The 89,341-nt window shown below is 45.4% G+C and carries 84 protein-coding genes; 45 read left to right on the top strand and 39 right to left on the bottom strand.

All coding sequences use genetic code 11. The annotated features are described in order from the left end of the window. The first annotated feature begins 127 nt into the window (after positions 1–127). Positions 128–694, top strand: coding sequence for an AAA family ATPase (locus QUA24_RS08330; protein ID WP_333228749.1), 567 nt, complete (start codon positions 128–130; stop codon positions 692–694). A 228-nt stretch (positions 695–922) separates the two neighbouring features. On the opposite strand, the gene QUA24_RS08325 is transcribed toward QUA24_RS08330, so the two are convergent. After that, positions 923–2,224, bottom strand: a complete 1,302-nt coding sequence (locus QUA24_RS08325; protein ID WP_333228747.1) for an NF041680 family putative transposase — start codon at positions 2,222–2,224, stop codon at positions 923–925. Positions 2,225–2,272: 48 nt separating this feature from the next. Between QUA24_RS08325 and QUA24_RS08320 the strand changes: the two genes are divergently transcribed. After that, a complete protein-coding gene (locus tag QUA24_RS08320; protein ID WP_333228745.1) occupies positions 2,273–3,160 on the top strand; it encodes a ParA family protein in 888 nt (295 codons plus the stop codon). Position 3,161: 1 nt separating this feature from the next. Further along, positions 3,162–3,698, top strand: a complete 537-nt coding sequence (locus QUA24_RS08315; RefSeq protein WP_333228743.1) for a hypothetical protein — start codon at positions 3,162–3,164, stop codon at positions 3,696–3,698. Positions 3,699–3,774: 76 nt separating this feature from the next. Here QUA24_RS08315 and QUA24_RS08310 read toward each other — a convergent pair whose 3' ends face one another. The 3 genes from QUA24_RS08310 to QUA24_RS08300 form a co-directional block, all read right to left on the bottom strand. Next, positions 3,775–3,969 carry a hypothetical protein gene (locus QUA24_RS08310; protein WP_190744088.1) on the bottom strand — a complete coding sequence of 65 codons (195 nt, stop codon included), beginning with the start codon at positions 3,967–3,969 and terminating at the stop codon, positions 3,775–3,777. 142 nt (positions 3,970–4,111) lie between these two features. Further along, entirely contained in the window at positions 4,112–4,324 is a 213-nt protein-coding gene (locus QUA24_RS08305; RefSeq protein ID WP_333228741.1) for a helix-turn-helix transcriptional regulator, read from the bottom strand. Between the two features lie 87 nt (positions 4,325–4,411). Then, positions 4,412–4,624 (bottom strand): helix-turn-helix domain-containing protein, encoded by a 213-nt coding sequence (locus tag QUA24_RS08300; RefSeq protein ID WP_242717445.1) that lies wholly within the window; start codon positions 4,622–4,624, stop codon positions 4,412–4,414. A gap of 183 nt (positions 4,625–4,807) precedes the next feature. On the opposite strand from QUA24_RS08300, the gene QUA24_RS08295 reads away from it, so the two are divergent. The 3 genes from QUA24_RS08295 to QUA24_RS08285 all read left to right on the top strand — a co-directional run bounded on the left by QUA24_RS08295 (position 4,808) and on the right by QUA24_RS08285 (position 5,813). Further along, the gene (locus QUA24_RS08295) at positions 4,808–5,278 is read left to right on the top strand and encodes a hypothetical protein (RefSeq protein WP_333228739.1); all 471 of its coding nucleotides are present in this window, start codon (positions 4,808–4,810) and stop codon (positions 5,276–5,278) included. A gap of 98 nt (positions 5,279–5,376) precedes the next feature. Further along, positions 5,377–5,598 (top strand): type II toxin-antitoxin system HicA family toxin, encoded by a 222-nt coding sequence (locus tag QUA24_RS08290; RefSeq protein ID WP_333228737.1) that lies wholly within the window; start codon positions 5,377–5,379, stop codon positions 5,596–5,598. Beyond that, entirely contained in the window at positions 5,595–5,813 is a 219-nt protein-coding gene (locus QUA24_RS08285; protein WP_333078499.1) for a type II toxin-antitoxin system HicB family antitoxin, read from the top strand. Before QUA24_RS08290 ends, QUA24_RS08285 begins: the two co-directional genes overlap by 4 nt. On the opposite strand, the gene QUA24_RS08280 is transcribed toward QUA24_RS08285, so the two are convergent. The 8 genes from QUA24_RS08280 to QUA24_RS08245 all read right to left on the bottom strand — a co-directional run bounded on the left by QUA24_RS08280 (position 5,810) and on the right by QUA24_RS08245 (position 15,270). Next, the gene (locus QUA24_RS08280) at positions 5,810–6,016 is read right to left on the bottom strand and encodes a hypothetical protein (RefSeq protein WP_172190588.1); all 207 of its coding nucleotides are present in this window, start codon (positions 6,014–6,016) and stop codon (positions 5,810–5,812) included. The two genes, QUA24_RS08285 and QUA24_RS08280, sit on opposite strands and share 4 nt — an antisense overlap. A 319-nt stretch (positions 6,017–6,335) precedes the next feature. Further along, on the bottom strand, positions 6,336–7,658 hold the full coding sequence (locus tag QUA24_RS08275) for a CO2 hydration protein (protein WP_333228735.1): 1,323 nt from the start codon (positions 7,656–7,658) through the stop codon (positions 6,336–6,338). Positions 7,659–7,835: 177 nt separating this feature from the next. Then, positions 7,836–9,389, bottom strand: coding sequence for an NADH-quinone oxidoreductase subunit M (locus tag QUA24_RS08270; RefSeq protein WP_333228733.1), 1,554 nt, complete (start codon positions 9,387–9,389; stop codon positions 7,836–7,838). A gap of 107 nt (positions 9,390–9,496) precedes the next feature. Beyond that, entirely contained in the window at positions 9,497–10,216 is a 720-nt protein-coding gene (locus QUA24_RS08265; RefSeq protein ID WP_333228731.1) for a carbonic anhydrase, read from the bottom strand. Positions 10,217–10,320: 104 nt separating this feature from the next. Continuing rightward, positions 10,321–12,180: an NAD(P)H-quinone oxidoreductase subunit F gene (locus QUA24_RS08260; RefSeq protein ID WP_333228729.1), complete on the bottom strand. Its 1,860-nt coding sequence runs from the start codon at positions 12,178–12,180 to the stop codon at positions 10,321–10,323. Positions 12,181–12,514: 334 nt separating this feature from the next. Continuing rightward, on the bottom strand, positions 12,515–13,459 hold the full coding sequence (locus QUA24_RS08255; RefSeq protein WP_333228727.1) for a glycosyltransferase: 945 nt from the start codon (positions 13,457–13,459) through the stop codon (positions 12,515–12,517). Positions 13,460–13,785: 326 nt separating this feature from the next. Next, complete coding sequence (mraY, locus tag QUA24_RS08250) at positions 13,786–14,901, bottom strand: phospho-N-acetylmuramoyl-pentapeptide-transferase (RefSeq protein ID WP_333158811.1); 1,116 nt, start codon at positions 14,899–14,901, stop codon at positions 13,786–13,788. A 129-nt stretch (positions 14,902–15,030) separates the two neighbouring features. After that, the gene (locus tag QUA24_RS08245; RefSeq protein ID WP_006631296.1) at positions 15,031–15,270 is read right to left on the bottom strand and encodes a DUF3134 domain-containing protein; all 240 of its coding nucleotides are present in this window, start codon (positions 15,268–15,270) and stop codon (positions 15,031–15,033) included. A 412-nt stretch (positions 15,271–15,682) separates the two neighbouring features. Between QUA24_RS08245 and QUA24_RS08240 the strand changes: the two genes are divergently transcribed. Together QUA24_RS08240 and QUA24_RS08235 are read left to right on the top strand one after the other, a co-directional pair. After that, positions 15,683–17,359, top strand: coding sequence for a glycosyltransferase family 4 protein (locus tag QUA24_RS08240; RefSeq protein WP_333228724.1), 1,677 nt, complete (start codon positions 15,683–15,685; stop codon positions 17,357–17,359). A 140-nt stretch (positions 17,360–17,499) separates the two neighbouring features. Beyond that, a complete protein-coding gene (locus QUA24_RS08235) occupies positions 17,500–18,084 on the top strand; it encodes a PAP/fibrillin family protein (RefSeq protein ID WP_333158807.1) in 585 nt (194 codons plus the stop codon). Positions 18,085–18,228: 144 nt separating this feature from the next. Here the strand turns inward: QUA24_RS08235 and QUA24_RS08230 are convergent, their stop codons facing one another. Continuing rightward, on the bottom strand, positions 18,229–18,468 hold the full coding sequence (locus QUA24_RS08230; protein ID WP_333158806.1) for a helix-turn-helix transcriptional regulator: 240 nt from the start codon (positions 18,466–18,468) through the stop codon (positions 18,229–18,231). Between the two features lie 164 nt (positions 18,469–18,632). On the opposite strand from QUA24_RS08230, the gene QUA24_RS08225 reads away from it, so the two are divergent. The 10 genes from QUA24_RS08225 to QUA24_RS08180 all read left to right on the top strand — a co-directional run bounded on the left by QUA24_RS08225 (position 18,633) and on the right by QUA24_RS08180 (position 29,559). Continuing rightward, a complete protein-coding gene (locus tag QUA24_RS08225) occupies positions 18,633–18,893 on the top strand; it encodes a hypothetical protein (protein WP_333228722.1) in 261 nt (86 codons plus the stop codon). Between the two features lie 132 nt (positions 18,894–19,025). Further along, a complete protein-coding gene (locus QUA24_RS08220) occupies positions 19,026–19,694 on the top strand; it encodes a Uma2 family endonuclease (protein ID WP_333158802.1) in 669 nt (222 codons plus the stop codon). Between the two features lie 185 nt (positions 19,695–19,879). After that, entirely contained in the window at positions 19,880–20,134 is a 255-nt protein-coding gene (locus QUA24_RS08215; protein ID WP_333228720.1) for a type II toxin-antitoxin system ParD family antitoxin, read from the top strand. Beyond that, positions 20,131–20,436, top strand: coding sequence for a type II toxin-antitoxin system RelE/ParE family toxin (locus QUA24_RS08210; protein WP_333158798.1), 306 nt, complete (start codon positions 20,131–20,133; stop codon positions 20,434–20,436). Before QUA24_RS08215 ends, QUA24_RS08210 begins: the two co-directional genes overlap by 4 nt. Positions 20,437–20,572: 136 nt before the next feature. Then, positions 20,573–20,866, top strand: coding sequence for a DUF433 domain-containing protein (locus QUA24_RS08205; protein WP_333228718.1), 294 nt, complete (start codon positions 20,573–20,575; stop codon positions 20,864–20,866). Beyond that, a complete protein-coding gene (locus tag QUA24_RS08200; protein WP_333228716.1) occupies positions 20,863–21,207 on the top strand; it encodes a DUF5615 family PIN-like protein in 345 nt (114 codons plus the stop codon). Before QUA24_RS08205 ends, QUA24_RS08200 begins: the two co-directional genes overlap by 4 nt. Positions 21,208–21,370: 163 nt before the next feature. Continuing rightward, on the top strand, positions 21,371–22,186 hold the full coding sequence (locus tag QUA24_RS08195; protein WP_333228715.1) for a PD-(D/E)XK nuclease family protein: 816 nt from the start codon (positions 21,371–21,373) through the stop codon (positions 22,184–22,186). A 119-nt stretch (positions 22,187–22,305) separates the two neighbouring features. Continuing rightward, positions 22,306–24,861 (top strand): DHH family phosphoesterase, encoded by a 2,556-nt coding sequence (locus QUA24_RS08190; protein WP_333228713.1) that lies wholly within the window; start codon positions 22,306–22,308, stop codon positions 24,859–24,861. 351 nt (positions 24,862–25,212) lie between these two features. After that, positions 25,213–27,516 (top strand): serine/threonine phosphatase, encoded by a 2,304-nt coding sequence (locus tag QUA24_RS08185; RefSeq protein ID WP_333228711.1) that lies wholly within the window; start codon positions 25,213–25,215, stop codon positions 27,514–27,516. Between the two features lie 801 nt (positions 27,517–28,317). Further along, positions 28,318–29,559: a protein kinase domain-containing protein gene (locus tag QUA24_RS08180; protein WP_333214738.1), complete on the top strand. Its 1,242-nt coding sequence runs from the start codon at positions 28,318–28,320 to the stop codon at positions 29,557–29,559. Between the two features lie 151 nt (positions 29,560–29,710). On the opposite strand, the gene QUA24_RS08175 is transcribed toward QUA24_RS08180, so the two are convergent. Then, the gene (locus QUA24_RS08175) at positions 29,711–29,929 is read right to left on the bottom strand and encodes a DUF4327 family protein (protein WP_193973492.1); all 219 of its coding nucleotides are present in this window, start codon (positions 29,927–29,929) and stop codon (positions 29,711–29,713) included. Between the two features lie 639 nt (positions 29,930–30,568). Here QUA24_RS08175 and QUA24_RS08170 point away from each other — a divergent pair. After that, positions 30,569–31,549 carry an aspartate carbamoyltransferase catalytic subunit gene (locus QUA24_RS08170; RefSeq protein WP_333214740.1) on the top strand — a complete coding sequence of 327 codons (981 nt, stop codon included), beginning with the start codon at positions 30,569–30,571 and terminating at the stop codon, positions 31,547–31,549. A 137-nt stretch (positions 31,550–31,686) separates the two neighbouring features. Here the strand turns inward: QUA24_RS08170 and QUA24_RS08165 are convergent, their stop codons facing one another. Beyond that, positions 31,687–32,088 (bottom strand): SH3 domain-containing protein, encoded by a 402-nt coding sequence (locus QUA24_RS08165; RefSeq protein WP_333228709.1) that lies wholly within the window; start codon positions 32,086–32,088, stop codon positions 31,687–31,689. Positions 32,089–32,724: 636 nt separating this feature from the next. Here QUA24_RS08165 and QUA24_RS08160 point away from each other — a divergent pair. The 3 genes from QUA24_RS08160 to QUA24_RS08150 all read left to right on the top strand — a co-directional run bounded on the left by QUA24_RS08160 (position 32,725) and on the right by QUA24_RS08150 (position 34,729). After that, entirely contained in the window at positions 32,725–33,216 is a 492-nt protein-coding gene (locus tag QUA24_RS08160; protein WP_333214744.1) for a molybdenum cofactor biosynthesis protein MoaE, read from the top strand. Between the two features lie 107 nt (positions 33,217–33,323). After that, positions 33,324–33,983: a sigma-70 family RNA polymerase sigma factor gene (locus tag QUA24_RS08155; protein WP_041622468.1), complete on the top strand. Its 660-nt coding sequence runs from the start codon at positions 33,324–33,326 to the stop codon at positions 33,981–33,983. Positions 33,984–34,123: 140 nt separating this feature from the next. Beyond that, complete coding sequence (locus tag QUA24_RS08150) at positions 34,124–34,729, top strand: zf-HC2 domain-containing protein (protein WP_333228707.1); 606 nt, start codon at positions 34,124–34,126, stop codon at positions 34,727–34,729. A gap of 167 nt (positions 34,730–34,896) precedes the next feature. On the opposite strand, the gene QUA24_RS08145 is transcribed toward QUA24_RS08150, so the two are convergent. Further along, positions 34,897–37,302 (bottom strand): NACHT domain-containing NTPase, encoded by a 2,406-nt coding sequence (locus QUA24_RS08145; protein ID WP_333228705.1) that lies wholly within the window; start codon positions 37,300–37,302, stop codon positions 34,897–34,899. Positions 37,303–37,524: 222 nt separating this feature from the next. Here QUA24_RS08145 and QUA24_RS08140 point away from each other — a divergent pair, with 222 nt between their 5' ends. From QUA24_RS08140 to QUA24_RS08130, 3 genes are read left to right on the top strand one after another with little or no spacing between them, the layout of a single operon-like run. Next, positions 37,525–38,118 carry an ATP-binding protein gene (locus tag QUA24_RS08140; protein WP_333228703.1) on the top strand — a complete coding sequence of 198 codons (594 nt, stop codon included), beginning with the start codon at positions 37,525–37,527 and terminating at the stop codon, positions 38,116–38,118. Positions 38,119–38,172: 54 nt separating this feature from the next. Further along, complete coding sequence (locus QUA24_RS08135; RefSeq protein ID WP_333228701.1) at positions 38,173–38,556, top strand: response regulator transcription factor; 384 nt, start codon at positions 38,173–38,175, stop codon at positions 38,554–38,556. Between the two features lie 6 nt (positions 38,557–38,562). Further along, on the top strand, positions 38,563–38,892 hold the full coding sequence (locus QUA24_RS08130; RefSeq protein WP_333228753.1) for a response regulator transcription factor: 330 nt from the start codon (positions 38,563–38,565) through the stop codon (positions 38,890–38,892). 20 nt (positions 38,893–38,912) lie between these two features. Here QUA24_RS08130 and QUA24_RS08125 read toward each other — a convergent pair whose 3' ends face one another. After that, the gene (locus QUA24_RS08125) at positions 38,913–39,317 is read right to left on the bottom strand and encodes a gamma-glutamylcyclotransferase (protein ID WP_333228699.1); all 405 of its coding nucleotides are present in this window, start codon (positions 39,315–39,317) and stop codon (positions 38,913–38,915) included. A 120-nt stretch (positions 39,318–39,437) separates the two neighbouring features. Between QUA24_RS08125 and QUA24_RS08120 the strand changes: the two genes are divergently transcribed. Together QUA24_RS08120 and QUA24_RS08115 are read left to right on the top strand one after the other, a co-directional pair. Continuing rightward, entirely contained in the window at positions 39,438–40,037 is a 600-nt protein-coding gene (locus tag QUA24_RS08120) for a glyoxalase-like domain protein (RefSeq protein WP_333214756.1), read from the top strand. Between the two features lie 182 nt (positions 40,038–40,219). Next, positions 40,220–41,035 carry a phytanoyl-CoA dioxygenase family protein gene (locus QUA24_RS08115; RefSeq protein WP_333228697.1) on the top strand — a complete coding sequence of 272 codons (816 nt, stop codon included), beginning with the start codon at positions 40,220–40,222 and terminating at the stop codon, positions 41,033–41,035. A 110-nt stretch (positions 41,036–41,145) separates the two neighbouring features. On the opposite strand, the gene QUA24_RS08110 is transcribed toward QUA24_RS08115, so the two are convergent. From QUA24_RS08110 to QUA24_RS08080, 7 genes are all read right to left on the bottom strand, one after another. Beyond that, positions 41,146–42,417 (bottom strand): bifunctional sterol desaturase/short chain dehydrogenase, encoded by a 1,272-nt coding sequence (locus QUA24_RS08110; RefSeq protein ID WP_333228695.1) that lies wholly within the window; start codon positions 42,415–42,417, stop codon positions 41,146–41,148. An 85-nt stretch (positions 42,418–42,502) separates the two neighbouring features. Continuing rightward, on the bottom strand, positions 42,503–43,114 hold the full coding sequence (locus tag QUA24_RS08105) for a restriction endonuclease subunit R (protein WP_333228693.1): 612 nt from the start codon (positions 43,112–43,114) through the stop codon (positions 42,503–42,505). Between the two features lie 121 nt (positions 43,115–43,235). Further along, the gene (locus QUA24_RS08100; protein ID WP_333228691.1) at positions 43,236–44,132 is read right to left on the bottom strand and encodes a polysaccharide deacetylase family protein; all 897 of its coding nucleotides are present in this window, start codon (positions 44,130–44,132) and stop codon (positions 43,236–43,238) included. A gap of 259 nt (positions 44,133–44,391) precedes the next feature. Beyond that, a complete protein-coding gene (locus QUA24_RS08095) occupies positions 44,392–46,041 on the bottom strand; it encodes a family 10 glycosylhydrolase (protein WP_333228689.1) in 1,650 nt (549 codons plus the stop codon). Positions 46,042–46,400: 359 nt separating this feature from the next. Continuing rightward, a complete protein-coding gene (gene psb27, locus QUA24_RS08090; protein WP_333107406.1) occupies positions 46,401–46,799 on the bottom strand; it encodes a photosystem II protein Psb27 in 399 nt (132 codons plus the stop codon). Between the two features lie 147 nt (positions 46,800–46,946). Next, positions 46,947–48,200: a DNA replication/repair protein RecF gene (locus tag QUA24_RS08085; RefSeq protein ID WP_333228687.1), complete on the bottom strand. Its 1,254-nt coding sequence runs from the start codon at positions 48,198–48,200 to the stop codon at positions 46,947–46,949. Between the two features lie 322 nt (positions 48,201–48,522). Continuing rightward, positions 48,523–51,342 (bottom strand): cation-transporting P-type ATPase, encoded by a 2,820-nt coding sequence (locus QUA24_RS08080; protein WP_333228685.1) that lies wholly within the window; start codon positions 51,340–51,342, stop codon positions 48,523–48,525. Positions 51,343–51,632: 290 nt separating this feature from the next. On the opposite strand from QUA24_RS08080, the gene QUA24_RS08075 reads away from it, so the two are divergent. The 9 genes from QUA24_RS08075 (at position 51,633) to QUA24_RS08035 (ending at position 60,233) form a co-directional block, all read left to right on the top strand. Next, entirely contained in the window at positions 51,633–51,830 is a 198-nt protein-coding gene (locus tag QUA24_RS08075; protein ID WP_333228683.1) for a hypothetical protein, read from the top strand. A 683-nt stretch (positions 51,831–52,513) separates the two neighbouring features. Beyond that, positions 52,514–53,032, top strand: coding sequence for a phycocyanin subunit beta (locus QUA24_RS08070; protein ID WP_333037001.1), 519 nt, complete (start codon positions 52,514–52,516; stop codon positions 53,030–53,032). 102 nt (positions 53,033–53,134) lie between these two features. Continuing rightward, positions 53,135–53,623, top strand: a complete 489-nt coding sequence (cpcA, locus tag QUA24_RS08065; protein ID WP_006631256.1) for a phycocyanin subunit alpha — start codon at positions 53,135–53,137, stop codon at positions 53,621–53,623. Positions 53,624–53,772: 149 nt separating this feature from the next. Next, positions 53,773–54,588 (top strand): phycobilisome linker polypeptide, encoded by an 816-nt coding sequence (locus QUA24_RS08060; RefSeq protein ID WP_333228681.1) that lies wholly within the window; start codon positions 53,773–53,775, stop codon positions 54,586–54,588. A 193-nt stretch (positions 54,589–54,781) separates the two neighbouring features. Next, on the top strand, positions 54,782–55,651 hold the full coding sequence (locus QUA24_RS08055) for a phycobilisome linker polypeptide (protein WP_333228679.1): 870 nt from the start codon (positions 54,782–54,784) through the stop codon (positions 55,649–55,651). A gap of 101 nt (positions 55,652–55,752) precedes the next feature. Next, the gene (locus QUA24_RS08050) at positions 55,753–56,037 is read left to right on the top strand and encodes a phycobilisome linker polypeptide (RefSeq protein ID WP_333228676.1); all 285 of its coding nucleotides are present in this window, start codon (positions 55,753–55,755) and stop codon (positions 56,035–56,037) included. Positions 56,038–56,273: 236 nt separating this feature from the next. Continuing rightward, positions 56,274–57,113 carry a HEAT repeat domain-containing protein gene (locus QUA24_RS08045; protein WP_333228674.1) on the top strand — a complete coding sequence of 280 codons (840 nt, stop codon included), beginning with the start codon at positions 56,274–56,276 and terminating at the stop codon, positions 57,111–57,113. A 399-nt stretch (positions 57,114–57,512) separates the two neighbouring features. Next, entirely contained in the window at positions 57,513–59,432 is a 1,920-nt protein-coding gene (locus tag QUA24_RS08040; RefSeq protein WP_333228673.1) for a hypothetical protein, read from the top strand. A 174-nt stretch (positions 59,433–59,606) separates the two neighbouring features. Further along, positions 59,607–60,233, top strand: coding sequence for a HEAT repeat domain-containing protein (locus QUA24_RS08035; RefSeq protein ID WP_333228671.1), 627 nt, complete (start codon positions 59,607–59,609; stop codon positions 60,231–60,233). On the opposite strand, the gene QUA24_RS08030 is transcribed toward QUA24_RS08035, so the two are convergent. After that, positions 60,222–60,515: a DUF2103 domain-containing protein gene (locus QUA24_RS08030; protein ID WP_333044057.1), complete on the bottom strand. Its 294-nt coding sequence runs from the start codon at positions 60,513–60,515 to the stop codon at positions 60,222–60,224. The two genes, QUA24_RS08035 and QUA24_RS08030, sit on opposite strands and share 12 nt — an antisense overlap. A 100-nt stretch (positions 60,516–60,615) precedes the next feature. After that, positions 60,616–61,083 carry a response regulator gene (locus QUA24_RS08025; protein ID WP_333228669.1) on the bottom strand — a complete coding sequence of 156 codons (468 nt, stop codon included), beginning with the start codon at positions 61,081–61,083 and terminating at the stop codon, positions 60,616–60,618. Positions 61,084–61,511: 428 nt separating this feature from the next. Between QUA24_RS08025 and QUA24_RS08020 the strand changes: the two genes are divergently transcribed. Further along, positions 61,512–61,838 (top strand): antibiotic biosynthesis monooxygenase, encoded by a 327-nt coding sequence (locus QUA24_RS08020; protein ID WP_333228666.1) that lies wholly within the window; start codon positions 61,512–61,514, stop codon positions 61,836–61,838. Here the strand turns inward: QUA24_RS08020 and cas6 are convergent, their stop codons facing one another. Together cas6 and QUA24_RS08010 are read right to left on the bottom strand one after the other, a co-directional pair. Beyond that, a complete protein-coding gene (gene cas6 / locus QUA24_RS08015; protein WP_333228664.1) occupies positions 61,839–62,720 on the bottom strand; it encodes a CRISPR-associated endoribonuclease Cas6 in 882 nt (293 codons plus the stop codon). Between the two features lie 191 nt (positions 62,721–62,911). After that, complete coding sequence (locus QUA24_RS08010; protein ID WP_333228662.1) at positions 62,912–63,994, bottom strand: class I fructose-bisphosphate aldolase; 1,083 nt, start codon at positions 63,992–63,994, stop codon at positions 62,912–62,914. 224 nt (positions 63,995–64,218) lie between these two features. Here QUA24_RS08010 and QUA24_RS08005 point away from each other — a divergent pair, with 224 nt between their 5' ends. Both QUA24_RS08005 and QUA24_RS08000 read left to right on the top strand, forming a co-directional pair. Next, complete coding sequence (locus tag QUA24_RS08005) at positions 64,219–66,849, top strand: M1 family metallopeptidase (protein ID WP_333228660.1); 2,631 nt, start codon at positions 64,219–64,221, stop codon at positions 66,847–66,849. A gap of 204 nt (positions 66,850–67,053) precedes the next feature. Then, the gene (locus QUA24_RS08000) at positions 67,054–67,551 is read left to right on the top strand and encodes an NUDIX hydrolase (protein WP_333228658.1); all 498 of its coding nucleotides are present in this window, start codon (positions 67,054–67,056) and stop codon (positions 67,549–67,551) included. Between the two features lie 195 nt (positions 67,552–67,746). Here the strand turns inward: QUA24_RS08000 and QUA24_RS07995 are convergent, their stop codons facing one another. From QUA24_RS07995 to petC, 6 genes are all read right to left on the bottom strand, one after another. Next, a complete protein-coding gene (locus QUA24_RS07995; RefSeq protein ID WP_333228656.1) occupies positions 67,747–68,229 on the bottom strand; it encodes a hypothetical protein in 483 nt (160 codons plus the stop codon). 51 nt (positions 68,230–68,280) lie between these two features. Next, positions 68,281–69,408, bottom strand: a complete 1,128-nt coding sequence (locus tag QUA24_RS07990; RefSeq protein ID WP_333228654.1) for an FAD-dependent oxidoreductase — start codon at positions 69,406–69,408, stop codon at positions 68,281–68,283. Between the two features lie 239 nt (positions 69,409–69,647). Beyond that, complete coding sequence (gene psbQ, locus QUA24_RS07985; protein ID WP_333228652.1) at positions 69,648–70,091, bottom strand: photosystem II protein PsbQ; 444 nt, start codon at positions 70,089–70,091, stop codon at positions 69,648–69,650. A 111-nt stretch (positions 70,092–70,202) separates the two neighbouring features. Continuing rightward, positions 70,203–71,054: an alpha/beta fold hydrolase gene (locus tag QUA24_RS07980; protein ID WP_333228651.1), complete on the bottom strand. Its 852-nt coding sequence runs from the start codon at positions 71,052–71,054 to the stop codon at positions 70,203–70,205. Positions 71,055–71,159: 105 nt separating this feature from the next. Further along, positions 71,160–72,149 (bottom strand): cytochrome f, encoded by a 990-nt coding sequence (gene petA / locus QUA24_RS07975; protein ID WP_333216176.1) that lies wholly within the window; start codon positions 72,147–72,149, stop codon positions 71,160–71,162. A gap of 165 nt (positions 72,150–72,314) precedes the next feature. After that, positions 72,315–72,857: a cytochrome b6-f complex iron-sulfur subunit gene (gene petC, locus QUA24_RS07970; RefSeq protein WP_242717315.1), complete on the bottom strand. Its 543-nt coding sequence runs from the start codon at positions 72,855–72,857 to the stop codon at positions 72,315–72,317. A gap of 214 nt (positions 72,858–73,071) precedes the next feature. On the opposite strand from petC, the gene QUA24_RS07965 reads away from it, so the two are divergent. Together QUA24_RS07965 and QUA24_RS07960 are read left to right on the top strand one after the other, a co-directional pair. Further along, the gene (locus QUA24_RS07965; protein WP_333036983.1) at positions 73,072–73,389 is read left to right on the top strand and encodes a DUF3067 family protein; all 318 of its coding nucleotides are present in this window, start codon (positions 73,072–73,074) and stop codon (positions 73,387–73,389) included. Between the two features lie 411 nt (positions 73,390–73,800). Next, on the top strand, positions 73,801–74,109 hold the full coding sequence (locus QUA24_RS07960) for a carbon dioxide-concentrating mechanism protein CcmK (RefSeq protein ID WP_333044070.1): 309 nt from the start codon (positions 73,801–73,803) through the stop codon (positions 74,107–74,109). Between the two features lie 355 nt (positions 74,110–74,464). Here QUA24_RS07960 and pip read toward each other — a convergent pair whose 3' ends face one another. From pip to QUA24_RS07940, 4 genes are all read right to left on the bottom strand, one after another. Then, positions 74,465–75,412, bottom strand: a complete 948-nt coding sequence (pip, locus tag QUA24_RS07955) for a prolyl aminopeptidase (protein ID WP_333228649.1) — start codon at positions 75,410–75,412, stop codon at positions 74,465–74,467. 50 nt (positions 75,413–75,462) lie between these two features. Further along, on the bottom strand, positions 75,463–76,230 hold the full coding sequence (gene tatC / locus QUA24_RS07950; protein WP_333228751.1) for a twin-arginine translocase subunit TatC: 768 nt from the start codon (positions 76,228–76,230) through the stop codon (positions 75,463–75,465). A 638-nt stretch (positions 76,231–76,868) separates the two neighbouring features. Beyond that, on the bottom strand, positions 76,869–77,816 hold the full coding sequence (locus QUA24_RS07945) for an NAD(P)-dependent alcohol dehydrogenase (protein ID WP_333228647.1): 948 nt from the start codon (positions 77,814–77,816) through the stop codon (positions 76,869–76,871). A gap of 177 nt (positions 77,817–77,993) precedes the next feature. Continuing rightward, complete coding sequence (locus tag QUA24_RS07940) at positions 77,994–80,168, bottom strand: EAL domain-containing protein (protein ID WP_333228645.1); 2,175 nt, start codon at positions 80,166–80,168, stop codon at positions 77,994–77,996. A 245-nt stretch (positions 80,169–80,413) separates the two neighbouring features. Between QUA24_RS07940 and QUA24_RS07935 the strand changes: the two genes are divergently transcribed. The 4 genes from QUA24_RS07935 to QUA24_RS07920 all read left to right on the top strand — a co-directional run bounded on the left by QUA24_RS07935 (position 80,414) and on the right by QUA24_RS07920 (position 87,804). Further along, entirely contained in the window at positions 80,414–84,274 is a 3,861-nt protein-coding gene (locus QUA24_RS07935; protein WP_333228643.1) for a PAS domain S-box protein, read from the top strand. 253 nt (positions 84,275–84,527) lie between these two features. Further along, positions 84,528–85,286 carry an SDR family oxidoreductase gene (locus QUA24_RS07930; protein WP_333228641.1) on the top strand — a complete coding sequence of 253 codons (759 nt, stop codon included), beginning with the start codon at positions 84,528–84,530 and terminating at the stop codon, positions 85,284–85,286. Between the two features lie 136 nt (positions 85,287–85,422). Then, a complete protein-coding gene (locus QUA24_RS07925; protein ID WP_333228639.1) occupies positions 85,423–86,520 on the top strand; it encodes a DJ-1/PfpI/YhbO family deglycase/protease in 1,098 nt (365 codons plus the stop codon). Positions 86,521–87,099: 579 nt separating this feature from the next. Next, positions 87,100–87,804: a rhomboid family intramembrane serine protease gene (locus tag QUA24_RS07920; RefSeq protein WP_333228638.1), complete on the top strand. Its 705-nt coding sequence runs from the start codon at positions 87,100–87,102 to the stop codon at positions 87,802–87,804. Between the two features lie 96 nt (positions 87,805–87,900). Here QUA24_RS07920 and QUA24_RS07915 read toward each other — a convergent pair. Then, on the bottom strand, positions 87,901–89,341 hold a 1,441-nt coding region (locus QUA24_RS07915), incomplete at its 5' end, for a calcium-binding protein (RefSeq protein ID WP_445242588.1).

Genomic DNA, 89,341 nt, shown 5'->3' with positions numbered 1-89,341 from the left:
GTCGCTTTTATCAACAAGGTATGCGGGCTGCAACCCTGATTCGGTCTATCTCCTAGGCCTCTTTGTCACCCCCCCAGGATCTAAACCTCATTTTGGGTAATAATAGAGAAAACCCTGAGTCTTCAACATGGTTCAACTGTCTTCTGACTGGAATAATGAGGCTTATGTGTCTCTGCATCTGGTTCAGACAATGCTGGAGATGGCGGGTTTGCCTCGCAAGAGTAGTTATTCTCACTGGATTCCAGAGTTTAAGGTTAAAGTACCTAAACTGACTGCCCATATTCAGATAGTTTGGACTCAAAAAGAGGTTGATTTCTTAGTAGAAGACTTGAGTCGGTATATTAACTTTCTGGTTGAAATTAAGACGGCTAAAACTAGACTTGATGCGGGAGCTCGCATTCAGCTACAAACGTATCTCAAATACTCTAATACAAGATTTGGGATACTGATCGATCCGTTTTTAGTGGAGATTTACGAATATACACAAGGACTCGCAACTCTAAAGTGTAAGCACAATATAGAAAACCCAGAACAACTTCAACCAGTAGCAAATTTCGTTAGAAATTTTTTGGATACAGTTAAAATGCGTACAATTGCAATTTACACAGCTAAGGGTGGAGTTGGCAAAACCACGTTAGTTGTTAACATCGCTTATGAATTACTGGAGTTTAGACTAAAAAACGATCGCATCTAAAAGTACCTGCCTTTCAACACCGGGCAAGTTATTAGACCTCTTGCAAAATAATTTTGTGCTATTATAGAAAGTTTAGCCAATTTTATAATCTAGCAGGCCCGGCAAGTTTAAGGAGATGCCAATCAAGACAATAATTCAAAGTTTGACCTAAACTTGAGCAAACCTTTAAGGATAACACATATTTTTTTTGCAAGAGGTCTATTGCTCAACAATTCCAAATAGAGGAGATTAAACAACTAATCTTGAGGACTTTTTGCGTCGAGAGACTCGTTTTTTGACAGTGGGATATCGTGGTGCCGATATCCGTACCTTTCCTGTTTCCCAACCAGGAGATTTTCCCCTCGGTTTAGGTAGTTTCGTCGGAGTACCAATGTCAACTAAAATCGATAACATTGATTGGGCAACACGTCCAGGAGTTAAATCGATCGTAGCAGATTGCCAAGGCAGTCGATTTTCTTTAACTAAATCCCTAGCCAGCCAGAGTTGCCAACTCATCAAGGGCATTAAATCACTCCACCGCTCACCTTGAGAGGGAGTTCTCAGGTTAGGCAATGTCCAATGTAATCTTTGCTTGGCAAAGCGATACCAATGATCCACTCCAAAACGTCGTAAATACTTAAACCAAACTATTTCTAAAGGTAGAGTTCGTTTTCCCACCCAAGCCAACCACAAGGGTGGAAACGGCTGACCGTTTGACATGGGATTGAGTCTTTCGATGAGAATTAAATTGACAGGATGTTCAGGGGCGCGATAAAAATGTAAGTCAAGCCATTGACGGACTCGGACTTGTCCCAACTGTGGATGAGAGTCAATTTCGCTCGCAGTATCCACTTTGAGCCATGTGGTTGGGTCATTGAGTCTCATTTTGGACCCGTGTTTTCGCGGTCTACCGCGACCACTATAGGCTGGTGGTGCTGACCAAAAACAAGCATTCTTTCGGACTCTCATTAAGCAATCAGCTTGAATATCTGCTTGCGCTAATACCCAAGTTGCATTGCCATATTCTCGGTCTAAGACTGCTAATATTGGGTTGACGCTTTGTTCGCAAACAAGTTTGAGTTGGGAAGCTGCTTGAAGTATGGGTGAAGACCCACTACTAATTCTTTCATGGAGTAGGGGTAATGCCCAACTTCCTTGTTCTTCAGGTATCCACGCAATTGTACTATATCCCTGTCCAACAATGCAGCCTTTCTGATATTCATGGGTTCTGTCTTTTAATGTTTGAGCGTCAGGTCTCGCCCATGCAGTGTGGTCAATTGCCACTAATATATGTTCTGTTCTAGGTACTTGCTGCTGTAATTGCTCTTGATACAGCATCATCAGTTTTTTCCGGTCTGGTCTACAGTCTTGTAAGGCTTCATAGACGCTTGACCATTGACGATTGAATAGCGGACTGAGCGAAAATTCCGCCAAACAAGCCGCATTCCTGGTTGTCATTACTGCATCCATCAGCTCGAATGTTGCATCTTTCGCCAGCACTAATAACTCGTATGCTGCTTGACGAAAGTCTTTTAATCGTTCACTGTTCATTAAGGGAGTGGATAGGTTTTCTTTTCACCCTTATTCTCTCCCAGCGCGGTGGCTCTAGTTCTTCTGAAGCCACCTTTCTCATCTTTATTTAGTCTAAACTACAGTGAATTAGCCAAAATAGGTAATAGAGTTTTAGTTGTTGACTTGGATGAGCAAGCCAATGCTAGTCTATCTTTGGGAGTTAATAAAGCTGATGAGTTAGATAAGGCTACAACTTTGAAAGAGTTCGTGCAAATCTTAGATTCTTTGAAGGAACGAAAAGAATTGATAAATTTTCTCAAAGAATACGATCAACCTGGATTTAAACCTAATGAATATATTCAACCTTCAGCTTTGAATAAAATATTAAGCCTCCATAATCAGGCAAACGGTAAAATAGATGTTCTCCCAAGCAGCTACCAAACAACCGATAGTAGCATCTTAAGCTTGGGTTTATATTGCAATAAAAAGCTCGATAATGCCCTGAGAAAAACGGGTTTATCAAAAGAATATGATTATGTAATTATTGATACGTCACCTAGCTTGACTGCTGTTAGTCAGAACGGTCTCCTTGCTGCTCAGTATATCATTATACCTTCACAAATGGAGTATTTCTCAGTATATGCAATTAGGAGACCCATAAAAAATGCAGAAGAGATTCACGACGATACCAACGGTAAGAGAGGAAATATCTTAGGAATAATTCCTATGATGGTTGAAAATGTCAATCTACACACTACTATAAAATCTTTAGTTTCTAAGGTATTTAAAGATATCCCTCTTCTTCCAGAGATAAAGCGAGCTACCGCTGTTGGTCAAGCTTCTCATGAGCGCAAACCTCTTTCTTTATTTGCTGAGCAGAATAAAGCAGCGAGTAGTGTAGCAACACAATTTTCAAATTTGACAAAACAAATTGTCAAGCAAATAGATCACTTAGAAAGGAATAGCAGTAAGTAACATGGTCAACTTTTACAAAAAAATTGAGAGCCAACCTTCTTTTGTAGTCTTAAATCAGATAGAAATTGCTAGAGAAAATTCAGGCACTTCAACCTCAATCATCAAAAAAGTTTCGCAATCTCTAACAGATTGGAACTTTAACCTATCTCTGCCGATTGTTTGTCTCACCGATGAAGAAGATCACTACCATTTGTTAACGGGTTTACCCATCTATGAAGCAGCTAAGGCAGCTAATCTAGTCAGGCTGTGGGTGTTTGTGATTGCAGCCAAACAACCAGAAGCAGAAAAGGCTATTGAACAAGCTGTTTTGCAGTCAAAGCTGAACGAAAGAGTTGTTGAGCCTCAAGACGTTACAGATTTCTTGGATTTTATTAACAATCCAAAATCGGACCTTACCTCAATCCCTGGAGTTAAAGATGGATACGCAAAGCTGATCCGCGATAAGCGTGTTTACAGTTCACTGGAAGATATACAGAAAAAACTAGGTGCTAAGCGGGGCTTAAATTGGCTAAGAGCATACAAGCAATCAAGAAGCTAAGCTGGCCAGTTCTTGAAGTTTTGAGAAGTGCGATCGCCCTTTTCACTTCACCAAAAGCGCGATCGCCATTATCCCCTCAAATTTCACCATTCACCTGCATCTGATGCACTTTATCTGCCAACTCTTGCAAGCGCTTTTCGTCCAACTCGTCGATCGCCAGCATCCCGACATAGATGATTTCCTTCAGCGTTAGCCGGGTTGCTAGCGCCTTTTTCTGCACAAGTTCCTTAATTATGGGGCTAACCCCAATGGCGGTACTGGCTCTAGTCACAAAGGTAACGGGAGATTAACAACTTTGACTAAATCTTAGCACCTTTAAGCTGAGCTTTTATCTGCGGTGCAAACTGCTTAAGCGCGTTTTGACAAGATGGAACACTAGGGTTTATAGTGGAAACGTGGAAAGGCCGATCGACTTATTCCTCAATAATCTCCACCAAGTCCTCAATCATGACATCAAAGGCGCGCGCTAACTTGTACAGGGCGGTAAAGTCAACCATTAATATTTCTGAACGACGAGCATAGCTGGTTATGGTGCTGTAGATCACGCCCGATCGCTCAGCCACCTCCTTGAATGTCCAGCCCTTCTCGGCCGCTAACTCTCGCACTTTTACTCTAACTAAACCCATACTTGATAAAAAATGCAGTTGCGTTTTAAGATAATTGCATCTGAAAAAGCTATCGCCCTCCGGTCTAGACAACTTAAGGCCGATCGACTATTCCTCTAAAACCTCAACCAAATCCTCAATCATCACATCAAAAGTGCGAGCTAACTTCCGCAGCAAAGTAAAATCCACCGTTGTCAGCCCTGGACAACGGGCATAATGCTTGACAGTGTTGTACATTACCCCAGAACGTTCTGAAACTTCCTTGAATGTCCAACCTTTCTCTGCAGCTAGTTCTCTGACTTTAATTCTTACTAAACCCATGCTTGACAATGGGTGCTATAACACCTTAAAATAAATTCATCTAAAAAGCCGACCGCCCTCCGGCCTGGAAAACTAAAGAGCGATCGTCTGTAAAACCTAATCTGGACAGATTATTTCTTTCTATCAAAAAGTGCATTTGCCATATCCAGAAGTCTACTAACCATATCCAGAGGTGTACTAGCCATGATATCAGAAACTCCGGCAAAATCGCGAACGATCGCAGAATCGAGAATAATTCACAAATCGCCAATCCTGCATCCGCTGGCGAGATTCGTTACCGAAGAAACAGTTGCACTCCTGTTCAATATCTCAGCAGAGGAGATTTACCGCATAGAATGCTGTCACTACATGGTGTACGTACACGCTAAAGGCATCAGCCGCTTCGTTAGCTACGCTGATTTTCCTCCTATTTTACAAGTACAGCCGATCGCACTTCAAGATTTTGGCAGATGGTACAAACGCTGGAAAAGCAAGCAAGCACCAGCATTTTGGACTAAATTCTACACGTACAAGTTCAAAAAAGCTGTTTCAGTTGACAGCTTGCTAGAGTGGGGCCAATTGGTAGCTACTGTTAAATCGGTCATTTCTGGGGCCGCGCTGCAACAGCTACGAGATGTCTATACCCAAGAAAAAGATTTGATGGAGAAATTTTAAAGTGCGATCGCCCCGACGTGCAACTGCGAGAATAGGCCAAGGAAAAATTAAAATAAATTGCTAAATAAGAAAATGGAGGTAGAAAATGGACAATCACCATGCCTATAAAAATTCGCGAGTTAAAAGCTCAGATTACCCGTGAGGGCTTTATTTATTTGCCAAGACGGGGAAAAGGCAGCCATGAGAGATGGCAGCATCCTTTGATTGGGAAGACATTAACAATTCCAGGCAAAGACGGAGATGATGTGCCACGCTATTTAGAGAAGCAGTTGGCTATATTGTTAGCCGAACTCGACGAGTTAAAGGAGGAAGATTCATGAATCGATACAGTATGATCGTCCAATGGTCTGACGAGGATCAACTTTTCCTCGTGACGATTCCAGAGTTTGCCGAGCGCGTTGTCATGCCCTGTACCCACGGCCAAACCCGCGAAGAAGCCATCCGACATGGCGAAGAAGTGCTCGAAATGTATCTAGAAGCTTGGCAGGAAGAAGGTGAACCCATCCCCGCACCTAGCATTCTTCAAATTGCCTAGAACACCTCATCTTCGATTCCCAGCCACCATTCCCCCAGATTCATTAAATCTTTGTGAAGGTCAGTAAGTTCTGTCATATACTCTTCAGCAGAAATCTCCGATCGCCTTTCTTGCAATTTTTTCAGCCGCAGTTGCACCAACAGCCAAGGTTTGGAAATCCCGTCCTTTGCTTCGATATATTTGGCTAGATCTTTGCTGTCCATAGTTATTGGGGAAGGGGCATCGGGCATCGGGCATCGGGCATTGGATCTTCGACAATTTTACATTTTAGATTTTCGATCAACTGGTAATTTTAATCTAAAATCGGATGGGGTCTAGTAATCGGTAATCATTAAGCTGTCACGCATTTAAACCACTAACGAGGCTTGTAGGGTGCGTCAAGAGTGAACACTTACGCGAAGGATGCGGGAAACACTTCTGTACTGACGCACCCTACTATCGTCTTTTAAATGCCGAACAGCTTAGGAGTTTTTGCAATAACAAATTCCCGATGCCCGATGCCCCATTCCTAATGCACGATGACTACCTATAATCCGAAGTCTGAATATTCTTGAGCTTCGCAGCATATTTCATACCGTATTCCGGGCGACAGAAGCGATCAAGCTGAGCCTCAAAGAATGCCCTATTTGCCTTCAAATGCTTCGGATTGGGGTCATCCAAAGGATACAAAAGAGCCGTCCGCAACGCTTGAAACACTGCCGAAGTAACGCAGTACATCGATCGCTGAAATGTGACTCCAATTTGATTGAGAATATCATCTTCGCCGCGACAGCGCTGTTTGTAGAAATCCATCAAATAAGGCGGCAGGAAATGCAGCATATCTTGTGCTAGCAAAGTCGGCGGAATCCCCGCCGTACCTACCGGGAATTTGTCTGCATACAAAACTCCGTAGTGGAAGTCTTTTTGGTCGTCAGGAACTTCCTTAGCTTGAGCATTGTAAGATTTGGTTCCTCGGAACGGTGAAGTGCGATAAAATACAGCTTCCACGTAAGGTAACGCTGCTTCATAAAGCCAAGTGAAACCCTTAGATTTGGGGATGATTTCGTAGGTTTCGCCGTCGATTTGAACGTGGTGGTAAATCGGGCGTCCGGCGATCGCAAATATGCCATTTACTAGGAAATCCATCGCCTGTGGGACTGTGGTAACTTTCCCTTCGTCGTACAAGTCGGAAACCTCAAAAAACACCGGCGCCATGACTTCCCAGAATAAACCGAGATTGCTGTAATAAGACATTTGGCGGCACTGTTCTAAAAACATTTCGGGAAATGCTTTGTGAAGTGCCAGCATGAACGGGTCTTTTTTGAAGTAAGCTTTAATTGCCCGATCGGCATTAGCCTTATATTCGTCACTGTCCAAATAAGGATCGAATTGATTGGTAGGCACGTACAAGCCCCGGTGCCAAAGCATTGACCTCATGCACTCTTCGGCAAATTCCATGTTAATGCGATCGTGCCACAAATGGTGAAACAGCCGCGGGAGTTTACCAGTTTCACCCTTCTCCATGAACTCCAAGAGTTCCGGGTGAACGCTGCCAGTCCCGCGCCAAATCCGCAAATCTGCACCGTCACCTGCATAGTGATTTTGTAAATCTAAATACTCTTGGGGTAAAAAGTATTTAAAGAAAGGAAGCGGGTGTAAAAATACCCGTTCGGCGATGTAAAGCAAGTCCCGCCAGTAAAAGTCCATCGGCACCGCGTAAGCTTTCCAAATAGCGATGATTTGCATCAGATTTTCCGGCGTATCTGGAATCATCGCACCGCCTGCTTCTAGCCTGTGAATTACTTCGGCAAATTCGTGTTTAGAAGGAGGTAGTTTTGTTGCTGGTTTATTAGGGGTTTGTACCATTGTTTCTTCCTTTGATTGGGTGAATCTAAATATTTTGAATTATTGCAAAAAGCTGCGATTCTTTAACTGGTTTTCCGGCTCTGCTTGGGAACCGATATCCAGGCCGGCAAGCCGGAAAATAGGAGGCAGATACTCTGGATCTGCGTTTCCAGGCAGAGCCTGGAAACGAGTAAATGCTTAGTCTGCCGAGGCGGACTTCGTTTGTGTAGACGCGATTTCGATATCCAAGTGCTCTAGGGGATAGCTAATAGCAACTTGGGTATTTCTGTCAGCCGGCAGAGTAGCAACGATCGCATTTGTAGTAGATTCGCTCCACTTGAGCAGCCAAGCAGGTTGAATTCCCAACACAAAAATGATGCCCGCCAAAACCAGCGCCGGCATATTTTCAGCAAACATAACTGGAGGGTAGTAAGCCGTGGCATTGTCCAACTTCCCAAAACAGGTGCGGTTGAGCAGAATCACAAAGTAAACTGCTGTTAAACCCGAAGCTAAAATGCAGAGTAAAGTTGGAATTGGAAAGATCGAGAAACTGCCTTGAAACACTAAAAATTCGGCAATAAAACCCACCAAACCGGGAATTCCGGCGCTTGCCATGCCGCCCAAAACTAACAGGGAACTGGCAGTGGGTAAACCCCGCATCGGGTTCATCAAACCGTTGAGTACGTCCAAATCCCGCGTGCCAACTTTGGTTTCGATGATGCCTACCAAATAAAATAGCAAAGCTAAAATTAAGCCGTGGCTTACCATTTGCCCGACTGCACCGATTAATGCCAACTTCGTACCCGCGGCGCAGGCAACGAGGATGTAGCCCATATGCCCGATCGAACTATAGGCTACCATGCGCTTGATGTCTTTTTGGGCGATCGCGCTCAAAGCCCCGTACATCACGCTCACAGTCCCAATAATCGCTAAAACCGGAGCTATAATCGACCAAGTTTCGGGAAACATCTGCAAGCCAAACCGTACTAAACCGTAAGTTCCCAACTTCGCCAGAATCCCTCCCAGCAAAATTGCTGTTGCTGGCGAAGCTTCGACGTAAGCATCCGGTAGCCAAGTGTGCAGCGGCACCAAGGGAATTTTAATTCCCAACCCAATTAGCAAAATTGTTAGCAGGATTAACTGCAAATTTCTCGGCAATTCTTTAGTAGTAATCGCACTGTAATCGAAATTTAAAGAACCGCTCAGCCAAGCCACACCCAAAAATGCTGCCAGCACTAAAAGTCCCGAAACTGCCGTGTAGATCAAAAACTTCATGGCAGCGTATTCCCGCTGCTTTCCGCCCCAAATCGCAATCAACAGGTAAAAAGGAATTAATTCTAGTTCGTAAAACAGTACAAACAGCAGCAAGTTTTGAGACATCAAAGCTCCCGCCACACCAGCATTGATTAGCAAAATCAAAGCGTAGTAAAGCTGGGGGCGCTCCATCTTTTCGCCAGTGCCGTAAATGACTAATAGCGTTAACAAAGCACTTAAAACCAGCAGCGGCAAGGACAAGCCGTCAATGCCCAAGTTGTAGCTCAAACCTAATTGTGGAATCCAAGGCAAATATTCTTGAAATTGCAGTCCAGAATTGGCTGGATCGAATTGAGTCAACAGCCAGATATTCAAAATGAAAATAGCTGCCGCAAAAGCCGAGGCTATTGAACGCAGACGCATCCCATTGAGATTTCCGGGCAGGAACCCGACTACCGCAGCGCCCAACGCGGGCAACCAGAGCAAGGCACTAAGCATAATGTGTGAAGAGTGAAGAGTAAAGAATCTATTTTGTCGCCTATTCTCTTTGATAACTTGAGAGTTTATATGTTAAAGTTTCCCCCAATCATCAATCTCTAATTGCATCACGACTCAGGAATAATAGTGACGGTTCCGGTATCTAAATCGTAGTATCCACCCACAACTTTCAGTTTATTCTCTTGAATTAACTTAGAGATAACTGGAGAGGCTTTCAGCCTGTTAGCTTGCAGCATAACATTCGCTTTGACGGCATTTTCTAGACTATCGCCCGGTTGGTTTTTCGAGCTTTCTACAGCCGGCTTAATAGCGTCGATCAAACTTCCAATTTGACCGGGAACTTGAGATCCTTTGATGGTTGCGTCTACCGCACCGCACCTTTCATGCCCGACTACCATAAGCACTTTTGCTCCCAGTACCAGCGTGCCAAATTCCAGGCTGCCAATTTCTTCTGGGGTAGCAACATTTCCGGCCACGCGACAGACAAATAAATCTCCAAATCCTTGATCGAAGACAAATTCCGAAGGAAAGCGGGAATCTGCACAGCCGAGAATAGCAGCAAAGGGTTTTTGAGATTTGGCAACTTCGGTGATGCGCCCAAAGTCTTGGTGGGGACTTTGGCGTTTTCTGTCAACAAACCGCTTGTTGCCGTCCATTAACTTTTGCAGAGCTGCATCGGGAGTCGAGTCATTTTGAGCAATTGCCGGTTCGGGTGCAGCCAAATCAGCGCCTGCTCGTGCTGCGAGTATCCCTGTACCAATAGCACCTGCGACAAATTTGAGGGAATTGCGCCGGGAAAGATTGAATTGTCTGTGGTTTGACTTCATTTATGCTGCCTTATTTGAACGAGTTTGAAATCTTTGTTCAAGACTTCATGTTTTTAAGATTTTAGATGAAAACTGTCACCTAAAATCTTCAAGCTTATATTTCTTTACCCGCCCACAATCAGCGACAGGCGAGCTAGCAGTGGCCAGCTTATCAGCAGTCCCAAAACTGCCACTCCGAACAGAATTGTCAGGGCGTAAAACTGAGTTTGACCGTTAACGTTGTATTTGAGGCTTTGCCCGCCTAAAACCGTTGCAAAACCGACTAAATTTACGAATCCGTCAACAATATTGCGATCGAACCAGGAGATGATTTGAGCAACTAAACCGACTGCAAATATCACTGTGACGCGGTAAAGTTGGGCAGTGTAAAAGTCGTAGGCAAAAAAGTCTTGCAAAGCTTCAGAACCAATTCGCACAGGTTTTTCCCATTTCTCGTTCAGGTAAACAAATGCTCCGGCACCGATGCCGATCGCCGTTGACAAAACTAGCAGTCCAGTGGCGGTATAATTAAAACTCGCCCCAGGCAATAACTGCCACGTCGCCAGCACGTGCGGAACGTGCAAAGTAAAGCCCATTAAAACAGTCATCGGCAAGATGAAAGGCCAGTGAACTTCTGGCGAACGTTCGGTCATTTGCTTTGGTTTGCCCCCAAAAACTAAACCAAAGACGCGCACTAAGCCAAAAGCAGTGACGCCGTTTACAAACAGCACTATTCCTAACAAGAAAGGGTGAGTTTGCCAAAGCCAGGATGTGAAGTCTTCTAAAGCCCAGAAACAGCCGAAGGGCGGCAGTCCCACCAATCCCGCGCTACCGACAATAAACGATATGGCCGATATCGGCCGCTTTCCCCACAAACCGCCGAGAGCTCGGACATCCTGAGTGACGCTGTTCCAAACTACCGAACCGATGCTCATCACCAGCAAACCCATTGCTAAGGTGTAGGCAAATATCAATGTCAGGGCTGTCTGGGCTTGCCCGGTGCCGACGGCGATAAATACTAAGCCCATGTAAGCGCTGACTATATAAGAAAGCGTGCGCTTGATGTCGATTTGGGCGATCGCAATTAATGAAGCACCAACCGCCGTCGCAGCGCCTACAATAATAGTTGTCTTCAGTCCGATTGGCGACAAAGCAATCACCGGCTGCAACTTAATCAAAATCCAAGCACCAGTTTCCACAACTACGGTGTTCCGCAAAATTGTCGCCGGCAGCGGGCCTTCCATCGCCTCATCCAGCCACAGGTGCAAGGGAAACTGAGCGCACTTACCCATCGGCCCGGCAATCAAAGCTAAGCTCAACAGCGTCGCTACAGTAGGGTCAAGCTTTGCAGTCTGAGCCCAAACAGCCAACTCGTCAAAATTCCAAGTTCCAGCCAGCGGCAGAATTGCGACTACTCCCATCAGCAGGAATAAATCTCCCACCCGCTTGGTTAAGAAAGCGTCGCGGGCTCCTGTCACCACCAAAGACTGATTGAACCACAGCCCGACTAGCAGGTAAGTACCCAAAGTCAGAACTTCCAAAATCATGTAACTGAAGAAGAGAGAATTGCACAGTACCAAGCCGCACATCCCCGCTTCAAACAGCCCCATCAAGGAAAACAACCGAGCCCAGCCCCAGTCCATTTCCATATAACCGAAAGCATAAATCTGCGCTAGCAAGTTCAGTCCGGTAATTAAAACTGTCGCCCCGACGGTGACAGCAGAGATTTCAACGGGAATGGTTAAGTCTAAACCTGCTACATTCAGCCAGGGAATGAACTGGTGTTGCGCTGGTTGGTTCCAAATAGCTGTGAGGGCGATGACGCCGTGTAAGAAAGCGAACAAGGTTAAGATGGCGTTCACGTAACCGGATGGTCTTGGCCCCGTGCGACGGGTAATTGCCGGAAACCACAGCATCGACAGAACTCCACCGATGAGTGGATAGCAAGGTATAAACCAAACCGTCTGGAGTAAGATTTGAGCCATTGGCATTACCTGTAAAGGTTACAAAAATTTAAAATTCTGAGAATAATTACGATCGCGCTGACGACAGCACTGAAAAGCCAGAAGGCAGAATTAGAGGCTATTTTGGCGTCAGAATTCGAGTTACTCGTTGTTTTGAGACTAGGGGGAAAGAATAGACTTATTAATTTTATATTAAGTATTGCGTTAAATTATCGTATTTCTGATTCAGCATATTTATCGGTACCGATAAACTCTACTTATAGGTATATATAGGGGCGGATTGTGTACAAACGAATATTTGTCGATCGCAAGTGCGATCGAACAATGATTTATTGCTCTAAAATATTAAAGCCGATTAAAACCGCTCAATGTCCCAAGCTGATTCTGGAAGTTTGGCTTGGCGCTGCCCCATCGCCCTTGCCCTAACATTCAAAAAACCGATCGGCGTATTGAATAAGTCTACCAGCTCCGAAGAGCCGAGCGCACTTTTTGCCGCCGCAACCGGAAATTCCTTTAACAGCCACCTAGCCAGCCGGTAAAAATATTCGCCTGTTGTGAATTCTCGCATCAAATCGACACCGTGGAGTTCGTGCAAATATTTATTAGATTCGCCGTACCGATACCATTGACTTTGCAACTGTTTTATTGTAGAACGGTGGCGGTGTCGGACGATCGCATTTTGAGCAAAATGTAATTGATAGGATGTTTCCCGCAAAATCCGCCAACACAAGTCAGCATCGCCGCCACTGGTGAGGTGAGGGCGAAATAATCCTATTTGTTGTAAAACGAGCCTCCGTACAGCTAAGTTGGCGGTTTGGCCGTAGGGACAAAAAGGGTGAGCGAGTGTATGTTTTTGAGATAAAGTATTTTGGCGCTCGGCGTGTTGTTCTAAGATAGTTTTACCGGGCAATGCGAGTATTTCCCCAGCGCTAATTCCTACTTCTAAGTCAACAAAGGGTTTAACTAAATTTTCCAGCCAGTCAGATTCCGGGCGACAGTCTGCATCGGTAAATGCAATGATTTCGCCTGTTGATGCGCGAATTCCTTGATTGCGGGCGGCGTAGGAACTTTGAATCTGGTTTTCGGTGAGGTGGCGAATGGTTATCTGATCCAACTTAGCTGCTGTTTCGAGGATTGCTAAAGTGCGATCGCGACTGTTGTTGTCTACTAAGAGATATTCTACACTGTCGATCGGATAAGTTTGCGATCGCAGGCACTCGATCAACTCCGGCAAATCCATCTCGCCGTTGTAAACAGGCACAACCACCGAAACTTGAGGTAAAAACCCATCACTGTTCATTAGCCCTCTATGCAGCTTTTTGAGTCAATTAGGAGTAAAGTCATTATTACTAACAAGTTTTATGGCAACTTAACTTATCGAATAATGTCTACTTCTGTGCCTTTCTCCACAAACTGATACAACTCCTCAACATCCTTATTTTCAAGCGAGTGGAACAGGCCGGAAAGCCAGTTTTTTGAGTTAGTTTTTGAGCCTGAAACGGGCAAGATGCCCGTTCCACAACTGCATTGAGTTCCTGTAGAACGGGCATCTTATTTGTTTTTGAACATTGCACAAAATATCTCTTGCATCCCCTGCACAATCCGTTACCGTTACCAAATCCGCTGTTAACTGTTGCTAGTAAACATCAAAATCATTAACACTAACGCCCCGTTAGTTAAATAAAAGATCCCAACAACCTGAGTTTCCAACCAGCCGCACAACTCTAAATGATGGTGCAGTGGAGCCATTCTTAACAGACGCTTGCCGATTCCATCAGGCCCTTTTGTAGCTTTGTAATAACCTACTTGAGCAATTACTGACAGCGTTTCAATAAAGAAAATCCCGCTGATAATTAATAATATCCAAAGGCTATTTGTTAATAAAGCTACTGCACCCAACGCACCGCCCAAAGCTAAAGCACCTGTATCGCCCATAAACACCTTGGCTGGATTGCGGTTGTGTGCTAAGAAACCGAAACAACTGCCGCTGATGCAAGCGCAAAATATCATTAATTCTGGCGAAGTTGACGCTACAGATGCGCCCAATCCCAAAAGTGCGATCGCCCCCAAACCGCCCATCAACCCGTCAACACCATCGGTAAGATTAGTAGCATTGCTTTCGGCAACTAGCACAAAACAAGCCAGCGGCCAGAACAGCAAACCTAATGGCAATACCCAACCGAAAGGCAAAGCAACATTCGTATAAATTGCAGGTTGATGAAACATCAGCCACAGACAAAATAGAGCAGCAAAACTTATTTGCAAAGCCAATTTCATCCGAGGTGAAATACCTTTGTTCGACTTGCGTCGCAGAATTTGCCAGTCATCGAGCCAGCCAATGAAACCGTAAGCTAGAGTTAAAGCCGATACGGCAACAACATCTGAGTTAAACTTAGACCAAAGTAAAGCGACTGCTACCCCTGCGGGTATAAAAAAGATGCCTCCCATTGTCGGCGTTCCCGCTTTTTTCAAATGGGCTTGGGGGCCGTCTTCGCGAATAATTTGTCCTGCTTTTAGTTGCTGGAGTACGGGCACAACTGCATAGCCCAACCCCGACGCAACTAAAGCACAAACAACTAGCGGCATAAATAGCGATGTAGGTAAATTCAAAAATCTACCCGCTACTACATCTAAACCGATCGCTACAGTGCCGAGCCCCAAACCCAGCAGCAGGAATAAATTCTTGCCTGTAAGTTTGAAAGGCAGACTAAAAGGGATTTTCTCATCCAAAAAGTTATCCATAACACTCCTCACCACACACTATTTGAGAATAAGCAATTGACAATGGGGAATAGGGTGCGATACAGGAGATTGAGAAATCTCTGAGTTTTTCTTCCCTGTTTCCGGTTGATTTCTTCACCCTTCTACCCGTTATTCTTCGCCTACACTCACATCCTCTTCTACTTCCTCTTCTAAATCATCGTAAGGACTGTCGTCAACTGCCATCAGTTCAGAAATTTCTTCTTCGTGCAGATAGTCGGGTTCTTGGACATCCCTTGCTAACAGGCGATTGTTAGATTCCAACCAGTCTAAAAGAGAAGATTGCTGTTTTAATGGAATTACATCCGCAGGTAAGTGGCGAGGAATTTGACGCAGAGATGGGTTGTACATGATTATCGGTTTTTAAAGACAAAGACGCGATCGAGTAGAGGTAACGTTTTGCCGACGAACTGCTCCTTTGATCAAGCACTTGCAAATCGGGCATTTAGCAAGGCTAAAGCATTATACCACAGGCACTGTTTGGTTCCGGATCGGATAAGATGGGAGACCCAAAAGGCGATCGCCCCCAAGCATGGGCATGAGGATAGCACTAAAATCCGCTCTTGCCAATCCTTCTTTAGCCGTAAGCATTGTACTCTAAGACGATCGTCTTTAAGATATCGCGGGACACGAGGCGATCCTATTCTGCAAGCTTCTTTAACGGCAAGGGTTTGATTCACAACAGTCTCCTGGTTTTTCATCAAAGCCTGAGCCCGAATGCCCTCTGGCTTCTTCAGTCAACTCTCAAGCAATAAATCTCAGAATGGATATAACAGCAGCGGTTTTATATAACAAAGAGGGCTACCACACCGGAGGCAAAAAACTTCTGGGGCGTCATTCAGCCGGAGAAGGGTTTCTCAAAAGCTTAGTCCAACACGGAACCGCTGACTCTCTCTACTGTTGCGCCGATAGCGAAACAACCTTTAAGGAGTTTTGTTCGCACATCCAACCTTGGCTGCAAAAACCTCGGAAAGTTCGCTGGATTCCGATGGAACGACCGGATTTGCTATCTCAACCGGGCACACTTTACCGACCCGATCCGGTTCTGTCGCAGATGGTGTGGGCGCGCAGATTTGTCGATCAGCGGGCCTACAGCGTTTGCGGCGTTACTCACACGATCGCTACACAATACATCATGGAGGCGATCGGCGATTTGATCACCGCACCCATGCAGCCTTGGGACGCCCTGATCTGCACCTCTGCCGCCGTGAAAACAGCAGTAGAAGGAGTTATGAGGGAATGGTCTGAATATTTAGCCCAGCGCAACGGCGGTAAACCGGAGATTTTGGTCAAATTCCCCGTTATTCCCCTAGGAGTGGATTGCAGCGCGTTTCCGCAGGGTGTGGAAGCAGTTAATAGTCGCCACCAAATGCGACAAGAACTCGGCATTTCTCCCGAAGATATTGTTGTGTTATTTGTCGGTCGATTGACTTTTTCTGCAAAAGCTCATCCGGTACCCATGTACATCGCCCTAGAACGGGCCGCACAACAGACAAAAGCCAAAATCCACTTAATTCAAGCCGGTTGGATCGAAGATCCGAGAGAAGAACCCGACTTTAAAAATAGTGCACAAATATTTTGTCCCTCGGTGAATGCTATTTTTTTAGATGGGAGACAGCCGGAAATTAGAATAAATATTTGGTCGGCCGCCGACATTTTCATTTCGCTGTCCGACAACATTCAAGAATCCTTCGGACTGACGCCAATTGAAGCTATGGCGAACGGACTCCCGGCCATAGTCTCTGATTGGAACGGATACAAAGAATCTATACGCCACGAAATAGACGGATTCCGCATTCCCACACTCATACCGCCCCCGGAATCTTGTTTAGATTTAGCCCTAAATTATCTTGACGGCAGCTTAAATTGGCCGACTTACATGGGTCACACTTCCCTCGCCACAGCAGTAGACATTGATGCTTGCACCCTGGCATTGTGCCAATTAATTGAAAACCCCGAATTGAGAAAGCGGATGGGGGAAAATGCCAGACAAAGGGCGAGGGAAATTTATGATTGGAAAGTAGTAATTGCTGCTTACGAACAATTGTGGCGGGAATTAGCAGAAATTCGCCTCGTGGCACCGGAGTCAGCACCTTTAAAAGCCGGGAAGCCGCCTTATCCCCTAGGCGACGATCCGTTTCGGGTATTGGGTAATTATGCGACTAGAAGTTTAAGCAATGAGATGATGCTGAGTCTGGGTGCGATCGCCACACCAGAACTTTTAAAGCAGGTACAGACAATTAGGTTTACCAGTTTTGGTGAAGATAGGAGAATATCTGTTAACATTCAGATGGAGATATTGGATACAATTAAGCAGGAAGGTGCGATCAGCGTGGGGGAAGTTATCCGACGCTACGTTAAAAACGAGCAAGAATTAGCATACCTATATCGGACGATGCTCTATCTGGTGAAATTTGGTATCTTAGTTATTAGTCATTAATCAATGTAGGGTGCACACTGGACACAGACAAACCCAATAATAAGCGCGCTAAAAACGACTTGTCGCGTAATTTATAAATAATATTGAACGCGAACTCAAGAATATTTTTTCCTTCTTCATCCCTCTTCCTAAAAAAATCTATGCTGAGAAAATCTGCACTCTTAGAGATAATTGCTGGTAAGAATCGTGGTTTGCTGGCGACTCCCAGCGACAAACAAGCGATTTTAAGTGCGATCGCCCAATTGGAAGATTACAACCCCACACCACGCCCTGTCGAAGCCGCAGAGCTTTTAAATGGTGATTGGCGGTTATTGTACACAACCAGCGGCGAACTGCTGAATCTTGACAGTTTTCCCTTGGTAAAATTGGGTCAAATTTATCAATCTATCCGCGTCAAAGAATCTAAAATTTACAATATTGGCGAACTTTACGGCTTGCCTTATTTGGAAGGAATTGTCAGTGTAGCAGCGAGATTTGAGCCAACTTCGGAACGGCGAGTGCAGGTGAAGTTTGAGCGGTCTATTGTAGGTTTAAGCAGGTTGATTGGCTATGAATATCCGGGGAAGTTTATCGATGAGATTGAGTCGGGGAAAAAGTTCGCTGCTGTAGATTTCGGGCTGGATACTCGCGAACAGCAGGGATGGCTGGATATTACTTATTTGGATAAGGATTTGCGGATTGGACGGGGAAATAAAGACAGTGTTTTTGTCTTGACAAAAGAGTGATTTTGTGATGTGTGATTAAGTGCGATCGCCCCTTAACTTATACTAAATTTATCTTTCCTTCATCCGCGTTTAGCCGCGTGCATCTGCGGTTACAAATCAAAAATCTATCACTTTTGCAAACAGTTCAAGACTTCATAAATATTGTTACTTCGTCAGTTTTGTCTGTTCTTTCTTTTCCGTCGGCATTGACTTTCTGACAGCTAGCATCAACTCCGCTTCGCTACATCGATACAAATCTCGCATTCGGAATACTTGCCAAACTTCCATCTTTGGCAAGGTTCGGCTTTTTTCCCAGTTGCGAATTGAAGACTCCGCGCATTCTAGTTCCCGTGCTACGTCTAAGATTGTCAGCCCTGCACGTTCTCTCAAGGCTCTCAAATCCATAGCTGAATAAACCTTTCAATATAGGGAGTGTTAATATTTAGCGCCAAGTATTGACACATGAGGTGAGTTTGGTGTTTAATCATAGTAGTAGAGGCGTTAGTCGATTTCCGGCAAGAGACTTACTAACGCCCTTTCCTGTAGTCCATAGAGAATACTAAACCATCATGCCACAAAACGGTTATCAACAGGGCTTCGCTGCGAATCCTGGGGCGATCGCGTACCAAAAACGCCTTTACCCTTGGGCGATTGCCAAACTCATGCCCAGTATGCAGCGGGCGATTGTGGGGCGATTTCGCAGTCGATCGGATGCTGACGGGCACTTGCTGTGTCTGCGTCAACTGATGCCTCAAACAACGCTTGTCGTAGTTTTTGACTTGCAACCAGACTTAGAAGTACCAATGGCGGCGCCCACAGCAATGCGATAAGCAGAAGAATCTGATCCCCCCCCTGAAAAAAGGGGGGTTATAAAAATTGACAAATTACTAACTACCAATTACCGCAGCAGATAAATATCAACCTAAGTTAGGATAATTTTATCCTTAATTTGCTTTGAAATCATGACTTCTACAACTGCAAAATTCATCGTGTCTCCAGTGGGCGAAATTCCCCAATGGCAAGTCGCGACGTGGGAAGATTATGTAGCAGCCTGCGAAGATCCATCTTTGGAGGAAGCCAGAATATTTTTTTATGAAGGATATCTTTGGATAGACATGGGTAATGAAGGGCCTCAGCACGCCAGATTTAACAACCTCTTGACGCTGGTATTTTACGCCTGGTTTGTCAGCAAAGGAGGACAAGCTTTCGATGATTTGGGCGGATGTGTAATTGAGAAGCCAAAGGTGGGAGGAGGTGCGCCCGATCGCATTTTATATGTCGGCGGAGAGTTCATCCAGTGGCAAAAAGGGGAACCGCGCCGACTTAATCTAAATAAATCGCGAATTCCCGATTTAGTGATAGAAACTTCCGATACGACTTTGGCCAGCGATTTAGATGAAAAAAAGCGGTTGTATGCTGCTTTGGGAATTCCTGAGTATTGGGTAGTAGATATTAAGGGCGAGAGAGTTTTGGCATTTCGCTTGCAGGAAAACGGGAAATATCACGAATGCGAAATTTCCGGTGCGCTTGAGGGATTGCCAATTGCTTTACTATCAGAGACTTTAAAACTTTTGGGTGAGGGAAATGGGACGGCTGCGATGTGGTTTGCTCAACAAATTGGGAAGTTGTAGAGAAGTTGGCGAAAAGTACGTTAGCGAAGCCCTCGAAGAGGATCGCACGCGATTCACAATAATTTTTTCAAGCTCGACTCTAGGGCTGCCACAATCTCTGAGAATGTTGATATTTGTGCTAAGCTAATCTACAAAAGATGTCACGATCGTGCAGTAACCTTTCTGTGATTTAAAGGAGCAAGTCAATGAATATTGTCTTAAAGCCGGAATACGAAGAGTTTATTCAAGCGCAAGTTCAAAGCGGAAAATATGGCAGCGCTGAAGAACTAATTGGAGAAGCGATCGCACTTTTAAGAGAACGAAAACAACGCATCGAAGAACTCCGCCAGAAAATAGCAGTGGGAACTGCACAAATTGCTAAGGGACAAGTGACAGATGGAGAACTCGTGTTTGCCCAAATTCAAGAAAAGATCGATCGAAGAGAACAGTCAGGGGCATGAACAGTTATACATTTTCAGATGAAGCCGTCCGAGACTTGAATGAGATTTGTGAGTACATTGCTGGCAATAGTTCCAGGGCAGCCAGCGAGCTTTTTGATGCAATTCGTCAAAAATGTAAACTTGTCGCCGAATTTCCCAATATGGGCAAACGCTATGAGAGGTTATCCCCCAACTTGCGCGGATTTATTGTTAGGGATTATTTAATTTTTTATTACCCGAGATCGGACGGGATTGATATTGCTCGCGTTCTGCGGGGTGATCGAGACTTGGAATTATTGTTTTTAGAGTTAGGGGAAGATTAATTAGCGTTGGATCGATCTGAACGGGCGATCGCACTTGTAAAAAAGGGCGATCGCGCTTAATGCTTCTCAATTTTTGGCACACTTTTAGCTTAAATAATAACATATAATAAAAATATATCTGCCCTGTTAATCTGCCATGAATGTACAATCTGTTTCGCGTTATGTCGCACGTCACCCTGAAATTTTGCAAAGCGAACCAATTATCGCAGGAACCAGGACTTCCGTTCGGGCGATCGTGGAATTGTGGCGTTTGGGTATTACTCCTGAAGAAATCCCCATGCACTTACCTCACCTGAAATTAGCTCAAATTTTTGACGCGCTGAGCTTTTATTTAGATAACCAAGAAGAAATAAATACTTATATTGAGCGCAATCGAATTCCTGAAGAATTGATTCATCCTGCTGTTAAAGCTGCAATTAGAAAGCCGTGAAACTGTTTGCAACCATTTATACAGATGAAGATGTTTCTAGGCTTGTAGCTACTTTACTGCTGGCTAGAGGGTTCGATGTGATGACAACCAGCGAACAGGGAATGCTGAGTAAATCCGATAGCCAAAAATTAGCTTACGCAGCATCTATGGAGCGATGTTTGCCCACCCATAATCGCGTAGACTTTGAGCGACTGCATCTAGATTATATGACAGAAGGAAAACAACATTCTGGGATTATTGTGATTCCTCAAAAGAACGCCTATGAGATTGCTCAACGGGTTGCTATTTTATTAAATACGCTAACTGCTGATGAAATCCCTAATCAGCTTTTATATGTATAAAGCGATCGCACTCTAGCCCCAAAAACCGATCGCACTCTTGCCCAAAAACGCGATCAAAATTATCGGCGTCCATCTGCATCATCAGCCTCAATCTGCGGTCAAAAGAAAGACCAGTCGCCTCCCTTACAATCATAAAAAATATAAAATATAAAATCATAAAAAAATGCTCCGACTCTCCCAAACCCAACTCAAAATCCTCGAAGAATGCCCCCGCAAATTCCAACACAGCTACCTAGAACTACTCGCCACCACCGCATCCCCAGAACACAAAGAAAAACTCACATGGGGAAGCCACTTTCACCTATTAATGCAGCAGCGAGAACTCGGACTTCCCATTGAATTTATCATCCAACAAGACCCCGAACTGGGACGGTGTGTGGCAGCATTTATCAACACCGCACCCGAACTTTTCGCCAATTCAGAAAATAGCGATCGAATTTTCCGCCAAGCCGAACATCCCCGCACCCTAATTTTCCAAGACTACCTATTCACCGTTATCTATGACTTACTAATAGCAGAACCAAACGCCGCCCAAATTCTCGACTGGAAAACCTATCCGCGCCCTCAAAAATCAAAATGGATAGCTGAAAGTTGGCAAACTCGCCTCTATTTATACGTCTTAGTAGAAACCAGCGATTATTCCCCAGAACAAGTTTCCATGACATACTGGTTTGTACAATTGCAAGGAGAAGAACCGCCGCAAAAACTCACCTTTTATTACAACCAAACAGAACACGATCGCACAAAACAAGATTTAACCAAGCTATTGCAGCAGCTAACCGAGTGGCGACAGCGCTATACCGAAGGCGGCGAATTCTTACCCCAAGTAGAAATTAGTTCTAATCTTTGCAATTCCTGTCAATTTGCCACTCGCTGCAACCGCACAACAGACAACACAGTTTCCTCATCCAATCTTTCCGCAGAAACTCCCACAGATTGGCTACCCAATCTTGCTATTATTGAGGAAATGTCTATTTAATTCAAATCTTTTACTATGCCAACTATTAGTCGCCCGGTGGGGGCGGGTTTATAGATATTGTGGATGTGAATGAAAGATTGTTTGTGAACCAGCCCCTACAGGAATTAATGAAATAACTTATGACTGAACTACTTCAAATTTTGCCAAGTCAACTCCTATCCCAACCCCCAGATTGGCTGATCCAAGCTGTCAGGAACCATGCACCAGAACTACCCGGAAACTATGCCGCCACACTTCTCTGGTATAGAGGAATTCAAAACCCCGAACAAATACCCGGTTTTTTAAATCCCCAACTTTACCAACCAGCAAGTCCCTTTGAATTCGGACTAGAAATGAACTGGGCGATAGAAAGAATCCAGCAAGCACGAAAAAGCGCCGAAAAAGTGGCAATTTGGGGAGATTTCGACGCCGACGGCATTACCTCAACCTCGGTACTTTGGGACGGACTGGGAGAATTTTTTGATCAAAACGACCAACTAATTTATTACATTCCCAACCGATTAACCGAATCTCACGGACTCAATATCACAGGAATAGATGCCTTAGCAAAAGCGGGAATTCGCTTAATTATTACCTGCGATACAGGCAGTACAAACATCGCAGAAATCGAATATGCGACTAGCTTAAACATCGATACAATTATTACCGACCATCATACATTACCGGACGATCGCCCGCCAGCTACAGCCATTATCAATCCCCGCTACTTTCCCCCAAACCACCAACTATTTAACCTGTCAGGAGTTGGAGTAGCTTACAAATTAGTTGAAGCATTATATCACACATTACCCGATATTCCGCAGCGCCCGCTCACAGATTTATTAGAATTAGTAGCGATCGGCTTAATTGCCGATTTAGTCCAACTTACAGGAGACAGCCGCTACCTAGCACAAATCGGCATCCAACAACTGCAAAAACAAATCGCAAATCCCACCCGCCCAGGAGTTGCAAAATTGCTCGAACTGTGCAAAAGATCGGGCGATCGCCCAACCGACATTTCCTTCGGACTCGGCCCCCGAATCAACGCCGTCAGCCGCATTCAAGGCGACGCTAGCTTCTGCGTAGAACTCCTCACCAGCCGCGACAAAAAACGCTGCGATGAATTAGCAAATTTAACCGAAATTGCCAACTCCCGGCGCAAATCTTTACAAAAAGATGTTGCCAAAGATGCCGCCGCCAAATTAGCCAAACTTGACCTCTCAACCACCAGCGTCATCGTCCTCAGCGACCCGCAATGGCCGGTAGGAGTATTAGGATTAGTAGCGGGACAAATCGCCCAAGAATACGGCCGTCCCGTGGTTTTATTCTGCACAGAAGGAAGCGAAGAAATTAATGAAAATTCCCCGGAAACGCAATTCACCTCTTTCTTAGATTTAGAATCACCAACACTTTCCCCATCCAAAATTGCTAGGGGTTCCGCCCGTTCCGCCAATCAAATCGACCTTTACCAATTAGTCAAAGACCAAGCGCATTTATTGCACAGATTTGGCGGTCATCCCTTCGCTGCTGGATTGAGTCTCCCCGTTGAAAATATTCCCCTATTTACCGATGCGGTAAATCAGCAACTGCGGCAACAATACAACACAGATAGTTTAACAGCCGCCCCCGTTCAAGCCGACCTAAAAATTACTGTCTCCGAATTAGGCAAGGACTTATTTCAAGAACTAAAATTGCTCGAACCTTGCGGTATGGGCAATCCCGCACCCAAATTGCTGATTGAAAACTGCTGGTTTGAAAATCTCTGGAATCAAAAAATCAAGGATTTGAAAGGGCAAAAAGTAGAATATATCAAAACAGAATTTATAATTAGAGATGAATCTAGCGATACGGGATTTCCAGGTATTTGGTGGGGACACAATCAAAACGAAGTTCCCCAAGGCCGCTGCGATGTTACGGTTGAACTAGATTTTAATACTTACAAATCGCGGTATGAAGTGCGCCTCGTAGCACTACGGGAACGCACGGAAGACAATCAAATCAATTCCCCGACTAAAATAGATTGGATCGTAGACTGGCGCAATACAAATAACGATGAAGAGTTGTTAGCAGCCAGCACAAACTTAGAATCTCCAATGCCGATCGACAATCTAGTTTACAATTCCGAAATGGTCGATCGCGAAAACTGGATCGTCCTCAAAGAATGCCCCGCAAGCTGGGACGAACTGCGGATCTGGTTTCGCCAAGCACAGCACACTCAGAAAAAACTCGCGATCGCCTACACATTACCCCCACTCGTACCCCCACAGCAAATCTGCCAACAGCTAATCGGCATCGCCAAATACCTCAGCCGCACCAAAAAACCCGTCACCAGACAGCAACTTCGCCAAAAACTAGGCATCAGCGACACCTCCCTGCAACTAGGGTTCAAAACCCTAACATATCTCGGTTTTAAAATCAATTATCGCGATCGAGCTTTCCACATCACCAGACAACCCGAAACCGCACAGCGTCAAGACTCGCCCGATCAAATCCCCAAACCCTTATTAGATAGCCAATCCCTTCAATTCTCAGTGCCAAATTCCCCGATTGCTGCCCGTTTTGCAGCGCAATTCCTAGCAGCCGTCTCCGAAGAACAATTCCGGCGAAAATATTTCTGTGAAGTACCCCTTTCGACCATTGTGTCGATCGCGCGAGAAACCGTTTTCCAAGAAGATTCTATAGCAATTCCCTTCTAACTGAGATATTGCACCATTGTTAAGAACGGAATCTCCGGCCCGTTCCACTCATGAGATAACTTTGCTTATGGGTTACACACGCTGTTACCACTGGTGGGGCTGGCTTTTGGTCTCCTGAAGCGAGAGAAATTTTTGCCGGTCTGGCTTAAGAGGTCTATTCCTGACACGGAGGCAACATCTCAGTTCTAAGAAATATCTTAGTTCTGAATTCATCCCGATAAAATAAGGCATAGGGCAATGCGAGTTATCCGTTGCGAGTCAGGCCCAAAACTCATAACTCCTAACTCACAGCCCAAAACCCAAAACTCCCCACCGCCAAACTCGCTCGCCCATCTCTCATTTAAAACCCCTATGCTTCTGTGTCCCCGCTGCCAATTTGAAAATCCCAATCCAAACAAGTTTTGTCAACAGTGCGGAAATTCCCTAATTTACAAACCTTGCCACGAATGCGGTGCCCAAGTCGCTTTTAGCGCCAAAGAATGTCAGAATTGTGGCGTCGCAACAGGTCAAGTGTGGCGGGCCATTATCTGCGGTCGATCGAATTTTCCAGCAGTCGAGCCAGACGAGTCAACCCTACCCCCAGCCGAGTTTCCGCAAAAACCAGACATCGTTCCACAAACTACATCGCCCCAACACTCTGCTGAACCAATCACAGACAGCATTAAAACAGAAATCACCACTGACGCACCCCCAATAGCCGTCGAACCAACTTCTCCACAGCCAAGCGACGGCGAATTCAGCAGCAGAGAAATAGACGCTGTGGTAGCCGTGGGGGCGATCGCACCAGCCTCCTTGCAAACAACACAAAAAAGCTCTACTACAGCACCAGAGCGCGAAATAACCCCATCTGAACACAATTTTACAACCGCACCACAGCCTCAACAAATCCAGGAAGCAACCGAGAACCCCCACAGCCCAAACATAGCTGACACCTCCCCTCCATCTCCAGAAGTCCCCATCCCCAATTCAGAATATTTAATCCCTTCCCAGCCAGCCGGAGCTTATTTAGACACTCAGCAGCGCTACCAACTCCTAGAAACCGTGCCGCCGAGAAAACGCTCAGACACAGTAGAAGTAACAGTATTGGACTGTCAGCCACTGGAAATGTCACCCCTCAAAGCCATGCTAGCAGCCAACTCTGCCAGCGTCGCCAGACGAACATCCCCCTATACCGCAGCAATCACAGGCGGAGAAAATTCAACCAATCCCGCCTTAGCAGAGCTTTGCCAAGGCATAGCTGAACCTTACCTGGCACTCCGGTGGCAATTCTCTCAAAACCTGCCAGTCATTCACGATAGCTGGTCAGACAACGAACAGGCAGTCCTGCTCCTAGAAGACTGCTCCCAATGGCCGCTGCTGGTAGAACGGTGGAATCAGCCCGAAACTTCCATCCAGCAAATTTTATACTGGCTGCACGAAATGACAGAACTCTGGGCTGCCCTAGAACCCTGGCGCTGTCGGCAAAGCTTGTTAGAACTGACAAATTTGCGAGTCAACCCCGACTCTTCCTTTTCCTTGGCTTCTTTGCGGCTGCAATACCTCTATCCCGAACCCGCCGGCTCAAACCTGCAATTGGTAGATTTGGGGCAACTGTGGCAGGTGATATTTAGCCAGTCCGATCATCATCGCACTCAGTTTGGCGCCTTGCTCGAACTGCTGCAACAAATGTACAGAGGCGAGATTAACACAATTGAAGAATTGCGATCGCGCCTAGAAACAGTTCCCCTCGAACTCCAGACCGCACCTTCACCAAGCTCAACCCCGACACGCAGGCATTACCGCAGTCCCGACGAGTCGCCCCCCGAGGTGGGCGAGGTCTTAACCCAGCCCATGCCACTCCAGATTTACAGCTTAGAAGACGCAGGTCTCACCGATGTTGGTCGCACGCGCGACCACAACGAAGACTTCTTCAGCATCTGGACTCAGCTCAACAAACTCGAAAGCTCCTTCGGTCGCATTTTTCAAACCAAAGGGCTTTACATTCTCTGCGACGGCATGGGCGGACACGACAGCGGAGAAGTAGCCAGCCAACTAGCGACTGAAACCCTCAGAGAATTCTTTCAAACCCGTTGGGAAAATCAACTACCTCCGGCAGACACCATTCGCGAGGGAGTGCTGCTAGCCAACAAAGCCATCTTTGAAATCAATCAAAAGGACGGACGCTCCGGCAGCGCCCGCATGGGCACAACTCTAGTCGCAGTCTTAGTTCAAGACACCCACTTCGCCGTTGCCCACGTCGGCGACAGCCGCCTCTACCGACTGAGAAAGGGACAAACCCTAGAAAAAATCACCTCAGACCACGAAGTAGGCCAGCGCGAAATAAAGCGCGGGGTTGACCCGGAAACTGCTTATGCCCGTCCCGACGCCTATCAATTAACTCAAGCCATCGGCCCGCGAGACAGTAATTTTCTCAAGCCTGACGTGCAGTTTTTAGACTTGTGCGAAGACACCTTATTAATTTTGGCTTCCGACGGCCTGACAGATAATGATTTTTTGGAGACTCACTGGCAGAGCACTCTTGAACCCCTGTTCAATCCCCAAGCCAATCTCGACGAGGGAGTTGCCCAGTTGATTGAACTGGGCAACAAACGCAACGGTCACGACAATATCACGGCAATTATCATTCGGGCGCAGGTAGGCGCATTTCGATTTTAGAATGTGGATGCTGCCAACTTTTTCAAAGGTGGCGTCTTTCCTACGTGACGGCCTGGGCTAAACCTGCAATTCTTGCAGAGAAAAAAACAGCTTCTGCCGTTTCCGGGCAAGGCTTTACTGCTCGCTCTGTTCTTAGGTATCTGGTGTTAAAACAGCTTCGGTTTGAGTGATAAAAAACTGATTACAGACCCATACTATTGCAGACAAGCTGTAGATTACCAACCATTTATCCGTAGCTTTAATTTTGAGACTCTGTTCAGGGAATCTACCGGAAAAAGTTGCTTGAGAGTAAGTGGATTCATCATAGTTGAAAGAGCTTTTACTTACAAAAATAGTTGGTCTAATTAAAAAAAATCAACTAAAATGAAGTGAGTCCGCAGGCTGGCTAATGCGAAATCTGTTTTATACTCGATCGCTATCGGGGCAACGTGGGAAGTGTCTGCTCTACATATATATGTGGGGCTGACATCACAATCTGCTGCTACATCAAATTTACGTAAAAGTTTAGCGATTGTTTACCTAGTTTTTGTTGTTGCAATTTTTAAATTGATAGACTGTGTTTTAAGGAGCGATCGACTCCTCAGAATTTTTACGAATAATTGTTCCCCAAAAAGTATTAATCACTTATTGTTTATGAAATCTTTAATCATAATCAGGATATTATAAAGTTTTCCTGAAACTAACGTGTGAAGCTCATAATTAATTTTTAATTTCTAATTTTTCAAAGCCCTACGCCCCAAATCTGTAAATTTCCGCCAACTCTCACTGCCACATCAGGGAGTTCAACCACATCAATCGAAAATGCTGCTGACTCTTTTAGATCCAGAAAAACAGACCCCCCTGCAACAGTGGAGTTTCGAGAGCGAATCCATTATTCGCATCGGCCGCTCTCCAGACAATCACGTTGTGATCCCCAATGCTCTAGTGTCGCGGCAACATCTGGAATTGCAAAGAGTTAATAACGGGAGATCCAGTCAGTGGTACTTAGTCAATTCGGGGACAAATGGCACTTTGGTAAATGGTATTCTCATGTCTCAGGGTTGGATATCCGACGGTGCCCTGATCCAGTTGGCACGAGGCGGCCCTATTCTGCATTTCCAAGTTATTAATATTGAACTTGGCGGCAAAATTGAGGCGAACCCCACTGTCAATCTCGCGACCCCGAGGTGTACCCATGCGGGAAACCCGCCGGGGAATTTATTCTGCATCCACTGCGGCGAACCGATTAAAGTCGATCGCACGGTGCGTCACTACCAAGTGCTGCGAACTTTGGGCCAAGGCGGTATGGGGACAACGACTTTAGCCTGGGATCGAGATAAAGCGAAAGCTCAACAACCCGGAATTTCCCCCGCTGCTTCTCTGGTAGTCCTCAAGGAAATGAATGCTGATATGGCTCAAATCGCCAAAGCTCAAGAACTGTTTGAACGTGAAGCTAAAACTCTCAAAGCCCTCCACCATCCGGGAATTCCTCAGTTTTTTGACTTTTTTGTGGAAGGGGGTAAAAAATACTTGGTGATGGAAATGCTCCACGGCGAGGATTTAGAAAAACGCATCTATAACCGCGGGCCAGTTGCTCCCCAACAAGCAATAGAGTGGATGATCCAAACCTGTGAGGTTTTGGACTACATTCACTCTCAAAAACCCCCGATAGTCCACCGGGATATTAAACCAGCTAATTTGCTGGTGCGCCACCGCGACAATTGCATTACAGTGCTGGATTTTGGAGCCGTTAAAGAAATCGGCACTCCACCAGGGACTCGCATCGGCGTTGAAGGCTACACCGCACCAGAACAAGACCGGGGACAGCCTCTCCCTCAGTCGGATTTATATGCCATTGGGCCTACTTTGATTTTTTTGCTGACGGCCCAAAGCCCTCAAAACTTTTACGGGAAAATAGCTGGAGGTTACGGGTTTAAGATCGAAAATATTCCGACGATCGCCCCCAAGCTGCGGGACACCATTTTGCGAACCACGGCAGCTAAGCCTGGGGATCGTTTTCAAACTGCTCAACAATTAGCTCGAGCTTTAGCAGCTTCCCTTTAAATAGAAGTCAGAATTCAAAACTCAAAAGCCAAAAGTCAGAATTGATTAGGAAGAGGGAAGAGGGAAGAATTTAGCAACAGAAATTTATGAAAGAAAATTTACCGATCGCCTCGAAATTTCTCTCCGACACCCCAGTCCTCCGTCTCCTCTGTTATTCTTCGTCCCAAGCTTCTACAGCTATCAATTCGCTCACGGGGTCTTGCATAGAAAAATCAAACTCTAGCAATTGCTGTTTCCAGTACGGCCATTCGTCGCCGTAAAGCAGAGCAATTTTCCAAATACTGTCTGTGGGCTTGATAATGTCAGACGTGACGAGAGAATGCACCTGACGCTGGAACTTAACCATCGGCTGTATCACCTTCTGGCTCATAATACCTCTTGAATTGTTTAAATCTTGTGTAATTACCACTTCCCAGCGCACACTCTTTATCGCAGTTTCGCCAAGAACAGTCTAGCCAAGATACGTGTAGATTTTAGTCGGGAAGCTACATATTCAACTTGTATCTCAACACTGTTCGTTTTGACAAGGCCCTATAAGCAAGACTGAATAGTCAAGACCGACTTCAAAGAATTAATCATCTGTGAAATGTCGCACTGTATGCTGTCGATCGGCAGTGGAAGGTTTGCCGCCTCAATTGTTTCCACATAGTAGTATATGCAAGGGCTGCGCTCGGCTTGTTCTGGAAAAGGCTGAGTTTGCGTAGGAGAAACTGCAACTACTGCGCTTTCGCTGCTACAGCGTAATTTCCGCTTTCCTGCGGGTAAACCACACCTGTTTCACCTTCGACGCTGGGTTCGCTGTGAGAGTGGGATGTGAACTACATAAACTGATTATAGCTCTACTCACCGCAAAAGCGATCAAAAATTGTTGGATACTGTTGATCGCCACCCCTAAATGTCGATCGAACATTCAAAGGCGACAGCAGGGCGGGCGTACAAGCAAGTTCCCAACCCATCGTCCGTCCTGATTGAGTCAATCTAAAATCTAAAATCTAAAATCTAAAATTGTATGACTTGGACAAGGCGACACATTCTCACTCTGGCTGATTTTACCTCGGACGAATACGATACGGTGCTGCAAACTGCAGCCAGTTTTCGGGATGTGCTCGGCCGCCGCACGAAGAAAGTGCCGGCCCTGCAGGGTCAAGTGGTCGCGAATTTGTTTTTTGAACCTTCTACCCGGACTCGCAATAGTTTTGAGTTGGCGGCGAAGCGGCTGTCAGCGGATACGCTGAATTTTACCCCTGGAAGTTCTTCTCTAACGAAGGGGGAGACTATTCTGGATACGGCTAAGACTTATCTGGCGATGGGAACGGATTTGATGGTAATCCGGCACGAACAAGCTGGAGTTCCGAGCACAATTGCTTCGGAAATGGATCGCTTGGGTTCGAGAGTCAGCGTTCTCAATGCTGGAGACGGCCAGCACGAACACCCATCGCAAGGTTTGCTAGACTTATTTACTATTTGTGCTCTGTTAGATACCGAACGTCCGCGGCTGGAACTTTTAGCGGGTAAAAAAATTGCTGTGGTGGGAGATATCTTACATTCGCGGGTGGCTAGGTCTAATATTTGGAGTCTAACGGCTTCTGGGGCAGAGGTTCATTTGGCCGGGCCGCCAACTTTGCTACCGCTGTTGTTTGCTGAGTGTGGCGATGGTAGGGAAGGCAAATTATTTTTGCATTGGCAGCTTGAACCGGCTTTGGCCGATGCTGATTTTGTGATGACTTTGCGGCTGCAAAAGGAACGGATGAGCGACCATTTGCTGCCGAGTTTACGAGAGTACCATTCTTTGTACGGGATTACGCGCGATCGGCTCAAACTCTGCAAGCCGGATGTGAAGGTGTTGCACCCTGGCCCAGTTAACCGTGGCGTGGAAATTAGTTCGGATTTGATGGACGATGCCCAGTTTAGCCTGATATCTCAGCAAGTTACCAGCGGCGTGGCGGTGCGGATGGCATTACTTTATCTAATCGGCGGCGGTAAAGTTTAGGCTGTTAGTTGTTAGTCATGAATTTCGGATATTTGATTATTTTCACTCTCCATCGCCTCTTTACAAGAATCGTTACCCGGTCAGACCGGGTAACGATTAAAACTCTTTCTAGAAATGTAAAGTGATCTAGTTAAGAGTTAGGAGAGCCAGGACGCAGATACCCAGCCGCCACCTTTGAGTTGGGCCCAGCCATTTTTGTAACGACCGGTCAATTTGATGTGGTCTCCATAATATAACTTGCCGATTACACCAGAACAGCTACTGGGGCGGTGGCGGATATTCAGTCGGCCGCCATTGGTGACAACTTTGGCGTAGCTGTGATGGCTGTGATGGGCGCGATGGCCACACTTGCGGTAGCAACCTGCAGCCTGGGCTTCGCCACCGACACTCAGAACAGATAGAGCTACTGCCATACCTGCAACGCCTATCCATGCAGAATTAGGAATTTTCAAGCCCAGTTGGTCTAACGACTTGACCTGGAGTTCGGACTCTGGAGATTCATAAGCAACAAAAGAGTGGCTCAATGCTAGTGCTTCCATAGTTTCCTCGTGATTGTTGTTAACCTTTCTTGGTGCAGACTCAGGTCAAAACCTCAATTAACAGCCCAAATTATTAACTTATGTTTCATAAAAGCCACAAAAGGGCGTTAAGGTCTTGCTTTTGCCGAGTATTGGCTAATGTTCCTGAACTCTGCACAGGTATATCATGTCATTTATGTAGCTTTCCGGAACAAAAAAATAAATAAAGTTTACATCTGCTGCTAAAAATTTTGCCGACGCGGATTAGAACTCCGGGCAGAATTAAACTTAACTGTGTCATTAAAAAGGGAACGAAGTTATCGATTGGGGTTGGGAATTGCTTGTACTGAGTTGCGAATGACACTACTTGTTTTGCTACTTATTTATTGAATTGCTACAGCAAGATGGGCAGTTAATTCGATCGAACAAGCATCCGGCTCGTCTTCAAGCACAATCTTAATTTGCTTCGGGTCAGTCATAGTGTAGCCGATCGCACTCGTGCAGAAGTTCGGGGCGATGGCGCCGGGCCCTCGGCAGTGCTACAAGATGGGTCTCAAGATTAGTCGCCCTATGTCCCCGACAAGAATGCAAGACAAATCCATCGCGACTTGATTTGTGTCAAGATCAATTAACTTCTCCAGCACCACTTCTTTCGCAATGAACTCCTTCGCTACACTTTCGATCGGCACAATTCCTCAACGCCATGAATCAGACAGCTTCGCCATTACCTTAGCGCCGTTGTCTGTAGAGGAAATATACGCTTTGGCAGATGACCCCGCGAACGGAGCCGTGGTAATGATGAGCGGTACAGTCCGCAACCAAACTGACGGTCAAGCAGTAATTTCCCTAGAATATCAAGCCTACGAACCGATGGCCGTGCGAGTATTCCAGGAAATTGCTACTGAAATCCGCCGCCAGTGGGCCGAGGTCAATCGGGTCGCTATTCACCACCGTGTCGGACACTTGCAGGTGGGCGAAATCAGCGTAGTGGTGGCTGTTGGCTGCCCCCACCGGGACTCAGCCTTTGCAGCTTGCCAGTACGCCATAGATACGCTCAAACACAATGTACCGATTTGGAAAAAGGAACATTGGGCTGACGGTTCTAGCAGTTGGGTTAGTATTGGAGCGTGCGAGGTTGTCGGGCATTAGTCAAGGGATTTAAGATTTGAGATTTCAGATTTGAGATTGCAGAGGGGAACTTGTTACGATCCCCTAACGTCAAAAAGTGTGGAATGTTCGATGAGCCAATTCCACCGATGAGCGACTTTATTTCCGTGTCCTGGTCTGCGGTTGTGGCGACCGTTCAAAGAGTGCAATTGCCAGCCGAAAAACTCTCTAATTATGACTTGGTGTTGCGGTGTCAGGAAGGAAATCGACCTGAGACCACGGCCTTTTCAGAACTGTTGAAGCGGTATCAGTCCCACGTAGACAGGGTTCTCTATCACTTGGCCCCTGACTGGCAAGACCGAGCAGACTTGGCTCAGGAAGTGTGGATTCGGGTCTACCGAAATATTAACCGTTTGCAAGAGCCTGTTAAATTTCGGGGCTGGCTGAGCCGCATCGCCACTAATTTGTTTTACGATGAGTTGCGGAAGCGCAAACGGGTGCGAACTCCGCTGTCGCTGGACGTACCCCGTACTCTGGAAGATGGCGAGGTTGATTGGGAAATTCCGGCAGACAGTCCGGGGCCTGATGAAGATTTGACGACTAGAGAATTTTACGACCAGTTGCGGGTGGCGATCGCAGATTTGCCTGAAGTATTCCGCACGACAATTGTTTTAAGAGAAATTGAAGGTTTAGCCTATGAGGAAATAGCCGAAATGACCGGAGTTTCTCTGGGAACTGTCAAGTCGAGAATTGCTAGAGCTCGCCAAAGATTGCAGTTGGAATTGCAAAAGTATCTCGATGGTAATTAGCAAGAGTAATTTCAGAGGTGGGTTAAGAAGATTTGGTGATGTTTGCTGTGACATCAAAACTTCTCCTTTAAAATATAAATAAGCAGTAAATCATTCTAGTAGCGAGTGCGTGATTCCCCAATTAGAGCAAGTCTGAAATTATGAATAATAACTTTGAATCGGATAAAAATCAGAATCAGCAAGGTGTTGGGGATTCACTCGCTGAAACTCAAGTTAACAACAATTATGCCCAGGGCAATGTAACTACTATGATGCGCGATCGCTTTGAATTGCTAAGTGCCTACCTAGACGGTGAAGTGACGGCGACAGAACGCCGGCAAGTTGAGGAGTGGCTGACAAATGACCCCACTACGAAGCGTTTGTACTCGCGACTGCTGATGATGCAGCAGAGCTTTCAGGCAATGCCTGTGCCTGCTGCACAACAATCGGCCGAGGAGTTAGCGACGAAGGTTTTGCAGCGGGTGGAACGCAAGCCGAAACAAACTTGGATTTTGGGTGGAGGTGCGATCGCAGCTTTGTTGGTTGCGGTGGTGTCCGGTGTCGGTGGGGGCCGCCAATTGTTTACTCCTCAGTTTGCTCTATCGCCCGTTCCTGCTGAATCTGACGGTTTGATTATGGCTTTAAACGAGCCTCTGGTGGAGATGGTTAATCCCAACGATTTGATGCTTGGGGTGAATGCACCGATCATGGATATTCCCAAAGTTGGTGTAGCAACCCCTCAAAAGTCATTGCCCAAGGCGCAGTAGAATTTCTGTTTTGAGCATAACTGAAGTTGCTAAGCTCCCTAAAAAAGGGGGCTTTTGCCGTTTTTCCCAGTTTTTCAAGATGGATAGATCCTTTGACACTTTCCCGCCTTTGAATGACGAATTGTGGGGCGATCGCATCTTGATATCGGAGTAGGTAGCGAGTGGAATTAGAGCGGGCGATCGCACTTGTCACCGATTTTTTGGAGATTTGCGATCGGTAATAGCAATGTCTCCTCAATTTCCTGCCGCACAGCAGGAGATACATTACAACCGCTATTGAGGCAATATACCAGCAATTTATTAGCATCGTAATACTTCCTGAGCAATGACTTCTGCTGTTCGCTAAATTGCCAATCGTGACCTATATTGCGATAGGAAATTATGATTTGTCTTAATTCCCTAGTCCAAACTTGTCCGTTAGCTTGCCACCATTCCCTAAATATTTCCTTGTCACCATCAGGGTGAGGGAGTTGTTTCTTAAGTTTTTGCAGTGCTTGCATCAGTTCAGGTTCAACAAGAGGGACAAGAAGAATGTCGTGGGCAAGACTAAGGGCTGGGTCAATAGCACCGTCGAGTACAGGCAAAATGGCAAGGTCAAGAACAAAGTCAAGGGTAAATTCAACAGCAGGGTCAAAGGTATGTTTAACGGCAAGGTAAAGGGCTGGGTCAAGGAAACGTTCAGGGTTACGATTAAGAGCAAGCTCAAGGCATGGAAGAAGCGAAAAGTAAAAGAATCTCACTGCCGCAGGTTTGTACGGAAAATCAACAGAAAGGGATTTCTGCTTTACCCACAGTAGGAATTGCTGTAACTGCTCATCCTTAGCGACCAACCCATCAACTTGCTGTTTGATTAACAGCAGCAAGTCATCAGCTTTTTGCAACATCCCAACTGCTAACAACAAAACTTCTCGCCAACGCTTCTCTGTCAGGTGACTCACCAGTTTTCCCAAAGCTTGTGGAGGGGAATTATGAACTATTTCTGTAGCAGTCAAATACTCTTGAAATGTTAGATGAGAAAACGAATAAATCCCTCTTGCCCTCTCCACTAATAATCCATGTTGTGCCTCGATCGCCTTCAGGACAACCTCACTATCCATTTCTAACTGAACGCGGTCAGTTGTGGCATCGGGTAAGTTAGCCAGATAGTCGGCAATCAATTGCTGAACAGTGTTTTTTTCAAAAAAATAATCGCCATGCTCAAAAGTAATAGCTGCCACAAAAGCAAGTAAATGTTGTTTGCGGGAAAAATTCAAATCTCGATAAACTTCATCCCGTTGAATGCCTCTAGTTTCATCCCATTTTCTGAGCATAATTTCCATTCCTTCCTCATATAACTTGGCTCGGTTGGATGGAAAATCTGCTTTGGCTTGGAATACCAAACAAGTCAGATTAAGCAAAATTGGCGTTACTGCTAGTTCTCGAATTTGCTGATTTTTTTGCAGTGTCAGCGTCTCTACAAATTGAGAGGCTAAAGTTTTCCCTGCCTCAAGATTCTGGGAAAATGCTGCAAACCAATTTTTAGCAAAGGCAGCGGTTTGCTTGCAATTAAAATCCGCTACCTCAACACAGGTAAAGGCTTCGTCGTGAAATCGGTACTTAGCAGCGGCAATTCGACAGGTAATAATAAACTGATTGTTGTAATACTTTTGGACAAACTGACGAATCTGTCTGACGACTGCATCGCTATCTAATTCGGGCACTTCATCTAAGCCGTCCAATAAAATCAAACCTCTGCCTTGACTAAGTACAGATTCAGTTTGCGATCGCGCCTCAACTCCGTAACTAGCAATTTCGTCGCTGATATATTCTAATAAGTCAAGATTAGTGATTTCAGCAAAGTTTTTCAGAGAGATAAAAATCGGTATTTTGTTTGATTCAAATTTGGCGCGATCGCACTGAATGGCAATGTGTTTCAAAAAAGTAGTTTTACCGGAACCAGGTTTGCCGAGTACCATCAATTTAGAGTGAGATTTCACCGCATCCAATCCTGGTACTCGTTTCTGGCATACTTTACCTAATCCCAAGCGGTTAAAGTTATCCGCATCAGGGTTGAAGTCTCTGAGTAAATCGCGAATTTCTCCCGGCTGCCAACTGGTAATTTCCTCTAAAATGTTGACTTCAACGTAGAGGTTGCTGACATCAACGGGCTGGGCAATATCCAACAGTTGCATTTTGCTGTAAAGCTGTTGGATTTTGCTGTGGCATTTTTGCCGTATCTCTTCCACTACCGAATCAATATGCTGTTGGCAAAAATCTCTAACCCCCCCAACCCCCCCTTGGTAAGGAAGGGCTAAAGGAGGACGATCGACAATTTCTTCCCAATCCAAATGCAAAACAGTGCAGAAAGCCTTGAAAGCATTAGCTTTAATGGGTTCTCTTCCTCGTAAAAAACGCCTCCAAGTTGGCAGGGAGAGGCCATCGGCATAGGGCCCGGCCTCTGTCCAAGTTCGATCGGGTTCTAATGTTTGACTAGCTTCTACTAACCATCTGGGGTCTTCTATCGTCGATCCCCTTTCTCTTCTAGCTTGCCTAATTTTTAGTAATCCCTCCTCAGAGGCTTTGAGGGTGGTCATTATATAATTTACTTCTCTATTTGTCAATATCTGTTTTCGCTCAGTTTAGCGATCGCAAACTGAGTTTGTCAAGACCCCGGCAACAAAGAGAAAATGATCCTAACAACAACTGCACAGCATACGGCAAAAGCCCGACATAAATCATGCAAAATTTATTGTTCAGAATGCCACTCTTTTTTGTATGTGAAGCATACCCATTAAATGATGACAAAGGAGCGCAAAATGAGAAATAATATAGAGGAAATACCGTCAGGTGGGATAGGTATAAAATTAATTAGCCAAATTGCCGATGAGCTAAGTTATATCCGCACTTCTGAGGGGCGAAATTGTCTGTTAATTGTGAAATATTTTCAGCTCGATTTACTACCACCTCAACGTACCACTCAATCTCGTTACTTTAAGCAGGCGCTTCATGTTTTGAATAGCTTTATTTTTCGGCTTAAAAAACAACAAATTTCCCCCTTTTATCGAACTTCTAACCAGCAAATTAAAACAATTCACCTTCAACTAAATACTGACATCAAGAGTGTTGCTCAAGTTTTATGGTGGGTCGAGCAGTTTTTTTTAGACTATCTACGCATTCCCGAAGCAGTTTTGCAGCAGTGCAAACTTGCTACGATCGAAGGGTTTACGAATGCTGTTCGCCACGCCCACAAAAATCTGCCCTTAGAAACTCCGATCAACCTTGAAATAACCGTATTTAACGAACGCCTAGAAGTCAACATTTGGGATATGGGAGAGCCTTTTGACCTCCCAGCCAAGTTGATTGAAGAATTGCCAGTTATTTGGAACGACCTCGGCTTTACTCTTGACTAAGGCACTTCTGCAATTGCCAGCTTTCCATTGACAACAGAACGGAGCTTTTTTGTGATGATTACTGATACTACTGCCAAGATTCTAGTTGTGGATGATGACCCATCCATCCGCAATTTAATTCATCGCTTTTTAAATCATAAATATCAAGTATATTCGGCAGCAGATGGCGAGACTGCTTTAGCATTGTTTGAGAAATTACAGCCACTGCTAGTAGTTCTTGATTGGAATTTGCCGGATACTACAGGCTATCAGCTCTGCCAGGAAATGCAGCGCCGTACTAATGTTTTTGTGATCATGTTAAGCAGCCGCACAGACGAAGCTGATAAACTTAAAGTTCTTTCTGCAGGCGCTGATGACTATATCTGCAAACCATTTGCTCTGGCCGAGTTGGCAATTCGTATAGAAGTTGTGTTGAGACGCATGAGATCGGTCACTTGATCACGTATTGTATTCGCTCAATTCGCGATCGATTCAGCACGTCGGGAAGCAACACTCAACGATCGCATTATCAAGTTAACAGCCTTGGAATTTAAGATCTTGTATTTTTTGGCAAGTCATTCCGATCAATCTTGGAGTCGCAAACAGCTAATCGAAAAAATCGGGGAGTTGAACTGCGACGACACAGGAGAAAAGCAACTTGTTAGCGTACATATTGGTCAGATTCGTAAGAAAATCATTCAAGCTGATGCTACGGGGTCGCAGTTTATTAAAACTATTCGGGGTTACGGTTACAGGTTCGAGTCGCCAGATCGCACTGCAATGGCAATTTACTAAGCTCATCGGCATTAACCACTTTATTTGGCGAAAAACCGATTTTCCCACGTGCCGTCGGGCAGCCAGATGGCTCCTAGGGAACGAACGCGATCGGGTAACATGAAGTAAGCCCAAGCCATGCCTAAAGGTTTGAGGTGTTGATCGAAGATTTCAATTTCCTGCCGCTGATATTCGTTTTGTGTCGGTTCCCGCAACGGATCATAGTCTTCCAGTCGGTCTAAATCGTCCAAAATAGCCGAGTTTGCGAAACAGAGGAGAAAACCGCAGACGGTGCCATCTCCGGCAATCATCGCAGGATAGCCGATCGGCAGCGCAAAAATTTGACCGCGGGAGATCGCGGGGCAAGCATCCACAACTTTTCCTTCGCAGTAGCGGAGGTAGTTGCATTCCCCCGGTTTGAGTGTGCCGTAGACAAAGACTTTCATCGGGTAGGGCCTAACCGCTAGTTTTTGCTAACATAGATGGCTAAGCTAATAGTTTAAGTCTCGCGGGCGATCGCGACTGCAATCTTGATAAATTTCGTTGTTTACCCTTTCTTATAATTCATGACTCTAGCAGTTAGTTTTATTAATTTTGGACTTCGGCCTTTGTACTTGAGCTCTTTTTTGCCGTCCCTGCCCCTGGACAGCTTGTTTTCGACTCAAGGGATTATGGTGATGCTGCTGGCTGCCTATGCGGGGGCGATGTGGATGTTTCTCACCAGTGCTCCGAAGGTACACACGGTGATGGTATCGGATCTCGGACAAGCGAGGGAGTTCTATGAAGGTATGCTAAACTTGCCAGTAGCAGAAGTGCCACTGCACTACTACTACAATTACGAGCAAACTTTGGGCACAACTGGTATCGATCCGCTGTATTTGTCGCCGAATGTCGGGAGGGCAACGACCTCTCAAACGCTGGGGAGTCCGGATGGTTTGTGGTATCAGTTGATGAAAAATACCCAACTGCACATCATTAGCGGGGCCGGTGCAGGGGAAAAAAATCGCCAGCGTCACGTTTGTTTCGATCGCGATTGTTTGGATCAGTTATTGATGAGGGTACAAACTCGCGGCATTAGTTATAAAATTCGCCGGGAAAAACCTCTGAATTTTTTGGTCAAAGATTACGATGGTCGCGTCATTGAAATGGCTGAGGTTAGTAATTAAGCTGACAGGCAAAAAATTTTAGATATAGAAATCCGGTTTCTCCCAGAAAGCGGGTTTCTAAAGTTACGAGTTTACCAGTCATTGTTGCTATGACTTCTTCGTCTCCGTTACAACTTAACTAAATCTTTAATTTCTCCCAAACATTGTTTAAAACCGAGAACTTGATTCAAGAGGTAAAGCAGATGGGACAGACAAAATTAGTCGATCAGTTTAATCAAGATGGATATGTTAAGCTCCGGGGTTTTTTTTCAGAAGCCGAGATGAGAATACTGATCGAGGATATTAAAGAAGCCGATCCGAAGCACATTGACAATAATCTGAATAAAGGAAGCTTAACTTTTCACAGTCAGCTATTCCAATACAGTGAAAAGATCCAAAACTTCATCTCTCAACCCCGACTTGTGGAACTGCTTGCACAATTCATTGGTTCAAATTTCTGGGTGCGGTGGGATCAGGCAGTAGCAAAAGGACCAGGAGCACAAACCTTTCCTTGGCATCAGGACAATGGCTATAGCAACCTTAAGGATAATCACTATCAACTGTGGATTGCACTTACCCGAATGACCCCCGAAAATGGTGGGCTGTGGTTACAACCGGGCAGTCACAAAAAACGGCTGCCGCACAAAGTTGAAGGTAACTATGCTGTGTATGATGGAACTCCTGACAGTCCACTCTTCATTGAAGCAGAAGCGGGGGATATTGTTTTGTTTTCCTCGCTTACACTTCACAGTACCACACCTAATGTTTCGCAGGAAACCCGCTGGGCTTACGTGATTGAGTACATGTCCCTCAATCACGTCGATCCTTCTATCAAACCACCCTATTTTGTGGTTGCCCGTAACGGCAAATCCCAGCCAGAGTTTGTTAATCTTCATACAGGTTTCCTGAACCCCTGGAATCATTTGAAATACGTTGGTTATCGCTGGAATCTCAAGCAAATGTGGCCAAGCAGGCTGAAACTACTTCTAAAGAGAGCAGAGTTGCTAGGAAAGAAGTAATACCAATTCTTACTGTACCCTCACTAGGTGAAGCCCGAACGTACTTCGTAAGTCATTCGTACTTCACCTAGAACCCTAGAAGCATTAGGTTGATTTAACCGGATTTGATATCACTTAGTTATTACTTCAATGCCCGATCGCTCTAATTCTATATCTGTCAAAGAGACTGCTTTCCGGCTGAAAATTTGGAAGTAGAGAGAAACAAAAAACTCTTTGACTGGAAAAACGATAAAAGTCAAGGGATTAATTGTCACGATGATATTCCGGGCATCGGCTTTAGCTTGTTTGACAACTTGCTGCGCTACCCAGTCGGGAGACATGATGCCGATCGGGTTTAAGTTGCTTTTAAATGGCCCTAAAATCAGTTTGCGAACGATGCAGGGCGCGTCCAGCCGCCGCAGGGTGACTAAATCTCCTAGGGCGCGCTTGCTGAGTTCGTACAGGGGACTGACAGCGGGAATTACTTCTGCTTCTGAAGTGTTGATCCAGACTTCTTTGCAAGCGATGTTTTCGTTAGTGCGGACAGTTAAGAAAAAGAGTTCCATCAGCCGCCATGCGGAAAAAGTGTTAATTTCGTAGGAGTTTGCGATCGCCTCTCCTGTTCTTTCTCCGTGTACATTAATCCCGTGATTGATGACGAGAATATCGATTTTTTCTAACAATTCTGCTAAATCTGCCTCTTGACCTATTTGCCAAGTTACGGTTTTTACAGGTAAATTTTCGCCGTCTACATCCAAAGTAATTGTTTGATTTCCCGATGAGAGGGCGATCACTTTTGCACCAGCTTTATGGAGGTGTTTGAGTAGCAAACGCCCTAAAGTTCCCGATGCACCGGTGACGGCTATAGTTTTGCCTTTGAGAGAAAGTGCTGTACCCATAAGTTTATCTATTAAGGTGAAAGTACCGCAATAGTAAGCATTTTGATTGTCGAAGTGGTGCCGCCAGTGATAAGGTTTATTAACTAACCACTTGCCAGGGGGAGTCAGGAAGTCTCCCGGTTGGTGGGTGATGTCGGTTAATTCGTCTGCACCTTTGATGCCGATCGCGCGGGCGATCGCGCTCAACAAAAAGCCTAAAGTATAAATACAACCCGCTGCTGCGCCCCAGTGATATTCCGGCAGCCCAAAATAAGCTACAACCCACAGCAACAAGCCTAAAACTATCATCGCCGCAGCTTCGGGCACGTCGTGACGCCAGTGTGCTTGCTTGTAAATTGTCTCGCTGACGGGGGTCAAATTCGGGCGGAAAACGCGGTGATGCCAAGTGTGCAGCTTTTGCAGGGGGGCCCAATAATGGGACACGACGTGATAAAAGTCTCGTATTATTTCTGCCCAGCAGACAGAACCTATTGCCACAGCGCCGACTATCCAGTAATTTACCATGCTCGCACCAGTTTGAAATTTGAGATATTAGATATTGTCTGCTTTGAAAGATAACTCAAAATGGCTTTTATTGCTAGTCTGAAAGTTAACTCAGGCGTTTTAAAATCTGCAAAACTCGGTACAATTCATTGCCGGGATTGGAAATAACAAATTCAGCAGATCGGGCATACTGGGGAGTTTCCCCTCTGACTAACTTCACAAAAGAGAAGTTAGCACCTGTAGAAATCATTCCGAAAGTAGGAGTTTCAGGATTGGGGTCGGCCAGCATATATGTCAGGAGTTGGGCAAGTGCTTCCTCAGTTGAAAACGAAAGTTGTTTAGATTCAATTACTGTCACCCACAAGTTTGCTTTCATAATTAGGATATCTATTCTGCCTTCGATGATTTTGCCTTCGTCTTCCTCTTGAATGGATATCGACTTTTCGGCTTTGACTTGAAAAGGAGACTCATAGAGATCGGCAATAAACAAAATGGGGCTGATGATTGTTAGCTTGACTGCATTTTCCAATACAGGCGGGGTGTCTACCAAGTTGAAGTATATGTCTTGGACGCGATAGAGCAATTGTTTTTCTGAGTCTGTTACTTCGGGTAAGTTTTCTTGCCATTCTCGGAAAAATTCACTGTTGCGAACTCGCTGCAAGCCTAAGTTATTAATTAGATAGCGGAGGTTGATGTCTCTTGATTGAATTTTTTGCATTAATTTTATCATGATTTATAGCGTTGTTAATAAGTTTAGCATAATTGGATTTTTAACCCCAGATTAACGCAAATAAACGGCGATAAAATTCCGAGTAAGTTAATTTTGCTTAGATGTCTGTTCATGGGGATTTTTGATTTGCAATTCGCTGTTTTTGTCCAGCTTGCATTTGCAGCAATTGTGGCACGGTGACAAAACAATATCCCTGCTGTTTGAGTTTGGGAATAATTGCAGATAGCGCCTTGACTGTTTGCTGGCGATTTCCGCCGCCGTCGTGCAACAATACGATCGCCCCCGTTGAAGCTTGGGATAGCACGGTAAGGGCGATCGCAGCCGCCGGAGGTTGCAGAAAGTCTTTAGGATCGATCGACCACATCACCACTACATAATTTTTCTTTTTAGCGTAATTTGCCAAACCGTTATTTAAGTGGCCGCCGGGGGGGCGAAACAAGAAACTTTTGGCCCCAGTCCATCGATAAATATGAACAACAGTATTATCTATTTCATCGGATGCTGTTTTTTCGGTAACATTGTGAGAATAGTGATGCCAAGTATGATTGCCGATCGCATTTCCCGCTTGCACAACTCGCTTCGCAATTTCTGGATACTCCCGCAAATTTGCACCCAAGCAGAAAAATGTAGCTACTGTGTTATGTTTGTGCAAAACTTCTAAGATTTTCAAAGTTTCAGGCGAAGGGCCATCGTCAAATGTCAGGGCGATAACTTTTGAGTTGTTAATACTGGCTTTATAAACAATTTGGCTGCGAAATTGCGCGGGCGGTGCGAAGACTAAAGGTTGTTCGGGAGGTTTGGGAGAGGGAGTTACCGAGGGAGAAGGGGGTGTTTTTACTTTTGGGGGTTTCAGCAGGTTGGGCGGCGGATTTTCAACGGGTGCGATCGGTATTAACGGATTTGAATTGGCGGTTTTTCTGTTTGACCACAACAGGGAAATTGTGAGGCTCAATCCGATAAGTATAACGGTTTTAATTACCCATTTTTTATTGAGTTTTGCACTCATCAGGTCTACTATTTATTTTGAACAATCTAATTATGCCTGATTGTTCTGCCAGCTTGAAAGTTGGGTAATTTTTTTTTCCAAAGGTTGATAGGACTAAAGCAACACTTAGGCCAAAACCGGGTTTTCTTAGGCAAATCACTCGTGATTCGCCGCTGATTCCCATAGAATAACCCGGTTTATTGCTCAAAAATCTACCCTTTCATGCTCTTGCGGCGACCATAAAACAAGGTGATGACACCCTTTGCGTCTAGGAATATATCTAGAATCTGCAAGTTTGCCGTGCCCTTTCATCCTCCGGTTCTTGCCACCCAAAAGCAAAATGACTTACCGCATTAATTTGCGGCGTCGCCGAGCGAATTGCTCGCATTTGAATCTCCAAAGACGGCCGATTTTTCAGAGGTTTTCCCCAATCTCCAGCAATGGCAGGAATAATTTTTGCTCCCGGAGGCGCTAAACTTACTGTCCGCTGCACCTGTGGCACAATGCAGCTTACATCCCCGCAATTTCCGTAAGACATGGCGTGGAATTCTATAGCAGCCGGAAAGGTGTCCCAAGGCTGCAATCTCGAATCATATCCCCCTTGATTTATCGCTTGATTTGCAGTAGGAAAAAACACTGCTCCTACAGGAATTCCCATCCTTTGAGCAGGTTGAATTGCTATTCCCAAAAAATCTAAAATCCCTTGGACTGCGTGAGCAACGCTCAGTTTCCACAGGTCTTTTTGCAGAATGCCGGTATCGGGAAGCCGCGGTGTCGGTGTCGGTTTTGGTGTGGGAGTTGTAGGGTTTGGCTTGTTAGCGGCGGGAGTTGTTGAGGCCGATCTTGATGCGGGATTCTGGCTTCTAGTAGCTGTAGTTGCTACTGACATCGCCTGCGGAATTCGGCCCTGCCAAAGAGGTTCTCGCTCAGTTGGATACTGTTTGACTACTGCTTGAACGTCATTAGAATTGATAAATCCTTTAGTCAAATACCGCTGAATTAAATCTCGGCCTTGCTGATTGCTAGCCCGCTGCAAAAGAACTTGCTGCGATGCTGGGCCGTAAATCCACAAGTCTTGAACTTTGGTAGCAACTGAAGCGGGTCCGATGCCCCTTAGATAGCGAATGTAGTCGAATAACATTCCTTGCGGCTTGCGCTTGACTATTTGATTTACTAACAAAGTATAGTCTTGCCGTGCTTGTGGGTTGTAGGGATCGATAAAGGCTTGATTGCCCGGAACTTCTCCGAAGTCCTCGTTAATTGCTGCCTCTTCACTTACTGTTAAACTTGTCTGATTTTTACCGTTGATAGCGAGGGTTTGCTGTCTGTCTGGACGCTGAGAATAGCTATAGCCAAAGTTCATGGTAAATAACCAGGCGTATACTTTTAAACCTCGCTGTTTGCCTTTGGCGATCGCCTTTTCTAACAAGTCGTATTTCTCGTAACCGCGATTTCTCACAACAGAAGGCCAAGCCGTAGGATTGTCGGCTGCTGGGAGAAGCACTTGACCATCGTAAAACACTTCGACATAGACTTGGTTGTAGCCTTTATTCACAACTTTGTCTAATACCCGATCGAGTTCTCCGGGTCTGACATCGCAGGGATACAAACGCAGCCAAACTGCTTGGGTTTCGGGCCAAGTTTTTTTACGGCATTCTGCTATTTCCCGCGCGTGTTTGTTCAAAACAGCAAAATATGCTTGCTGAGATTCCGGTTTTCCCGACAGCGCGGCGCGGCGCAAGTCTTCTTTTTGATTGACCTGTTCTGGGGATAATTGGCAATAGGCTAATGTTTGGGCAAAAGCTGGTTGATTTCCGATAAACGGCCAAACAAGCTGGCTGATGAAGCTACTGGTTAAAACAGCAGTTACCGCACTTAAAAAGCGTCGCTGGTGTTGAAAATTCGCGATGCGAGTTGGTGCAATTTTCATGGGAGAATTGAATGGGGTTTTCTAGTTTAAATTGGGTGGCGATCGCATTTTTGCGATCGCGCTCAACAAGCAGCTACAAATTTTCTACTTTTTTCGGTTGACTTAGTTATGGCACAAGTCGATCGCACAATGCAAATTCTATCTGGCGGCTATTTAAATCCAATAAGGGCGATCGGGTAAGACAAGACTCCGCGATTAAACCCTTTTTCAGTATTTTTTCCCTAAATGCTGCATAAAAAAGCGCCTGGATACAGTGGGCGCTAAAAGCAGTTGATATTTCTACTAAAAATTGTTAACACTCAAATATCAAGGATGCAAGATGAATTATTAAAATTTATCCTCGCTCCTAAATTTTGAGATTAAGCTCCTCTGTTAAGAGCAGCTTCAATCTGCTGAAATTCTGACTCAAGACGCTTTTTCAATTTTTCAGGAACAGGACGGTTTGGATAGGAACTGTAATGTCCGGCCAAAGAGTTTAATGCCGTCCGCATTGTCGTGAAAGAGGCCAGCTTGGTAAGAGCGGGATCGCGGCGGTATTCAGCAAAAAAATCGTTGATACTTGTGCGAGCCTTGGCTTGAGCGGCTGCTTTTTCCGGCGTACCCTCTGGCAAAGTGAGCGCTGTTCTCAAGCTCTTCACTAATGCTAATGTGTCTTGGCCATAATCTCCACTCAGAGTGGCGGGAACATTGGTACAGCCCGCTACGCCGATGACAACAACTAATACCAGGGCTAACAGACGGGAAATGTAATGCTTCATAAGGTTTAGAAAAATGGAAGCGAAAGCGGCAATCAAAATTAACCTTTATCCTATCTTGAATTGAGCTAATAATGCCAATTTTTCAACTTTTTTTCAGCTTTACCATGAAACAGAAAATTTGTCAATCCAAAATCTAAAATCTAAAATCTAAAATCGATTGATTTGTCCAGCAACGACGGAGAGAATTTGGGTTTGTCGCAGCCACTGAGCATCAAAAGCGCCTAAGTGAGTTGTAGTAATCAGAGTTTGAAATCGTTCTTGAATTGTTTCTAAAAGTTGATTTTGGCGGCTCAGATCGAGTTCTGCAAGTACGTCGTCGAGCAACAGTAAAGGCGCTTCGCCGACGACTTCTTCAATAAGCTGCAATTCGGCTAATTTTAATGCTAATACCAGAGTTCGCTGCTGACCTTGGGATGCGTATTGACGAGCTGGGGTATTGTTAATTGTAAATGTAATGTCGTCGCGGTGGGGGCCGACTAAAGTGGTTCCTTGAAACTGTTCTGCGATCGCCCTTTTTTGAATTTTCTCTAAAAATGCTTGTCGCACTCCTTCGAGATTATCTTTAGCGATAAATTCTGAACTTACTTCAATATTAGCATCGTATTTTACATCTAAAACTTCTGCTGAACCGCTAATGGAACGGTGCCAATTTCGAGCTAAAGGCATCAAACGCTCCAAAATTCGATCGCGCCTGCGGATGACGCGAGCGCCCGCTGTCGCCAACTGCGCGTCCCACAAAGCTAATTCTGAACTGGGAATGGGGAATTGGGAATGGGGAATTGGGAATGGGGAATTGGGAATGGGTAAGTCTTCTGTATTTTCCGGTTCGGGGCTTTCGGGTGCAATAAATCGCATTTTGTCAAAACCTTCGGAAAATTCCGCTTTCCTGATTTCTTTAGAACGTTTCAACAGAGCGTTTCGCTGGCGCAAAATTTGGTTGTACTGCTGCAAAATGTGAGCGTAAATCGGTTCTAACTGGATAACTAGGCGATCTATCCAATTGCGCCTTCCTTCGGGCCCGCCGCGCACTAAGTCCAAATCCAAACAAGAAAATTGCACTACATTTAAGACGCTCAAAAAGTCTAAATGGCGGCGCAGCGGTTCACCGTTGAGCTTCAGTGTCCGACGCGCCCCAGAGCGGAGAGTTAAAGCTAAGTCGATCGCTCCGGTTTGACGTTCGAGTGTAGCATCAATTTGCCCGATCGGCTTTGAGTCGAGTATTAAATCGCGATCGCGCCCTACCCTATGACTTTTTAATGTGGAAAGCAACTCTACCGCTTCTAACAAGTTAGATTTTCCTTGAGCGTTATTTCCTACTAAAATAGTTTTGGGAGCGTCAAAGGCTACCTTTTGATCGAAGTAGTTCCGAAACTGCCGTAGGTGCAGCGTTTTCAAATACATAATATTAGTAATTGGTAATCGATAATTGGTAATCGGTAATTGGTAATACAGCCCTCGTAGGGTACAGGACAGGGCGCACCTTACAGGTTTGCAACCGCGAGCCTTTACGATTGCGCTTTTCGCCGAGCGTTACGCTCGCAATGACATTATAACGAAGTAATAAATATTTAATCGTCGTGACACAATCTATTTAGTCTTCTTAGCGATGACTTTCGCTGTTATCCAGGGGTTTTAACCCTGGCGGATGTTGTTGAAAATAGCGCCAAATACGATCGCTTTAGCTAATAGTAAAACATTTCTGGCTATCCGTCAGCCGTTAACACTATTTTCGAGATTTGTACAAGCGTACAAACAGTTTTTCCATTTCAATCCAGACAAACATCAGAGCGCTGAAACCGAAGCAAACTAGCAACTCAAACCCCGTTAAATAATGAGTGCCGAAAAAGGCTCTCAGCGGCGGAACGTAAATCAGCATTAATTGCAGAATAGTAGTAACAATCACAGCCCCCCACACAAAAACATTAGTGAAGGGATTTAACTCGATAGTTAGCTGAGTGTTAGACCGAATTGCGATCGCGTGACCCATTTGCGCCAAACAAAGAGTTGTAAACACCATGGTTTTCCAAGCATCTGGATCTCCGTGTCCGGGAGAGTGAGTATATCCGTAAGCCCAAGACATCATCGCGATCGTCAAAATTGCAAAAATAATTCCGATCCGAATCATGTAAGAACCCAAACCCCGCGCAAAAATACTTTCTCGCGGACTGAAAGGAGGCCTTTTCATCACGTTCGGTTCCCCCGGTTCCACAGCCAAAGCCAAAGCGGGAACGCCGTCTGTTACTAAGTTCATCCACAAAATTTGGAGCGGCGTCAGCGGCACTCCTCCCAAACCCATTAAAGGTGCGGCCGCAATTGTCAAAACTTCGCCGATGTTGCTGCCCAAAATGTACTTAATAAAGCGGCGAATATTGCTATAAACCACTCGCCCTTCTTCAGCGGCGGCGACAATAGTTGCGAAGTTGTCGTCGAGAAGCACCATATCGCTAGCTTCTTTGCTGACATCGGTGCCGGTAATCCCCATGGCGATGCCGATATCGGCTTGTTTCAAGGCGGGGGCGTCGTTAACGCCGTCGCCGGTCATCGCGACAAATTTGCCCCAACTTTGCAAAGCTTGGACAATCCGCAATTTGTGTTCGGGGGAGACGCGGGCGTAAACGCTAACCTGTTCGACTTGCTGTTTGAGTTCTTCTTGGCTAAGCTTTTCTAATTCTTGACCGGTGAGAACTCGATCGCCCTCTGTTGCAATACCTAAATCGTAGGCGATGGCTTTTGCAGTCAACTGGTGGTCTCCTGTAATCATCACCACCCGAATGCCAGCATTGCGGCACTTCCTCACTGCTTCCCGCACTTCCGGGCGCGGGGCGTCCAGCATACTGACGAGTCCCAGCCAAATCATGTCTTGTTCGCTGGTTTCCTCAGAACCTTCGGGCGGCAGGTTTTCCCAGAGTTTGTACGCAAACCCCAAGACTCGCAAACCGCCGCTTGCCATGTTGTTGTTTTCGACCAGGATGCGATCACGCATTTCCTGGGTTAAAGGTTGTACTCGATCGCCGACTATAATGCCTTTGCAGCGCTCCAAAGTCAACTCTGGAGAACCTTTGGTCAGCATCAAATAATTCGGCTGCTGTCCTTCAACTGCTGGAAATCCCGAATGTCCCGATCGACCCGGCACTTCGCAAATCACGCTCATCCGCTTGCGTTCCGAAGAAAAAGGAAATTCCGCCGTCCGCGGCAGCAATTGAGACTGTTTTTCCTTATAAATGCCTGCTTTTGCCGCTACACACAGCAGAGCTCCTTCTGTGGGGTCGCCTAAAATCTGCCATTCTTGCTGTTCTTGTTGCAATACTGCGTCGTTGCAAACTGCACAGGCAATTAATAAAGATTCAAGTTCTGGATAGTCCTCTAAATTATTAATTTTGGCCGATGTCAGGCGATCGGTAAAATCTCCGATCGGGGCATAGCCAGATCCTGCGACCGCGACAGTGCAGTCGCCCGTAGACACTAGCTGAACTACCATTTTATTTTGAGTCAGAGTACCTGTTTTGTCAGAACAAATGGTAGTTACCGAGCCCAAAGTTTCTACCGCAGGCAGTTTGCGAATCAGGGCGTTTCGTTTCACCATCCGCCTAGTTCCGAGTGCCAGAGTAACTGTCACGACTGCTGCGAGCCCTTCGGGAACCACAGCCACAGCCATGCTTAGAGAAACTTCTAACAACTCTTCCCACCTGCTGGTATCCAACCCGATGCTGCCGTTTTGGAAGGTAATCATGCCGCCGATGACGACAATTGCGACTAAGGCTAGGGCACCGGAGACAAGAACATTTCCCAACTGGCCCATCCGCTGTTGCAGGGGAGTCGGTTCGCTTTCTACTGACTGAAGCATGGCGGCAATTTTGCCGAGTTCAGTTTGCATTGCGGTGTTGGTGACGATCGCCTTTGCTCGTCCCTGAACAACTTCTGTCCCTTGAAAAATCAGGTTGAGTCGATCGCCCAAGGAAGCATCTTCTGGAAGTTCTAGCTCTGCTTGCTTGGTAACTGCTAGAGCTTCTCCCGTCAAAGCAGATTCTCTGACTTGCAGATTTGATGTTTCGATCAAGCGTGCGTCTGCTGCTATTTTTACCCCAGCCTCCAACAGCATCACGTCTCCAGGTACGAGTTCCTTGGCTGCTATTTCTGAAGTTTTGCCGTCCCGCAGGACTCTGACTAGGGGAGAAGCGAGGTTTTTGAGGGCTGCGAGGGCTTTTTCAGCACTTTGCTCTTGGAAATAGCCGAGAATGCCGTTGAGTATGACGATCGCAAAAATGGCGATCGCATCTTTGGGAAAAGTATTTGACCTGATGTCCAAAAAAGCCGAAATCACGGCCACACCCATCAGCATCAACAACATGATGTTGGTGAACTGATCGACAAAAATCGACCACGGACTGCGGCCTCCTGTTTCTTCGAGTTCGTTGGGGCCGTATTGCTGTAAGCGTTCTGACACCTGTTGGCTGCTCAAGCCAGCGTCTTTGTTGCTGCTTAGCTGCTGGAGAGTTTGGTCAATTGCTACGGTGTGCCAAGAAGAGGGAGAAGTTGAAGACATAAATTACGATCGATCGTGGGGCATAAAGGTGGTTGTGGCCGGACAGCTACAGCCGATCCATCTGGCTGATTACAGTAAGAGAGTTTTAAGTTTTGAGTTCTGAATAAAAAACTGTTTAACTTGGGACTGGTTTTGGGCGGTTCGATGCCGGGCAAGCAAAAAGCTTTTAACTTCAATGCGTCTGGTGGCTCGATCACGCCGTTTGTAGGCCTACGGCTGATAGCACCTATCCACCTTACCAAAAATAATGGGTTTAAAGCCCCGGCATAAGCTTGACGGAAGCCCAAGCAGTGATTCTTGGAATCCTGCGGTACGGCCGGGGAGGATGTCAATATATAGATGAAGAAAGTTTTTTTGCAACCGCTGCAGGACAAACAGTAGATGCTTGGTCTGCAGTCAAGTCCAATGACTCCCCAGACCAAGCATCCCTGGGTTATGAAAGACCGGGCCCGGTCTTTCAACTTCCAAAGGCTGAGTTTGGTCACTAAATACTGATATTTCCGGCAAAAGCTGAGGCTGTGGCGAGGGGGTTCACAATCTTTTGGATTTTGCCCACACCGAATTCTGCTGCCCTCCTGACATTGGGCAGAATTTTTGCTTGTTTCCTTATTCCCCCAGGCTTCTTTTACCAAGACTTTAATTTACTTAATATTTCTTAACAATTCGGCTTTTCCAGAGAAATCCAACAAAGGCGATCGGCCTATGGGACGGTTCCGGGGGGTTCTACCGCCACTGCAGGGCGATCAAAGCAAACTCTGCGTTTCTTTTTGCCATCTCGCATCTACCCTCAGAAGGAGATTTGCCCGCAGTTGCACCCCAAATATTTACCTTCTTAGAGAGATAAGTTTCTGTAATAATTTGTAATAAACAAACGCAGGCGAGCATTGTATAAAGATTATCAGAGGGTTGAAACGACAGGCCAAAGTTAACAAAAACCCTGATTGACAAGGTTTGTCGCATCTCATAAAAGGTGTAAAATTTTCTAAGGTTTCTTAAACCTCCGTTGCAATGTAACAATAGTGCAGGTAGCGGAAAGGGAGAGATCGATGGGACCAGCAGATTAGCTGGCATCAAATTTCAACCCTTGCAGGCACTCGTAGCCTGAACAAATTTAACTTAACGGTTTTATACCGCAACCAAACTCAATTAACTCAAATAGGAGAGTTCTTTCATGTTTGACGCATTTACAAAAGTGGTTTCCCAATCTGACGCTCGGGGCGAATTTCTAGCTCAGGGTCAACTAGATGCTCTCAGCAGCATGGTTTCCGACGCCAACAAGCGGATTGACGCAGTAAACCGCATCACCGGCAACGCATCCAGCATCGTAGCCAATGCAGCTCGCACCCTGTTCGCTGAACAGCCTCAACTGATCGCTCCTGGTGGCAATGCTTACACCAACCGCCGCATGGCAGCTTGCTTGCGCGATATGGAAATCATCTTGCGCTACGTCACCTATGCAACATTTGCAGGCGACGCCAGCGTTTTGGACGACCGCTGCTTGAACGGTCTGCGTGAAACATACCAAGCTCTGGGAGTTCCCGGTGGCTCAGTTGCAGCCGGCGTGCAAAAAATGAAGGAAGCAGCAATCGCGATCGCTAACGACCCCAACGGCGTTACCCGTGGTGATTGCAGCTCGCTGATGTCTGAAATCGGCAGCTACTTCGACCGCGCTGCCAATGCAGTCGGCTAAAAATAGCCAAGCGAACCTTTCTTGTAAAGAAGCGAGCATCGCATTTTTGCAAACAATCATTTTTGTACAAAAACAACACAACATTAGGGAGAAACCAGAACAATGAAAACCCCTTTGACTGAAGCAGTAACCGCAGCCGATTCTCAAGGCCGTTTCCTGAGCAGCACAGAACTGCAAGTCGCCTTCGGCCGTTTCCGCCAAGCAGCAGCAGGTTTGGAAGCAGCTAAAGCTTTGACCGCCAACTCTCAGCGCTTGATCGACGGTGCAGCTCAAGCTGTGTACAACAAATTCCCGTACACACAACAAATGCAAGGCCCTAACTACGCTTCTACCCCAACCGGTAAAGCCAAGTGCTCTCGCGACATCGGCTACTACCTGCGGATGGTAACCTACTGCTTAGTTGCAGGCGGCACCGGTCCTATGGACGAGTACCTGATTGCAGGTGTTGACGAAATCAACCGGACATTTGAATTGTCTCCTAGCTGGTACGTTGAAGCTCTCAAGTACATCAAAGGCAACCACGGTCTGAGTGGCGACGCTGCAACTGAAGCGAATTCCTACATCGACTACGCAATCAACGCTCTGAGCTAGATTTGCGTGATGCCCGGAATTGTAAGCTGCTGTTAGCTTAAGTGTTAGCGGTTGTTTAGAATTCCGGGCATCTGCGATCGAAGCCTAGTTTTGCAAATACTTTTTTTAAGCATTTTTCAGTTTTTAAAGCAAAAAAGGGAGAAGCGAAGATGGCGGGATTAGGTGCAGCAGAACGGTTAGGAATAAAAGCATTTGAAGAAGCGGGACGGGTAGAACTTCGCCCCCACTGGACGCAAGACGATGCGAAAGCAGTAATTCGTGCCGCTTACAGCCAAGTTTTCGGCAACGAGTATTTAATGTCGAGCGAACGACTTACCAGTGCTGAATCTCTGCTGCTGCAAGGGCAGATTTCAGTGAAAGATTTTGTGCGGTCAATTGCACATTCCGAAACCTATCGGAAAAAGTTTTTTTATCCGAACTCGCAAACGCGGTTAATTGAGCTTAATTATAAGCATTTGTTAGGCCGCGCTCCTTACGATGAGTCGGAAATTGCTTTCCACGTTGATTTGTACAATGCAGAAGGCTACGAAGCTGAAATCAATTCTTACATTGACTCAGTTGAGTATGAAGAAAATTTTGGCGACAGTATAGTGCCTTACTATCGCGGTTTCGCGACCCAAAGAGGTCAAAAAACGGTCGGTTTTAACCGGATGTTTCAATTGTACCGGGGTTTTGCTTCTAGCGATCGATCGCAAAACCAAACCCAAGCCCGCCTGACTTGGGAAGTAGCGAGAAATATGGCTTCGCCGATACACACAGCCTCCACCGGAAAAGCCCTTGGCGGGACTTCGGGCGGTTCTCGCGCCCAACTCTACCGAGTCACTGCAATGCAAGGTGCGGCTAAGTTTTCGCCTCAAGTGCGGCGGACAACTACCGAATATCTCGTGCCTTACGAGCAACTTTCGAGTCGCTTGCAGCAAATCAACAAATGTGGCGGCAAAGTGGTAAGTATTACCACAGCTTAAAGTTTGTGTATTGACGTTTTTTTGAAACGTCTTTAGCAAATTAGGACTAAGGCTAAAAAATTCTTCAATTTTATGTGTATAGGTAAGGTGTGCAGTGTACACCCTACTTTGAGGCATATTATCCTTAGTCCTAAAAATTTCAAGTGCAACCAAGCATTAAACTTTTGTCATTAATAATTTAGGAGAAAATCTGGTGGCGATTACGACAGCAGCGTCCAGACTGGGAACATCCGCATTGAGCGATGCGCCGAAGGTAGAACTGCGCCCGAACTACACCAAAGACGACGTTGAAACTGTGATTCGTGCGGTTTACCGTCAGGTGCTGGGCAACGACTATTTAATGAAATCCGAGCGACTTACAAGTTCCGAGTCTTTGCTGCGGGACGGCAGTTTGACGGTACGAGAATTTGTACGCGCTGTAGCTAAGTCAGAACTGTACAAAACCAAGTTTTTCTACAACAGCTTCCAAACTCGGACGATCGAACTAAACTACAAACACTTGCTCGGTCGCGCTCCCTACGACGAATCTGAAGTAGTTGAACACTTAGATTTGTACCAAACACAAGGCTACGACGCTGATATTGATTCTTACATCGATTCAGTAGAGTATCAAGAAAACTTCGGCGAAAGTATCGTACCTTACTACCGCGGCTTTAACACCCAGCGTGGTCAAAAAACCGTTGGTTTTACCCGGATGTTCCGCCTGTATCGCGGCTATGCAAACAGCGATACATCTCAACTAGAAGGCAATAACTCTCGCTTAGCTGTCGAACTCGGCACTAACACCGCTACGGCTGTAGTTGGGCCTTCTGGCGGTAACGAAGGTTGGGCATATCGGCCTTCTGCCAGAAACGTAACTCCCAGCAGCACTTTCGGCGGCGCTGCTGCTTACGGCAAAGAAGGGCGGCTGGTGCGCGTGGAAGTTTCGGGAATTCGCACGGGCGGCTATCCCAGCGTGCGCCGCAGCAGCAAGGCTTTCATCGTACCTGTTGAGGAGTTGTCCTCGCAAATGCAGAAATTTCAACGCCTGGGCGCGAAAATCGCCAGCATTACTCCAATTTAGTCAGTTGACAGTTGGCAGTTGGCAGTTACTAGCTTTTAGTCAACAGTCAACAGTCAACAGTCAACAGTCAACAGTCAGAATTACCAATTACCAAGAAGCTTATGTTGGGTCAAATTGTAGCTGGAAAAAGTGGCAATACAGCTTCGGCTGGTCGCTGCTTTCGGTATGAAGTTGTGGGCTTGCGCCAAAGCGATGAAACAGATAATGTGGATTATTCGATTCGATCGAGCGCGAGTACATTTATCACCGTGCCTTACAATCGGATGAATCAAGAAATGCAGCGGATTACTCGCATGGGCGGGAAAATTGTCAGCATTCATCCTTTAAACGCGGGTGCAGAATCATCCCATGACTCATCCCATGAATCATCTGGTGATCACCAATAGTTGGGTGGGAGGGGCGATGAAAATCGCTCCGATACAAGCTAGAAGGGGCGATGAAAATCGCTCCTAGACAAACCAAGTCCACTCCAAGCGGACTAAGAGTTAATGTAACCCGCCCAGGCGGGTTTTGTCTGTTTAGTAGGGATTTTAATCGGCCAGTTTCCCGAACCCTTGCAGGTTTTTTCTGTGTAGCAGCCATTTCAATCGCCGAATAACTAATAACTAATAACTAATAAATAATGACTATGAATTATTACGAATCCGACTCACCGCCGGCGGGTGTAGCTGAGGGCGAGTCTTTAACTGTTGAACAGGCGATCGCAAATTTGCACTCCCAAGATTACAGTCTCCGGTATTATGCTGCTTGGTGGGTGGGCAGATTTCGAGTCAAGGAACCGGCAGCTATTGCAGCTTTAATTGCCGCATTGCAAGAAGAATCAGAACAAACAAAAATCGGCGACTATTCCCTATTACGAAATGCGGCGCGAGCTCTGGGTAAATTGGGCGACAAACAAGCCTTACCGGCCCTGATTCGCTGTTTGGAATGCGCTGATTATTACGTGCGAGAAGCGGCTGCTCAAGCTCTAGAAATGCTGGGCGAGATCGATTCTATTGGGCCGCTAATGAAGCTATTAAATGGGGGCGTAGCTGTGGCTGTGCGAGTGTCAGGAAAATCGCACCTCGTTCAACCTTACGACTCGGTAATTGAAGCTTTGGGAACGCTAAAAGCGACAGAAGCAATACCGCTAATTTCACCTTTTTTAGAACATTCTGTCGAGCGGGTGCAGTATGCTGCGGCGCGGGCAATGTATCAGTTAACTGGTGAGCGGGTTTATGGAGAGCGGTTGGTAAGTGCTTTGAATGGGGATAATTTGCAGTTGAGGCGATCGGCTTTGATGGACTTGGGGGCGATCGGCTATTTGCCGGGAGCGCAAGCTATTTCTGAAACTTTAGCAGAAAATAGCCTGAAATTGATTGCGCTCAAAGGAGTTTTGGAGCATCACCTCAATCAACAAGAATCACTATCTTTATCAGATGATGCTATCGGCGTTATGGATTTAATGGATAGTTTACTTTAACAAAAATTAGTTCACAACTGAAATAGGATAGCTGTAGCGATTCTCAATTGTCTGCCGTAAATTCAGGAGACAGCACATTTCAGGAGACAGCGCCGTGCTGTTTCCCTACCGCATATCTGTATTTCATGGAGTTGAGAACTATTTTATCGGTTTGATCCGGATGAATCTATTACCGATTATTTGATGGAATGAGGGAGGGGGCTTTAGGTACTAATTTTTATAAATTTTAGTGAAAATACTGAGGTTTGTAGCTGTAGTTGGCGAAAACGAACCTGTTAAAATAATATTACCATCTGGATGAGTTTTCAGTTAAAAAAGTTTGGGTTTTGACTGCGGGCGATCGCGGAATGCTGCGAGATGGTTGTGTAGCAGCTAGAAGTATAAATCGGGGGATTCACCATGAGCAACGATCCTTTAGAAGTCCAGGTGCAACATTTTGCCACGCTTAAGTCCAAGTATAAAGCAACAAAATATGAAGATTCATCTCCCTCTAGTCTTCTGTATCTCATTCTGCGAAAAGCTGATTTAGAAATTGAAATTAGTAAATTTGAGTGGAAGTGGTTACAAGAGCATGAGCTTTTGGAAACAAAAAAAGCTATCGAGCAAGAGCCACAACGTAAAGCTGAAGAACGAAGAAAACTAGATGCTAAATTTTCTCAACTCAAGTCTAAGTTTAAAGCAACCAGAGGGCTACTCATATCCAGTCATTTGTATCCTATCCTTTGGAAACTTGAATCAGAAAATCACCTAACTGACTTAGAAGTTAAATATCTGAAAGAACAGGGGCTTACTCAAACAGTTGCTATCGTTCAAGAGATGGCGCGATTTGCTTTGCTAAAGGCTCAGTACCGAGCAACTGAATATCCAAATTGTTCGCTTGATAGCCCCTTGTATCAGATTCTCAAGCAACTGGATGCACGAGCAATATTAAGTGATGTAGAGGCTAACTGGCTGTTCAATAACCAACTGGTTGATACTCTAGAAATTTTTTGGCAACAAAAAGCTGTACGGGAAGCTGAATTTGCCCAACTCAAGGATAAGTACAAAGCTAGTGAATACCCAGAAACATCTGTCTCTAGTCCGTTGTATCCCATCCTGAAAAATCTTGAGGCAGATAAGCAGTTGAGCGAGTCAGAACTTAAATGGCTGGAAGAGCATCAACTTAGCGAAACGCTTAACATTGTTTTGGAGATTGAACAGACACGGCACTTTGCTGAACTGAAAGTTAAGTATAAAGCTAATCAATCTGAGGATTCATCACCCTCTAGCCATCTTTATAAAGTTCTCAAGAAAATTGATTTAGACCATCCTCTAGGTGAGCAGGATATTAACTTTCTGAAAAAGCGTAAACTGACGGAGACAATTACTGTTGCGCTTGACAAATTTGCTGCTAGTCTCAAGTCCCAAATTCAATCTGGAGAGCCGTTGAGTGAGGCTGATTTTGATTGGGTAAAACAGAATGGACGTGATGATGTAATTACCTTTGCTATTGAAAACTATGTTGTTGATCTGAAAATAAGAATCCAATTGGGAGAGCATTTAAGTGAGGCTGATATTGATTGGCTGAAACAGAATGGACGTGAGGATGTAATTACTTTTGCCCAAGAAAAGGAATTTGCTGCTCTGAAGGTCAAGTATCGGATTATAGATCGTGATTTCCCTTTCGATCCGTTTTACGCAATCATGGTAAAATTGGAGAAAGAAGAGCGTCTAGATCCTGTGTTAGTTGTTCAGTTAATACAACAGAAACTTTTAGCTAGTCATGGAAAGATTGCTATGGCCTACCACAGGCTTGAAGCGCTTTTCTACCAGCAGGAATATGAGCGCACTGGAAATAAATGGAACTTGCCAAACGCCAGCAGTCATTGGCGCAAGGCAGATGAACCGGAAAGTGCATTGAAAGTGACAGAAAATCTGGACTTCGACCAAATCAAAGAAAATAAGCTCAAGTCAGCTTTGCTAACAACGAGGGGCGGTGCTTTCCGAGATATTGATAAATTAGGTGATGCTGAAAAGTGTGCGCTCAAAGCTATTGAGTATCAGCCTCAGAGTCATCACCCTTACACTTTGATGGGAGCTATTTGTTTTGAGCGGGGTCAATTTTCAGAGGGTGAACGTTGGTTTAACGAGGCAATTAAACGCGGTGCTGAATCAGAAGATATAGATTCCGAACTCAAGCAGGTTGTCAAAAATGCTAAGGATGAGAAGCGTCGGGAAGTTGTGGAATATCTGCTGAAAAAAAATCCGCAGCGCTATGCTTGGGCTAAGGCTTATAGGAAGCGCCAAGAGGGTGAGGATGCACAGCGCAAGAATTCCTAGGGCGGGTATGGAGTCGAGTTTTTGGCGGATTCGACTCTTTAACCAAGACAGTCCTATTTTGAGTAGGGTAAGCTTTTTAAGTTAATCTCCGCGCCTCAGCCACACTGCAAAAAGTTCGATCGCGCGATCGACCCAACCTACAATTACAATAGTCACGGTACAGTTTATAAGTAAATGGAATTAGAACTAATTCAGGCTGTCGAAAAAGCAGATTCTTCCGAGGGCTTGTTAAAGGCGGTCAAAGCACTGGCCGCGACTCCCTCAAAACAAGCAATTCCTACCTTAATTACAGTGCTCGGTTACAACAACCCAGGCGCCGCTGTTGCCGCCGTTGATGGGCTGATTCAACTCGGAGAACCTGCGGTGCTACCGCTGCTGGAACAGCTTGACGGCTACAATTACGGGGCAAGAGCTTGGGCTGTTCGGGCTTTGGCGGCAATTGGCGATCCCAGGGGTTTGGAGATTTTGCTCGATGCGGCGGCGAATGACTTTGCTTTGAGTGTCCGGCGGGCGGCGGCTAGGGGTTTGGGGACGATTTGCTGGGAACTTATGCCAGCAGAACAAGTTTTAGAGGCTCAACTTCGCACTGTGAAAACGCTACTGCAAGCGTCCCGAGATCCAGAATGGGTGGTTCGCTACGCAGCAGCGGGGGGTTTGCAAGCTTTGGCGGGTGGTGTGGCTGTTAAACCGGATTGGTTAGCGGACGTTTCCGCCAGGTTTGACGAAATTGTCGATCGCGACGAAACTGCTTCAGTTAGAGCCCGGGCTTTGCTTGCCAAACAAAGATTGTCACTTGGCTAGGGTTAGGGCGATCGTCTCTTCCAAGTCCCCTTGACTTAGAGTGGTTAATATAAAGACTTCTTGTACGGTTTTGCCCTGTCTGGCAATGATTTTAAATCCCCCGCGGATGGGTACTGACACTCTTAATGTCATGCGGGGGATGTGTCCTTTAACTTTGTTGATGACGCCTGGAGTAACGGTTTGAATGCCCATTTTGAGGGTGAGGCGCTCTAAAATTGGTATCAAACCGGGAAGGTGAGTAGAGTGATTCCAAACTAGGCGGCCTTTGGGTTGTGCGTTCATAAATATTTAACCAAATTCAACATACCCAGTCTAAGCCACCCCTGGGGGGAACCAATTTGAATTTTCCTCAACTTATTTATCAATAACGTTACTGTGAGTGTCATTGCCAGCAAACGGAGACAATCTCAAACCGAGATTTTTGATTCCGGGCGCGCAAGCTAAGATTTGATGGCGCAGAATTGCCCTGTACTTTTTGATGTTGTGGGTTGGTAACTGTTGGTTTTTCTAGTTGAGTTGCGATCGCCCCGAGCATTGCTGCGACACTGCAAGGTTTTTTGAGATAGCCGTCTGCTTTAAGTTCCAGGGCTTGTTCCATTTCGGAGGCTGTCATAAAAATAAACGGAATGCTGGCGGTTGCAGGGTGCGATCGCACGGCTGCGAATACTTCAAAACCGTCGAGTTCCGGCATCATGACATCTGACAAAATTAAATCGGGAATTTGGGCAGCTAACTGGATACCAACTTGTCCGTTTTCGGCGCCGACAGCTTCAAAACCGCGCGATTCCAGAAGTTCTAATACGGTTTCTCGGATTAAGTTATCGTCTTCAATTACTAATATTTTTTTCATTTGTTTGAACAGGCTCTTTACTTTGTTTGTATGTCTCTGTTATCATTGTTACAAATTAGTTTTAAATAATTCAATAGGGTTATTGCAAAAAACCGCTTTTGACTGGCAACTTTTTACGGCTTTGTGTATGCTCGCAGCTAACCACAACACTTGAGTTATCAGCAGCTTTACCCTGTGTACTAGCGCTAGAAGTCGCTCCGGCGTACCTAGGATTGTGAACGTCTAAAATCCGCGATTCAATAGTTTATTTAATCAAGATTTTAGCCACCTGACTCAAAAAGTTTCTATTTGAGTGGCGATCGCAGTTACGTGTAATTAATAAATCCGCCGATGAGCTAAGCAGGAAACTCCAACCTGTGCAGTTCACAAATTTCGGGCGATCGGGTAAAATCTAACTTAGTGTATCGCTATTAAGTGAGGAAAAGGATATGTCAGAATTTCTCGACTTTCTCAGACATCAGTTTGCCTACGTTGCCATTGGCGAATTTAAACCAGGAAAATTTGAAGCTGCAGAACAACTTTTTGAAAAAGCCGTTGCAACTTATGCCACAGGTTTTAAGGGAGCATACCTGCTGCAATTGCCCAATACAGACAAAGGTATTGCCATCATTTTTTGGGAAACCGTAGAAGATATGGCAGCCAATCAAAGCGAAGCTTATCAGGAAATATTGAAGCAGATGGCGCCTTTGTTTGCGAAAATACCAGACACAAATGTTTATGAAATTGTCAGTGAAATTCAGCCCAAAAGTGAATAATTAAAAAACCTGCAACCTGCGCGTCATTCCCATACCCATGGGCGTTTTTCGCCCGACTCCGCTGTAAAGCGCAAAATCTGCTAAAGTGTTAATTTGCTTGATAGTAGCAGGAGCTATATCTCCCATAATTCGGTAACTAATATCCCCGACGCAGCCAATAAATTTACTGCGAGAATCCGTACTAACTTCTGTTCTGATATCGAAGAAACTGGGAAAAATAGCTTCTGTGAAAGTAGGTTCGATCGCAATCCGGCTGTAGTTGTTCCAGCGATTAGCTAAACTGCCAAAAATACTCTCACGAGTGGGCATAGCACTATCGTAGACACCTTGCCGAAAATTAGTAGGAGTGCAAAAACTAAAAGCTATTTGGCGCTCAGTTTCCGAAGCTCTCTCGAACAATTCGGCGTAAGTACAAAAGTTGACCCAAGGCTGGTTGGATTGCGGTTCCCTCAAAATATTAGTAATGTATATATTTGTCGGCCCCAGATGCCAAGGGCGATCAAAATTCAGTTGCTGCCAAAGTTGAGTTAGGCGATCGAACAAACCGTCATCCAGCAGAGAAATCCGCCACCAAATCGGCATATTTTCCTGAATAGCTTGCTTGTGTTCCCACTGTACAGCCGGAGATATTGTGCGGGAAGCCGGAGGCAAAACTCTCTTTTGTGGCTGGGGCGTGCTGCTTTTGTAAGCCTCTTTTCTGCTTACTTGAAAAGGGCTTAAAGTGAAAGCTTTTTCATGAGATTGGTCGTGCAGGTACGCGCTCAAATCGCTGTCTACAGCACTCACAAGGTTCAAAAACAAAGCGTGGAGATGCCGCCCCGTTAAAAACTGGGAGGGAATTGGTGCAACTGGCCGCAGGTTTAAAACAAGGCTGTGGGGCATTTTTAAATTTATATACTGTGTCTGTATATATGTTCAGCTAGTATTAATACTACAGCTAAGTTGCAACTTAGATTAAGGAATCTAAATCGCGTAAGGTGCACAATGTGCACCCTACTTTTACGACGATTTGTGGGTCGTGTACACCTACGTTTAGGTTGTAATATTGACGCACCTCTCTGTACTGTGAATTTTTAGGCGATCGAGATTTCGGGCGACAAATAAACGTCTTGGATGGCGTGGAACAATTTTACGCCTTCTTCAAAGGGACGCTGAAAAGTTTTGCGACCGGAAATTAAGCCGCAGCCGCCAGCGCGCTTATTGATTACCGCCGTGCGAATTGCTTCTGCAAAATCGCTTTTCCCGGAAGCACCGCCGGAGTTAATTAAACCCATCCTTCCCGCATAACAGTTGAGCACTTGATAACGAGTTAGATCGATCGGGTGATCCGTTGTCAAATCCGAATAAACGCGCTTGTCGGTTTTGCCGTAACTGTGACCGCTTGCTTTAGCAACTGCTCCATAGCCGTTGTTGCATTCGGGCAATTTCTGCTTGATAATGTCAGCTTGAATTGTCACTCCCAAGTGATTTGCTTGCCCGGTTAAATCGGCTGCAACATGATAATCTTTGTCTTGTTTAAAAATATCGTTGCGAAGATAGCACCACAAAATTGTCGCCATTCCGTATTCGTGAGCGTGGGCAAAAGCCTGACTGACTTCTTGGATTTGTCGCGTCGATTCCGGAGAACCAAAATAAATTGTTGCTCCCACTGCAACCGCTCCCAAATTCCAAGCTTGCTCGACAGAAGCAAACATTATTTGGTCGAATTGATTGGGATAAGTTAGCAACTCGTTGTGATTGAGCTTAACAATAAAAGGGATTTTATGCGCGTATTTGCGAGATACGCTTCCCAAAACTCCCAGCGTTGTCGCGACAGCATTGCAGCCAGCAGAAATTGCTAATTTAATGATATTTTCGCTGTCAAAATATATGGGATTCGGTGCAAAAGAAGCGGCCGCCGAGTGTTCGATTCCTTGGTCTACGGGCAGGATGGATAAATAGCCGGTATTTGCCAAGCGTCCGCTAGAATAGAGTTGCTGAAGCGATCGCAAAACTTGGGGAGATCGATCGGTTTGAGCAAAAATGCGATCGACCCAATCCGGACCCGGCAGGTGCAACAAATCTTTAGAAACTTTTGCTTGATGGGTGAGCAAGTCTTCGGCTTCGTCGCCAAGCCAAGATTCGATCGAACTGGGAACTGATAGTGTAGCTGTCATACAGATTTCCCTCTCAATTTCAATTGCAGGATGATGATTGCAGACATTAACCTTGCTGATATTGTAGCGAAAAAATCATATTTTCTATCCCGTCAACGCTCGACCCAGTTTTTAACAAGTTAGCGACAACAGCAGCTAGGACGCGCTACTCTATAATAAGCTGGCAGTTCAGCCGGATCTGCGCTGCCAGCGATCGCCGATCGACTCACAACTTTGCCATCACAATGTCACACACTTACTTTGATTCTGAAAACGGTCACAAATCCTTCGAGATGCCCGGTGCCAGGCCCCACTACAACCCCGATCGCCCTGGTCAAGTAGAGCACATTTTCCTCGACTTAGTGCTGAATATTCCCAAACAAAGCTTTCGTGGCACTTGCAGCATCCGCATCAATCCAGTCCGTAGCGGTATTGACAAATTAACCTTAGATGCTGTCAATCTGAATATCAAATCAGTAAAAGTCGGCGAAATTGAGCAAAATTTCGACAGCGATGGCGAAGTCTTGCAAATTCAACTACACGAACCAACAGAAGCTTACCAACCAATTACAATTGCGATCGAATACTCGGTCGAAAAACCCCAGCGCGGCCTCTATTTCGTCGGCCCGGACAAACACTATCCAGACAAACCAACACAAGTTTGGACTCAAGGCGAAGACGAAGATTCCCGCTTCTGGTTTCCCTGTTTCGACTATCCCGGACAGTTGGCAACTTCGGAAATTCGAGTGCAAGTTCCGAGACAACTCTTTGCTATTTCCAACGGCGAATTAATTAGTACAAAAAACGAAGGCGACGATAAAATTTATCACTGGTCCCAAACCCAGGTACACCCGACCTACTTAATGACCTTAGCAGTCGGAGATTTTGCCGAAATCAAAGACGAATGGAACGGCAAACCAGTTAATTATTACGTGGAAAGAAGCCGCGAAGCAGACGCTAAGCGCAGCATGGGCAAAACGCCTCAAATGATAGAATTCTTCTCTAAAGCATTTGGCTATCCTTACCCTTTTCCTAAATACGCTCAAGTCTGCGTCGATGATTTCATCTTCGGCGGTATGGAAAATACTTCAACAACTTTGCTGACAGATAGGTGCTTGCTAGACGAACGCGCCAGCCTCGACAATCGAGGTACTGAAAGCTTGGTCGCCCACGAATTGGCTCACCAGTGGTTCGGGGATTTAGTAGTAATTAAACATTGGTCTCATGCTTGGCTGAAAGAAGGCATGGCTTCTTATTCCGAGGTGCTGTGGACTGATAAAGAATATGGCAAAGAAGACGCGGCTTACTATATGTTAAATGAAGCCCGCAATTATTTAGCAGAAGATAGTTCTCGCTATCGGCGCCCGATCGTTACTCACGTTTACCGCGAAGCCATTGAATTGTACGATCGCCATTTGTACGAAAAAGGTGCTTGCGTCTATCACATGATTCGCGCCGAGTTGGGCGACGAATTATTTGACAAAGCAATTCACACTTTTGTGCGTGATAACGCTCACAAAACTGTAGAAACCATCGATTTGCTCAGGGCGATAGAAAAGGCTACGGGTCGCAATCTCATGTTTTTGTTTGACCAGTACGTTTATCGCGGCGGTCATCCAGATTATAAGGTTGGTTATTCCTGGGATGGTGACAGCAAATTAGCAAAAGTTACTGTCACTCAAACTCAGGTAAAAGATAGCAAAAATGGCAACGGCAACAGCAAAGATGTCTTTGACCTAAAAATTCCGATCGGCTTCGGTTACAAGCCAGAAAAAGAAGCAGATGATGACAGTTGGGCACGTTCAAGCCAGAACCTAAAAACTTTCACAGTCCGAGTGCATGAGCGCGAGCAAAGCTTCTATTTCCCTCTCGAAGAGAAGCCTGCATTTATCAGTTTTGATGTCGGCAATAAATACTTAAAAACAGTTGTGTTAGAGTATGGAGTTGCGGAACTAAAAGCTCAGTTGCAGTTCGATCCAGACCCGGTTTCCCGGATTTACGCGGCCCAAGCTTTGGCGAAGAAGGGAGGGCTGGAAGCTGTGAAAACGCTGTCAGAAGTTCTCAAGAAAGAGCCGTTCTGGGCAGTACGGGCAGAAGTTGCCGGTCAGTTAGTTGAAATTAAACTCGACCAAGTTTTTGAAGGTTTAGTAAGTGGTTTAAAAGATAAAGATGCTCGTGTTCGTCGCGCTGTGGTGAATGCGCTGGGTAAAATCCAAACTCACGAAAGTTATAAAGCGCTGAGATCGATCGTCGAAAAAGGCGACGACAGCTATTATGTAGAAGCAGCAGCAGCGACTGCTATGGGATCCATTGCAGGGGCTAACCCCGACGAAAAACCGAGCGACGAACAGGTACTGAAAGAGTTAAAATTGGTGCTGAAAGAGCGTCAGGGGTGGAATGAGGTAGTGCGATCGGGTGCGATCGCCGGTTTGGCGCAGATGAAAACTTCGGAAGATGCGCTGAATTTAATATTGAAATACACAGCCGTCGGCACTCCGCAAGCTTTGCGCTTGGCTGCAATTCGAGCTTTGGGCACAATTTCGAGTGGTCAAACGAAGGTCAATTTAGAACGGATTTTGCAGCGATTGGCAGAATTATCTAAAGAGACGTTTTTCTTGACTCAAGTCTCTGTAGTAGCGGGATTAGGACAAATGCAAACTCGCAAAGCAATTCGCATTTTGCGTTCTTTAGCTGACCAAACCCCCGATGGCCGCGTCCGCCGCATGGCTGATGAAGCTGTGCAAAGAGTGCAGAAAAATTCTGGTTCTGATGCAGCGGTAAAGCAGTTGCGGGAGGAATTAGACCAGGTGAAAAAGGATAATCAAGATTTGAGGAGTCGGATGGAAAATTTGGAGGCTAAGGCGAAGAAAGATTAGGTGTAAAACCCCATACCGGCGCAGATAAAGGCAGATATTGGCGATCGGCTTTTATCTGCTTGTCGGTAGAGGATTTCGCGCAGTTATTATAATAATATAATTGTTCAGTGGGAGTGCATGGGAATTTCCTATTTTCCACAGAGGGGAAAAACCAAATATCTTTATTCTCCACTTTGTTGTCTCAACTGGGAAATTATCTAGAATGTGGATGCAATTTTTATTTTTGAGTTGTCAACTGTTGATGAAGTTGCAGTAGCTTTTTCACCCAGAAATATTGCACCAATCATGAGTATAAGAACCGCTGTATTGATAGAGCAATCTGGGGTAATTCCCTATCGTATTCAAGACGGACAAATTGAAGTAATGCTCATTACTTCTTCGGCTAGCAAGCGCTGGGTGATTCCCAAAGGATTAATTGAACCTGACATGACTCCCCAAGATTCGGCCGCCAAGGAAGCTTGGGAAGAAGCAGGTTTGTTGGGTAAAGTGTTCCCGGATTTGCTAGGAACTTACGAGTATCAAAAGTCCGGCTGTACTTGGCTGGTAGGAGTATTTCTACTGGAAGTGCAAGCAGTTCTGGAAATTTGGCCCGAAGCTAGCAAGAGAAAGCGGCAGTGGGTAAGTATTCCTAAAGCAATTAAGCGGGTTAACGAACCGGAACTCAAACTCATTTTGGCGGATTTGCCGAATCGGTTCTGGTGATTATGTCCAGAATGCAAAACCTAATTATCTAATGTGCGCCGAGGCACATCCTACCGCCATAATTCACGCATCAAACCACTTTTTGGTCTTAGTATAAACTTGTAGGGTGCGTCTGTCAGCTAAATTATTTAAAAATGGAGCTATGATTACTGACGCACCCTACAAACTTATGATATCGGTGTAAAAAGTTTCCCGTTAAGCGTTAGCTGAGAGGAAAGGAATGCTTTCGGCTAAGTTATCCTTAACTTCAATTCCCTGTTTTCTCGCCCAAAACTGGCTCAAAAAGTGAATTTGCCGCAAGCCGACAACTAAATTTAAACCTGGTACAAAAATCCACCAAACTGTTAGCGGTTCTTTGATTCCTTCTTGGCGGTACAATTCATTAACTGTGTTGTAAAGTTTGAACTGCACGATGTAAATCCAAGCAATACCGAGGAGGGAAAGCCAACCAAACCATCCGGGAACGTCAGGATCGAATATCCGCAAAGCTTGGGGGACGGCTACTCCTAAAACAAAGGGAAGCAAGCAAAGAGTTCCCGACCAACCGCTGCCGTTATAGCGACGCAATTCTTCTTGAATAATCCATTTGTACCAGCCGTAATATAGCAGCAAGCTGACTCCAGACAGCAAAATTACTCGCCACAAAGAGCGCGGTTTACCTAAAGGTTTGTCGGACATATTTAGATGTAAGATATGAATGGCTGTCTTGATTGTATTAACATTTGTTAATTATTGCAAAATCATTTCTCGAATCGATCGCGCTGTTGCAGGGGCCAGCAGAACACCGTTGCGATAGTGGCCGCTGGCGATCAAAACGCGATCGTTACCGGGAAGCGTCTCGATAATTGGGGCCGGCCGCCCTTCCGGCCGCGGGCGCAATCCCGACCATTTCCTGATAATTTCAGCTTCTGCTAAGGCCGGACAAAGTGATCTCGCCCTCGCCATCACTTGCGCCAACATATCAGCATTCGCCGGAATTTCCCCGCCATTTTCTGAAAACTCCACCGTCGCCCCCACCCAAAATTCCTGATTTCCCACAGGCACAATGTGAACGTCATCGCAAGTAATTACTGGCCTAAAATCTGGGTTTCCTAAAGGCTTGGCCGATCGCAAATGCAGCGCTTGTCCCAACACCGGGCGAATGTCAACAAACTGATTTAACGATGCAGTCACAGCAGCAGAACCCAAACCAGCCGCCACAATTAGTCGATCGAAATTTTCAATAACAGGCAAGATGCCTGTTCCACAAGACTTATTGACAGCAATGGAAGATGGGAGTTGAATCTCAGACACCTGAGAATCCCACTCAGTAATGCCTTGAACTTCCACTCCAAACTCAAAATTAACTCCTTTGAGTTTAGCAGCATCAACCAAAGCCAAAGTTAGCGCCGTCGGATCGACTTGCCGGTCTTGAGGCGAATAAATCGCAGCAATAATGCGATCGTTTATAGCAAGATGAGGGCAGCGAGATCGCACTCGTTCCACATCCCAAAGTTCCAATTGCCAACCTTGAGAGTCGCGAGTGGCTATCAACTTTTCCCACTTACTTAAATCCTCTCCCTCCGAACACAGCATTAAAATTCCCTGTTTGTTAAAAGGAATTTTTCGCCCCGTAACTGCTTCCAATTCTGGAATCAAAGTTTCGTAGCGCTGAAGGCTGGTTTCTCTCAACTGCCAATTTCTACCCTTAGTTTTGTGGCTGATAACTCCCATCAAAACACCGAGTGCAGCGCCAGTAGAAGCTTGTGCCGGCGGCTGTTTGTCGAACACAGTAACTTGCAGTTCGGGAAATTGACTTAGTTCAAAGGCGATCGAAGCCCCAATAATACCGCAACCAATAATTGCAACGCGAACCATTCAATTTTAGATTATAGATTTTAGATTTTAGATTTTAGATTAACAGTTTCCTAGGTTTTGTCCATATAAACCTTTTCTGGACGGGCAAGATGCCCGCCCCACAAAAAAACTAATTCTTTCTTTGTGGAACAGGCATCTTGCCTGTTTTTGACAATGATACGCCCTACAAGAAAACTGATTCTTTCTTTGTGGAACAGGCATCTTGCCTGTTCTCGATGCCAGATGTGAGCTAAGGCTAATTAAGCTTTAGGAATTAGCTGCAAGAAAGTATCAAAATCATTGACAGCTTTTTGATAGCTTGCCGTGACTTTTGCATAGTCAAGCTCTTTAGCAGCCAGATCAATGTTAACCAAATTGGTAAACAAACTCTTAGTTAAATCAACAGCTTGTTGTTGAGAACTAGGCAACAAACTCGCAGAGACGGTTTTCATTACATTCCGCAAGTCGCCTAGAGGCCCGTGAATGTAAGTTCTGGTATCAATCCAATTCCGTTTTTGAATTAGGGTTCCCAGTTTATCCATGCGCGATCGGAACTCTGTCAGAGTAGGAACATAGCGCTGAATTTGCTGGGTCTGGGCTGCTGTGTAAGTCGTTGGAACTTTTGCTTCCACACTGCTGCAACTAACCAGAAATGCCATCAAAAACGCCATCATCAAGGCAAAAATTGAACGGGGACGAGTCATATCGATTTTAGATTTTAGATTTTAGATTTCTCGATCTCAGGAAAAGGCTGGAAATGCAGCTCGGCGAGGAGCTGGTTCACTGACCTAGCACCGAGAGTTATGTACAAAGTATTATTTTACCTCCTGGCGGCGCAGAAAACTTATCACAGCATCGCCAACTTTTTCTGACCAATGTTCTTGAGGATAATGCCCCGCTTGTTCCAGTGTGACTAACTCTGCATTTTGCAGGGAACCCACTAGCTTTTGAACTGGTTCAACACTCAGCCAAGGATCTGTCAAACCCCAGACAAATAAAGTTGGTCGAGTCCATCCTTTCAAGCCGGATTCAATTTCTGCCATTGACTGCGGCAATTGAATATTGCGAACTGTATTCATCAGCGATCGACCTGCATCCGAACTCTTCAAAAACGGGCGGCGGTAAACATCTAAATCCTTGTCTGATATTGTCTGGCGGCTGCCACCTTCGAGAGTTCTGTCAACCAAAAGCGGGTCTTGCGTCATCATGTCGCCAATAAAAGGCAGCCCCAACTGCTGCATTTTCCAAGGCAATTTTATATCTGCTGAAACTGGTGTATTTATGATGGCTAGACGCTCAATTTTATCGGGATTGCGTAAAGCGTATTGAATGCCGGCTGAAGCTAAAAATCCTTGGACAACGAGGTAAAATCGGTCTAATTCTATAGCTTGAATAAAGCCAGCAAGGGCGTCAACAAAAGCATCGGGAGTGTAGGCAAAGTCGCGCTTGTCTGGTTTTGTCGATCGCCCGTAGCCCACCCAATCTGGGGCGATCGATCTAAATCCCTGTGCAGCCAAATCCGGCATCATTACAGTCCAGGTAAAACTCTGAGACGGCAAACCGTGCAGCAGCAGTACGGGCGGTTTACCAGTTTCGTTAACCGGATTTGTTTCCCGATAAAACCATTGCAGCGGGCCTACTTCAACTATCTTCTCATCAATTAACATTATTTTACTTGTTATTTATCAAAGAATAAGGCGGGGAATACCCGCCCTACTTACCTAATAGTTGGGTGCACACATAGTACCTTACCCAACTAATTACAGCCGCGTTTAGAAATTCATTTCAGCAGCTTGAACTTTTTCGACCTGTTTCTTCTTGAGAACCAGCATGATTTGAGCCAGCATGGTTATAGCCACGAAAGCCATCAATCCTTTAACTCGACCTGCACTTTGCAGCACAATCTCCACGTCTTTTTGACCGAAGCCACCCACATTAGGATTGTTCGTCAAAAGTTCACCTGCTGCAACTGTTTGTCCTTCAGTAACAATCAGTTCTGGGCCTGCGGGAATCGTATCAACAACGGCTGCACCTTCAGCAGGTTGAATTGTCACTTCATAACCGCCAGCTTCCGGTTGAGCAATCTTAGAAATGCTGCCAGCTACCGAAGCATTGTAAACAGTATTATTGCTCTTTTCGCCAGTAGGATAAACCTGACCGCGACCGCGGTTGCCGCCAACATAAATTTGGTATTTGCCGTAGTGAACCGACTTGTCAGTTTCTGGATTCGGCGACAAAACTGGGAATACCAATTCTTTGTACTGTTCTCCCGGCACCGGGCCCACTAAAAGAATATTTTCTTGGGTTTCGCTGTAAGGTTGGAAGTAAAGATCGCCGACTTTTTCCTTCATTTCTTCGGGAATTCTGTCAGCGGGAGCAATCTTGAAACCTTCGGGCAACATCACAACTGCGCCGACATTCAAGCCACCTTTGCTGCCGTCGCCGACAACTTGTTGCACGCTAGTATCGTAGGGAATCTTGACAATAGCTTCAAACACTGTGTCAGGCAAAACCGATTGCGGCACTTCAACTTCAGTCACTTTTGCACCGAGGTGACAGTTAGCGCAAACAATGCGGCCTGTTGCTTCGCGGGGAGTAGCGGGTGCTGTTTGCTGAGCCCAGAAAGGGTAAGCAAATGCTGCTTGGGGAAGTGCGATGTCGCTGGTAAGGAAAAACCCTGCGGCTACGATCGCAATTAAGGCTGTTTTCGCGATCGTCCTGGCACTGCGGCGAAATATCGCAGATAAATTAGTTTGTGGCATTAGAGTATTCAATCTCAAAGGTCAGACAATTTTGGATTTTGGATTTTGGATTTTGGATTTTGGATTTTGGACTTTGGATTATTAGACTGCTTTAGGGATGCAATTATCTGTGGTTTTCACCATTCACCCCATATCTAAAATCTCAAATCTAAAATCCAAAATAGTTTAAGACCACCAAGGTGCTTCGCCGGTGCGGAAATCTGTTTCTGTCCAAGTTGTAAAAGCGATCTTGTCATCTGCGACAGTGGCGTGGGCCAGGGCCAGAGACAAAGGCGCGGGGCCGCGCACCACTTTGCCCTCATTATTGTATTGAGAACCGTGGCAAGGACAGATAAACTTGTTTTCGCTAACATTCCAAGGCACGACGCAACCCAAGTGAGTGCAGACTGCATTGATACCGTAGTCGGCTATAGATTGGTCTTCTTTGACCACAACATAGGTGGGGTCGCCTTTGAGACCTTGGGCTAAGCTGCGATCGCCCGCAGGGTGCGAAGCCAAATATTCGCTAACGATGATGTCGTTACCCAAAGCATCTTTAGCTGTCACTCCGCCCCCAACTGCCCCACTCGACGGAGGAACAAAATATTGGACAACGGGATAGAGTGCGCCCAGTGCCACACCTGTGACTGTACCGAACGTCAGCAAATTCATAAATTGGCGACGCCCCATATCGGGAACATCGGGATTTCCAGCAGAAGATTGAGCCATGACCTGCCTTTACGGTTTTAAGTTACGTTTGTTTGTTAGCTGTTAGCGAACTTGTACGTGCAGAGGAAGGAGGATAATTGCCGTTAATCTGCTCGCACAAATTTTAGGCCGCGAAAATTCCTTTTAAGAATGCGCCTTCCAGCCTTTATTAGAGTATTATTACATTTTTTGAACTTTGTCTTTTATTGTTTAATGGATTAACTCAGGAGCAACCATGACGGGCCAGGATTTACACCAGCTACTGCTAGAAAAATGGGGAAAGTCTTACGATATCAGATTGCGGCGAACGCGGGGCAAGATTTTTGTACAAGTTATGTGGAAATATCTAGAACAGGCATCTTTTCCGATGACGGAGGCTGATTATTTCGAGCATTTGGATGCGGTGGCCAATTACCTCAACGGCTGGGGAAGCACTGAACAGGTGAGAGAATACATCGTAACTACTCGCGATCGCCCGCGTTTGGGCAAAGCTGTCAGCGTTCCTCTAGATTTGGGTGAAAGAGCCTCCGAGTGGTTGCTAGACGAGTTTTGAATCACTCAGTCGATTTTAGATTTTAGATTTTAGATTTTAGATTGACTCCACAGCCGGGATCTGGGGGAGTTCCCTCAAGTTTTGTGTCGCGCCGCGGCTGGATTAGTTGAGCCCAAAGTCCCGAAAATCGATCGGCGAGCTTGTCATACGACTTCCTGCTGGTGAGAAACTAAGCTGTGGCGCATCTAATTTGCACAGTTGTTTGGATTCAAAGTCTTGTGTGGCGGGCTTTGCTGCGCGCCCCCAACTGTGGGATTTAAATGCCGCAACAGTTTCTGGGGCTTTTTAGGGGCTTTTAAAATTTTGGGCGATCGGACTTCTAGCTTACCAAAATCATCCGAAGCAATTTCTGTCAACAATTTCACATACAATGAGTGTCAGATATCTTGTGAAATTTAGGAGAATGTTGTAATGGGTGTTGCACTGGGAATGGTTGAAGTCTTAGGATTTCCCGCTGCAGTAGAAGTTGCGGACTCAATGGTGAAAGCAGCCCGTGTTACTTTAGTTCGCTATGAGAAAATAACCCGCGCCTACTGGACAATTATAGTGCGAGGAGATGTTTCTGAAGTGCAAGCAGCCGTTGCTGCTGGAATTGAATCAGTTAAAAAGGTCGATGGCGGAAAGTTGCTATCGTATCACATAATTGCTCGTCCCCACGAGAATCTGGATTACATTTTGCCGATCGGCTACACTCCAGAAGTGGAACAGTTCCGAATGTAGTCAAAGTTTTGACAAAACTTTGGTGTGGAATTTTAACTTTTAGTAATTATAGAGGCGCGGGCGATCGTGTCTCTATATTTTTTATCAACCTTAAAATTGAGCGCTCGCCCCATACTCAGCAATAAATTACCATCACGCGCCAAATATTTATAGGAGTAATTTAAAATTAGCAATTAACCATTAGCAATTTGGATGACCGAAAGCATCCAGGATACAAGCCCCCGGATTCATTCCGAAAGCAGACTCAGGACCCAGAAATAAAAAACCTGTATCCGATGAAACTTGCCCCCGAATTTATCCGTAGGGTCAATGCTTCAATTCTTTAATCTAAAATCTAAAATCTAAAATCGATTGACTACCAGTCTGCGAACTTATCTGTTGCCTCAATTAAACAGGTGCGAATTCCCGGTTCGCTCATCGAATGTCCGGCATCTGCAACTACAATGAACTCAGCTTCAGGCCAAGCACGATGAAGTTCCCACGCCGACATCATCGGACAAACAACATCATATCTTCCCTGAACGATAACCGCCGGAATCTTGCGGATGCGATCGATATTTAAAAGCAATTTATCTTCCGGATCTATAAATCCCTTATTGATAAAATAATGGCACTCAATTCTGGCAAACGCCTCCGCGAAAGCATCAATCCCAAACCTTTGCTTTAAATCTAAATCTGGAAATAATCTACTCGTACTCCCTTCCCAAATTGACCAAGCACGAGCCGCTTCTAATCTAATTTGATCGTCTGGACTCGTCAAGCGTTGGTAATAAGCTGTTAGCAGATCATCCCTTTCATTTATGGGGATAGGTTTAACATATTCCTCCCAAGCATCCGGGAAAATATAACTTGCTCCTTCTTGATAAAACCAGCGAATTTCTTTTTGTCTCAACATAAAAATGCCCCGCAAGATTAAACCCTTGCAACGGTCGGGATGGGTTTGACTGTAAGCTAAAGATAGAGTGCTTCCCCAACTACCACCAAAAACAACCCATTGATGAATATTTAAATATTCTCGAAGTTTCTCAAGATCGTTGACTAAATCCCAAGTGGTATTTTCTTGCAATTCTGCATGAGGTTTACTTTGACCGCATCCGCGTTGGTCAAACATCACCAAACGCCACTTTTCCGGGTCAAAATATTGTCGATAAAAAGGCGGACATCCACCTCCTGGTCCCCCGTGTAGCAATACAATAGGTTTTCCCTCTGGGTTGCCAGATTCTTCAAAATGAATGGTATGGAGGTCAGAAACTTTGAGTTCTCCTTCGTTATAAGGTTGTCTGGGCGGGTAAAGTTCTCGCATTTTTTCAAGGATTTATAACTCGATAGTGTTGATTTTACATCATTAAGAAATCACCGTCCTAAAAGCTTCACTAAACCAACCCCGCCAAAATACAAGCCGAGCACCGCACCTCCTAAAAGACTTTGCGTTAAAGGGTCAGTAGAAGGCGTTAACACCGCTCCCAAAACTGCCGCTCCCAAGACTACATACCGCCAGCCGGAGAGCATTTGGTTGGAAGAAACTATGCCCAAAACGCCGAGCAATACTTGGACGATCGGGATTTGAAAAGCTAAGCCAGTGCTGAACATTAACAGCAGCACAAATTTAAAGTATTTGTCGATCGACCACAACTGCTCTACAACATCCGCCCCATAGGTAACAAAGAAGTTGAGCGCCGCCGGAATCAGAGCGATGTAAGCAAAGACTAACCCGCCCAAAAATAGGAAACTCGAACCGAAAAACACCGGCCCCAGCAACCTGCGTTCTTTGCGAGTCAAGCCGGGGAGAACAAACAGCGCTATCTGGTAAAAAATAAACGGACTGGCGAGGAGCAAACCGCTGTATCCGGCCACTTCGATAGAAACAAAGAAATACTCGCCGGGAGCTAGTTGCAGAAACTTGACGGGCCCGGCGGGTACTTCTAGCAATTGTACGATGGGTTTAACTGTGAAAAAGCAACCGATTACAGCGACTGCTACGGCAATTAGCGAGTAGAAAAGTCGCTGTCGCAATTCTTCTAAATGGTCGAACAAAGACATTTCAACTTCGTCGGGAAGTTCATCGAGATATTCATTTTCTAGGTTGCGGGAACCCAGAAAACTGTCGGCGATTAGTGCAATGTTATTTTCCGGGATAACTGCTTTGTCTTCTAAGTTACTGACACCCTCGAAATCATCGGCTATGGATGCAATGCTATTTTTAGCTCTAACTTTTTTATCTTCTAAGTTACTGACAGCTTCTAAATCATCGGCGATTGGTGCAATGCTATTTTCCTCGCTAAATGCTTCGTCTTCTAAGTTACTGACAGCCTCTAAATCATCGGCGATGGGTTCAATACTATTTTCCTCGCTAAATGCTTCGTCTTCTAAGTTACTGACAGCCTCTAAATCATCGGCGATGGGTGCAATGCTATTTTCCTCGCTAACTGCTTCGTCTTCTAAGTTACTGACATCCACTAAATCATCGGCGATGGGTTCAATGCTATTTCCCTCGCTAACTTCTTCGTCTTCTAAGTTACTGACATCCACTAAATCATCGGCGATGGGTTCAATGCTATTTTCCCGGCTAACTTGTTCTAGGTTGTTGTCGGAACCTTGTTCGGATGTCTCCAAGTCTGAGGGCACAGTCATAGGTATTGTTGATTTTATTTAGGTTTTACGTTTATTAGTCTTGGGTGCAGGTGGTAGCAGAAATCAGTTTCTGGATTAAGGGGGATCGCTCTTTTTACTTTAAGCCCATTGGTTAGCCATAATTTTTTTTAGCCATCAATCACGATCGCAATTTTGCCGATCGCGCGGCCCGTTTCGCTGTAAGCGTGGGCTGCTGCTACTTCTGCTAAGCTGTAAGTGCGATCGACAATCGGCTCAACTTTATCGGATTCTATTAACTCCCGCAAAGCCCCTAAATCGCTGGTGTTGGCATTGGCTAGAATGAATTTAGCTTTTTTGCCCGATAAAAACCAGCTCGTTAACATCGGTGCGAGGTTGTCGAAACTCGGCAAAGTCGAGATATAAACTCCCTCTGGTTGCAGCACTTTTTCGCATTCAGCAAATGTTCTTGTCCCGACAGCATCCAAAATTATATCATATTTTTCGGGCTGTTGAGTAAAGTCAATTTCAGCGTAATCCAGAACAAAGTTCGCTCCCAAACTCTTGACAAATTCTCTATTTTTAGCACTGCAAACTCCCGTTACTTCCGCGTTCATTGCTTTCGCAACTTGCACGGCAAAAGTGCCGACTCCGCTGGAACCGCCGTTAATCAATACTTTGTTTCCTGCTTGAAGTTGACCCAAATCCCTGAGCGATTGCAAAGCAGTTAAACCTGCGATCGGTACTCCTGCTGCTTCTGCATGAGTGATGTTTTTCGGTTTAATTGCTGCATCCGATTCTGGCACGGCCGCGTATTCGGCGCAAGCACCCCCATTGATGGGATTTAAGAAAGTATAAACTTCATCTCCGGGTTGAAATTTGGTGACTTCCCGGCCGACTTCCACCACAACTCCCGATATGTCAGAACCGACTATTCGAGGAAAGTTAAATCCTGTTAATAGTTGCAGGTGTCCTTTCCGGATTTTCCAGTCTACAGGATTGACGCTGCTAGCCCGAATTCGCACTAACAATTCGTTGGATTTGGCGATCGGCTTTTCCAACTCTCGGTACTGCAATTCCTCGGCTGAACCGTAGCGATCGAACGCAACTGCTTTCATGGCAAATTTTCCGGTTTATTTCCAATAGAACACTCAATCCTTTACAATTACAGCACATTCGATCTTAATGTGACACAGTAAATTGAGCCAGCCTTGTAGCAGCGGGCGATCGACTCTTAGAGGCCTCCTGACAGGGGGCAGGCGTGAGGTAATGGGCCCGCTGGCCCAGTGCGAGGGCTAGCGATTAAAATTAATAGGCACGGGGCGGGCGATCCCATAACCCTGAGCATAATCTACTCCAATCTCCCGCAATTTTTCTAAGATAGTCTCGTCTTCGACAAACTCAGCTATAGTTTCAAGATTCATCGCATGGGCAATACGATTAAAGCCTTCAACCAGCGCTTGAGAAATCAAATTATGACTAATATTCTTGACAAAAGCACCATCAATTTTTAGATAATCAACTGGTAAATTTATCAGATACGCAAAGGAACTCAACCCACTCCCAAAATCATCTAAAGCAAAGCAACAGCCAATCTTTTTGAGTTCGCTCATGAAATATCTGGCTTGCTCAAAGTTTGCGATCGCTGCGGTTTCCGTGATTTCAAAACCAATGCTTTGTGGGGGGACTTGATAGCGAGAAAATTGTTCGATTAAAAACCTCATAAACTGATTGTTACTAATGCTAGCCCCAGAAAGATTGATCGTATACAAGCCTTGACTAAGAACATCTTTTTCCGGCAGTTTATGGTAATTAGAGAAAAAAGTTTGGATTACCCAACAATCGATCTCAGTGATCAAGCCGTAACGCTCGGCGGCGGGAATAAACTCATTTGGAGATACTAATTTTCCATTTTCGTCCAGCATTCTAACCAAAATCTCATAATGCTCTACTAATGGTTTAGAGGTAATAGAGACAATCTTTTGATAGTAAAGACAAAAACGATTGGTTTCCAGCGCTCGGCTGATTTGGGAAATCAACTGCCTCTCACCACGTTGTTTAATTAGTTCGCTATCATCTAGACTATAAATATGAACACAGTTGCGGCCTCTGGCTTTGGCAGCATAACAAGCTGCATCAGCCGCTCCCAGAAGCTCCCTCAAATCTTGGCTTGTTTGGTCAATAGCAACAACTCCAATGCTGACTCCGATGATAAAGGTTTTGCCATTCCAAATAAACCGAAACTGATGCACTAGGTCTTTGAGGTTTTCGGCAATCTGAGTTGCTTGAGAGAGCGAACATTGAGTGAGCAAAATACCAAACTCATCACCTCCCAAGCGAGCCAGCATATCATGAGCACGGACTCCCTGTTGAATAAGTGCGGTGATTTGGCGCAGTAGCTCATCGCCAGCAATATGACCTACGGTATCATTAACGACTTTGAACTGATCTAAATCTAAATAACAGAGAGCGTGCTGGTGATTGCTATCTTTAAAAGAGGCGATCGCCTCAACTAGGTGCTGCTCAAATTTTCGACGGTTAATTAACCCCGTTAGGGAATCGTGACTAGCTTCCCAAGAGAGTTGACGGGTGAGATAGCGCGATTCAGTAACATCATGAAAGACGATTACTGCCCCGATAATTTGACCTTGGCGGTCTCGAATAGGTGCTGCCGAGTCAGCAATGGGATACTCGGTTCCATCATCGGCAATCAGAATAGTATTGTTAGCTAAGGTCACAATTCGCTCCTCTAATAGAGCCATGTTTATAGGATTCTCTACTGGCTCTCGCGTTACTTGATCGACAATTAGGAAGACTGTAGAGAAAGGAACTCCTTGAACCTCATGAGTTTTCCAGCCTGTCAGTCGCTCAGCTATAGGATTAAAATATCTCACCCTACCTTGGGCATCAGTAGTAATGACCGCATCGCCAATGGATTGCAGTGTCACTTGAGCCAATTCCTTTTCGGCAAAGAGAGACTCTTCGAGACGTTGCCGTTCTTCAATTTCTCTCAACAGACGTAAATTTTGCTTTTGCAGTCTTTGTTGCAGCCTTCGGATCGTTAGGTGGGTTTCGACACGAGCTAATACTTCTTCGACTTGAAATGGCTTAGCAATATAATCTACCCCTCCAGCAGTAAGCCCTTGCACCTTATTAAAGGTTTCATTTAGCGCACTCAAAAAAATTATGGGAATGTCGGCAGTGCGCTCGTCAGATTTTAATTTTCGGCAAACTTCATAACCATCAATATCAGGCAATTTAATGTCTAGTAAGATTAACTCCGTCGATGGCGATTGGGCGGCTCTGAGCGCCATTGCTCCTGTTATAGCACTGCGAACTTTATAACCCTCTTCCCTCAAAGTATCCCTGAGCAGACGCAGGTTATCAGGCAGATCGTCAACAATTAAAATATTGCCTCGGTAGTTTGTAGCTCGATCGCTAACCCTATCGCTAGTTCTATGGACAATCATACTCATTTCCCTAGTTTCCTGCTAGAGGAATATAAACATATGCACAAATAGTATAGTTGAATTATTAGGTTATAAAGCTGACTTTACGCAGAAAGAAGTTCTGCGATCCCGGAGATATTGGGCTGGCAAGGGGGCGCAGCCCTACAAAATCTGAATAGTTCGGTTAGGGGCAGTCCCCCCGTGGTTGCCCTTCTTCGCTTCGCCTAACATCAGAAGAAGAGTATTTCAACCCAAGCAGCCGATTTATGAGCAAACGGATTTCTCACATGGCAAGTCTACTCGTCATTGCGATCGGGTGTCTCGTGCTGCTTGGTTGGCAATTTGACATCTCGCTACTCAAAAGCGGTTTTCCCGGTATGACTTCGACCATGAAAGCAAACACGGCAATTTGCTTTTTGCTGGCTGGAGTGTCTTTGAAATTGTTACAGTACCAAAGAACCCGACTGCACAATTGCATCGCTCAATGGATGGCAGGATTGATAATAATCCTCGGTATGCTGACGCTGATCCAGTATATTTTTGGTTGGAAGCTGGGTATTGATGAGTGGCTTTTCCCAGATTTCGTGTCTTCAGCGACTCCTTATCCGGGAAGAATGGGACTAAATACCGCCCTAAATTTTGTGCTGATGGGACTAGCACTATTACTCTTAGGGCAAAACTCCCAACGCGATACTTGGTTGGCTCAGATTTTTAGTAGTGTTGCAACTTTAATTTCTCTACTAGCTTTATTTGCACACCTATTCCATGTCGATATTTTTGAACGTTTGGCTACAATTACGACGACTCAACCCGTAAACACGATCGCCACCTTTTTCATCCTCTATGGAGGAATTTTATGCCTCCGTCCCAAACAAGGATTAATGCAAGTAGTAAACAGTCCCCTGGTGGGCGGAGTAATGGTTCGGTGGTTGCTGCCTTGGGGGACAATCTTTCCAGTGACACTGAACTGGTTGACTCTTCAGGGACAAAATTTAGGCTGGTATAACGTTAATTTTGGCTATACATTGCGTTCAACTGTTATGGTTGTCACGTTCTCAATTCTCATCTTGGGGACGGCTCGCTCTTTAAACCACATAGATTACAAGCGCCAACAAGCGGAAAAAGAAATTAAAAAACTTAACGAAACTTTAGAAATTCTTGTGGCTGAAAGAACAGATGCTTTACAAAAATCGCAGGCTCGTTTTGCGGGAATTCTAGAAATCGCCAATGATGCAATTATTTCAGTCGATCGCACTCAACGCATTACCCTGTTTAATCAAGGGGCAGAAAAGATGTTTGGCTATAAAATTGAGGATATTTTAGGGAAGCCACTGAATTTACTGCTGCCAGAACAGTTTAGAGATGCACATCCGCAGCATATCAAACAATTTGCACAGTCTTCTACCAGAGCGCGAAGGATGGGAGAACGAGGCGAGATTTTGGCTCGTCGTCAAGATGGAACGCAGTTTTCGGCTGAAGCCTCTATTTCTAAGCTGGAAATGGGAGACGAAACGGTATTTACTGTTATTTTGCGCGATATTAGCGATCGCAAACAAATTGAGATGGCTTTACGAAACAGTGAAGAGCAGTTTCGCCATGCGTTTGAAGATGCCTCTATCGGGATGGCGATCGTTTCACTTGATGGGCACTGGATTAAAGTCAATCCTGCCTTATGTCAAATTCTTGGCTACTCCTCAGAAGAGTTGTTAGCGTTAACTTTCCAAGACATCACCCATCCTGACGATTTAGACGCGGATCTTAGGTATGCACATCAACTATTAGCAGGAACAATTTCAACTTACCAACTGGAAAAACGGTATTTCCATAAACAAGGACATATAATTTGGATTCTTCTTGATGGCTCGCTAGTACAAGATGGACAGGGAAATCCACTTCATTTTATTGCTCAAATCCAAGACATTACCACTCGAAAAGAAGCTCAAAAAACGCTTGAACTTCAAAGCGTTATCATGAATAACATGGCAGGAGGAGTGTGTTTAATCAAAGCCTCAGACCTCCTGATCGTCTACACCAATCCTACTTTTGACGCTATGTTTGGCTACACAGAGGGCGAACTAGCCGGTCAATCCGTTGGTGTCTTGAATTATGTCGATACAAATTTTACACCAGATGTAACCGTTCTAGATATCGTCACTCAAATTGAACAGACCGGGGCAGCGAAATATGAAGTCCAGAATAGAAAGAAAGATGGAACTCTCTTTTGGTGCAGAGTTCATACATCCAGGTTTGAGCATCCTGAATACGGAACTGTATATGTTGCCGTTCAGGAGGACGCAACAGAGCTAAAACTGGCTGAGCAAGCCTTGCAAGCAACCACAAATCGCCTCAACTTTCTTCTAAACTACAGCCCCGTGGTCATTTTTAGCAGTAAACCTGCTGGCGATTATGGTGCAACGTTCATCAGCGAAAATATCAAAGATATATGGGGCTACAAAACCAGCGAGTTTTTAGAAGATTCTAAATTTTGGGTGAATCACTTACACCCCGATGATGTAGAAACAGTGGTTCATGGCTTAGCAAATCTATTGGTTAATGATTTGTATTTCCAGGAATACCGTTTTCGTCGCTCCGATGGGGTTTATCGCTGGATGCTCGCTCAGTTTAGGCTAATTCAAGATCATTCAGGTACACCAGTAGAAATCTTGGGATATTTAATTGACATTAGCGATCGCAAACAAGCTGAGTTGGAATTTCACCAGGCAAATGAAGCAAACCAAGCCAAGACTGTCTTCCTCGCGAATATGAGCCACGAACTCCGCACCCCGCTCAACTCTATTTTGGGATTCACCCAATTGATGAGCTATGAGAGAAATCTGACTCCTTCTCTCCAAGAACGTTTACAGATTGTCAATCGTAGCGGTAGACATTTATTGGACTTAATTAACGATATTTTAGATTTATCCAAAATAGAGAGCGGACGGATGACACTCAATCTTTCTGACTTTGATTTGATAAATTTGCTGGCTTCTATTGAAGAAATGTTTCAAGTTAAAGTCCAATCTAAAGAATTGCAACTAATTTTCGAGCTAGCTCCCGACATTCCTCAATTTGTACATAGCGACGAGAAAAAACTTTATCAAGTCTTGGTCAATCTGCTCAGTAATGCGATTAAGTTTACCAACCAAGGAAGCGTCACCCTACGGGTAAGAGCAGCAAAAAGAGACAAAACATCCTGTCACCTATGTTTTGAAGTTGAGGATACAGGCGTGGGAATTGCGCCCACAGAAATTGATACCCTATTTAAGGTATTTGTGCAAGCTCAAGCTGGGAAGAATTTGAGTCAAGGCAGTGGGCTTGGTTTAGCCATTAGTCAAAAACTCGTCAAACTTATGGGCGGTCAAATTCGGGTTAAAAGCACTTTGAACCGAGGTAGCACTTTTTCCTTTGATATTGGTGTACAGTTACCTCAAGCAGAATCCTTAGTCCCAGAATCAATTAATCAAAGAGTAATTGGTTTAGCTCCCGGACAACCGACTTACCGCATTCTTATTGTTGAAGATTTAGAAGAAAATCGTCGCTTGTTAATCGAGATCCTGAGTTCGGTTGGTTTTGAGGTGAGAGAAGCAAAACAAGGAGTGGAGGCAGTCTCACTCTGGGAGAGTTGGCGGCCGCACCTGATTCTGATGGATCTGCGAATGCCGATCGTGGATGGCTACACAGCTACTAAATATATTAGAGAACGCCCTCAAAGCCAAGAAACTGTCATTATTGCTTTAACTGCCAGTATTTTTGAAGAAGAGCGAGAGAAAGTTCTTATGGCTGGTTTTAACGACTTTATAAGTAAGCCATTTGAGCAGAGAGAACTTTTTGACAAACTCGCTAAATATTTGGGAGTGCAATATATCTACGAAGTCGTAGAACCAGCTCCACAAAAACAATTAGTTGAAACGGTGTCTGTAGAAGATCTATCAGTAATGTCCCCTGAGTGGTTAGAGCAAATGTATCAAGCCGCTTACTATCTCGATACCGAAGTTATGAACGAATTAATCGTACAAATTCCCGAATCCAAACCAAGTTTCTCCAAAGCACTAACTGATTATATCAATAATTTTAATTCTGATCGAATTATGGCTCTGATTCGACCTTTGCTGCCGAATCCACTGTAGTTATCGAGTTTAAGGACAAAGAAGTTATAGTGCTTTCAGAAGTGGCTATATTTCCAATAGAAACCAACCTGGGAAAAGATTTGGAAGTTTTTGGAGATGTGTGTTGCAGATATCTATCAGTATGACGCAATGGCATATACATTAGATGGAATCTGCTGTATAATATAGCAATTATTTTTTTAAAGAGGATTTATTTTTTTTATTAACCGCAGAGGGCGCAGAGGCCACAGAGAAAGAGAAAAGAGAGACAGAAATGATTGATTTAACCGGAAAGGTAATTTTAGTAACTGGTGGCTCGAAAGGGATTGGTGCAGTGACGGTGCGGACTCTGGTTAATGCTGGGGCTGAGGTGATTTTGCATTACTTTCGCAGTCACAAAGAAGCTGAAGCGGTAGCAGCAAGTGTTGCGCGCGATCGCTGTTATTTATTGGCAGCAGATTTGAGGGTGGAAAACGCGGCCTCGACTTTGTGGCGTGATGCTTTAAAATGGCGCGGTCATATTGATATTTTAGTTAATAATGCGGGGATTATGCAGTCAGCGGGTATCGAGGACGAGTTCGATATTTGGTCGTCAGCTTGGCAGCAAACTCTACAAGTTAATTTAGTTGCCGTTGCCGATTTGTGCCGGGAATCTATTCTGCATTTTCAAACTCGCCGAGTCGGTACAATTATTAATATAGCAAGTCGCGCTGCTTTTCGCGGCGATGACCCGAATTATCTGCACTACGCCGCTTCTAAAGGTGCTATTGTTGCTTTAACTCGCAGCATTGCTAGAGGGTTTGCGGCTGATAATATTTTGGCATTTACAGTTGCACCGGGATTTGTCCGTACAGAAATGTCTAATCAGTTTATTCAAGAGTTCGGTGAAGCTGATATTATTCGCGATATCCCGATCGGCAAAATCGCTCCTCCTCAAGATGTTGCTAATGTTATCGCGTTTTTAGCGTCGGGTTTAGCTACACACGCTACCGGGACTACGATCGACATTAATGGAGCCTCTTACGTGCATTGAGACAGTTCTGAAAAATACCTCTCAAGGCTCACGCTGACATCTTTTAAAAATCACTAATTTATCACTTTAGCAAGACGCTAAAAACATCATAAATGACTTAATGTTAGATGAAAAGATAGTCTGAGGAAAGTTGATTATGACAACAAATAACGGCATCAACACCAAACGAGTTGCCATACTCATTGAAAATGGAGTTGAAGATTCCGAATTTCTAGTTCCTTACAACGCCTTAAAACAATCAGGATTTGAAGTAGTTGTCCTCGGTTCTCGGACAAACGAAAAGTATGCAGGGAAACAAGGAAAAGTTGCCCAGCAGGCTGACGGAACTACCACAGAAGCAGTACCAGCAGAATTCGATGCAGTGATAATTCCCGGCGGTATGGCTCCCGATACAATGCGGACTAATCCCAATACAGTACGGTTTGTACGAGAAGCATTTGAGCAAGGAAAAATCGTCGCTGCGGTTTGCCACGGCCCGCAAGTTTTGATTGAAGCCGACTTGCTGAAAGGCAAAAATGCCACAGGTTTCTTGTCGATTAAAAAAGACATGATCAATGCCGGAGCTAACTACATCAACGAAGCTTTAGTCGTTGACGGCAACTTGATCACTTCCCGCCAACCGGGAGATTTAGCAATATTTACCACCGCAATTCTGGCTCGCCTCGGTTACGGCGGAAAAGAAGTCGGTTTGCCAGAAGAAACTGACACAAATGCAGAATGGTGGAAATTAGCTAATGGTTGGGGAGGTTCTACACAAGGCGACATTGTTAAAGCTTTGAATACCGCCCTCGCAGGGGAACGCTATGCTTGCGAAGCCTTTGAACATTATGCGGAAAAAACCCAAGACAGCGATTTGCGATCGCTCTTGAGAGAAATGATTCAAAATAAACAGAACCACATCCTCGCTATCGAAAAGCGCCTCAACGATTTCGGTGAAAAACCCTCAATTCCCGCCCAAATTGCTGACAAATACGCTAAATTAAAAGCCTCAATGCAAGGAACAGATGAAACGTTCTTGCTGCGGAGCACTCTCGGCGATTTGCAAACTGGTGTTGTCGATATCAACAACCTGCGGGTGAAGTTCACAGATCCCGTATCAACTGCCATTTTGACAGAGATAGAATCCGATTTATCCAAGTGTGAGCAAGTCGTTGCTAAACTCTACCGCGTCCGTGCAGTTTCCCAGGAAATTAAGTCGCCTAAACCTTCGACTAGCCCCGCTGTAAAAATGTAATCAGCAAGCGGATAAATAAGTTTGTAGTTTTGTTGAAAGGTAAAAACCCGCACGAATATCGCAACTACAAACTTGCTCGCCCATCCTAGAATATACCCTTTGCGGTCAAATAAAACCCAACACTAAAAAGCAGATATTCAACTAACTGCAAAGTGGAGGGTTTTATTCAATAGGTTTTATTTTTGTTTCAGCGGGAGACGGTGGGTTTAAAGGAAGCTTGCGACATCCAAGGGCGGTACAAGCCCCCGGATTCATCCGTGCATAAATAAAAAATATAGTATCCAATAAGCAGCCCCCGGATACATCCGTGAGGTCGCTTTCTTGAATTCTTCAATTCTAAAACCGAAAATCTAAAATCTAAAATCTAAAATCGATTAACCAGCCCTCGGATACATCCGTGAGGTCGCCTTCTTAAATTCTTAAATTCTTAAATTCTTAAATTCTTAAATTCTTTAAATCTAAAATCCAAAATCTAAAATCTAAAATCGATTGGCTTGTTTCCTCTTCCTTTAGACAGGAGACACCTGGGCTATAAATGCGCTACTGTGTTGCCAATATTTTGATGAGGAAAAAAAGGCTGTGGTTCCCTTACGCGATGAAAATCCCATTACTATCACTCCCTATGTCACCTACGGGCTGATTGCGGCAAACATATTAGTATTTTTGTACGAACTCAGTTTGGGCGATCGACAATTAACCGAATTTTTCTACTCTTGGGCCGTAGTTCCTTGCCAGTTAAGCAATATGTGTCGGGTTGCTCTGCCCGTTTCGCCATTTCCCGAATGGACGACACTAATTAGTTCCCAATTCCTGCACGCAGGCTTTCTTCACATTGCCGGAAATATGTTATTTTTGTGGATTTTTGGCAACAACGTAGAAGACCGTTTAGGACACGTCAAATTTATAATATTTTACCTTACTTGCGGCGTTTTAGCATCACTAACTCAGTGGTTTTTTTCCTCCGCATCTGCCATTCCTTCTCTAGGTGCTAGCGGCGCGATCGCAGGCGTGATGGGAGCTTACATTCTCAGATATCCCCAAGCCAAAGTTCTCACACTGCTGCCCTTAGGAATCTTTATTACCACTGTCAGAGTCCCCGCTTTCTTCTTTCTAGGATTTTGGTTTGCACAGCAAGCATTGAGCGGCCTGGCTTCCTTGAATGCCCCGGCAAGTGTCGGCATGGAATCCGGGGGAGTTGCTTACTGGGCCCACGCTGGCGGCTTTGTTTTCGGCGCTATTCTAGGCCCTTTGTTGGGACTTTTTTCTGAAGATAATCGGATTTAATTTTTCACCGCAGATGAACAAAAATTAACGCAGATAAACTGCCAAGGAAATCGGCGTTAATCTGCGTTAATTTGTGGTTTCAAACCTCTTATCTTCCTAGATAAACGTCAAGTCAAATTCCGAAAGAGCAGAAACCCCAGTTACACCATTTAACTTCGCCAAAATGCGAGAGTCGGCGCCACTGAGGTTATTGCCATTGCCGTCATAAATAATGTAAGTATTGCCGCCGGAATCGTAGGCAAACAAGAAAGCACTTCCTCCCAGAATATTTGCAGAAACCGTTGTCTGCACATTTAGCAGAACTTGGGTGTTACCGCTGAGATTGGCAAATCCGGGGGCAAAATTAAACTGATCGGCGATCGGCACACCGAGACCGCTAAAATCAGTAATCACATCGTATCCGCCCGCCGCGATCGCAGCCTCGATCGCCGCCGAAGAAGACGCATCAAAAGCCGGCCCACCTTGTGCAGGGCTGGTATAGCGGAATTGATTGTTGCCGCCACCCCCTGTCATGGTATCTGCGCCGAGGCCCCCTACGAGCACGTCGTTATCCACACCGCCGTTAATCGTATCGTTGCCGCCTTGACCGTCAATAGTATCGCTGCCCGCCAAACCGTCCAAATTGTCCGGCAAAGAACCCCCAACTAAATTGTTAGGCCCGCTATCAGCAGGCAAGATTTGAACGGTGACAGTACCTACGCCCGGAACTGTCCCGAATCCGTCGCTGACGCTGTAGGTGAAAGCAGTTGTACCCGCTACGTTGCCGGGGATGAATTGCACTTGAGAGACAAGATTTACAGCTACCCCCAGTTGTGGTGTGCTGACATTGATAATGCTGAGTGTCCCTTTTTGCGGACTGGAATCGTTCGCCAGTACGTCGATGAAAGTGGGCAGCAAATTATTCGTATTGGTAAAGACGATGCCGTCATCGACAGCAATCGGCGACAGGATAGTTGGAACAGTTACGGAGGTATCGAAAGAATTGATGTTAATCGCTACTGAGGCTGCTGCCGTGCCGCCTTGGTCGTCAGCTACGCTGTAGCTGAAAGAACCGGCTTGCCCGATCACGTTTGTTCCCGGTTGGAATTTCAGCCCAAGTAAATCCTGAACGGTTAACTTTTGGTTCACGGCGACCGGGTTCGTACCCGTAATTACCTGACCAAAAGTAGGATTGGGAAGTCCGACTACCGCGATCGACAGCGGCTGGCCCTCCGGGTCGCTAGGCGCCGAAATGCTCAGAGACAGAGGCAAATTCTGCAAACCAGTCACCGTCTTGCCAGCTTCCACGATCGGCGGCTGGTTAGGAGTCGGAGATGTAAAACTCGGCGGAGTCGGTCCCCCGCCTAAAGGCGGAGGAGTTGGGGGCGCCGCAGTTGGAGTGGGGACGATCGAAGGACTCGGACTCGGAGTTGTCCCGCCGGCAGTCGGAGTCGGAATCGGACTCGGACTCGGAACCTGTGTCGGCAATGTCCCCGTTGTGGGACTCGTGGTTGTCCCCGTTGTGGGACTCGTGGTTGTCCCCGCTGGTGTAGGAGTT

This window comes from Microcoleus sp. Pol12B5, from assembly GCF_036701335.1.
Lineage (GTDB): Bacteria > Cyanobacteriota > Cyanobacteriia > Cyanobacteriales > Microcoleaceae > Microcoleus.
This window is presented reverse-complemented; position numbering and strand designations above follow the sequence as displayed.

Bases quoted from the DNA above. Each gene is read 5' to 3' on its own strand.
- QUA24_RS07925 (WP_333228639.1), top strand. From the start codon at position 85,423: ATGACAACAAATAACGGCATCAACACCAAACGAGTTGCCATACTCATT.
- QUA24_RS08070 (WP_333037001.1), top strand. From the start codon at position 52,514: ATGTTTGACGCATTTACAAAAGTGGTTTCCCAATCTGACGCTCGGGGC.
- QUA24_RS08035 (WP_333228671.1), top strand. From the start codon at position 59,607: ATGGAATTAGAACTAATTCAGGCTGTCGAAAAAGCAGATTCTTCCGAG.
- QUA24_RS07945 (WP_333228647.1), bottom strand. From the start codon at position 77,816: ATGAAAGCAGTTGCGTTCGATCGCTACGGTTCAGCCGAGGAATTGCAG.
- QUA24_RS08025 (WP_333228669.1), bottom strand. From the start codon at position 61,083: ATGAAAAAAATATTAGTAATTGAAGACGATAACTTAATCCGAGAAACC.
- QUA24_RS08120 (WP_333214756.1), top strand. From the start codon at position 39,438: ATGACTCTAGCAGTTAGTTTTATTAATTTTGGACTTCGGCCTTTGTAC.
- QUA24_RS08115 (WP_333228697.1), top strand. From the start codon at position 40,220: ATGGGACAGACAAAATTAGTCGATCAGTTTAATCAAGATGGATATGTT.
- psb27 (WP_333107406.1), bottom strand. From the start codon at position 46,799: ATGAAGCATTACATTTCCCGTCTGTTAGCCCTGGTATTAGTTGTTGTC.
- QUA24_RS07940 (WP_333228645.1), bottom strand. From the start codon at position 80,168: ATGATTGTCCATAGAACTAGCGATAGGGTTAGCGATCGAGCTACAAAC.
- QUA24_RS08165 (WP_333228709.1), bottom strand. From the start codon at position 32,088: ATGGAAGCACTAGCATTGAGCCACTCTTTTGTTGCTTATGAATCTCCA.
- QUA24_RS08290 (WP_333228737.1), top strand. From the start codon at position 5,377: ATGCCTATAAAAATTCGCGAGTTAAAAGCTCAGATTACCCGTGAGGGC.
- QUA24_RS08255 (WP_333228727.1), bottom strand. From the start codon at position 13,459: ATGAACAGTGATGGGTTTTTACCTCAAGTTTCGGTGGTTGTGCCTGTT.
- QUA24_RS08160 (WP_333214744.1), top strand. From the start codon at position 32,725: ATGAACTCCTTCGCTACACTTTCGATCGGCACAATTCCTCAACGCCAT.
- QUA24_RS08030 (WP_333044057.1), bottom strand. From the start codon at position 60,515: ATGAACGCACAACCCAAAGGCCGCCTAGTTTGGAATCACTCTACTCAC.
- QUA24_RS08180 (WP_333214738.1), top strand. From the start codon at position 28,318: ATGCTGCTGACTCTTTTAGATCCAGAAAAACAGACCCCCCTGCAACAG.
- QUA24_RS08315 (WP_333228743.1), top strand. From the start codon at position 3,162: ATGGTCAACTTTTACAAAAAAATTGAGAGCCAACCTTCTTTTGTAGTC.
- QUA24_RS08005 (WP_333228660.1), top strand. From the start codon at position 64,219: ATGTCACACACTTACTTTGATTCTGAAAACGGTCACAAATCCTTCGAG.
- petA (WP_333216176.1), bottom strand. From the start codon at position 72,149: ATGCCACAAACTAATTTATCTGCGATATTTCGCCGCAGTGCCAGGACG.
- QUA24_RS08325 (WP_333228747.1), bottom strand. From the start codon at position 2,224: ATGAACAGTGAACGATTAAAAGACTTTCGTCAAGCAGCATACGAGTTA.
- QUA24_RS08280 (WP_172190588.1), bottom strand. From the start codon at position 6,016: ATGGACAGCAAAGATCTAGCCAAATATATCGAAGCAAAGGACGGGATT.
- QUA24_RS08230 (WP_333158806.1), bottom strand. From the start codon at position 18,468: ATGGATTTGAGAGCCTTGAGAGAACGTGCAGGGCTGACAATCTTAGAC.
- QUA24_RS08305 (WP_333228741.1), bottom strand. From the start codon at position 4,324: ATGGGTTTAGTTAGAGTAAAAGTGCGAGAGTTAGCGGCCGAGAAGGGC.
- QUA24_RS08080 (WP_333228685.1), bottom strand. From the start codon at position 51,342: ATGTCTTCAACTTCTCCCTCTTCTTGGCACACCGTAGCAATTGACCAA.
- QUA24_RS08245 (WP_006631296.1), bottom strand. From the start codon at position 15,270: ATGTACAACCCATCTCTGCGTCAAATTCCTCGCCACTTACCTGCGGAT.
- QUA24_RS08170 (WP_333214740.1), top strand. From the start codon at position 30,569: ATGACTTGGACAAGGCGACACATTCTCACTCTGGCTGATTTTACCTCG.
- QUA24_RS08225 (WP_333228722.1), top strand. From the start codon at position 18,633: ATGCCACAAAACGGTTATCAACAGGGCTTCGCTGCGAATCCTGGGGCG.
- QUA24_RS08145 (WP_333228705.1), bottom strand. From the start codon at position 37,302: ATGACCACCCTCAAAGCCTCTGAGGAGGGATTACTAAAAATTAGGCAA.
- QUA24_RS07930 (WP_333228641.1), top strand. From the start codon at position 84,528: ATGATTGATTTAACCGGAAAGGTAATTTTAGTAACTGGTGGCTCGAAA.
- QUA24_RS08235 (WP_333158807.1), top strand. From the start codon at position 17,500: ATGCTGAGAAAATCTGCACTCTTAGAGATAATTGCTGGTAAGAATCGT.
- QUA24_RS08285 (WP_333078499.1), top strand. From the start codon at position 5,595: ATGAATCGATACAGTATGATCGTCCAATGGTCTGACGAGGATCAACTT.
- QUA24_RS08295 (WP_333228739.1), top strand. From the start codon at position 4,808: ATGATATCAGAAACTCCGGCAAAATCGCGAACGATCGCAGAATCGAGA.
- QUA24_RS08095 (WP_333228689.1), bottom strand. From the start codon at position 46,041: ATGAAAATTGCACCAACTCGCATCGCGAATTTTCAACACCAGCGACGC.
- QUA24_RS08140 (WP_333228703.1), top strand. From the start codon at position 37,525: ATGAGAAATAATATAGAGGAAATACCGTCAGGTGGGATAGGTATAAAA.
- QUA24_RS08010 (WP_333228662.1), bottom strand. From the start codon at position 63,994: ATGACAGCTACACTATCAGTTCCCAGTTCGATCGAATCTTGGCTTGGC.
- cpcA (WP_006631256.1), top strand. From the start codon at position 53,135: ATGAAAACCCCTTTGACTGAAGCAGTAACCGCAGCCGATTCTCAAGGC.
- QUA24_RS08205 (WP_333228718.1), top strand. From the start codon at position 20,573: ATGAATGTACAATCTGTTTCGCGTTATGTCGCACGTCACCCTGAAATT.
- QUA24_RS08050 (WP_333228676.1), top strand. From the start codon at position 55,753: ATGTTGGGTCAAATTGTAGCTGGAAAAAGTGGCAATACAGCTTCGGCT.
- QUA24_RS08195 (WP_333228715.1), top strand. From the start codon at position 21,371: ATGCTCCGACTCTCCCAAACCCAACTCAAAATCCTCGAAGAATGCCCC.
- cas6 (WP_333228664.1), bottom strand. From the start codon at position 62,720: ATGCCCCACAGCCTTGTTTTAAACCTGCGGCCAGTTGCACCAATTCCC.
- QUA24_RS08045 (WP_333228674.1), top strand. From the start codon at position 56,274: ATGACTATGAATTATTACGAATCCGACTCACCGCCGGCGGGTGTAGCT.
- mraY (WP_333158811.1), bottom strand. From the start codon at position 14,901: ATGGATAACTTTTTGGATGAGAAAATCCCTTTTAGTCTGCCTTTCAAA.
- QUA24_RS08155 (WP_041622468.1), top strand. From the start codon at position 33,324: ATGAGCGACTTTATTTCCGTGTCCTGGTCTGCGGTTGTGGCGACCGTT.
- QUA24_RS08220 (WP_333158802.1), top strand. From the start codon at position 19,026: ATGACTTCTACAACTGCAAAATTCATCGTGTCTCCAGTGGGCGAAATT.
- QUA24_RS08270 (WP_333228733.1), bottom strand. From the start codon at position 9,389: ATGCTTAGTGCCTTGCTCTGGTTGCCCGCGTTGGGCGCTGCGGTAGTC.
- QUA24_RS08330 (WP_333228749.1), top strand. From the start codon at position 128: ATGGTTCAACTGTCTTCTGACTGGAATAATGAGGCTTATGTGTCTCTG.
- pip (WP_333228649.1), bottom strand. From the start codon at position 75,412: ATGCGAGAACTTTACCCGCCCAGACAACCTTATAACGAAGGAGAACTC.
- QUA24_RS07960 (WP_333044070.1), top strand. From the start codon at position 73,801: ATGGGTGTTGCACTGGGAATGGTTGAAGTCTTAGGATTTCCCGCTGCA.
- QUA24_RS08240 (WP_333228724.1), top strand. From the start codon at position 15,683: ATGGATATAACAGCAGCGGTTTTATATAACAAAGAGGGCTACCACACC.
- QUA24_RS08215 (WP_333228720.1), top strand. From the start codon at position 19,880: ATGAATATTGTCTTAAAGCCGGAATACGAAGAGTTTATTCAAGCGCAA.
- QUA24_RS08125 (WP_333228699.1), bottom strand. From the start codon at position 39,317: ATGAAAGTCTTTGTCTACGGCACACTCAAACCGGGGGAATGCAACTAC.
- QUA24_RS08150 (WP_333228707.1), top strand. From the start codon at position 34,124: ATGAATAATAACTTTGAATCGGATAAAAATCAGAATCAGCAAGGTGTT.
- QUA24_RS08135 (WP_333228701.1), top strand. From the start codon at position 38,173: ATGATTACTGATACTACTGCCAAGATTCTAGTTGTGGATGATGACCCA.
- QUA24_RS08190 (WP_333228713.1), top strand. From the start codon at position 22,306: ATGACTGAACTACTTCAAATTTTGCCAAGTCAACTCCTATCCCAACCC.
- QUA24_RS08060 (WP_333228681.1), top strand. From the start codon at position 53,773: ATGGCGGGATTAGGTGCAGCAGAACGGTTAGGAATAAAAGCATTTGAA.
- QUA24_RS07980 (WP_333228651.1), bottom strand. From the start codon at position 71,054: ATGTTAATTGATGAGAAGATAGTTGAAGTAGGCCCGCTGCAATGGTTT.
- QUA24_RS08085 (WP_333228687.1), bottom strand. From the start codon at position 48,200: ATGTATTTGAAAACGCTGCACCTACGGCAGTTTCGGAACTACTTCGAT.
- petC (WP_242717315.1), bottom strand. From the start codon at position 72,857: ATGGCTCAATCTTCTGCTGGAAATCCCGATGTTCCCGATATGGGGCGT.
- QUA24_RS08275 (WP_333228735.1), bottom strand. From the start codon at position 7,658: ATGGTACAAACCCCTAATAAACCAGCAACAAAACTACCTCCTTCTAAA.
- QUA24_RS08300 (WP_242717445.1), bottom strand. From the start codon at position 4,624: ATGGGTTTAGTAAGAATTAAAGTCAGAGAACTAGCTGCAGAGAAAGGT.
- QUA24_RS08040 (WP_333228673.1), top strand. From the start codon at position 57,513: ATGAGCAACGATCCTTTAGAAGTCCAGGTGCAACATTTTGCCACGCTT.
- QUA24_RS07995 (WP_333228656.1), bottom strand. From the start codon at position 68,229: ATGTCCGACAAACCTTTAGGTAAACCGCGCTCTTTGTGGCGAGTAATT.
- QUA24_RS08110 (WP_333228695.1), bottom strand. From the start codon at position 42,417: ATGGTAAATTACTGGATAGTCGGCGCTGTGGCAATAGGTTCTGTCTGC.
- QUA24_RS07965 (WP_333036983.1), top strand. From the start codon at position 73,072: ATGACGGGCCAGGATTTACACCAGCTACTGCTAGAAAAATGGGGAAAG.
- QUA24_RS07990 (WP_333228654.1), bottom strand. From the start codon at position 69,408: ATGGTTCGCGTTGCAATTATTGGTTGCGGTATTATTGGGGCTTCGATC.
- QUA24_RS08210 (WP_333158798.1), top strand. From the start codon at position 20,131: ATGAACAGTTATACATTTTCAGATGAAGCCGTCCGAGACTTGAATGAG.
- QUA24_RS07935 (WP_333228643.1), top strand. From the start codon at position 80,414: ATGAGCAAACGGATTTCTCACATGGCAAGTCTACTCGTCATTGCGATC.
- QUA24_RS08185 (WP_333228711.1), top strand. From the start codon at position 25,213: ATGCTTCTGTGTCCCCGCTGCCAATTTGAAAATCCCAATCCAAACAAG.
- QUA24_RS08175 (WP_193973492.1), bottom strand. From the start codon at position 29,929: ATGAGCCAGAAGGTGATACAGCCGATGGTTAAGTTCCAGCGTCAGGTG.
- QUA24_RS08260 (WP_333228729.1), bottom strand. From the start codon at position 12,180: ATGGCTCAAATCTTACTCCAGACGGTTTGGTTTATACCTTGCTATCCA.
- QUA24_RS08265 (WP_333228731.1), bottom strand. From the start codon at position 10,216: ATGAAGTCAAACCACAGACAATTCAATCTTTCCCGGCGCAATTCCCTC.
- QUA24_RS08100 (WP_333228691.1), bottom strand. From the start codon at position 44,132: ATGAGTGCAAAACTCAATAAAAAATGGGTAATTAAAACCGTTATACTT.
- psbQ (WP_333228652.1), bottom strand. From the start codon at position 70,091: ATGACTCGTCCCCGTTCAATTTTTGCCTTGATGATGGCGTTTTTGATG.
- QUA24_RS08105 (WP_333228693.1), bottom strand. From the start codon at position 43,114: ATGCAAAAAATTCAATCAAGAGACATCAACCTCCGCTATCTAATTAAT.
- QUA24_RS08020 (WP_333228666.1), top strand. From the start codon at position 61,512: ATGTCAGAATTTCTCGACTTTCTCAGACATCAGTTTGCCTACGTTGCC.